Here is a 115,343-nt window from a genome sequence, read left to right on the forward strand (position 1 = left end):
GACGGCGTCCGGGTGCCGGCCGCGACCGTCGGTCAGGACGTCGAGGTCATCCTGGACCGCAGTCCGCTGTACGCGGAGTCCGGCGGTCAGATCGCCGATCGCGGCACCATTACCGCGCAGGGCCTCAAGCTGCACGTCAACGACGTGCAGAAGATCGCCAAGAAGCTGTGGGTGCACAAGACCACGGTCGAACAGGGCCAGATCACCGAGGGTGATGTCGTGCTCGCCCAAGCTGATCCGTCCTGGCGTCACGGTGCCACCCAGGGCCACTCCGGCACACATATGGTGCATGCCGCGCTGCGCCAGGTACTCGGCCCGAATGCCGTGCAGGCCGGTTCGCTGAACAAGCCCGGCTATCTGCGCTTCGACTTCAACTGGCAGGGCCAGCTCACCGAGCAGCAGAAGGCCGATATCGAGACCGTCTCCAATGACGCTGTCGGCGCGGACTTCCCGGTGAATACGTTTGTCACCGATCTGCCCAAGGCCAAGCAGATGGGCGCGCTCGCGCTGTTCGGCGAGAACTACGGCGACGAGGTGCGCGTGGTGGAGATCGGCGGACCGTTCTCGATGGAGCTGTGCGGTGGTACGCACGTACAGCATTCTTCGCAGATCGGCCCGATCACCGTGCTCGGCGAATCGGCGATCGGTTCCGGTAAGCGGCGCGTGGAGGCGTTCGTCGGCCTGGACTCCTACAAATATCTGGCGAAGGAGCGCGCGCTGCTGGCCGGTGTCGCGTCCGCGCTCAAGGTGCCTTCGGAGGAGGTGCCCGCCCGCGTCGAGCAGCTTGTGGAGCGGTTGAAGGTGGCCGAGAAGGAGCTCGAGCGCACCAAGATCGCCACAGTGCTCGCCTCGGCGGCCAAGTTCGTCGACGAGGCGGAGCGGGTCGGCAGCGTGCTGCTGGTGGCCGCGGCCGCGCCCGAGGGTGTCGCCGCAGGTGATCTGCGCACCCTCGCCACCGATATCCGTGGCCGGTTCGGCACCGACCCGGCGGTTGTTGTGCTGCTCGGCAATGCCGATGGCAAGGTGCCGTTCGTGGTGACGGTCAATAAGAGCGCGCAGGATCTCGGCTTCAAGGCCGGCGATCTGGTCGCCAGCTTCGGGCCGAGCATTTCCGGTCGCGGTGGCGGCAAGCCGGAGATGGCGCAGGGCGCGGGGTCGGACCCCTCCGGTATCGAAGTCGGTCTGGCCTCGGTCCGTGCCTGGGTGGCCTCTCCGACCGGATGATGGGCGACTCGGAGAGTCATCGTCCCTCGCCCGTCACCGATCCCGGCCGCGGTCGGCGGATCGGCATCGATGTCGGCAGTGTCCGAATCGGGGTCGCCTCGAGTGACCCGGACGGCATGCTCGCCACACCCGTGGAAACGGTGGCGCGCGCGAAGCCGAATAAGCGCGCGCCCGGACCGGCGAGCGACATAGCGAGGATTGCCGAAATTGTGCGGGAGTACCAGGCTGTCGAGGTGATAGTCGGTCTGCCGCGGACATTGCGCGGGGAAAAAGGGACCGCCGCCGATGCCGCAGTGGCATTCGCGGAGCGTTTGCGCGCAGTCATAGCACCCGTGCCCATCCGACTTTCCGACGAACGTTTGACTACGGTGTCTGCTGCACGTGCATTGCGGGACAGTGGAGTTCGCGCGCGTGGCCAGCGGCAGGTGATCGATCAGGCGGCCGCCGTAGCGATCCTGCAAGGATGGTTGGACGAACGGAGTGCGGTGTTGAAGTCGGCCGAAGCGGCGTCTGAGTCCGGAGACGGTGCATGACGGATCGATGGGCGCGAGCCGAGGAGCGTTTTCGTCAGCGCGAGGCTGAGCGGCGTTACCGGCGAAACGACCAGGCATGGGAGGACTACGACGACGACACCACGGTCATCCCGCGCTACACCGAGGAAGATTATTACGACGAGGAACTGGCCGCCGAGCGTTCGCGACGCGCGGCCCCGCGCCGTGCCGAGCGTGGGGAGCCGCGGCGCGGGCGTCCCCAGCGTGGCGAGAGTGCGCCACCGCGGCGGCCTCGCGGTGACGGGTCGGGTGCCGGCCGCTCGGGCGCTGTGTCCGGGCGCTCCGGTCGCGGCAGATCCGAGCGCGGCGGGAGTCGGAGCGAGGAGCGTGCGGAGTCCCGCTCGGAGCGTCAGCGCAGTGCGCCCTCGCGCGGCCGCCGGTCCCGAGCGGCTTCCCGCAAGGCCGCCGAGCGGAAGAAGCGCCGGCGGAATCTGTGGCTGATGGGTGCGCTGTTCGTCGTGCTGTTCGCCGGTGCCGCGGTATTCGCGGGATTGAAGGTAGTCAAGATGTTCGGCGCGCCCGAGGATTTCTCGGGTCCGGTCGGACCGCTGGTGGTGGTGCAGGTGCATCCGGGCGACACCTCGAACCAGATCGCGGACGAGATGCAGAAGAAGGGCGTCGTCGCGAGCAGCGCGGCCTTCTTCCAAGCGGCCGTGCGCAATTCGAATATGAATTCGGTGCAGCCCGGGTACTACGCGATCCCGACTCACAGCCCGTCCACCCAGGCGGTGACGGCACTGCTGGGCAAGAGTTCGCGGGTCGGCAATCTGGTCGTCTCCGAGGGACGCCAGCTGCACGACCAGCAGGACGTGAATACCGGTTCGCGCAAGGACGGCATCTATCGCAAGATCGCCGACGCCAGCTGCATCGGCATCGGTACGAACCAGAAGTGCATCACCTATGACCAGCTCGACGCCGCCGGGGCGGGTGTGGATCTGACCGCCCTTGGCGTGCCGAGCTGGGCCGAGCAGCGGGTGCGTGAGGTACCGGACCGCAGCAGGCAACTGGAGGGCCTGATCGCGGCGGGCACCTGGGATTTCGATCCGAGTGGTACCCCGCAGCAGATCCTGAAGCAGCTGGTGAGCGCGAGTGCGCGCAGCTACGAGTCCACCGGTCTGCTGCAGTCGGGTGCCGAGACGAAGCTGAATCCATACCAGACGCTGATCGCCGCCTCGCTCGTGGAGCGCGAAGCGCTGCCACAGGATATGGGCAAGGTGGCGCGGGTGATCGTGAACCGGCTCGCGGCCAATCAGCCACTGCAGTTCGACTCGACGGTGAACTACGCACTGGACCGCACCGAGGTCGCGACCACCGACGGCGACCGTGCCAAGCGCACGCCGTGGAATACCTACGCCATGCCTGGACTGCCCGCGACCCCGATCTCCGCGCCGTCGTTGAATGCGATGCGTGCGGTGGAGAATCCGGAGCCGGGCACGTGGTTGTACTTCGTGACCATCGACAAACAGGGGACCACCTTGTTCACCGAGAGCTACAGCGAACATCTGCGCAATATCGAAAAGGCCAGGCAGAGCGGAATCCTCGACAGTGGGCGGTGAGACGATGCCGCAAACGCGCAGGGCGGCGGTGCTGGGCAAACCGATCGCGCATTCGCGTTCGCCGCAGTTGCATCTGGCGGCCTACCGTGCGCTCGGCCTGGACTGGTCCTATGAGCGGATCGAATGTTCGGCCGAGGAATTGCCCGGTCTGGTCGACGGGCTCGGGCCGGAATGGGTCGGGCTTTCGGTGACCATGCCGGGTAAAGAGGCCGCGCTGGCCTATGCGAGCGAACGCACGGAACGTGCGGTATTGGTCGGCTCGGCGAACACGCTGGTTCGGCTCGGTTCGGAAACGGTCGAGGGCTGGCGTGCCGACTGCACCGATGTCGACGGCGTGCTCGGCGCGTTGCGCAGTGGTGGCGTCGGCGAGCTGGCCGAGGCTGTCGTACTGGGAGCGGGCGGAACCGCACGTCCGGCGTTGCTCGCATTATCCGAACTCGGCGCGAAGTCGGTGACCGTGGTCGCCCGCGATGCCGGAAGGGCGCGCAGCGCAGTGGATCTCGCGGAGCGGCTCGGTATGACCACCACCGTGATCGGCTTCGACAAGGACGCATTGCGTGCGACGTGCGCGGATGCCGGTGCCGTGGTGAGCACGATCCCGGCCGAGGCCGCCGCCGTCGTCGCCGAGGCGGTCGCGTTGGCCCCGGTGGTACTCGACGCGATCTACAATCCATGGCCGACACCGCTGGCCGTTGCGGTCGCGCGGGCGGGGCATACCGTGGTGAGCGGGCTGGAAATGCTGCTGAACCAGGCCTACGGGCAGGTCGAACAGTTCACCGGCCGCCCGGCTCCGCACACGGAAATGGCCGCGGCGATAGATCTGTAACCGGTTCTCATTTGGATCCGGTTGACTCGAGGCTATGGTGTTGACCATGAATGGTTGGGTGGTGCGGGCCATAGGGCTCGGCGCGCTGGTCGTTTTCCTGCGTGCCCTGCTGGGATTCGCGATGGTGTACCGGCCGACCCAGGGCAGTTGGATGCGACCGCTGTGCTTGGTGGTGCTACTCGCCGCGGTCGTGTTATGGGGTGTGCTGGATGGCCGTAAGGACCGTGAGGTCCATCCGGATCCGGAGCACGGCTCCGACCTCACCATCCTGTGGCTGAAGACCGCGGCTGCCGCCGGTTTGGGTAGTGGCGCGGTCTCGTGGCTGCTGGACTGGCTGCCCCGATTCGATCTCGGCGATAACGGTCTGCTCTTCGAACTGACCGCGGGCGCGTCCTTCATCGTCCTGCTGGTCTTCATTCCGGGACTCATCGGCGTCGGCATCGGCCGCATCATCGCCGACCGCCGGATCAACAAGTCCACGAAGCGGCGCGCACCCCAGGCACCGGCGTCCGCCGCGACTCCCGTATAGCCGCTCGCCGGCGAAACCGACTGGAGGCATCCTCATCGGCCGATACGGCCGGAAGGTCACCTTCGTTTTTCCTGATTGGCAGTCTTGTTCGCGTCCGCGGGTGATACAGGTTCCCGCGGCCGCGATCATGATGCGAAGCGGCGCAACCGACTCGGAAGCGCCGCTTCGCCGTGCGCGACTACAGCAGGATCGCGCCGCTGCTGGTGCTTTCCTCGCGGGCGATGGCCGAATAGGCGGCGGCCAGCAGGGTGGGGTCCGGGCCTTCGAGGCGGCCAGGTTTGGCGAGTCCGTCGAGGACCACGAACCGCAGCACACCGGAGCGGGTCTTCTTATCGGTCTGCATGGCGTCGAGGAGCTGGGGGAGAGCGTCGGCGTCGTAGCTGGTCGGCAGGCCGACGCTGGCCAGCACGGTGCGATGGCGGTCGGCGGTGGCATCGTCGAGGCGACCGGCGAGGCGGCCGAGTTCGGCGGCGAAGACGAGACCGACCGAGACTGCCGCGCCGTGCCGCCAGCGGTAGCGCTCGCGGCGCTCGATGGCGTGGCCGAGGGTGTGACCGTAGTTGAGGATCTCGCGCAGGCTGGCCTCCTTGAGATCGGCGGCGACCACGTCGGCCTTTACCTGGATGGCGCGACGGATCAATTCGGGCAGTACGTCGCCGGTGGGGTCGAGTGCCGCCGCCGGATCGCGCTCCACCAAATCCAGGATCACCGGGTCGGCGATGAATCCGGCCTTGATGATCTCGGCCATACCCGCGACGATCTCATTGCGTGGCACCGTTTCCAGTGTCGCCAGATCCACCAGCACCGCGGCCGGTTCGTGGAAGCTGCCGACGAGATTCTTACCCGCTTCGGTATTGATACCGGTCTTGCCGCCGACGGCCGCGTCGACCATGGCCAGCAGCGTGGTCGGCACATGCACGATGTGTACTCCGCGCATCCAGGTGGCGGCCACGAATCCGGCCAGATCGGTCGCCGCACCGCCGCCGAGGGATACCACGACATCATTGCGGGTCAGGCCGATGCGGCCGAGCACCTCCCAGCAGAAGCCGGCCACGGCCAGATCCTTACCCGCCTCGGCATCCGGGATTTCGACCCGATGCGCGTCGATCCCCTTGTCGGCCAATGCCTTGCGTACCACCTCGGCCGTCTCGGCCAGCGGCGGTTGATGGAAGATCGCGACGGTGCGCACGCCGGTGGTCGCGCCGACGACCGACTCGACGAGCTCGCCGAGCAGGCCGCGGCCAATGATCACCGGATACGGATCGGCGGTGCGGACCTCGATGCGACTCGGATTGGTCAGGTGCTGCTCAGCTGGGCTGATAGGCCGCTCGCTTCGCTCACTCATGGGTACTCGGCTCCGATTCTGTGCGTGCTGTTTGTTTGAGCGCTCGCGCGCGGGCGCGACGGGCCCGGGTCCGGCGGGACCGGCTTCCGAGTGTCGGCGCCGCACCGGATCCGTCGGAACCGGCGGGGACATTGCCGATTTTGCCGGTGGGCTCGGGGTGATCGGCTGTGGTGATTTGGTTGGCGATCTTTCCGGTGGGCTCGATCCGGTTAGGCGCCGCGGATTCGACGCTATCCGCCTGTGCGGCGGCGGCCCGGCGCCGTGCGGCGGCACGGGCTCTGGCGGCGCGGCGGGCTCGGGATCTATTGCTGCCCTGCCGTTTCGGTGTGACGACATTCGGCGCGGCGCCGCTCGAATCGGGCTCCGCATCTTGCGGCAGCACCGATTCCAGACCCAGCTTCGCCATGATCATCCGCACCACCCGGCCCGGACTGCGACCGTCGGTGCGCACCCGCACCGTGGCGACCTCGCGGTAGAGCGGTCGGCGCTTGCGCATGAGCTCGCGATACTTCGCATCCGGATCCGCACCGTTGAGCAGCGGTCGCTGCGTACTCGTGCCGGTACGCCGAAGTCCCTCGGCCACACTGATTTCCAGATACACCACGGTGCGATTGCGCAACAGCTCCCTGGTGTTGCTGGACAGCACGGCCCCGCCACCGAGTGAGACCACACCGCGTTCGGCGAGGATGGCGCGGCGCACCACCTGTTCCTCGATCCGGCGGAATTCCGGTTCGCCGTCCTCGGCGAAGATCTCCGGAATGGTGCGGCCGGTCTCGCGCTCGATTCCGGCATCAGTGTCGTAGAGTTCGACCCCGAGTTCCCTGGCGAGCTTGCGGCCGATCGTCGATTTCCCCGCCCCTGGCGGTCCGACCAGCACCACGCGCGGTGCGCGCGGATCGGACTGCACTATCATTGCGGCACGTGTGGTCGGGTGCCGATGCGCTTGACGTAGCTGGTGATGTTGTCGCTGGTCTCGACCAGCGAATCGCCGCCGAACTTCTCCAGCGCGGCCTGTGCGACGACCAGCGCGACCATGGTCTCGGCGACCACTCCCGCAGCGGGCACGGCACAGACGTCCGAGCGCTGGTGGATGGCGACGGCTTCCTCGCCGGTGGTCATATCGACCGTGGCCAGCGCACGCGGCACCGTCGAGATCGGCTTCATCGCGGCACGCACGCGCAGCGGCTCACCGTTGGTCATACCGCCCTCGAGACCACCGGCGCGGTTGGTCGAGCGCAGCACGCCGTCCGGTCCCGGCTTCATCTCGTCATGTGCCTGGCTACCGCGGCGGCGCGCGGTTTCGAAACCGTCGCCGACCTCGACGCCCTTGATCGCCTGAATCCCCATGAGCGCACCCGCGAGTCGCGAATCCAGCCGATCCGCGCCGCTGATGAACGAACCCAACCCGACGGGTAGCCCATCCACGACCACCTCGACCACACCGCCGAGGGTGTCGCCGTCCTTCTTGGCGGCCTCGATCTCGGCGATCATCGCGGCCTCGGCGTCCTTGTCGAACGCGCGCACCGGACTCTCATCGATCGCGGCCAGATCGGCGGCTGTCGGCACGATGCCGGTGGTGTTGGCGGCGGTGCCGATCGAAACGACATGCGAGACGACCTCGACGCCGAGGGCCTGCCGTAGGAAGTTCCTGGCAACCGTGCCCGCCGCGACCCGTGCGGCGGTCTCGCGGGCGCTGGCCCGCTCCAAGACATTGCGGGCGTCGTCGAAGTTGTACTTGAGCATGCCCGAGTAGTCGGCATGGCCGGGCCGGGGCCGCGTCAGTGGTGCGTTGCGGGCCAGATCGGCGAGTTCGCTCTCGTCCACCGGGTCCGCGGACATGACCGTGGTCCACTTCGGCCACTCGGAGTTCGCGATTTCGATGGCCACCGGTCCGCCCATGGTGCGCCCGTGGCGCACCCCACCGATGACGGTGACCTTATCGGCCTCGAACTTCATCCGGGCGCCGCGCCCGTACCCGAGCCGACGGCGCGCCAACTGTGCGGAGACCTCGTCGGACGTCACCTCGACACCGGCCACCATCCCCTCGAGGATGGTGACAAGAGCGGGACCATGGGATTCTCCGGCAGTTATCCAGCGCAACACGCTGTCCATCTTCCCATGTCGGCGCGGGTGCTCCGGCACGCGGCCCGATCATCGGCACGGCCAGGCCACGGCATCGGCTAGCCATACCCCGCCGCCAGGCTCAGCACCGTCGCGAGGCACATGGCGGGCCCATGAGGTAGCGCATGCGGTCCAGCCCGATCCGTGCCGGATCGAATCCACCAGTGCGCCAATACGGCGAGACCGACTGTCGCGGTCAGAACCGGTGCGGCGAGTGCCGCCCACACCCACACCTGCGCACCGCCGAGGGCGGCGACCGCACCGAGTCCGACGGCCAGCTTCACATCACCCGCCCCGAGTGTGCCCGGCGCGATCAAGTGCACCAATAAATATGGCATCGCCAACAGGACCGCACCGACCACCGCTGCTGTGAATTGTGTTGTGAACAGCGCATATCCGAAGATGATCACCGCGCCGGAGGTGGTGAGCGCATTGGGCAGTCGGCGCTGCCGGATATCGCAGAAGGCGAGCACCGAGCACCAGGCCACCAGGAGGGCAAAAGCGATGGGGGACATGATTTTCAGCCTCGTCCGCCCTGGTCGCGGATGCAGCCCCGGATTCCGGATTGGGGATAACCGATCGGTATGTGAATATTGCTCGCCTCGCTCGAATACCGGGATACCGGTGTTTTATGCGGGATCTACCGTGTGTCGGCGGTAGTTTTGATGCATGTCTGCTGATCACGTGGGCCCTGGGCCCGACTACGCGGCGCGCCGTGGCGCACTGCGCAGTCTGCTGGTGGAGAACGAGGTCGACGCACTGTTGGTCACCGATCTGGTGAACATCAGGTACCTGACCGGCTTCACCGGCTCCAATGCCGCACTGCTGGTGACCTCCTGGGATATGCGGAATTCCGAGGAGCGCACCGTGATCGGCACCGACGGACGCTATCTGAGCCAGGTCGCCGAGCAGGTGCCGGACCTGCGCGCCGAAATCGCCCGGGCCACCGCCCGCAGGATCGTGGAGCTGGCGGGGGAGTGGCAGCTCGGCCGGGTCGGTTACGAGAGCCATATCGTCACCGTCGATCAGCATCGCGGATTCATCGAGCAGAAGTCCGGTTTGGAGTTCGTCGCCACTCCGGGGCTGGTCGAACAGCTACGGATGGTCAAGGACGCTTACGAGATAGAACAGTTGCGTGCCGCCTGCGCCACCGGTGACGCCGGGCTGGCGACGTTGCTGGAACGCGGCGGTCTGCGCCCCGGTCGCACCGAACGCCAGGTCGCCCGGGATCTGGAGTGGGCGATGTTCGAACACGGTGCCGATGCGGTCGCCTTCGAGACCATCGTGGCGACCGGGGCGAACTCCGCCATCCCACATCACCGGCCTACCGGGGCGGTCCTGGCCACCGGTGATTTCGTCAAGATCGACTTCGGCGCCGTAACCGGCGGCTACCACTCCGATATGACTCGCACCTTCGTCCTCGGCGCCGCGTCCGACTGGCATCGGGAGGTGTACGCGCTGGTCGAGGCGGCACAGCGGGCCGGCTGCGCGGCACTCGAGCCCGGCGCGCTGGTCTCCGATGTGGATGCGGCGGCGCGTGCGGTGATAGAGACGGCCGGGCACGGGAAGCTGTTCGTGCACGGTCTCGGGCACGGTGTCGGACTGCAGATCCACGAAGCGCCGGGAATCGCCAAAACCGGAACCGGTACACTTTTGTCTGGCGTGGCGGTGACCGTCGAACCAGGTGTGTACTTCCCCGGCCGCGGCGGCGTCCGGATCGAGGACACGCTCGTGGTGCGCGAGGGGGGCCCGGATCTGCTCACCAACACCAGCAAAGACCTGACCGTCGTCGACTGATGACGGTTGCCTGAACATTCATGAACTAGGAGATCCGAGAACAGTGGCGGACACCAGCGACTTCAAGAACGGCCTTGTGCTGAAGATCGACGGGCAGCTCCAGCAGATCGTCGAATTCCAGCATGTCAAGCCGGGTAAGGGCCCTGCGTTCGTGCGGACCAAGCTGAAGAACGTGCTGTCCGGCAAGGTCGTCGACAAGACCTTCAACGCGGGCGTGAAGGTGGAGACCGCCACCGTCGACCGTCGCGATATGACCTACCTGTACCACGACGGCTCGGATTACGTCTTCATGGACGGCGAGACCTTCGACCAGATCTCCATCTCCGAGGACACCATCGGCCCCGGTGCCCGGTTCCTGCTGGAGAACATGATCGTGCAGGTCGCCACGCACGAGGGTGCGCCGCTCTACGTCGAGCTGCCGGTCACCGTCGAGCTCGAGGTGCAGCACACCGATATCGGTCTGCAGGGCGACCGCTCCACCGGTGGCACCAAGCCCGCCACCCTGGAGACCGGCGCCGAGGTGCAGGTGCCGCTGTTCATCAACACCGGCGACAAGTTGCGCATCGATTCGCGCGACGGCAGCTACCTCGGCCGCGTGAACGCCTGATCGCTCGCTCTTCGCGGCAGTAGCAACGGGCTGGAGGAAGTAGCGGAGCGTATGCACGGAGGGACCCGCTACTGCCGCCATCAAACAAGTGACAGGGATAATGACTGCTGTGGCGGAACAGCCAGACAAGAAGTCCACGTTCAAGAAGCTCGGCGCGCGCCACAAGGCCCGCCGCCGGGCGGTCGATCTGCTCTTCGAGGCGGAGGCCCGCGATGTGGACGCGGCCGACCTGCTCACCGAGCGGGCTGAGCTGGCCACTCAGGATCAGGCGGTCGCCCCGCTGCACGCCTACACGCACACGCTGGTCGAGGGCGTCGCCGATGATCTGGATCGGGTGGACGGCACCATCGAGTCCTACCTCAAGGATTGGGAGTTGTCCCGGCTGCCCGCCGTCGACCGGGCCATTCTGCGGATCGCGGTCTGGGAGTTGTTCCACGCCAACGATGTTCCGCCGGTCGTCGCTGTCGACGAGGCGGTGGAGTTGGCCAAGGAGTTGTCCACCGACGATTCGCCCGGATTCGTCAACGGTGTGCTCGGTCAGGTCGTGCTGGTTGCTCCGCAGGTACGCGCGGCCGCCGCAGCGACGCGGGCGCCACGTCCGGAGTCGCAGGCGTGACCAACAAGTAGCTGATCATGGCCATGCGTATGCCGTCGTTCGACCCCGCTGTCATCGAACCGCACCGACAGTTCCTGAACGGGTTGTTGGAGTGCGGGCAATTGGTCGAGAGGGACGGTGCACCGGCGGTGCATTGATCAGCGCCGAAAGTCTCGAAGCCGCAAGGAGAATCGCGTTCACCGATCCGGTGCACACCACTGGCTGCTCGGCGCTTACCGTGTACGAGTGGGAGATCGCGGTCTTCGCCTGACTGCCGTCGGCCCAGCCGCATACCGAAATGGTGTGCGGCTGTTGATGTTTCAGAGAGCATACCGCCGTCCGGTGCAATAGCCCTGTGCTCCCGTTGTGGGGGGTTACTGCCCAGTGGCACCGACCCGCGAGCCGCGGACGCCGACCGCCTCGCGGTATCGGGTGCGCCCGGCTCGACGGTGTGCACCGACCGATGGTGCGCACCGACCCGCCAGTGCGACTTGACCGTTCGCTCGCTGCGCCGACACAGGTGCGCCTATCCTGGGTAGAAACCCTAGGGGAGGCCGAAAACCTATGGCACGGGTGCTTATCTGGCTGCGGAACAATATCGACGGTCTCGTCGCCCTGGTTCTCGCGGCCATCTTCGGTGTGATCTCGCTGATCGATATCGGCTTCTTCGATTCGGATCTGATCAACGCGGTGATCCTGCTGGTGCTCGGTCTGCTGGCCACCACGCTGCTGCGTGATCGGCATCTGTCGGCCAAGGCCATTCGGGATTCGAATTCGGTACAGCTGCTGTACGGTCCGGAGATCGGGCATGCGCATACGCTCGCGCGCCGCGGTACCGAGCAGTGGCTGTTCAAAGGTGGTACCGGAACCTATCTGCGCGCGGTGACACTGCGCGAATGCGTGGAAAACGCGCGCCGCGAACAGCGGCCGCTGCGGATCCAGGTCGAGGTGCTGGACCCGACCAATGAGCAGCTGTGCAAGACCTATGCGCAGTTCCGCTCGTCGCTGGTGCCGGAGGCGGACCGCACCGGCGAATTATGGACCACCGAGCGGACTCGCAAGGAGTCCTTCGCGACGGTGCTCGCGGCGTGCTGGTACCGGCAGAGGTTCACCTTCTTGACCATCGATGTCGGGCTCTCGACGGTGATGACGACCTTCCGCTGGGACCTGTCGTCGAGTTGCGTCATTGTCACGCAGGACAATCCGAATACTCCGGCCCTGATGTTCGAGCGGGACAAGCCCTACTACCGGGACTTCAACCGCGAACTCGTGGCCAGTTTCAAGCAGGCCAGACAGGTGCCGCTGAGCCGGAGCGAGGAACTCGCGCTCGCCGACGAGCCGTCGGTCGATCAGACTCGTGCGGTATTCGATCTGCTCGGCCTGGCGCTACCGGCCACCTATACCGATCGCGACGTCGCCGATATCGTGCGCCGCGCGCTACAGCCTAGGAATCCGTACTGAATGAACGACTATGCCCGACTACGAAAGCTGATCGGCTCCGATGTGGCGGGTCCCGCGGTGCGACGCTGGGCCCGTGATTTCATGACGGGGGTGCTCGCTGGTCGCGCCGAGGTCGGCGCGGTCCGGCATCCGCTGGGGTTCTTGTGTTTTCCGGCATGGCGCGACGGCGGACTCGGCGTCTGCGTGCACATCTGGACCGACGGGCTGCGGTCGCATCCGACGACCTCGGCCATGCACGCGCACAGCTGGGATCTGCTGAGCGTCGTCTTGTACGGCGAGGTCGGCAACGAGATACTCGAAGTGGACAGCGCTGCGGACCGACCGACTCATCGCATCTTCGAAATCCACAGTGGCGCCGACGGCGATGTGGTGCGCGCGACGGAGCGTATGGTCCGCTATCGCACTCGATCCAGTCAGCGTTTCCGTGCCGGTGAGGTGTACACCCTGCCGCACGGGGTGTTCCACCTCTCCGATGTGCGGGGCGAGGCGGCCACCGTGGTGCTCGGCGAGGTGCGGCCCGGCCGACCGGACCGGTCGCTCGGCACCCCAGCCACCACCGACCACTGGGTGCACCGCACCGGCTGCACCCCGATTGAAACCCGCCGCGCCGCGCAAACAGTGCTGGACCAGTTGGATTTACCCACCCTGCCGGCACCGCCGGCTGCCATCCCCCGGCAGGACTCCACCCTGCCGGAACAACTGGAGGACCGATGCGAGCAGGCGACGTAGCGAACCTGGTGCTGCCACTGGATGGTCAAGCGTCGGCCGATCCGGATCCGATGAGCCCGTTCGACGGGCTGGACACCGTTCTGACGACCGCGGCCGAGGTTGCCAGGGAGGCGGCGACCGAGGCGGGGCGGACGATTCGGGAAGGTCTGGCCGGATCGCTCACCGTCCGCACCAAGGATGCCAGCGGTGATCTGGTCACCGATCTGGACCTGCGCGCGGAACAGATCATCGTCGGCCGTATCCGGCGCGCCTTCCCGCACCATCGCATTCTCGCCGAGGAGTCCGGGCTGCAGGGTGTCGACGATTCCTGGTGCTGGGTCGTCGACCCGCTGGACGGCACCAATAACATCGCCATCGGCCTGCCCGTGTGCACGACCGGTATCGCCCTGTGTCACAACGGAATTCCGGTCATGGGCATTGTCCACGAACCATTGGCCGACCGCACCTGGTCCGCCATGCGTGGATCCGGTGCGACGGGCCCGGGCGGTCCGCTCTGGCGACCACCGCACCGTCCCTCCGAACCCGCTCCGACCCTGGCCTGGCTGCAGGGCTATCCGGTGCCCCGCACCGACACCATGTCGCGCGCCCTGCGTCTGACCCTGGAATCCGGTTCCCGTCGCCTGATTCAGCTGTGGTCTCCGCTGCTGTGCTGGGTCATGCTGAGCCGCGGCGATATCGACGGATTCGTCGGTTACCGAGCGGGTATTGTAGATCTGCCCGCGGGCACCCTGCTGGCCCGCGAATCCGGTATCCACATGACCGATTTCGACGGCGCACCGCTCGACGACCACCTCGACCTTCCCGACGGCGAGGTGAATTTCATTGCCGCCAGCCCCGAAATGCTGCCCGAGTTGGCTTTGCTGGTGAAGGCCGCCACGGAGGTGAGTGTGACGGGGTTGCCGGGCTGATGGGCGATCGAATTCGGTGCTATCCGGTGGCCAACAGCGCAGCCACCGCACCGGTCGTCGCGACGACCGCCAGCCCGAATCCGGTGAGCACGAACCGCGGCATCGGCACTCGAACACCGTGGGTGCGGCAGAACTCCAGACACAGTAGCGTGGCCAGCGATGCCCATGGCGTAACGATCGGCCCGACATTGGTGCCGATGAGCAAGGCCAGCAACTGAATTCGATTCTCCTGTGACACCACCGCCTCACCGGCGGTGTAAGCCGGAAGATTATTGGCCACATTGGACAATCCGGCACCCGCGGCTGCCGCGCGGTACGCACCGACTACTCCGGAGTCGTGCCCGATCAGCGCTTGCATGACATCGGCGAGCCCGAACCTGCTCAATGTCGGTACCACCAGGAACAACCCGACCACGAAAACCAGCAACTGCCACGGGATCAGCGATAATCGCAGCGACGAACGGTCGAAGATCGCGAAGGCGAGCACCGCAATGGCGGCGGCGAGGGTGGCGGCGATCCCGATCCGGTCGCCGACGAGCGGAATCGCCAGGATGAACAGCAGACATGCGCCCGCCGTCGTATAGAGCAGCGTGCGCTCTCTGGCGTTCCTCGGACGAATCGGTTCCGGCGGCACATATCGGTCGGCTTCACGGCGGCCGCGCCGCCAATACCAGATCCATAGGCACACCATGGTCGCCGTGATCGAGACCAGTTGCGGCGCCCACATCCGCGCCGCGAAATCCGTCGCATGCAGCGCGACCCGATCGGCGGCGAGGAGATTGGTGAGATTCGACACCGGCAGCAGTAGACTCGCCGTATTGGCCAGCCAGAGCGTGGTCATCGCCAATGGCAGTGGCGGAATGCGGGCCGGTATCGCCAGTGCGAGCATGACCGGAGTGAGCAATACGGCGGTGGTATCGAGATTGAGCAGAGTCGTTGTCGCTGCCGCGAAAAGTACGCAGAGCAGGAACAACGCCGGATAATAGCCGCGCCCGAGAATGGCCAGCCGATGTGCGATCACATCGAACACCTTCGCCTGCCGCGTCAGTTCCGCGAGAATGATCACACTACACAGGAACAGCAGCAGCGGACCGATCCGGCGCATATTGTCGGCGGCCTCGGCGCGCGGCAGCAATCCGGTCGCCACACACAGCAGTCCGGCCGCGAGGAGTCCGAGTCGAATCCAATCCAGCGTGCTCAGCGCCCGTCTCGGCGGCGCGGACACCAGGACACTCGACGGCGGGTTCTCCGCAGCGGAATCGACCTGATGTTCGGACACATCATGCAGCATATGGGCTGGGGCACTTTCGCATTCGGTCGGCGTCGTAATGATCTTCGCCGTTTTGCGTGGCGACCCATCGGGGCATACTGATGCTGTGACTTCGGGCGGGCGGCGGGACTTCTTTATCAGCTATTCACCGGCCGACGAGCGGTGGGCCACGTGGTTGGCCTGGCAGTTGGAGACCGCGGGTTACAGCACCCTCATCCAGGCCTGGGATTTCGTGCCCGGCACCAACTTCATCGATTTCATGGATCGCGGCGTGCGCGATTCGGCGGTGGTGCTGGTGGTGCTGTCGGAGAACTATCTCGGTTCCTATTACGGAACCATGGAATGGCAAGCGGCCTACCGCACCGATCCGGGCAAGCTGATGCCTGTGCGCATCGCCGAATGCACGCTCGAGGGGCTGCTCGCCACCATCACCTATCTCGACCTGGTGCGGGTATCGACTGCCGAGCAGGCGCGCCGAATCCTGCTGGAGCGGGTGGGACATCTGCTCGCGGGGCGGGCGAAGCCGCTGTCGGAGCCGGGCTTTCCGCATGACGGTCCGGACCGGTTCGTCGCCGAAACCATGTCGGACACACCAGAATCCGTGCTCCCGCGCCGCACACCGGTTGCGGCCCCGGCCTTCCCGGGTGCCACCGAGTATGAACAGCCGCGTACCAGCGTCTCGATACTGCACGTCGCCGGTCCGCGCTTCGGGCGCGGGCTGCTCGCGCCGGACGAGCCGAGCACGGCGGCCGAATTGCAGGCGCGCGTCCACGCCAATGTGACCCATCTGGTGAATCAGGGGGTGGCCAAACCGGATTTGATCGTGGTGTCCGGGGATATGACCGAATCGGGTCGCCCGCGCGAGGTGGACGAGGCACTGACCTTCCTGAGTGGACTGCGCACGCTGCTCGGCCTCGGTCCGGAGCGGCTGATTGTGGTGCCTGGCAACCACGATGTCTCCAAAGCGGCCTGCCACGCCTACTTCCTCAGCTGCGAGGCTCGCGATCGCAAACCGCAGCCGCCGTACTTCCCGAAGCTCGAGCAGTACGCGCGGATGTTCGGCGCGCTATACCAGGGCCTGGATCACCTCGTCTTCGATATCGGTCAGCCGTGGACATTGTTCCCGATTCCCGAACTGCGGGTAGTGGTTGCCGGATTGAATTCGACCATGGCCGCGACCCATCTGCCCGAGGACGATTACGGACGGATCGGCGAACCGCAGGCGGCCTGGTTCGCCGAGCGGCTGCGCCCGTTCGAGGAGAACGGGTGGATGCGCGTCGGTGTGGTTCGGCATGATCCGCTACCCGGCGCGGGCACGCCCGCCCACGATCCGGACCTGCTGCGCGACGCGGATACGCTGTCCCGGCTGCTCGGTGGCCGGTTGAATCTGCTGCTGCACGGCCCGGGACCCGGTGGGCCGCATCTGGATCGGCTCGATGACACGCTGCCGGTGCTGCCCGCCGCCGCTGCGGGCCGCGACGAGATCATCCAGCTCACGGCCGCGGGCCTGGCCCGGTTCTCCGGACGCGGCGAATCCACCGCGCAACTCGAATTCGATTGGCTGAAGGTGACCGCGGCGCTGCCGACGACCGAACACCCCGAATTGCTCGGGCCGGACGAACCCGAACTGCCGGAACCACCGGCCGAAGCTTCGGCGATCGATCCGCACGGGCGGCTGCTCGAGCGCGTAGCCGAGGTGTGCGAAACCCGTTATCCCGGTGCGAAAATCCGGCGCATCGAGGTGCACCCGCCGCATCTGCTGATCACCAGGGAGGACGACGAGGTCATCGCCCAGTGGCGCGTCGGTGTGCACGTCGGAGATATGACCAGGCAGGTGGTGGAGGATTTCCTCGGCCACGATCCGGAATACGGTTCCGAGCTCGTGTATCGCGGTGCGGCGCCGCCACGCTCGCTGCGTGAGGAGGCGGCCAGTCACGGTCTGCGGGTGCGCAGCTTTACCGAATTCCAGGGCCTGCTCGATCTGGACGACTACCTCGCGCATCAGGCGGCACGGTTGCGCGCGGACCGCACCTATCCGCCGGATCTGTATGTGCCGCAGCGCTTCCGGATCCTCGAATACGGCGACCAGCAGATCCGCGACGATCTGGTGGGCGAACTGATGAAGGTGATCGCGGCCGACCACGGCCGGTTCATTCTGATACTCGGTGATTTCGGGCGCGGGAAGACCTTCGCGCTGCGCGAGTTGGCCCGCCGCATCACCGAAACCATGCCCGCGCTGATTCCGATCCTGATCGACCTGCGGGCCTTGGACAAAACCCATTCCGTGGACGGTCTGGTCGCCGCGCATCTGGCCAATCACGGCGAGGACCGGATCGATCTGAAGGCGCTGCACTACATGCTGCGCGAGGGCCGGGTGGTGTTGCTGTTCGACGGCTTCGACGAACTCGTCACTCGGATCAGCTATGACTTCGCCGCCGACCATCTCGAAACCCTGTTGCAGGCCGCCGTTGGCAAGGCCAAGATCATCGTGGCCAGCCGCACCCAGCACTTCGAATCCCGCGCCCAGGTGCTCACTGCCCTCGGCGAGCGCGTCGGACTGCTGCAGGATCGGCGCATCGTGGGCATCGAGGATTTCGCGCCCGCGCAGATCCACGCCTTCCTGACCAACCGCTATGCCGGCGATATCCGCCGCGCGGATGCCAGGATGGCGTTGATCACCGGTGTCGAGGATCTGCTCGGACTGGCGCAGAATCCCAGGATGCTCGGCTTCATCGCCGATCTGGACGAGCGGCGGCTACGGGCCGCGTCGGGCGCGAAACAGGCGGTGGGTCCGGCCGGGCTGTACCGGGAGATCCTGGAGTCATGGTTGACCTACGAGGCCGACCGGACCGCAGGCGTCGCTGGTGCGCTGCCGGGGCTGCGCCTGCACGAATTGTGGCTGGGTGTCACGGCATTCGCACTGCGCGTCTGGGAAACCGGCGAGCCATATCTGCGGCTGTCCGAATTGACCGAGGTGGCAACGGGTTTGGCCGAGCTGACCGGATCGAGTCGGATGTCGGTGCAGCAATCCGCGCATGCCATCGGCTCCGGCAGCCTGCTGGTACGCACCGAGGACAACCTGTTCGGCTTCATCCATTCATCGGTGATGGAATGGTTGGTGGCCAACCATATTGCCGAACACTTCGAGGTCGGCGCCCTCGCGCCCGCCCAATTGAGCCAATCGCCGCTATCTCAACTTTTGATCGACTTCCTCTGTGATCTCGCCGACAACCGGGCGCTGCGCATCTGGGCCGAGGATGTGCTCGCCGAACAGGCGGCCGATGAAGTGTCGCGCACCAATGCCATTCGGGTGGCGACGCGGCTGCGTACGGCACCGACCGCGGATCTGCGCGGTGCGAGTCTGGCGGGGGAGGATCTATCGTATCGGGATCTGCGCGATGTCGATCTCACCGGAGCCGATCTCAGCGGTGCCCGACTGGTCGGCACGAACCTCGACCGCGCCGTACTGCGCGGTGCGCGGTTGGTCGGTGCTCGACTCGACGAGGCCAGCCTGGTCGGGGCGGATCTCGGCGAGGCCGATCTCACCCGTGCCCGACTGGTGCACACCGATCTGACCGGATCGCGGGCAACCGGCAGCCGCTGGTCCCGCTCGGCACTCATCGAGATCACCGGCACCCCAGCCGGTACCGATCTGCACGGTGCGGCATGGGTGCCCGGAGTCGCGGCGCAGACCGAATTCGCGCCCGCCGCAATCGGAGTAAGGCACGGCTTCGACGCCAGGCATGGCCGACTGCCGCAGCCGGTCGCCTACAACCCGGACGGCGGTACGCTGGCCATCGGCAGTGATGACGGCGGCGTGCTCATCTGCGACGCCGAAACCGGAACACCGCTGCGCACCTTGCAGACCCATCGTGCTCGCGCCTTCGCGGTGGCGTTCACCGATACGGTGCTGGTGACCGGATCCGGCGACGGCACCGTGGGCATCTGGGATGCCGCCACCGGTGAACTGCGCAGAATCCTGTTTGGGCACAAGAACTGGCCCTGGCCGGTGGTGCTGAGCCCCGCGGGTGATCTGCTGGCTACCGGTGACGCCGACGGTGTGCTGCGGCTGTGGACATTGCCGAGCGGCGAATTACGTCACGAATGCCGTCCCACCGGTGCCGACCGGGAACTCGTCTACAGCTTGGATATTCGTGGGCCGCTGGTCGCCGCCTCCTATCGTGATGGCACCGTACGGCTGTGGGATATCGAAAGTGGCAGGGCGAGTGGTGAATTCATCGGCGCTTCCGGCTCGGTATTCCGGGTGGCCTTCAATCCGACCGGTGAACTGTTAGCGGTCGGAGGCGTCGACGGCACGCTGGCACTGTGGGATCCATGGACTTGCCGCAAGATTCGCGAGCTACCCGGCCACACCGGGCGGGTCTATGCCGTGACCTTCCATCCCAAGCTCCCGATCGTGGCAAGCGGGGACACCGATGGTGGGCTGCGTCTGTGGGATGCCGACACCGGTGTGCAACGGCAGTCGCTCACCGAACACACCGCGGCCATCTACTGGCTCGCCTTCGACCCGCCAGGTGAACTGCTCGCCTCGGGCGACAGTGCCGGACTGGTCTGTCTACGCGATAGCGAGACCGGGGAGCTGCGACACCGGCTCACCGCGCATACCGGCTCGATCTGGCCCTTCGCCTTCCGTCCGGACGGCACCCAATTGGCCATTACCGACGACCAATTCACCACCCGGCTCTGGGATCCCGTAACCGGCAGCTGTAAACACACGCTCACCGGCCACGGCCGCCAGGTCCGCACGGTCAGCTTCAATGCGGACGGCACCCTGCTCTCCGGTGTGGGTAACGACGGTGTGGTTCGACTGTGGGATCCGGTGATCGGACGGTTGGTGCGCCAACTGGTCGGCAGTGAAGACCGCCTGCTCACCTTCGAATCGGCGACATTCAGCACGTTGGGCCGCCATCAGCTCGGTCTCGTCGTCAACGACGGGCGGCTGAGTCTGTTCAACCTCGACGCCGATCTGTACGAGCGGCACATCAATATCGAATCCGCACCGATCTGGGCTGCCGCCTTCGACCCGACCGGCGACTATGTGGCCACCGCCAATGACGACGACACGGTGATCATCTGGGTACGCACCACCGGCGCGCTGCACGCCGTCTGCGCCGAACATCGCGGCCGGGTGCGCTCCATCGCCTTCAGTGCCGACGGTGCGCTGATGGCCACCGGCTGTGACGATACCGTGGTGCGGCTGTGGGATGTGCGCTCCGGGCGGATGTTGCGGGCACTGCGCGGACATCACGACCGGGTGTATGCGGTCGCCTTCCATGAGGACCGCCTTGCCAGCGTGTCCTGGGATACCACCGCCCGCATCTGGGATGTCGAATCCGGCGACGCACTGCATACGTTGACCAGGCATACCGGCAGGCTTTGGACGGCCGCGGTCGACCCGCGCACCGGTACCTTGGCGACCGGGGGCGATGATCTGGTCGTACGGTTGTGGGATATCGCATCCGGACGTCATCTGCATACCCTCGAAGGGCATAAGCGCCGGGTCTGGTCGCTGAGCTTCGATCCGTCCGGCAAGCTGCTCGCCAGCGGCGGTGATGACGGCAATATCCTGCTGTGGTCGCGGCCGGAGGAGGGCGCGCCGTCGATCCGCGCGATCCTGCTCGGTCTGACCGAAGGGTGGGCGGCCCTCGCACCCGATGGCCGGTACAAATTCGAGGGCAATATCGCAGGGCAGTTCTGGCATGTCATCGGCATGTCGCGGTTCGAACCCGGCGAACTCGACCCCTACCTGCCGCAAGTGCGGCAGCTCGCGGTCGACGCCCCGTTTTGAGTTGGCGCTGTAGCGGTTTCTCTTCTCGGCTCGTTTTCGGGGCATACCATTGAGGTCGGCCCAGCAAAGATCGATACATCCGCGCCCGCGGAATATACGTCCGGCGCGTGCGCACGGAGGGAGGCCAGGGCGATGGAACGCACGACGTGTCTGGTGGTCGGTGGTGGACCCGCCGGCATGGTGCTCGGGCTGTTGCTGGCCCGCGCCGGCATCGATATCACCGTCCTGGAGAAGCATCAGGACTTCCTGCGCGATTTCCGGGGCGATACAGTGCATCCCACGACCCTGGACCTGCTCGACGAACTGGGTCTCGGCGAGGAATTCGCCAAACTGCCCGCGCGCAAACTACAGCAGATCCAGCTACCGATCCGCGGGTCGGTGCAGACGGTGTTCACCCTGGAACATCTACCCGGTGCGCACAAATACGTCGCGATGGTGCCGCAGTGGGATCTGCTGGACCTGTTGGCCGGTGCGGCCGATCGGGAGCCGAGCTTCCGGTTGCGCATGAATACCGAAGCGACGGCGGTGATTCGAGACGACGGCCGGGTCGCCGGGGTCGCCTACCGTACCACGGACGGCGAAACCGGCGAGATCCGCGCCGACCTCACCGTGGCCTGCGATGGCCGTGACTCGGTGCTGCGGGCCGAGGTCGGGCTCGGCTCACGCAGTTGGCCGACACCGATGGATGTGTGGTGGTTCCGGCTGCCGCGCACCGATATCGACCCCGCCGGTTTGATCGGACTGCTCAGTGCCCACCGTGCCGCGGTCATGTTCGATCGCGGTGACTATTGGCAGGTCGCGACCCTCATCGCCAAGGGCGGTGATGCGGCGGCCCGGCGCGGTCCGGTCACTGAAATCGTGCGCGGTATGGCCGATTCGGCACCCTGGCTGCGGGACCGGGAGGACGTGCTCCAAGACTGGGACGAAGTGAAACTGCTCGACGTGAAGTTGGACCGCCTGACCAAGTGGTACACCGACGGCCTGCTCTGCATCGGCGACGCCGCACACGCGATGTCTCCCGCCGGCGGAGTCGGCATCAACCTGGCCGTTCAAGACGCCGTCGCCACCGCGAGAATCCTTGCCCCATCACTGACTTCGGGCACCCTGACCACTCGCGACCTGGCCCGGGTGCAGCGTCGCCGCGCCCTCCCGACCGCAGTCACCCAGGGCCTGCAACGCATCCTCCACGCCGCGGTATTCCGCCCCGCGCTATCCGGCCGAATCGATATCGCCGACGCGGCGACGACTCCCTTGCCGCTACGCGTCCTGCGCCGAATCCCTGTCCTGCGAACCGTTCCTCCGTACCTGATCGCCCGAGGAATACTTCCCGAACACGCCCCTGCTTTCGCCCGCCGCCCCTGACGCCACCAAATGGATGCACTCGATGCGGCAATGCAGGCTGCGAACTTGATGATCTACGGGAAATGTCAACGACTGCAGAGAGTTTCATTCATCGATGTCACGTGGTTCGTCGAGGCGACTGCCTAAAGGTGTGAATCCGCAAAGAATAGGGCCGCTCGCGCAATTGCGGCGGTGAGGGGGCGACCAGGTCCGCGGTGACTGGGAGGCCGGTTTCGGCGAGAAATGCGCAGGAGCGGTCCAGGTCTGATCCGACGCGTGTATGTCAGGGACGCAGGATGATCTTGCCGATGCGGGAGCGCTGCTCGACGAGCTGGTGGCCTCTGGCGGCCTCGGCCAGGGGAAGGACGGAATCGATTCGGGGAGTGAGGGTTCCGGCGATGGCTCGGTCGAGGACGGCGCTGCCGGAGCGGGATACTGCGGCGAGCCAGGCCGGGCCGGCGCAGGCGGTGAGGGTAAGGCCGTCGGGGAACAGGTCCATTGCGCAGATCTGAGCCGGTGCTCCAGAGAGCCAGCCATAGCTCAGGATTCGGCCGCGTACCGGGGTCATGGCCGTCAGCAGGTCTCGCGCCGAGGTGCCGCCGATGGAATCGAACGCGACGTCGAGCGTTGTGTCGCCGAGGGTTTCGCGCAGTCGGGCCGGCCAGTCCGGCACGTTGTGGTCGATGACCTCGTCCGCGCCCAAGGCCTTTGCCCGCGCTGTCTTTTCGGGACCGCCAGCGGTTGCGATGATGCGCGCGGCCCCGAATTCCTTGGCGAGTTGGGTCAGTGCGCTGCCGACCCCCGTCGCGGCGGCTTCGATCAGAACCGTTTCGGAGCCGGTGAGCGCCGCAGTCGCGAGCAGGGGTAGTGCGACCGACCCGTCCATCAGGACCGCGGCCGCATCGTCCGATGCGAGGGCGTAGGGGATCACAGTCACGGAAGATGCTGGTGCGCAGACGAATTCGGCGTAGGAACCGAAGCCTGCGGTGGCCACCATGGCGCGTCGGCCCAGCAGTGCCGTGTCGACCCCGTCCCCGGTCTCCACGACCACTCCGGCGGCCTGGAACCCGAAGACCACCGGTGGTTCGACAGCCATCGGAAACTCACCGGAGCGCAGTTTCGTCTCCGGGAACAGCACCGGAATCGCCTCGGCGCGGATCACCAGTTCGCCGGGGCCCGGATGTGGTGCGGCGACATCCTGGGCGACCAAGACCTCGGGCCCGCCAACGCCCGTCATTACGATTGCCTGCATTGTCAACTCCATAACTTGACTGCCGGTCTAGATATCTCGGAACGATATGGACCATCGGTCAAGTTGTCAATGAAGGTGGTGGAATGACTGACGGACGCCCGAAGGAACGGGCGGATGCCGCGCGTAACCGGCAGGCGATCCTGGCCGCGACCGCCGCACTGCTCGCCGAACACGGCGCCGACGCCCTGACCATGGATCGGGTCGCGGCGGCCGCCGGTGTCGGCAAAGGCACGATCTTCCACCGCTTCGGCAATCGCGCCGGATTACTGCACGAGATGATCGCCGAGAGCACCTTCGCGTTGATGGATGCCGTCCGTACGGGTCCGCCGCCGCTGGGGCCCGGGGCGCCGGCCGGGGAGCGACTGCTGGCTTTCTTCGACGCCTTCGTGCGCATGATGACCGACAATATCGAGGTCACGGTTGCCTACCTGCAGGGTCCGCCGCATCCACGCGCCGCCGAAATCCACGAATTCTGGGATGCGCATATCACCGCCCTGCTGCGGGAGTCTCGCCCGGACCTGGATGCCGAGGTGGTCGCCAGGTTGCTGTTCGGCGCCCTGGGCGGTGAACAGGTGCCTCGACTCGCACGGGCGGGCGAGACCGAACGGCTGCTCGCGGCGGTCCGCGGACTCGTCGAATCGGTGCTGCGCGGGCCCTAGGCTAGTCCTTGGCGAGGATGGCGTCGAAGCGTTCGTCGGCGCTGTCGAGTTGGTGCAGGATTCGCCGCTTGACGTGGTCGGCAAGCGGCGTATCGGCGCGGGTGACGAGATCGCGGTAGATATCGGTGAGCGGGCGGTACTTGGCGGCGAGTCTGTGCATCGACGGTCCATCGGCGTAGAGGATGCCGACGCCGTTGTCGGTGAAATCGGAGAGTTTGACGATGCGGGCCCAAGGCGCGCGATCGAGATTGGCAGCCACATGTTCGCGGTATTGCGCGTGCCGATCGATGTCCGGATCCGGTTCCGGATTGGTGACTGCGGCGACGAGTTCGGCGACCCGGGCGCCGAACCGGGCCGAGAGTTCGGCTAGGGCGGCATCGGTCGGTGAACCGGGCCGCGCACCGGCCAGTTCGACCGGGTGGTCCTCGACCGAATCGTGCAGCAGCCCGGCCGCGACGACGTCCGGATCTCGTACCTCATAATGGCTGACGATCCGAATCGCAACGCGCAGTAGATGACTCAGATATGGTTCGCGGCCGTAACGATCGTCGCGGTGTAGGTCGGTCGCCAGGTCCAATGCCTCGGTGAGCCGGTCGGCGTCGGATAGCTCGGCTATTTCCAGCAGTAGTCGTTCGCGCAGTCCGCTTTCGCCGTAGACCTCGCTGATCGTATGCAGCGGCATCACGGCCAAAACCCCCGCCCCGGGATTGCTCATGCCTTCGCCTCACCGGCGCTCGGCTCCGGCATGCGCAAGGCGCGCCGGAACATGATTCGCTCGCTGCGCTCGCTCATACGGCCAATCTATCCGCGTCGGCCGCTTACCGCTGTGCTCCGCACCACTGTTCAACTGCGCGAAAATAATCCGTTGCCGCGTGATGGCGGCTGTGGTCTCCTGAAATGCACGCGAGGCAGAACCGGCGGTGCACGTGGCCGCGCAGTACAAACGGCCGCGCCCGGGTTCGGCCGCCGACCATATGGCGAAACTGCATCGGCGCACCATGGTGCTCGACGGGCGGGTGCATACCGTGCTGGCCCTTCGCGCCGGCAGCGATTTCCGCTTCGCCACCAACTACTTCCACGAGACCTGGCATGTGCTCTCCGATTGGCGCGGTGCGCGGATGCTGGCTCGACTGCTGCGGGGGCTGGCCTATCGGCGGCGGCCGGGCACGCTCGTCATCATCGATCCGGCGCACCTGGATCCCAATCCGTTCGACGCCGCACTGTCGGATCCGATCGTGCTGGTGCCCGCGGACCTAACCGTCTTCACCCGCGCCGCCACTGTCGCGTTGCGCAGGCGACTGCCGTTCCGCGACGGTTCACAAGGCCCCGTGCGCTGGTAGAGCTTCGGTCTGGATGCCGCGGTGGCCGAGCAGTGGCAAAGGCGGGCGAAGGGGCCAGGGGAGTGGGACTGGAATTTCGTCGATGTGCCGACCGGCTGGGAACGGATCGACCCTATCGGCGGCATGGTCGCGATCAGCTGCGATCTCGGCATCGTTGGTGATGTACGCGGTTTCGAGGTCGGCGATGATCTGCTCGATCGCCGCAATGTCCGCAGCGCGGTCGACCGTGACGTCGAGGACCACGGGCTGAATTGTTGTTGCGCTCATGGTGATCAGCTTCTTATCTCAACTTTGGTCGAGGTCGATCAGCCATCGGCTCGGTCATGACCGTTCGCGGGGTCAGCGCACACCCCGCGGTCGAAATTGAATGCTGATGCGTGGCCCGGTCGGTCTACGCGTCTTCGGTACGGCGTGTTCCCAGGTGCGCTGGCATGAGCCGCCCATGACCAGCAGATCGCCGTGTCCGACGTGAAATCGAAGGCTCGTGCCACCACCGCGCGGTCGCAGCAGGAGTGCGCGCGGCGCGCCGATCGAGACGATCGCGACCATGGTGTCAGCGCTCGCCCCGCGCCCGAAGGTGTCGCCGTGCCAGGCCACGCTGTCGCGGCCATCGCGGTAGTAACACAGCCCGGCCGTGCGGAACGGTTCGCCGAGCTCCTCGCGATAGTGCGCGGTGAGTGCCGCCCGTGCCTCGTCCAGCGCCGGATCCGGCAGCTGCGCACCCTCCTCGAAGAAGCACAGTAATCGCGGCACATCGACCACCCGGTCGTACATCGGCCGCCGCTCCGTCTGCCACGGCACCCCGTCCGCCAGCCGTTCGAACAGCACATCCGCCCCCGACAGCCACCCGGGCCGCAGATCCACCCAAGCCCCATGACGCAATGTCGTCCGGTGGACACCGTCGAGCCTTCCCACCTCGATGTCCCCGAACCCGTCGAGCAATGATCCCTGTAGCGGTGTCGACATGCCGCCGAATCTACGCGTGTTCGAACATATGTGCTAGCGAGAAACGGTCATTAAATCTTGGTGAGAATGTCGCGCGGCGCGGGATCGTCCGCGCACGGTTTCGGCGCCGAGATGCCAGAACCTGGCTGGACGAACACCTCTGGCGCATCGAATTCCGGCGCTGGGACGATGTGGTCGCCACCCTGGCCCGGCTCGCGGTGGTGACCGATCCGGACTCGGAGTCGTCATCGCGGTGCGCGAACTGTAGGGCGCGAACGTCCCGAAATGCCCGGAGTGTCCGAACCGCGCGTGGCCCCGCTCACAGCGGGATGTGCCTGGTTAAAGCGGTGCAAACCGCGCTGCTAGGCTGCATGCCGTAAAGACATCCTTTAACGGACCGTCCGGTGAGGCGGGGAAGGAGGTCGGCATGGCCGTGCCCGAGGAACGGGCCGCCAAGTCCGGCGCTGCCGAAACGTCGCAGCGACACACCTCGGAGTGGGTGAGCGCGGGACGCGAATTGCTGTCTTCTTCCGACGTCGGCCGAACCATTGCGCGCATCGCGCACCAGATCATCGAGAAAACCGCCCTGGATGCGGGCGAGCCAGATGCACCGCGCGTGGTGCTGATCGGCATTCCCACCCGTGGCACCACCCTGGCCGCACGGCTCACCGACAAGATCGAGGAATTCTCCGGCGTCCGCCCGGCCCTCGGCTCGCTCGACATCACCCTCTACCGCGACGATCTACGCAGCCGCCCGCACCGCCCACTCGAACGCACCTCGGTGCCCGAGGGCGGTATCGAGGACGCACTCGTGGTCCTGGTCGACGACGTACTGTTCTCCGGGCGCACCGTGCGCTCCGCCCTCGACGGTCTGCGCGATCTGGGCCGACCTCGTGCCGTCCAGCTCGCGGTGCTCATCGACCGCGGCCATCGCGAACTCCCGATTCGCGCGGATTTCGTCGGCAAGAACGTGCCGACCTCCCGCAGCGAGGACATCTCCGTATTGCTCACCGAACACGACGGCCGTGACGGCGTCTACTTGCACCAGGAGGAAGCGCAGTGAACGGGCTCGCCGCAGCGAGTGTCAGTGAGGTCGAGTCGTGAGACATCTGCTGACGGTGACCGACCTCGATCGTGCCACTGCCACCGAATTGCTCGACGAGGCCGAACGTTTCGAGCAGGCGCTGCTCGGCCGCGAGGTGAAGAAGCTGCCGACGCTGCGTGGCCGCACCGTGATGACGGTGTTCTACGAGAACTCCACCCGCACCCGGGTATCGTTCGAGGTCGCGGGCAAATGGATGAGTGCCGATGTGATCAATGTCAGCGCGAGCAGTTCCTCGGTCGCCAAGGGCGAATCACTGCGCGATACCGCGCTGACGCTGCACGCGGCAGGCGCGGACGCGCTCATCGTCCGGCATCCGGCCTCCGGCGCGGCGCATCAGATCGCGCGCTGGATGGATACCTGGGCGGTCGCCGAGCGACGTCCGGGGCCGGCCATCATCAATGCCGGTGACGGCACCCACCAGCACCCCACACAGGCACTGCTGGACGCACTGACGCTGCGTCAGCGCCTCGGCGATATCGAGGGCAAGCGGATCGTCATCGTCGGCGATATCCTGCACAGCCGGGTCGCGCGCTCGAATGTCTTCCTGCTCAACACCCTCGGCGCCGAGGTGGTGCTGGTCGCGCCACGCACGCTGCTCCCGGTCGGTGCGGACCTGTGGCCGACCCGGATCTCGCCGTCGCTCGACGCCGAATTGCCCGGTGCGGATGCGGTGCTCATGCTGCGGGTACAGCAGGAGCGGATGAACGGCGGTTTCTTCCCGTCGGCCCGCGAATATTCGATCAACTACGGACTTTCCGAACGCAGGCTCGCCCTGCTGGACGAGAACGCCGTTGTCCTGCATCCGGGTCCGATGCTGCGCGGCATGGAAATCGCCTCCCCCGTGGCGGATTCCTCGCAGGCGGCGATCCTGCAACAGGTGACGAACGGAGTGCATATGCGGATGGCCGTGCTGTTCCGGCTGCTGGTCGGTACCCAGGAGGCAGTGGCATGAGCCTGTTGCTGAAGGGGGTTCGGCCGTACGGCGAGGGCGAGCCGATCGACGTACTCGTGCGCGACGGGGTAATCGCAGCCATCGGAACGGATCTGGGCGTTATCGATGCCGAGGTCATCGACGCGCAGGGGCAGATCCTGCTGCCCGGTTTCGTCGACCTGCACACCCATCTGCGCGAACCCGGTCGCGAGGACACCGAAACCATCGAGACCGGTTCCGCCGCAGCAGCACTCGGTGGCTATACCGCCGTCTTCGCCATGGCCAATACCAGCCCGGTCGCCGACTCGGTGGTCGTCACCGATCATGTTTGGCGGCGCGGCCAGGAGGTCGGCCTGGTCGATGTATACCCGGTGGGTGCGGTCACGGTCGGTCTGGCAGGTAAGCAACTCGCCGAAATGGGAACTATGGCCGCCGGTGTCGGCGCGGTGCGCATGTTCTCCGATGACGGCCACTGCGTCTACGACCCGCTGCTCATGCGCCGCGCACTGGAGTACTCCAACTCCCTCGGCGTCTTGATCGCCCAGCACGCCGAGGAGCCGCGGCTCACCAAAGGCGCTGTCGCGCACGAAGGTCCGACCGCCGCTCGGCTCGGCCTGGCCGGTTGGCCGCGTGTGGCCGAGGAGTCGATCGTCGCGCGCGACGCACTGCTGGCCCGTGATGCGGACGCCCGGGTGCACATCTGTCACGCGTCCACGGCCGGCACCGTCGAGTTGGTGAAATGGGCCAAGGCGCAGGGGATTTCGATCACCGCCGAGGTCACCCCGCACCATCTGCTGCTCGATGACTCGCGGCTGGAGACCTACGACGCGGTCAACAAGGTGAACCCCCCGCTGCGCGAGGTTTCCGACACCATCGCGCTGCGGCAGGCACTCGCCGAGGGCATCCTCGACTGCGTCGCCACCGACCACGCCCCGCACGCCGAACAGGACAAGTGCTGCGAATTCGCCGCTGCCCGCCCCGGCATGCTCGGGCTGGAGACCGCGCTGTCGATCATCGTGCAGACCATGGTCGAACCCGGCCTGCTGGACTGGCGCGGCGTCGCCCGCGTGATGAGCGAGCGTCCGGCCGAAATCGTCGGACTCGACGGCCACGGCCGCCCGGTCGAGGTCGGCGAACCGGCCAACCTGACGCTGGTCGATCCGGATGCGACCTGGACGGTGCGGGCCACCGAACTGGCCAGCATTTCGAATAACACGCCGTTCGAGGACATGACGTTTTCGGCTCGGGTGACAACGACGTTGCTCCGAGGCCGGGTAACCGCCCGCGAGGGCAAGGCGGTGGGAGGTTCGTAAGTGGAAAGAACGCTATGGGTGGTCGGACTGCTCGCCTTGTTCGCGCTGTGCATCTGGTTGATGTACCGAGGTTGGCACAATCGTGCCGCGCGGCAGGCGGCACGGATCGGTGAACTACCGCATGTGCCGGGTGATCTCGGCGCTCAGGTACTCGAGCCGACGACCGGAATGTATCTCGGCAGCACGATCGCGCCCAGCTGGCAGGACCGAATCGCGGTGGGCGACTTGGGGTTCCGGGCGACGGCGGAACTCACGCGGTTCGAACGGGGGATTCTGCTCGAGCGCGACGGTGCGGCGGTGATCTGGATTCCGCAGGAATCCATTACGGCCGTGCGGACCGAACGTGGACATGCGGGCAAGGTGATGACGGAAGATGGTGTGCTGGTAATTCGCTGGAAGCTGCCGACCGGAACCGAGATAGATACCGGTTTCCGAGGTGACGACAAGACGGTGTACCCGGCGTGGGCCAGGACGATGACGGGAGACGACGAATGAAAGCAGGATCGCGTAGCGATTCGATGAGGGGTGGCGGTCGCGTGACGGGTCGGCCGGAACAGGCAGCGTTGGTGCTGGAGGACGGCCGGGTTTTCCGCGGCACTGCCTTCGGCGCCCTTGGCGAAACCCTCGGTGAGGCGGTGTTCTGCACCGCGATGACCGGGTACCAGGAGACCCTCACCGACCCCAGTTACCACCGCCAGATCGTGGTGGCCACAGCTCCGCAGATCGGCAATACCGGCTGGAACGACGAGGACGACGAATCCGGCAAGATCTGGGTCGCCGGTTACGCGGTCCGCGACGCCTCGCGCGTCGCGTCGAACTGGCGCTCGACCGGCACGCTGCAGGACCAGTTGGACCACCAGCAGATCGTCGGTATCGCCGGTATCGACACCCGCGCGCTGGTACGCCACCTGCGCATCCGCGGATCGATGAAGGCGGGCATCTTCTCCGGTACGGCGTTGGCCGACGCCGACGAACTGCTCGCCCGGGTCAATGGCCAGCCCTCGATGCTCGGCGCGGATCTGGCCGAAGAGGTCAGCACCGACGCGGTGTACACGATCGAACCGAACGGCGACCCGCGCTTCACCGTCGTCGCGGTCGACCTCGGCATCAAGACCAACACCCCGCGCATGTTCGCCCAGCGCGGCATGCGGGTGCACGTGGTGCCTTCGACCGTCGCACTGGACCAGATCCTGGAGCTGAAGCCGGACGGTGTCTTCCTGTCCAACGGTCCAGGCGACCCGGCCACCCAGGACGGCGCGGTCGCGATCACCCAGGGGGTGCTCGAGAAGGGGCTGCCGCTGTTCGGCATCTGCTTCGGCAACCAGATCCTCGGCCGCGCCTTCGGCCGTAAGACCTACAAGATGAAGTTCGGCCACCGCGGCATCAATATCCCGGTCGTCGAACACGAGACCGGCCGGATCTCGATCACCGCGCAGAACCACGGCTTCGCCCTGGAGGGCGAACAGGGCGAACAGTTCGACACCCCGTTCGGCAAGGCCGAGGTCAGCCACATCTGCGCCAATGACGGCACCGTCGAGGGCGTGCGCCTGGTCGACGGCCGCGCATTCTCGGTGCAGTACCACCCGGAAGCCGCCGCCGGCCCCCATGACGCCGCCTATCTCTTCGACCGTTTCGCCGGTCTCATGGAAGGAGCCTGATGCCTCGCCGCGAGGATCTGAAGCACATCCTGGTGATCGGCTCCGGTCCGATCGTCATCGGCCAGGCCTGCGAATTCGACTACTCCGGCACCCAGGCGTGCCGGGTGCTGCGCGCCGAGGGCCTGCGGGTATCGCTGGTGAACTCCAACCCGGCGACCATCATGACCGATCCAGAATTCGCCGATTCCACCTATGTGGAACCGATTACCCCGGAATTCGTCGAGAAGGTCATCGAGAAGGAGCGCCCCGACGCCATCCTCGCTACCCTCGGCGGGCAGACCGCGCTGAATACCGCCGTCGCTCTGCACGAGCGCGGTGTGCTGCAGAAATACAATGTCGAGCTGATCGGCGCCGATTTCGAGGCCATCCAGCGCGGTGAGGACCGGCAGAAGTTCAAGGACATCGTCGCCAAGGTCGGCGGCGAGAGCGCGCGCTCCAAAGTCTGCCACACTATGGACGAGGTCCGCGAAACCGTTGCGGAACTGGGCTTTCCGGTGGTCGTGCGGCCGTCGTTCACCATGGGCGGCCTGGGCTCGGGCATGGCCTACAACGAAGAGGACCTCGATCGCATCGCGGGCGGCGGTCTGGCCGCCTCGCCCACCGCGAATGTGCTCATCGAGGAATCCATCCTGGGGTGGAAGGAATACGAACTCGAGCTGATGCGCGACGGCCGCGACAACGTCGTGGTGGTCTGCTCGATCGAGAATGTGGACCCGATGGGTGTGCACACCGGTGATTCGGTCACGGTCGCACCCGCCATGACCCTCACCGACCGCGAATACCAGCGGTTGCGTGACCTGGGCATCGACATCCTGCGTGAGGTCGGTGTCGACACCGGCGGCTGCAATATCCAGTTCGCGGTGAACCCGCGCGACGGCCGCCTGATCGTCATCGAGATGAACCCGCGTGTCTCGCGCTCGTCCGCATTGGCCTCCAAGGCAACGGGTTTCCCGATCGCCAAGATCGCCGCCAAATTGGCGATCGGCTACACCCTGGACGAGATCGTCAACGACATCACCAAGGAAACCCCGGCGTGTTTCGAGCCGACCCTGGACTATGTCGTCGTCAAGGCGCCGCGATTCGCCTTCGAGAAGTTCCCCGGCGCCGACGCCACGCTGACCACCACCATGAAGTCGGTCGGCGAGGCCATGTCGCTGGGCCGCAACTTCGCCGAGGCGCTCGGCAAGGTGCTGCGCTCGCTGGAGACCAAGGCGGCGGGCTTCTGGACTCAGGACGACGGCACCTGGACCGACACCGAGGCCATCCTGGAGGATCTGCGTACCCCGACCGAGGGGCGCATCTACCAGGTCGAGCGTGCGCTGCGCCTGGGCGCGAGCATGGAGGACGTCGCCACCGCCTCCGGCATCGACCCCTGGTTCGTCGCCGAGGTGGCCGGACTGGTCGAGCTGCGCCGCGAGGTCATCGACGCACCCGTACTCGACGAGCCGCTGCTGCGCCGCGCCAAGCACTACGGCCTGTCCGATCGCCAGATCGCCGCGCTGCGACCGGAATTGGCGGGTGAGACCGGTGTGCGCGCGCTGCGGCACCGGCTCGGTATCCGCCCGGTCTTCAAGACCGTCGACACCTGTGCCGCGGAGTTCGAGGCCAAAACCCCGTACCACTACTCGACCTACGAGCTCGATCCCGCAGCAGAGTCGGAGGTCTCGCCGCAGCGCGAGCGCGACAAGGTGATCATTCTGGGCTCCGGGCCGAACCGGATCGGCCAGGGCATCGAGTTCGACTACTCGTGTGTCCATGCGGCGCAGACGCTTTCGCAGGCCGGATACGAGACGGTCATGGTCAACTGCAACCCGGAGACCGTCTCCACCGACTACGACACCGCCGACCGGCTCTACTTCGAGCCGCTGACCTTCGAGGATGTGCTCGAGGTCTACTATGCCGAAACCGTGTCGGGCACCGTCGCCGGTGTGATCGTGCAGCTCGGCGGACAGACTCCGCTGGGGCTGGCACAGCGCCTCACCGATGCCGGTGTGCCGGTGGTCGGCACCAGTGCCGCCGCTATCGACCTGGCCGAGGACCGCGGCGAATTCGGTGACGTGCTGGTGGCGGCGGGTCTACCCGCGCCGAAGTACGGTACCGCGACCACCTTCGCGCAGGCCAAGAAGATCGCCGCGGGCATCGGTTACCCGGTGCTGGTGCGCCCGTCCTACGTGCTCGGCGGCCGCGGTATGGAAATCGTCTACGACGAGACCTCGCTGGAGGGCTACATCTCCCGGGCCACTGAACTGAGCCCGGAACATCCGGTGCTGGTCGACCGCTTCCTGGAAGACGCCATCGAGATCGACGTGGACGCGCTGTGCGACGGCGACGAGGTCTACCTCGGCGGTGTGATGGAGCACATCGAAGAGGCGGGCATCCACTCCGGTGACTCCGCCTGCGCACTGCCGCCGATCACCCTGGGCCGCAGCGATATCGAGGCGGTGCGCCACTCCACTATCGCGCTGGCCAAGGGCATCGGCGTCAAGGGCCTGCTCAATGTGCAGTACGCGCTCAAAGACGATGTGCTCTACGTACTCGAGGCGAATCCACGGGCGAGCCGGACGGTTCCGTTCGTCTCCAAGGCCACCGCGGTACCGCTGGCCAAGGCGGCCGCGCGGATCACCATGGGCGCCACCATCGCCGAACTGCGCAAGGAAGGCATGCTGCCCGCCGAGGGCGACGGCGGTCACGTACCGCTCGACGCACCGGTCGCGGTGAAGGAGGCGGTGCTGCCATTCCACCGTTTCCGTAAGGCCGACGGCAGCGGTGTGGATTCGCTGCTCTCACCGGAGATGAAGTCCACCGGTGAGGTCATGGGCATCGACGCCGATTTCGGCACCGCCTTCGCCAAGAGCCAGGCCGCGGCCTACGGTTCGCTGCCGACCGAGGGCACGGTCTTCGTCTCGATCGCCAACCGGGACAAGCGTGCCATGGTGTTCCCGGTCAAGCGCCTCAACGATCTCGGCTTCCGCATCCTGGCCACCGAGGGCACCGCGGAAATGCTGCGCCGCAACGGAATTCCGTGCGAACAGGTGCGCAAGCATTCCGAGGACGGACCCGCCGACCAGCCGACCATCGTGGAGCAGATCCGCGACGGTGAGGTCGACATGGTGTTCAACACCCCGTACGGCAACTCCGGGCCGCGCGTGGACGGCTACGAGATCCGCACGGCGGCGGTGGGTGTGAACATCCCGTGCATCACCACGGTGCAGGGTGCGGCCGCGGCGGTACAGGGCATCGAGGCGAGCATCAACGGCGGTATCGGGGTGCGTTCGTTGCAGGAATTGCATTCGGTGCTGCGTGGCTGACGGAGGAGGCGGGGCGATGAAAACGTTCGGTGTCCGATTGCGGCACGCCATGCGGCATTTCGGGCCACTGTGCGTCGGCATCGATCCGCATCCCGGTCTGCTCGCATCGTGGGGCCTCACCGACGATGTCGACGGTGTGGAGGCATTCGCCGAGATCTGCATCGAGGCCTTCGGCGGCCGGGTAGCGCTGATCAAACCACAGGTCGCCCTTTTCGAGGCCCACGGCTCCGGCGGCATCGCGGTGCTGGAGCGCGCCATCGAGGCGCTGCGTGCCTCGGGCACCCTGGTGCTCGCCGACGCCAAACGCGGCGATATCGGCTCGACCATGGACGCCTACGCCCGCGCCTGGCTGGGTGACGGCCCGCTCGGCTCGGATGCGGTGACGGTCTCGCCGTATCTCGGATTCGGTTCGCTCGCACCGGCTCTGACACTCGCGCAGGCGAACGGCCGGGGTGTCTTCGTGCTCGCCGCCACCTCGAATCCCGAGGGCGCACAAGTGCAGCGGGCACTGGCGGAGGACGGTCGCACGATCGCCCAGACCATGGTCGATGCGGCGGCTCGGTGCAACGCGGACCAGGAATTCGGCTCGGTCGGCATCGTGCTCGGTGCGACCCTCACCGAAGCGCCGGATCTCGCGGGGCTCAACGGCCCGATCCTGATGCCGGGTATCGGCGCCCAGGGTGGCGGTCCGGAAAACGTGCGTGAGCTGGTGCCGGAGCAGCTGTTGCACGCTGTGGTGCCGACCGCGTCGCGCGAGGTGCTCGGTACCGGTCCGTCCGTCTCGGCACTGTGTGGCAAGGTGAGCGCGCTGCAGCAGGAGTTCGCCTTCCTGCGGCGCTGAAGCGGTGACGATTGCGGTGGACCGACGCTACGGCGTCGGTCCATTTCACGTTTCGGGGTGGGGAGGGCACGTTGAGCGGGTATGACATGTCATATCGAACAGCCGTGCGGCCCGCTGCGCCGATTTTCCCGCTATCCGGCATGTCGGTGGCAGGGGCAGCGTCCTGATCGATCACGGAGCCAACTGGGCCGGCACAGGGTGCCGTTCGTATTCGCCGCGCCACAGTGGCGGGGAATGGCGGGATTTCGTGGCGATTCACGGGGTTCGGTGTCGGTCCAGCAGAGTACGAATGGCCCGAAATCGGTTGTTTCTCGCCTCCGACACGCGCAAGAACAACGCGACACGCGGAAAAACCCCAGAAAATTCCAGGTCGGACACATGACCGGTTGCTGATCCGATGCGGGTTGTCGCCGCAACCTTGCCGCTAACCTGTTTGTCACCTGAAAAAGCCCAGCTCGCGGGGTATTTTCAGATTTCGGCGGTAGGATCACCGCAGCGATCGACGCACTGCGCGCATCCGGCCGGGCATACCCTTACGATATCGGCGAATCATGCGCTGACCTGGGGGGTGGGTTCGCAATCGAACAACGTCGTGGGTACGGTCGCTGAGACTGCTGGGTTACCGGCAGGAGTTGATGCAATGAACGATGAGACGGAGGAACCGTGGCCCTTCCCCAGCTGACTGACGAGCAGCGCGCCGCTGCTTTGGAGAAGGCGGCTGCCGCTCGCCGTGCTCGGGCGGAGCTCAAGGAGCGCCTGAAGCGTGGCGGCACCGACCTCAAGCAGGTCCTCACTGACGCCGAAACCGACGAGATCCTCGGCAAGATGAAGGTGTCGGCGCTGCTGGAGGCCCTGCCCAAGGTGGGCAAGGTGAAGGCGGCGGAGATCATGAGCGAGCTGGAGATCGCCCCCACCCGGCGGCTGCGCGGACTGGGTGATCGGCAGCGCAAGGCGCTGCTCGCCCGATTCGACTTCGCCTGACCACCGAGGTGGTCGAACACACGCGGAAGGGTCGGCTGGTAGTACTGGTCGGCCCCTCGGCCGTGGGTAAGTCGACCGTGGTCCGTTGCGTCCGCGAGCGACTGCCCCAACTGGTCTTCAGCGTGTCGGCGACAACCCGGGCCCCTCGGCCCGGGGAGGTCGACGGCCGTGATTACCGGTTCGTGTCCAGGGAGGAGTTCGACGCCATGATCGCGGCGGATGAACTCCTCGAGTGGGCTGATATCCACGGGGGGCTGCAGCGCTCGGGCACTCCGGCCGCACCGGTGCGTGACGCACTCGCCATCGGCTTGCCGGTGCTCGTCGAGGTGGACCTCGAAGGCGCGCGGTCGGTGCGCAAGGCCATGCCGGAGGCGCTGCTGGTATTCCTCGCCCCGCCCAGCTGGGAGGAACTGGTTTCCCGGCTGAACGCGCGGGGTACCGAATCGCCCGAGGTGATCGCCCGCAGGTTGGAGACCGCCAGGACCGAATTGGCGGCCTGTGACGAGTTCGACATCGTCATAGTGAACGACGAAGTGACCAGCGCCTGTGAGCAGTTGGTATCGTTGTTCGTTAGCACAAATTCGAGTTCGTGACCCGCACTCTCGGAAAACTACCCAGCCCGAAGAACCGATCCCCGCAGGAGCCCTCTCAGTGAGCAGTACGGACATCAAGCCCGCGCCCGCATACGACACTCCGGTCGGCCTCACCAACCCGCCGATCGATGAGTTGCTCGAGCGTACCTCGTCCAAGTACGCGCTGGTGATCTACGCGGCCAAGCGGGCCCGTCAGATCAACGACTACTACAACCAGCTGGGCGACGGCATTCTCGAATACGTCGGCCCGCTGGTCGAGCCCGGTCTGCAGGAGAAGCCGCTGTCGGTCGCGATGCGTGAGATCCACTCCGACCTGCTCGAGCACTCCGAAGGCGAGTAACAACCACATCTAGGCCGGAGGCGTAGTGACCACACGGATCGTCGTCGGCGTCGGCGGAGGGATCGCCGCCTATAAGGCCTGTTCGATCGTGCGCCGGTTCACCGAGACCGGGCACCAGGTACGGGTGATCCCCACCGAGTCGGCGCTGCAGTTCGTCGGCAAGGCAACCTTCGAGGCACTGTCCGGGAGTCCGGCGCACACCGATGTGTTCACCGATGTGCCCGACGTGCCGCATGTGCGGTTGGGCCAGGAGGCGGACCTTGTCGTCATCGCCCCGGCGACCGCCGATCTGATGGCGCGTGCCGCACAGGGTCGCGGCGATGATCTGCTCACCGCCACCTTGCTGACGGCCCGATGTCCGGTGTTGTTCGCGCCCGCGATGCACACCGAGATGTGGGAGCATCCGGCCACCGTCGCCAATGTCGCGACGCTGCGCTCGCATGGTGCGATCGTCATGGAACCCGCGTCGGGCCGGTTGACCGGTACCGATACGGGTCCCGGTCGGTTGCCCGAGCCCGAGGAGATCTTCGGGCTGGCGACGCTGCTGCTGGAACGCGCCGACGCCATCCCGCGTGACCTGGTGGGTCGCCGCGTGGTGATCACCGCGGGCGGTACCAGGGAACCGCTGGATCCCGTGCGTTTCCTCGGCAATCGCAGCTCCGGCAAGCAGGGCTACGCATTGGCTAGGGTCGCCGCGCAACGCGGCGCGAACGTTACGTTGATCGCGGGCAATACGATCGAGATGGCCGCACCCGCCGCCGTCGACCTCGTCCACATCACCACCGCCGAACAGCTCAAGACCGCCGTCGAGAAGCATGCGGTCGGCTCGGACGCGGTGATCATGGCCGCTGCCGTCGCCGACTTCCGGCCGGCCACCGTGGCCGCGGCCAAGATCAAGAAGGGCGCACACGAGCCCGATGTGATCCCGCTGACCAAGACCGACGATATTCTCGCCGGACTGGTCCAGGCACGGCGCGACGGTCAGCTGACCGGCACCGCGATTGTCGGCTTCGCCGCCGAAACCGGTGACGAACACGGCGATGTGCTCACACACGCGCGGTCCAAGCTGGCGCGTAAGGGCTGTGATCTGCTGGTCGTCAACGCGGTCGGCGAGGGCAAGGCCTTCGAGGTCGACACCAACGACGGCTGGCTACTCGGTGCCGACGGCACCGAACAGGCGCTCGACCACGGATCGAAGGCATTGCTCGCGAGCCGGGTGTTGGACGCGCTCGGTCCATTGCTGCGCTGACACCCGTTGCCGCGCTTGGTTTACTCGGCATCGAGGGTGTCCGGTGGCTACGCCGTCGCCTGATGGTTAGGCTGTTGTCGACCGCAACCCGGACTGGTCGATGTCTTGGAGGCTGGAGCCCCGGCCCGATATATCGACGGATTTCAATAGTCTGAGACAGTTGCCTGTCGTCGACCCCGTCGTGTCGGTGGTTTGGAATAGTCTGAATGAGGGATTGCGCGGTGGCCGCATCGCGTCGCCGCCGCAATCCGATATGAGTAACCCGTTGAGGGAGAGGGAGAACTGTGCCCACGTCCGGCAGCCGCCTTTTCACCAGTGAGTCCGTGACCGAAGGTCATCCGGACAAGATCTGTGACGCCATCAGCGATTCCATCCTCGACGCCCTGCTCGCGGCCGATCCGCGCAGCCGGGTCGCGGTGGAAACACTCGTCACCACCGGCCAGGTCCACGTCGCGGGTGAGGTCACCACATCGGCCTATGCGGATATTCCGAAGATCGTCCGCGAAAAGGTTCTGGAAATCGGATACGACTCGTCCGCAAAAGGTTTCGACGGAAATTCCTGCGGTGTGAATATTGCGATCGGCGCGCAGTCGCCGGATATCGCACAGGGTGTCGATACCTCGCACGAGGCGCGCACCGCCGGATCGGATGACGCGATCGAGCGGCAGGGTGCCGGCGACCAGGGCCTGATGTTTGGCTACGCCAACACCGACACCCCCGAGCTGATGCCGCTGCCGATCGCGCTCGCGCACCGGCTCTCGCGTCGGCTGACCGAGGTGCGCAAGTCCGGTGTGCTGCCGTACCTGCGTCCCGACGGTAAGACCCAGGTCACCATCGAATACGACGGCGACCGTCCGGTCCGCCTGGATACGGTCGTGATCTCCACCCAGCACGCCGCCGATATCGACCTGGACAACTTGCTGGCACCCGATATCCGCGAGAAGGTCGTCGATGTGGTGCTGGCCGATCTCGATCTGCCCGCGCCGCTGGATGTCTCCGATATTCGCCTGCTGGTGAACCCCACCGGCAAGTTCGTCCTCGGTGGTCCGATGGGCGATGCGGGCCTGACCGGACGCAAGATCATCGTCGACACCTACGGTGGTATGGCGCGGCACGGTGGTGGCGCCTTCTCCGGTAAGGATCCGTCGAAGGTGGACCGCTCGGCCGCGTACGCCATGCGCTGGGTCGCCAAGAACGTGGTCGCGGCCGGGCTGTCCGACCGGGTTGAGGTCCAGGTCGCCTACGCCATCGGCAAGGCCGCACCGGTCGGTCTGTTCGTCGAAACCTTCGGGACCGAGAAGGTCGACCCGGCGCGCATCGCCACTGCCATTACCGAGGTCTTCGATCTGCGCCCCGGCGCGATCATCCGCGATCTCGACCTCCTGCGCCCGATCTACGCGCCGACCGCCGCGTACGGCCACTTCGGCCGCACCGACGTCGACCTGCCCTGGGAACACACCGACCGGTCGGACAAACTGCGCGCGGCCGTCGGCCTGTAGGTGAATCGGGGCCCGCGTGCAGCAAAACACAGCGGACCTCACCGCCGTGGCTTCCACAGGTGCGGCGGGCTCGGCGACGCATGATTCGACAGCAGTGGGACACCCGATCGCTCGGGTGCTCCCGCTGCTGTCGCCTGCCCACCTGGATCGCGACTTCGATTATCTGGTCCCCCCTGAGTTGGACGAGATCGCCCAACCCGGCGTCCGAGTCCGCGTCCGCTTCGCCGGTCGACTCGTCGACGGGTATCTGCTGGCACGGCTGTCCCACAGCGACCATACCGGCAAATTGGTCGAGCTCGAGCGCGTCGTGTCCGCCGAACGCGTCCTGACCCCGGAAATCCTGAAACTGGCCACCGCAGTGGCCGCCCGCTACGCGGGTACCCGCGCGGACGTCCTGCGTCTGGCCATCCCGCCCCGACATGCGCGTACCGAGAACGGCGGCTCGAAGAAGACGGCCGAACCCGAAGAGCCGCAACAGTATTCGGCCGACTCGACTGATGGCGGCTCGGGCAGGTCCATCAGTCGATCGACGCAGGCGCCGACTCCTTCGCGCGGGCCGATTCGCGCATCCGGAACTTGGCGCGCGCCGCTCGATAGCCCACTCGCCGACAATTCCGCAGTGGAACCGGAGGTAGCCGCATCGCCGTCGCGAGGTTCGACGTCGATGGACCCCATGCCGGTGAGTGACTCGGCCGCGTCGCATGCTGAGGCCGTCCGGCCGGTCGAAGCTCTGAATGCCGTGGCGGCCGTGGGGGATTCCAGCGACCTGCTGACGATGGCTGATGCGGCCACAGCGGCCAAGTCTGTCGAACTCGGTGCATCCGTTGATGCGGTCGCAGAGCTCGATCGTTGCGCCGATGCGCGGACGGCGCGGGGCGAGGCGGTCGACGTCGCACATGTTGGGTCCAGTACTGGTTCGGTGCCGCGGTCGGCTCCCAGTGTGGCGTCCGCTGGTGCTGCGGCGCAGGCGCGGTCGGATTCGATCGAATCAGTCGCGGATTCTGGTGCCGTGATCTCGGCAGGGCAGGCTGGCACTGATTCCGTCGCTGCCGCCGCCGGAGCGGGGCACCCCGCGCCGGAGGGGTCGCGCGCCATCGGTGCGACAGGATCGGCGAATATCACTGCGGCACTGTCTGATTCGGGCCGCACCGACGTGCCGGACGGGGTAGAGCCGCGGGCGTGGGAGCGCTACGTCCATGGGACGGCGTTCGTGTCGGCGCTGAGGCAGGGCAAAGGGGTGCGGGCGGGGTGGCAGGCGGTGCCGGGGGAGGATTGGGCGCGGCGATTGGCGGAGTTGGCAGCGGTGGTCGTCGCGCGGGGGCGCAGTGCGATTGTGATGGTGCCGGATCAGCGGGATCTCGATCGGGTGCTGGCGGAATGTGTTCGGCTGGTGGGGGATTCGGCGGTCGGGTTGGCGGCCGGGCTGGGACCGGCCGCGCGGTATCGGCGATGGTTGGCGGCATTGCGGGGAACCGCGCGGGTCATTGTCGGGACGCGCAGTGCGGTGTTCGCGCCTGCGGTCGATCTCGGGTTGGTCGCGATATGGGATGACGGGGACGACACCTATGCTGAGCCACGGGCGCCGTATCCGCACGCGCGCGAGGTGGCGATGCTGCGGGCACATGAGACCGGTGCGGCATTCGTGGCGGCTGGATTCGCGCGGACGGCGGAGATCCAGGCGGTGGTCGATTCGGGGTGGGCGCACGATCTGGTCGCCGACCGTGCTGTGGTGCGCAAATTTTCACCGCGCATCAGCGCACCGGGCGACTCCGATATCGCGATGGAGCGCGATCCGGTCGCGCGGGCGGTCCGCATACCGGCCGTGGGGTACGCCGCTGCGCGATCCGCGCTCGTGGAAGGTGCGGCGGTGCTGGTGCAGGTGCCGCGGCGCGGCTACATTCCGGCGCTGGCCTGCGCGAAATGTCGCACGCCCGCACGATGTCGGCACTGCAACGGTCCACTTGCCCTGCCGAACGGGCGAGCCGGACATCGCGGCGAGACCGCGCACAGTCCCGCGTGCCGGTGGTGCGGAATCACCGAGGCCGCATTCCGATGTCCGGCTTGCGCTTCCCGAGCGCTTCGGGCAGTGGTGATCGGTGCGGTCCGGACCGCGGAGGAACTCGGCCGTGCCTTTCCCGGTGTGCCGATTCGCGGATCCAGCGGCGGCGCCATGCTCGACACCGTGGAACCGGGTCCGCAGGTGGTCGTCGCGACCGTCGGCGCGGAGCCGGTGCTGCCCGGCGGCTACGGTGTCGCTCTGCTGCTCGACGGGTGGGCGCTACTGAGCCGCGCGGACCTGCGCGCCGCCGAGGACACCCTGCGCCGCTGGATGTCGGCCGCTACCCTGGTACGCAATCACGGTCAGGTCATCGTCATGGCCGAACCGTCGCTACCCACCGTCCAGGCGCTGCTGCGCTGGGATCCGGTCGGCCACGCCCGTGCCGAGGTGGCCGGGCGCGCCGAGGTCGGCTTCCCACCCGCCGTGCGCATAGCCGCCATCGACGGTACGTCCGATTCGATCGCCGAATTGCTCTCCGCCGCAAAGCTACCCGACACTGTCGACCTCCTCGGTCCGGTACCGCTCCCGCCCGGCGCTCGCAAACCTTTCGACAGCGCCGATATCCCCGCCGAAGTCGAGCGCATACTCCTGCGTGTGGACCGTACCTCCGGCGCTGCCCTCGCCCGCGCCCTCACCGCCGCACAGGCCGTTCGCAGCACCCGTCGCTGCGACGCCCCTCTCCGCGTCCAAATCGATCCGGTCGATATCGGCTGACGCTGCCCACGGCTCGAACAGAACGGTCCGCATCGCATGGGATTCGTCCGCTGGGTCGATGGATGGCCGGAGACCGGCGCGGGAAATCCATACCGCGATACGGTCCGGGCCGCGAGCCGTGGCCGACAAGAACCCCTTCGAAGTCGAGGATCTCGACGAGCAGCTGCTCGCCCCGGCGTCGTCGTGCGAGACCGCAAAGGCGAGTAGCAGATTCGAATCGGCCGCCGGTCTCAGCCGAAGATGGCGCGATTGCGTTGCGCCCATTCGGCATACGAAGTCGCCGGCCGCCCGAGTACCCGTTCGACATCGGTGCTGACCTGCTGCTCGGCAGGCGTCGGCAGACCGAGGATATCGAGCGTGCCATCCGCCACATCCTCGGGCATGAATCGCAGCATTCCGGAACGCGCCTGCGCGCGAGTCAATTCGACGAACCGCAGCGAGGTTCCCAACATTTCTTCGATGGCACGAGCCTGCTGGCGCGGACTGACCGCGGCGGGTCCGGTCAGTTCGTAGGTGCGTCCGGAATGGCCGTCTGTGCGCAATGCGGTCGCGGCGACCTCGGCGATATCACCGGGATCGATGGCGGGCAGTGCGATATCGGCGAAGGGTGCGGCGATCATCTGCTCGGCCCGGATCGACTCGATCCACGCGTAGGTGTTGGAGAAGAATCCGGTGGGCCGCAGAATCGTCCAGTCCAGCTCCGACCGCCGCAGCGCGGTCTCGAACGCATGCAGTCGCGCATGTGAGGCCAGTCCGGGTCGGGTGCCCGTCGCCTGCGAGGACAGGAGCACCGCCTTCTTGACCCCACCCGCCGCAGCGACCTCGATGAACCGCGCCGGATCAGGTCCGGTCACCAGCTGTGGGCCGGTCAGCAGCAAGAAGAGCGCATCAGCGTTTTCGACTGCGGGGGAGAGGCTTTCGGGATCGGCGAGATCGGCCTGCCGATGCCGCACGCCATCGGGCAGTGCGATGTCCTGATTGCCTCGGGATACGGCGGTCACCTGCTCGCCGGCGGCGGCGAGGTGCTGCACGAGGGTGCGTCCGATATTGCCGGTAGCTCCGGTCACTACGATCACGGTCACTCCTAAGTTAGTTGACTGACTAAAACGACTGTAGTCGACGGATCGCCAGCTTGTCTATAATTAGTTGTATGACTAACTCAGTCGAAGGTCGGCGCGCGACGCCCAAGTGGGGCAAGCGTGAGCGCCTAGCCGCCGCGGCCGCTCAGGTGTTCCACGAGCAGGGTGTCGAGAAGACGACCATCGCCGATATCGCGCGGATCGCCGAAGTTCCGCTGGGCAATGTGTACTACTACTTCAAGACCAAGGATCAGCTGGTCGAGGCGGTGCTCGGCGCACATGCGCGGACGCTGGAGGAGTTGATCACCGTGCTCGAGCAGTACGACGAACCGCAAGACCGGCTGAAAGCGCTGGTCCGCGGCTGGGTCGACCAACGTGACCGCGCCGCGCAATTCGGTTGCCCCACTGGAACTCTGGCTTCGGAGCTGGGTAAACGCGGCGACGGCCTGGAACTGGCCTCCGCGGCGAGCATTCGCACCCTGCTCGACTGGATCCAACAGCAGTTCACGGCAATGGGGCGCGAGGATGCGGGGGAGCTCGCGGTAGCGTTATTCGCCGCCTATCAGGGGATCTCGCTGCTCACCAATACCTTCCGCGATCCAGAACTGATGGTGACCGAGGGGCGGCGGCTGGAGCGCTGGATCGATTCATTCGCGCCATAACGGTTTCGGTTGCGGTTTCCAGTGTGTCGTCCGCTATGGCCTGTCGGTGGCCTTCGGGGCTCGGGTGCTGACCGCCAGCTGGCGCGTCGGCTCGCCATGTGACATTCGGTGATGACTTGCCACGCGGATGCAATCGGCTCATGTGACAAGTTCCTATGCGGGCACTGCATCGAGCGATGGACGGCCCGTTCGTCATATCGAGCGTCAGGTCGGTTCGCGTTGCCCTTGCATGCGATGCATTGCCGATATATCGTCGATAATGTGAGATACGCACAAGAGCCCTGAGGAGGCTGACATGGAAAACATCGAATACGGAGAATTCAGAGGTCGTGGCCGCTGGCGGAAGCCGGGCCATGACGAGGGCGACGCCGGCCGTCGCCAGCATCGCCGCGGCGGGCGGCACGGTTTCGGACCCGAGTTCGGACCGGGCTTCGGTCCTGGTTTCGGGCCCGGCTTCGGTCCGGGATTCGGACGTGGCCGCGGTCGCGGCGGTCGGGGTCGGCGCGGTGACGTGCGTGCGGCAATGTTGTTGCTGCTCACCGAGCGTCCGATGCACGGCTACGAGCTGATCCAGCAGATCAGGGAGCGCAGCGATGATGTCTGGCGGCCAAGCCCGGGATCCATCTACCCAGCGCTCGCGCAGCTCGAGGACGAGGGGCTGGTACTCATCGAGCGGGTCGCCGGACGCAAGACCGCGAAGCTCACCGACGCGGGGGAGACCTACATCGCCGAGCATCGGGACGAACTCGGCGATCCCTGGGCCGATGTCAAGGAAGATGTCGGCACTCAGGCGATGGATTTGCGTGCGCTCATCGGACAGCTGATGGGTGCGGCCGCTCAGGTCGCGGCGGCGGGTACGCCGCAGCAGGCGAGTCGGGCCGCGGAGGTGCTCACCGAGGCGCGCAAATCGCTATACCGCATTCTCGCCGAAGACGATACCCCCGAAAAGTGATGGCATATTGAAACGTCGTCTGAGCGTGCACTTTTCGCGCCGATCAGGTAGATCATTGTGATATGGAACAGTGGAGCGGGTCGCGGGGTTGGGGAGTATCACAGTTGAGGTGTGTGGTGTCCGCTGGTGTCTTGGCCGGAGCCGTCATTTTCGGCTCCGGCACAGCGCCGATAGCGGGTGCCGACCCAACCGATCTCGCGCCGGTAAGTGCGGAGATCGCCGGATATCGTCCGCCGGACGTACCGACTCAAACCGGTCCGGTCCAGCCGGACCATCTGGCCGCCGCGGTGTACCAGAGGACCCACAAGAACGCGGCGCCTGCTGGTACCAACAACTTCGACTGCAAGCCGACCGGCGAGCATGCCCGCCCGGTCATCCTGGCGCACGGCACCGATTCCTCGGCCTATTCCGACTGGGCGGCTATCGGTCCGCAGATATCGGCGCTCGGCTTCTGTGTGTTCGCACTGAATTACGGTGGTGCGCCTGGTAAGGACACGTGGGGCACCGAGGACATCGTGGTGAGCGCCCATCAGTTCGGCGCCTTCGTCGACCAGGTACTGGCCGCGACCAACGCCACCCAGGTCGATATCGTGGGATTTTCCCAGGGCGCCAACGTGACTCGTTACTACGTGAACAAGCTCGGTGGCGCGCCGAAGGTGGGTAAGTGGATCGGCCTGGCATCGCCGAGCTACGGCGGGGTGATGTACGGACTCGTGCCGGTGGCGCAGGCGATTCCGGGTGCGCTGCAGGCCTTCGCGCAGGTCACCTCGCTCGCGGCGGTGCAGCAGGCGCAGGGGTCGCCGCTGATGCTCGATCTCAATGCGGGTGGTGACACCGTGCCCGGTCCGCACTACGTGACCGTCGGTAGCCGGGTCGACGAGATGATCCAGCCGTTCAGCAATATCGCACTGCACGGCTCGAATGTGGAGAACATCGCACTGCAGGATGAGTGCGCGGAGGACCAGACGGGTCACTTCCACATGGTCTACGACCCATTCGTGCAGGAACTGCTGCTGCGAACGCTGGACCCGGTTCACGCACCGGCTCCGACGTGTCGGGCGGTGCCACTGGGCACCGGCATTCCCGAGGTCATTATCGCCGGACATTCCTGATTGTCGCGGTCGGCGGCCGGGTGGAGGGACCCTCCGCCCGGCTTTGCCGTCCGTCGGACTCCCACTGGGTGGGAGGAGACAGGAGGAAGGGGTTTGCGCAGGTGGCCGCCGAAGTCGAGTCTCGAATCCCGTTGAGCCGGATGCGAGTACTTTCCACGGCGATCGGCGTCGCCGACGAGAGTGGTATCGAAGCGCTGACGATGCGTCGGTTGGCGGAACTGCTCGGGATCGAGGCGATGTCGCTGTATCACCGGTGACTAGTGCGCTGGGCGGATCAACCGCGCCTGCCGCGCAGATAGTCGCTGACCACCGCGGCGCCGAGTCCGTCCAGATCCGGGGCCACCACGCGGCCGCCGCTGCGGCGGGCCACCAAATCGACGAATGCCTGCAGGCTCGGGTCGTCGCCGAGCATGAAGACGGTGACCGATGCGCCCAGTTTCGCCAGCGCATCGACCTGCGCCATGGTCACGGCAAGGGTACGCGGTGCCGTCGGCCAATTGAAGTACGCCGCACCGTGTGGCTCCAGGTGCGCGGTCGGCTCGCCATCGGTGACGACGAGTACGACGGGCACCGCGTCCGGATGTCTGCGCAGATGACGTCCGGCCAGCAGCAAGGCATGGTGCAGATTGGTGCCCTGTTCCCAAACACCTTCCAGCGCAGTCAGTTCGGCGATATCGACGGTGGTGGCGTGCCTACCGAAGGTGATCAGGCTCAGCGCGTCGGAGCGGAATCGGGTGCTGATCAACTGATGTAGCGCGAGGGCGGTGCGCTTCATCGGCAGCCACCTGCCCTCCTGCACCATCGACCACGAGGTGTCGACGCACAACGCGACCGCGGCCCGGGAGCGCTGCTCGGTTTCCATGACCTCGACATCGGACACGTCGAGTGTCACGCTGCGACGGCCCACCGACATCGACCGCAGCACCGCATTGCGCACGGTCTTCGGTACGTCCCACGGTTCGGTATCACCGAACTGCCAGGCTCGCGTGGCGCCCGTCGGTTCGCCCGCCGCACCGGCCAACCGGGTATCCCGCTCGCCGCGTCGCGACCGCAACTGCCCGATGACAGCGCGCAGCGCGGTCTCGCCGAGCCGGCGTAAGGCCTTGGGCGTCAACCGAAGAGAGCCGTCGGACGCCCGTTCGAATATGCCCTGTCTGCGTAGTTCGCGTTCCAATTCGGACAGTCGAGCGGCGTCCACGCTCGCGTCGTCGCCGAGTTGGCGGGCCAGAGCGTCCAGATCGATATCCTCGAGGCTGGCACCCGGATAGGACTGGCTGAGCTGTTCGGCGAGCGCGTCCAGTTCTGCGAGATCCTGCAGGGCCTGGGTGCCCGCACCGAGGCCCAACGGATCGTTGCCGCGGAATCGCTGGGCGGAGTCCCAGTCCTCGCCCGGCCGCAGCGCCCGCAGGGCGGCGTCGAGGGCGGCGACCTGCCGGGCTATGCGCGGATCGCCGAATGCCTGTCCGATCAGGTCGGCCAGTTCGGCCTGCTGCTCGGCGGACATCGAATTCAACATGCGTTGTGCGGCGGCGGACCTGGCGGCGAGCGCGTCGATCAGCGCGTCGGTATCGCGCGGATTCTCCGGGAAGAATTCGCCGTGCTCGGCCATGAATTCGGCGAACTGTTGTTCGGTGTCCTCATCCCGCGCATGTGCCGCGAGCAGGTCGTTCAGGTCGGACAGCATCCGTCCCACGCGCTCGACATCCTCGGGGGTGGTGTTCTCCAAGGCCTGTTTCATGCCCTGGAACCGGGATTCGAGTAGTTCCTGACCGAGCAGGTCGCGGATCTTCTGGTAGCTCTGCCTGCCGGTTTCGGATCGCCATTGGTACTCGGCCAGTTCATTGACGGCGGCCGCGGTGCTCGGCGGCAGCGCGTCCAGTTGCGCCTCGGCGAATCTGGCGTCGTCGGAGGGATCCGGAAACAGTTCGCGGCGCTCTGCTTTCAGGGCCTGCTCCAACAGTTCGCGGACCTGTTGCAGGGTGCCGTCGAGTCGGTGTCGTCGAGCGATCTCCGCGCGGCGCTGCCACACCTGCCGGGTTAGCTCATCGAGCCCCCGCATGTCGCGCATACCGCGGCGCAGCAGCTCCTCCAACGCGGTGCGGGGTGAGCTGCCCTCCATCACGTCGCGCCCGATCTGGTCCAACGCTTCACGCAGATCCAGCGGAGGCGCCAGCGGATCGGGCCCGTCGTGATAGGGCCCGTAGTTATAGCGGTCGGGGGCGGTCATGCGCCGTACACCGCGACACCGTCGTCGGAGTCCTTGGCTATCTGACGTGCCAGGTAGAGGGCTTCCAGCGCGAATTCGACCGCCGATGCGATCCGGGCCGGCGGTTCGTCGGCGCCGACGCCGAGCCGGCGCGCGACCTCGTGCAGGACAGGCAGCTCCGGCAATGCGGAAAGGACATCCTTGCCCGGTACGCATTCGCCGGTGGTGACCAGATGGCCGTCGCCGACCGCCTCCGCCAGCGGCCGCAGGTTCAGCCCACCGAGCAGCGCGCTGCCGGCCTCGGCGAACGAACGCCGCATCAGGTGCATGAGATGTTCCTGTTCACGTCCTTCCTCCCCGGACTCGAATTCCAGTTTGCCGCGCAATACCGCGGGGACAGATTCCAGATCGACGGGACGCGCGACTGCGGGATGTTCGCCGGTGAGTGCCGATCTGCGCAGTGCGGCAGCGGCCACGGTCTCTGCGGCGGCGACCGCGAACCGTGCGGACACACCGGATCGCTGGTCGATCGCGGACGATTCGCGCAGGTGCCGCACGAATCGGGCGAGCACTTCGATGAGCGGGTCGCCGACCTCGGCCACCAATTCGGCCTCCTGCCGGACCAGCGCCACCTCGGCCGACACGTCGAGCGGATAGTGGGTGCGGATCTCGGCGCCGAACCGGTCCTTCAGCGGGGTGATGATCCGGCCGCGGTTGGTGTAGTCCTCGGGGTTGGCGGTGGCGACGAGCAATACATCCAGCGGTAGGCGCAGGGTGTATCCGCGGACCTGGATATCGCGTTCCTCCATGACATTCAGCAGCGCGACCTGGATGCGTTCGGCGAGGTCGGGCAGCTCGTTGATGGCGACGATGCCGCGGTGGGCGCGCGGTACGAGTCCGAAGTGAATGGTCTCCGGATCGCCGAGGCTGCGGCCCTCGGCCACCTTGACCGGATCGACATCGCCGATCAGATCACCGACGGAGGTGTCCGGCGTCGCGAGTTTCTCCGCATAGCGCTCCGAGCGGTGCCGCCAGGTGACCGGCAGGTCATCGCCCAATTCCGCGGCCAGTCGGCGACCGGCCGGGCTGATCGGTGCGAGCGGATGCTCGCCCAATTCGGTACCCGAGATGACGGGTGTCCACTCGTCGAGCAGACCGATCATGGTGCGCAGCAGCCGGGTCTTGCCTTGGCCCCGCTCACCGAGCAGCACGACATCGTGGCCGGCCAGTAGCGCGCGTTCCAGCTGCGGCAGGACCGTCCGATCGAAGCCGACGATGCCGGGCCACGGATCGTCGCCGGAACCCAACCGGGACAACAGGTTCTCGCGAATCTCGGATTTCACGCTGCGCGGCAGATGGCCGCCCGCGCGCAACTCGCCGACTGTGGTTGGCAGGTGCTCAGGAACAATCACCCCATCGACGCTACGTGGATTCGCCGATCCGGTCGACGTTTCCGCCGCGCTCGGAAATATGCCGGAAATAACCTTGACAAGCACGGGCGGCTGGGCGGCGAGTGTCGAACTCGGGGCCCGCGCCGATGGTGCGGCCGTCGTCTGTGTCAGGGCGTGCCGAGCGCGGTTGCGGGGATACCGTAGGGCAGGAACCGCACGCGACGGTGTTCATCGGTATTGTCGCGATGCGCGCGCAAGGCCTCGACCTCGGTCGGAAATACCTGCTCGACTCTGGCCTCGCCGGCGTCGTCGATACTGTAGATGACCCACACGCCACTGCCGGTCTCGCCGGTGGTCTCGCCCTCCGGCTTCGGCGGCCGCGCGCGTTCGGGCTGAACGAACTGACCGAGCAGCGACGCCAGCGTAGACGCATTTACGCGCTCGATGTACTCGCCGGCCTTTCCGAGGAGGTCGCGGAATTCGATTCCCACCTCCCGCAACGCGCGTTCGAATTCTTCCGGATCGATCCCGAAAGGCTTGTCGGGTGCCATCACATTGCTCCTGGAGATGAATTCGGCGCTACGCCCTTCAGTGTCCTCGCGCAACCCCGACTTCGCCACGCCGGCAGCGATCATGGCCCCGTATGGCGAACTCGTCTCACTGGAATGGCTGTGCCAGTCCGCTGATCAGTTCCCTGGCGGCCATGATGGGTTGATGAGGCGATGCGATGATGCCTCGGGGTCAGCAGAGGCGGGCGAAGCGCTCGCGGCCGGCGCGGTGACGTCCGTTGCCGCGGCTGCACACGCGCCACGAGAGATCCGGGTGCTCGCATTGAACACATGGCACAGCGGCGGCAAAGTCCCCGATGGTGTTCAGCTGATCACCGATCTCATCATCTCTACGCAGGCTTCGCTCGTGCTGCTCTCGGAGGCAACCGCAGCGACCACGGCCGTCACGGCCGAACTGGCGCGGCGGGGCCGCGGGTTCAATGCTGTCGCCTCGCACGACACGGGAATTCTGTCGGTTTTTCCGGTCGAGGCCAGCGCCGATCTGCACTGGATGGTCAAGGCGCGGTTGAACATCGACGGTAAACGCGTCACTGTCTACTCCGCGCATCTGGAGTATCGCTGGTATGCCTGCAATCTGGCCCGAGGGTACGGCCCCGGGGTCCCGGCGCCGGGGGAGTTCGCCGAGCACGAGTGGAACAAGCTGCCGGAGGGCCCAGTGACCGATCCTGCCGTGATCCAGCGCATCAACGCGGCCTCGGGCCGTCCCGAGGTCATCAGCGACTTTCTCGCCGACGCGAAAGCCGAGATCGCCGACGGGGCTTCGGTCATCATGGGCGGTGACCTGAACGAGCCGTCGCTGCTGGATTGGACGCCCGCGACCGCGAACATGTTCGACCACAACGGGGTGGTTTCGGCGTGGGAGACCACTCGACGCCTGCAGCAAGCCGGTTTCATCGATGCCTACCGATCGATGTACCCGGACCCGGCCACCCACCCCGGACTCACCTGGCCCTCGGACAACATGGATGTGGATGTCGCCGAACTCGCGTGGGCTCCTGCGGCCGACGAGCGCGACCGCGTCGACTACATCTTCACTCATGGCGCCGCGCTGCGCCTGTCTGGCGTCGGCATCATCGGCCCGCGAGGGTCTATCGTGCGCGGCACCCGACGCCAGGAACCAACCCGGGACCATTTCCTCGCCACGCCGACACAGTGGGGCAGCGACCACAAAGGCATCTTCGCGACATACCAACTCGCCGACTGACACAGTGCCCTTGTCCTCTGCTGTCCGCTCAACCGCGCTGCGTGCGTAAGCGAGGTCTGGGCCTGCGACGAATATCGACAAACGAGTCCAGCAGCGCGTCCACACGCGCCAACCCGCCGACGGCCAGACTCGACCACCCCCTCTATTTGTTTAGCGCAAGTAAGTAATATATAGTTGCGTAGCACAAGCAACTAATCTCGTGCTGGGAGTGGGCATGGCAGTGTCACCGGATACGGCTCAGAGTCTGATAAAGGAGCTCTATTTCATGGGCCGGGCGATCCGCGCTGCCCTCGCACATCCGGAAGAAGGGCACCTGCTGCCAGGGGGTGTCGGTGTGCTCGGCTCCCTCGAGGCCAGAGGGCAGTGTCGGCAGGTGGATCTGGCCGTGGACTTGTGCATCAGCCCATCGACGCTGAGCAGGCATGTCGCCGAGCTGGTGAGCTCCGGCGACATTGCCCGCCATGCCGATCCCAGCGACGGCCGGGCCACCGTCATCCAGATCACCGACCAAGGACGCGATCTGCTGCGGCGCATCCGAGTGTCGCGGGCCCGGGGATTGCAGGCTGCGCTCGCCGATTGGAGCGAGGAGGAAGCCGAGCAGGCTGCCTTGGTTGTTCAGAAGCTCAGGAATTCACTGGCCGCAGTTGCGCACCACACCGCGATGGGCGAGCGCGAGCCGGTTTCGACGGAGAGTCAGGAAGTGGATGTCTAATTCAGTCGATGCGGGGACGCGGCGCGATCCGGACGTGATGACCCATCGTCAGGTCCTGGAAGCCATGACCGGACTGCTGGCAGCGTTGTTCACAGCGCTGCTCAGCACCACGATCGTGTCGACCGCGCTACCCACGATCATCGGCGACCTGGAGGGGTCGCAGACCGCATACGCCTGGGTCATCACCACGGCGCTGCTGGCCAACGCCGCGTCCACCCCGATTTGGGGAAAATTCGCCGATCTATTCAACAAGAAGCTGTTGGTCCAGTCGGCCATCGTCATCTTCGTCGTCGGTTCGGTGATCGCGGGCGTCGCGGGCAACGTGCCCATGCTGTTGGCGGCGCGAGTCATCCAGGGGATCGGCATGGGCGGGTTGACCGCGCTCGTCGTGGCGATCATCGGCTCCATCGTCGCGCCGCGCGAACGTGGACGGTATTCCGGCTACATGGGTGCCGTGATGGCGGTTTCGATGTCGGGTGGACCCATCCTCGGCGGCGTCATCGTCGACAGTCCGCTCGGCTGGCGCTGGTGCTTCTTCGTGTGTGTGCCCCTGGCCGTGATCGCACTGGTGCTGCTGCAGCGGACGTTGCGGCTGCCCACCGAGCGTAAGGACGGAGTGTCGATCGACTGGCTCGGCGCCGCGCTGCTCACCGGCGGTGTGTCGATCCTGCTCGTTTGGGTGTCGTTCGTCGGGAAAGCCGGCTACTACGCCTGGCTCTCCAGGGAATCGGCGCTCTACGTCGGTATCGGCGTGCTGCTGCTGATCGCGACCGTGTGGGTCGAGTCCCGCGCCAAGTCGCCGATCATCCCACTGGCGATCGTCACCGAACGCACCACCGGTCTGGCGATCATCGCCTCGATCGCGGTCGGAGTCGGCATGTTCGGTGCGACCACTTTCCTGGGCCAGTACTTCCAGACCGCACGCGGATATTCACCGACTGCGGCCGGTGTGCTGACCATCCCGATGGTCGCGGGCATGCTCGTCGCCTCGGTCGGCTCCGGACAGCTGATCACCCGGTTCGGCAAGTGGAAGCCATTCGTCGTCGCAGGCGGTGCGCTGCTGGTGGTCGGGTTCACGCTGCTCTCCACGATCGACCACGCGACGAATCTGTGGCTGGTCGGCATGTACATAGCCATCGTCGGGCTCGGCGTCGGCATGATGATGCAGAATCTGGTGCTGGCCGTGCAGAACACCGTGAGTGTGCACAACATCGGCGCGGCCTCCAGTAGCGTCGCCTTCTTCCGCACGTTTGGCGGCGCGATCGGCGTATCGGTGCTCGGTTCGGTGCTGGCTACCCGAGTGAGCGAACTCTCGGCAGCAGGTTTCGCCAGGCTCGGTGTGAATGCCAGGTCCTCCAGCGGCGCCAGCCTGAATCTCGATGCCTTGCCGACACCGATAGCCACGATCGTGCGTGCCTCCTACGGTGATGCGACCGGCCGGATCTTCCTCATTGCCGCGGCCGCGACGGTCGTCGCCCTTATTGCGACCATGCTGCTTCCGAATCGTCCGCTGCGCCGCACGATCGACATCGATCCGGCCCACGACCCGGCCACGAAAAAGTCTGCGTTGCAGGACGATCCAACCGCCGCGGACGCCGTGGCGTCACTGGATGCCGAACTTGCTGTACTCGCGGAGTCGAGCTGGGACGAAACCCAGCTCTGGGAAGAAGCCGAGCGAGTGCTGTCCGAGCCTGAACCAGTGCCGGCTGCGTCGGTCGGCGGACATGCGTCGGTAGAACAGAACGGTCGCGTGTACCGAGTCGTCGCGTCATCACAGACCGGTCTGTCGACTGGCGGTTTGTCCGAGTCGGGCACCGACGGTGGGGCGCTGGGTGGTCGTGTCCATCGCGAGGACGGCCGTCCGGTGCCGGGTGCGGTGTTGACGTTGATCGATCACGGTGGCCGTCAGGTCGCGCGGGCGAGCAGTGCTGCTGACGGTGGTTATGCGATCACCGCGCCGGAGACGGGCGGCTATGTGTTGATCGTGTCGGCGATGGGACACCAGCCGGCTGCGGTCAACGTATCGGTCGGTCAGCGACCCCAGCGCCTGGATCTGACCTTGGTGGGTTCCGGTGAGTTGTCCGGTGTGGTCCGTAGCGCCGGCCACGGCGTGCCGCTGTCCGGTGCGACCGTGACATTGACTGATGTGCGTGGTGAGGTGGTCGGGGCGGCTGTCACGGGCAGCGACGGCGCCTACGTGTGTCACGGTGTGGCGTCAGGTGTCTATACCTTGGTCGCGGTCGCTGAGCGTATGCGTCCCGGTGCCACCACATTGACGGTGCCGGACAGTGGTGTGTTGCGTCATGACATCGAGTTGGCTGCGATGGCGGTGCTTGCCGGCTCCGCGCGGGCCGACGGCGGCCGCGCTGTGCCGGATGTGCTGGTCAGTGTGCTCGACGCCGCGGGTGAGGTGACTGCGACGGCACGCACCGACGAGAACGGCTGTTACGTCGTGACCGATCTGCTCGAAGGCCAGTACACCGTCGTTGCGCGTGGTTATCCGCCGGTGACCGGGCAGGTCACTGTGTCCGGCGGTGAGGTCGCCTACGATGTGCGGCTCGGTTACGAGCTGGGGGATCGTTGATGAGTGGGTTGACCGGTCGTGTTTGCACCGCGAAGGGGTGGCCGGTGCCGGAGGCGGTGTTGACGGTGACGGATATGCGGGGGCGCCAGATCGCCCGTGCGGTCGTCGACGAGACCGGGGCGGTGGGCACCGAGTTGCTGCCCGGGGGTGTTCATATCGCGGTGCTCACTGCTGTCGGGTTCGAACCGGTGGCGCGGACCGTGCAGATCTCTTCGATGGGGACGGGTGCGCTCGGTGAGGTGGTATTGATGCCGGTCGCGGAGGCGGTGGCGTCGCCGCCGCCGGGGCCGTGGACAATCGATCCGGTGCATTCGACGGTGATCGCAACGGTGCGTCATCTAGGTATTGCGAGTATCAAGGCCCGATTCGCGGAGGTGAGTGGGCGGCTCGATATCGCTGAGCCGTTCGAGCGGTCCACTGGGTACGCGGAGATCAAGGCGGCGAGTATCGATACCGGTATCTCGATGCGTGACGATCACCTGCGTTCGCCGGAGTTCTTGGATGTCGACAGTTATCCGCTGATCACTTTCACTGGCAGCGGGTTGCGTCGCACCGGGGGTGACACCTGGGTGATGCCGGGTGAGCTGACCCTGCACGGGCAGCGTCGCTCGGTCGATCTCGAAGTGATCTATGGTGGGTTCGGAGCGGATCCGTGGGGTGGTGTGCGTGCTGCGTTCCACGCCGAAACACTATTGCACCGAAATGATTTCGCGATCGATTACAGTGCGGTCGTGCGTGCGGGAGTGGCTGCCGTCGGCACCGCTGTCAAACTCGACCTCGACATCGAAGTCGTACAAGGCGAGCGGCTCCCCGCAATCTAGTGGCCGCGGCCGAAATATCTTGTACTGGAAGTGCTTTGGGCGAATGGCGCCACATCCTAATTGCGCAACCCTCACTCAGGTGCCGGTGATGCTCCTCCGAGTGGCTTTGCAGAGCAACGGATTCATAGTGGCTGGTTGTCGGCCTGGGATTTACTATGGCAGGCGCCTCGATCTGCGCCGCAGTACCCGACAATCCGGCAGCAGAACGCCTGCTGGCACGGTGTTGCAATGCGGGGCTCGCCCGGTGTCGGGTGGTGACGCCATGCCAGTGCTGTCGCAGGGAAGAGTCTGACCTGCGGTGTTGTCGGCGTACAGCGGTGCCGGTTTCGACCGTGAAGTGTAGTGACGTGTCGTCGAACGGCAGGTGAGCTGCAGAACAACGGCGACTCCGGGTCGCTGACGAGGTCGTTTCGGGCGGCCGGGCGGAGGGGTGAACACCCCGCCCGGACCGCACTGGAGTTCTATCAGCTTTTTGCTGTTCGGTCGGGGAGATCCGTGTGAACAGCGTCGCTCTCTAGAATGAATCGACCGTGTTCATCGTTTATGGGGAGCCGCCGCCGTGACCATTCAGCCCGTTCGCCTCTTCGGCGATCCCATCCTGCGATCACGAGCGGCGGAGGTCACCGAATTCGATCGTGAGCTGCGGCAGTTGGTCACCGACCTGACCGACACCATGCACGATGACGGCGGGGTGGGTATGGCGGCGCCGCAGATCGGCGTCGGTCTGCGGGTTTTCGTCTACGACACCGAGGATGTCAGGGGCCATCTGATCAATCCGACCTACGAAGTCGTCGGTGCGGAGGAACAGATCGGGCCCGAGGGCTGCCTGTCGATCCCCGGGTTGCGCTATGACACGCGGCGTGCGCTGCGAGTGCGGGCCACGGGTGTCGACGTCGACGGTAAGCCGGTGGAATTCGCGGCCGAGGGCCTGCTGGCCCGTTGCGTACAGCACGAGACCGATCATCTGGACGGTGTGCTGTTCATCGATCGGCTCGATCCCGCGCAGCGCAAGGAGGCGATGCGCACCATTCGCGAATCCGATTGGTTCAGCGCGGGTATCACCGTGCGCAGCTCGCGGGCGCTCGGCTCGACCGAAGCCGGACCGTTCGGGCGGGGTCGCTGATGCGTATCGTCTTCGCGGGCACACCGGAACCGGCGGTCCCGTCCCTACAACGTTTCATCGATTCCGAGCGACACGAGGTGCTCGCCGTGCTGACCCGGCCCGATGCGATCGCCGGACGGGGACGCAAGGTGCAGCGGTCGCCGGTCGGGCGGCTCGCCGATGAGCACGGCATTCCGGTGCTGACCCCGCGGCGCCCCGCCGAGCCCGAATTCATCGAGCAGCTCACCGAGTTGGTGCCCGACTGCTGTCCGGTGGTGGCCTACGGTGCGCTGCTGCCGCAGCAAGTCCTCGATATTCCGCGCTTCGGCTGGATCAATCTGCACTTTTCGCTGCTGCCCGCATGGCGTGGTGCGGCGCCGGTACAGGCGGCGATCGACGCGGGTGACGAGATCACCGGCGCGTCCACGTTCCAGATCGAGGCCGGGCTGGATACCGGGCCGGTCTTCGGTGTGGTGACCGAGAAGATCGCGGTGACCGATACCGCGGGCGCGCTGCTGGATCGGCTCGCCGATTCCGGCGCGGTACTGCTCGAGAAGACGCTCGACGGCGTGGAAGACGGGACGTTGCAAGCGGTTCCGCAAGCCCATGACGGTGTTTCCTACGCACCGAAGGTACCGGTCGAGGCCGGACATATCCGCTGGGATCAGCCCGCGCTGGCGATCAATCGTCGCATTCGCGCGGTCACCCCTGCACCCGGCGCCTGGACCGAGGTGAATGGAACCCGGTTGAAGGTCGGTCCGGTCGAGATGGTCGAGGAAGTCCTCCAGGAACGGACGATCGAGGTCCGCAAGTCCGGCGTCTTCGTCGGCACCGCGACCACCGCGGTCCGCCTCGATCAGGTGCAGCCACAGGGGAAACGCATGATGGCCGCCCTCGACTGGGCACGCGGCGCGCGCCTGCAGCCCGGTGCGGTGGTCGAGTGACGACGCCGAATCGCAAGTCCGCCGGGAAATCCGTCGACGCGGGTTGGCTCGCCCGCGCAACGTCGGCGAAAAGTGGTGCACAGCAAAAGAATTCGCAGCCGACGCGGCGTGGCGACGACCGAGGTGGTCGCGGTCCCGGCAACGCAGACGAGCGCCATGGCGAAGGCCGGTCGTGGCGCACCGACCAGATCCGTGGCGATGCGCCGCGGACTCGATCAGAGCGGCGGAATATGACCGATCAACGCAAGTCCGGATCATCGGGGGACGGTTCATCGCGGCGTAAAGATTCGACCTCGGCACAGGGCACAGGGTCGGTACGCGGTGGATGGGGTGCCCCCGAGCGGGGAGTCACGGCTGCCGGACAAGGGGATCCGGCGCGGCGTGGTGATGCGATCAGGCGGTATTCGGAGCGGGATGACAGCCCCCGGAACAAGGACTCGAGACAGTCCAGCGGTGACCGACGCGAAAGCCGCTCGGGGCCCGGAGGTTCCGCTGAGCCATCGAGGTGGCGGGATCGCGACGTGCAGGGCGCGGGGTCCGCGGACGATGAGCTGAGTGCGGGTGGTTCGGGCGCATCGAGGTCTGCGGCGGGTCGGCACGACGGTCGCGACGACCAGCGGGCGCAGGCCGATGTGCGGCGCGGGCGTGCCGCGGCCCCTGGCGTTCGTACGCGGGGCGGCGATGCGGCGTCCGGCGGGCAGCGGCGGGGCAACCGCCCGGATGCGGCGAAGTCCGGTTCGGCGGGCGGGAAGGAGGGGCGGCAGGTCGAGCGGGCCGGGGGCAGTGCTGAGCGCCGTTCGAAGCGTGCGGGGAGTCCGGCTGCGGCGGCAGGCGGCAGGCGGACCGGTAGTTCGTCGAAAGGTCATGGGCGGCAAAAAGATTCGGCAGCATACGGGGATCCCGCGCGGCTGGTGGCGCGGGATGTGTTGCGGGCCGTGCGTGAGCGGGAGGCATACGCGAATCTCGTGCTGCCGGGGCTGCTGCGCGAACGGCGGATTTCGGGACGGGATGCGGCATTGGCGACCGAGCTGACCTACGGTGCCTGCCGTTCGCTCGGGTTGCTGGACGCGGTGATCGCGGCCGGCGCCGGACGTCCGGTCGAGGAAATCGATGGGCCGCTGCTGGATGTGTTGCGCCTCGGGGTCTATCAGTTGCTGCGCACCCGGATCGGAGCCCATGCGGCAGTGGACACGTCGGTGGCGTTGGCGCGCGCGGAATTCGGCGCCGGTAAGGCGGGTTTCGTGAATGCGGTGCTGCGGCGGGCGGGGGAGAAGTCCGTCGACGAGTGGGTGGATGAGCTCGCGCCGCGGGATCCGGTGGGGCGGTTGGCCTTCGAATTCGCGCATCCGGTGTGGATCGCGCAGGCATTCGCGGATGCGCTCGGTGCGCGGGCCGGGGAGTTGCGGGATGTGCTGGCGGCCGACGATGCTCGGCCGATCGTCCATTTGGTGGCTCGTCCCGGCGATATCACCGCCGAGGAACTGGCGCTGGTGACCGGCGGCGATGAGGGCAAGTGGTCGCCGTATGCGGTCTACCTCGATGGCGGCGGCGATCCCGGCAAGTTGGAGCCGGTCCGCGAAGGTATGGCGGCAGTGCAGGACGAGGGGAGTCAACTCGTCGCCCTCGCGCTGACCCGTGCGGAACTGGATGGTCCGGACAATGGCCGATGGCTCGACTTGTGTGCGGGACCCGGTGGCAAGGCAGCCCTGCTCGGTGCGATCGCGGCAATCGACGGCCATCGCGTTGATGCGGTGGAACCGGCCGAACACCGCGCCGAACTCGTCCGCAGGGCGGTCCACGACCTACCCGTCGACGTGCACGTCGCCGACGGCCGCGAGAGCGGACTCACTCCCGGCTACGACCGCATACTCGTCGATGCCCCGTGCACCGGCCTCGGTGCACTGCGTCGCCGCCCGGAGGCCCGCTGGCGTCGTACCCCCGCCGATGTCGCCGAACTGGTCGTGCTGCAACGCGAACTCCTCACCGCCGCATGGGAACTCCTGCGCCCCGGCGGCGTGGTCCTCTACTCGACGTGCTCCCCGCACCTCCTGGAGACCGTCGCCGTGGTCGCCGACGCCGCCCGCCGCACCGGCGCCATCCAACTCGATGCCCGCGATCTCCTCCCCGGCGTCACCGATATCGGCGACGGTCCGGGCGCCCAGCTCTGGCCGCACCGCCACGGCACCGACGCCATGTTCCTGGCGGCGCTGCGTAAGCCGCTGGAGTAGTACCTGATCTGGTCCCATGGCGATGACATGGGACCAAGTCATGGCGCTGGTAACCGCTGCAGCCTCATCGACCTCGACCGGATCGAGCCCGATCAACTCCGGTCAACTCCACTCAGCTCCGTGAATTGCTCGACGTCGCCTGGTGGTTGTCGGCGGCCGCGAAACTTCACGGGCACGCCGACTGCGCTGGGTGCTCAGTCCTGCGCCGACTGTTCGCGCAGGCGGGCAAGGGTTTTCGCGAGAATGCGCGAGACGTGCATTTGCGAAATACCCATGCGCTGCGCGATCTGGGTCTGCGTCATCGATTCGAAGAAACGCATGGTGAGGATGCGGCGTTCGCGCTCCGGGAGTCCGGCGAGCAGCGGACGGATCGCCACGTACTCCTCCACCCGGTCGAATTGGGATTCCTCCTCGCCGAGGGTGTCCAACAATGAGGCCTCGGTATCACGGCCGAGTGAGGCGGCATCGATGGAACTCGGCTGGTAGGCGTTACCCGCGATGACGGCCTGGGTCACCTCGTCGGGATCCACATCCAGTTCGGTCGCAATCTCTTTCGCGGTCGGGGAGCGGCCGAGGGTTTGCGAGAGTGAGTCGATGGCCGCGCCGATGCGCAGATGGGTCTCCTTCACCCGTCTCGGCACCCGCATAGCCCAGGTGTTGTCGCGGAAGTAGCGACGCACCTCGCCCATGATCGTCGGCACCGCGAAGGACAGGAAGTTCGAGCCGCGCGAAATATCGAAACGGTCCACCGCGTGTACCAGACCGACCCGCGCCACCTGCGTGAGATCGTCGAACGGCTCACCGCGCCCACTGAATTTGCGGGCGATGTGATCCGCGAGCGGAATGCACCGGCTGATCAGTTCGGCGCGCAACGCGGTATGCCGCGCGGTACCCGGTTTACTGGCGGCGAGCTGCTCGAACAGCGCGCCGACATCGTCATACCCCGCGCCGGACGACTGCAGGGTTTCGACTTCCTCTGCGGCCTCTTCGGTCAGCACGGGTTCGGCGTCGTCGTCCTGCTCGGTGTCGGACACGGTGTTCTCGTCCGCCACTACGCTTTCCCCCGGACCCGACGGAACTCCACCGTCGTCGGATATCCGGATGCGGCCGAATCGAACGGGTCCTGTGTCGCTTGTACTTCATCGGTGAGGGTGCGCAGCACATGCCAGCCGAAGCTGCGCTGATCCGGCAGCCCCTCGGTCCCCGCGAGGCCGGTGACTCGAACGAGTAGGTCGGTGTCCCCGACGGTGAACCGGCAGTGCAGGCTGGTCGCCGGAGCCGCGACCGCGATCAGGGTCGAGCACACCTCGTCGACGGCCAGCCGGATATCGGCCACCTCGTCCAGGGTGAAATCGCTGAGCAGCACCAGTGTTTCGGCGAGCCCACGCACGATCGGCAGCTGCGTCACCGACGCAGCCACCCGAATCTCCACCGGGGTGCTGTAGAGCCCCTGTTCCGCCGAAATGTTGATCACCCTATGCAGGCTACCCACTCCCGGCCAGAGCAACCCTAGGTACCGGTAAGCTCCCGCGATGTGTCCTCTTCGTCGTTTACGCGCCCGACCACGCCGATGATCGCCCCGTCGATCCTGTCCGCCGACTTCGCACGCCTCGCGGATGAGGTAAAGGCAGTACATGGCGCGGATTGGTTGCATGTCGATGTGATGGACGCGCACTTCGTCCCGAATCTCACCCTCGGACTCCCGGTGGTCGAAAGTCTGTTGAAGGCCACCGACATTCCGCTCGACTGCCATCTGATGATCGAGGATCCGGGCCGTTGGGCCCCGCCTTACGCGGAGGCGGGTGCCTACAACGTCACCTTCCATGCCGAGGCGACCGACGATCCGGTCGCGGTCGCCCGCGATATTCGCGCGGCCGGCGCCAAGGCCGGTCTTTCGGTGAAGCCGAATACGCCGATCGAGCCGTATCTGGAAATCCTGCGCCACTTCGATACGCTGCTGGTGATGAGCGTGGAACCGGGCTTCGGCGGGCAGTCGTTCATCGCGCATGTGTTGGAGAAGTCGCGCCTCGTGCGTCGGCTGGTGGACGCGGGCGAACTGCGTCTGATCGTGGAAATCGACGGCGGCATCAACGCCGACACCATCGAGGCCGCCGCGGAGGCGGGCATCGACTGTTTCGTCGCCGGATCCGCGGTCTACAACACCGACGATCCGGCTGCGACCGTCGAAAAGTTGCGGCAGCAGGCCGCGGCGTCGCGCAGCACTTAGATCGCGAATCTGCTAGCGGGCGGGCACTTTCCGGCTGCCGATGGCACGCGTCGCCTCGATCACCGCGGTGAGCGGTGGCAGGGTCGTCGCGTGCTCCGGTGGCTGGATCCAGATGCGATAGCCGGTGCGCTCGTCATCCGGTGAGGGCAGCACGACCTGACTCCCGGTGCAGGCGACGGTCGCGTAGAGCCGGAACAGCTCAGCGGAGACGCCCGCGCTGAGAGTGTCGGGCCGGGCCGGCCCGGTGATGAAGGTCCAGCGCCTGGCTCGCGGATGGTGGACCACCGGTGCGACGATCTGCGCCTGGCTGAGTTGCTGCCGCACTTGTTCGCCCAACTCGGCGGGCATTGTGATAGCGCCGTAATGGGTGCCGATATGGAGCAGGATGCGCCGGGATGTCGGGTCGATCGATGCCGGCATGTGAAATTCGCGCCGGTACTGCACACAGCGAACTTCCAGCGTCGAATCGACAAGAGTGGTCACGCAACACCCCCGTTGGTGTCGAATCTGATTTGACCCACTGCTGTCTCTGGCTTCCTCGAGTGGTGGATTTCCCTGGGGTGAACTCGCCGGACCGCGTCGGGGCCGGGTAGAACTGTTCCGCGCGCTGAACTGCTCGCGGCGAAGTTGAACGATAGGAATCGGCTACATAACAATGTTGCGACCATCTTGGGGCTCGCGCAAGGTTTTGGTGTCAGTGTGTCTCGGCTGGGTATGACTACAGGTTTCGACTCTATGTGCGATGTATGAAATCCATTCGGGTCATCACCCGAATAGGAATGAATAATTGTCGTCGGCGTGGAAACGGCGATTTTTTTCGCGCAGCCGTGGACTATTTCGCTTCGAAAAATAACTGTCGCTGGTTCGGCGCGACCCGAGGTGTCCTGCGGTCTGCTTTCCCGAACGGCCTTGCCGAGTCGCGGTCTCGACCGACCGCTGGTCGGAACCGCGGTGTCGTCTACGACCCGGCGTCGTTAGGCTGAGGTGGGATCGGCGGATCGATGGGAATAGCCGCCGGGTCCCGACTGTTCGGCAACTGTAGAAACGACGCGACAGGGAGTCAAGGCATGTTCACAGGCATCGTCGAGGAACTCGGCGAGATCGTCGCCACCGAAGAGTTGGCCGATGCCGCTCGGCTGACGATCCGGGGCAAGCTGGTCACTTCCGATGCCGGACACGGTGATTCGATCGCCGTCAACGGGGTCTGCCTGACCGTTGTCGATGTCGTCAACGGCGATTCGTTCACCGTCGACGTGATGCGGGAGACGCTGAACCGCTCCAGCATCGGCGGACTCGGCACCGGTTCGCGGGTCAATCTCGAGCGGGCGGCCGCGCTGAACAGCAGGCTCGGCGGCCACCTGGTGCAGGGCCATGTCGACGGCACCGGAACCGTGCTCGCGCGCACGCCCTCGCAGAACTGGGAGATCGTACGAATCTCGCTGCCCGATGCGATCGCCCGTTATGTAGTGGAGAAGGGTTCGATCACCGTCGACGGCATCTCACTGACCGTCTCGGGTCTCGGCCGCGCCGACGTGCCCGCCGCCGACGGCAATCGGGACTGGTTCGAGGTCTCGTTGATCCCGACCACCCTGTCCATGACGAACCTTGGTGCCGCTGCCGTCGGCGCCACGGTGAACCTGGAAGTCGATGTCATCGCAAAGTACGTCGAACGCCTCCAACACCGCGGCTGATCCGGCCGGGCGGGCCGGGCGGCGGCGACTCGCCGCCGACACCGTACTGTATGGGGGCACCTATTTCGAGATGGAGCACAACAGACGTGACCAGGTTCGACACCATCGAGCGCGCAGTCGCCGATATCGCCGCCGGTAAGGCGGTCGTTGTCGTAGATGACGAGGACCGTGAGAACGAGGGCGACCTCATTTTCGCGGCGGAAAAAGCGACCCCCGAGCTGGTCGCCTTCATGATTCGCTACACCTCGGGGTACATCTGTGTGCCGCTCACGGGCGAGGACTGCGATCGGCTCGGCCTGCCGCCGATGTACGCGCAGAACCAGGACAAGCACGGCACCGCGTACACCGTCTCGGTCGATGCCAGGGAGGGCATCACCACCGGTATCTCCGGTGCCGACCGTGCCACCACCATGCGACTACTCGCCGACCCGAATGCCAAGGCCGACGATCTGACCCGTCCCGGTCACGTGGTTCCGTTGCGTGCCAAGGAGGGCGGCGTGCTGCGCCGTCCCGGCCACACCGAGGCCGCGGTCGACCTGGCGCGGATGGCCGGATTACAGCCCGCCGGTGTCATCTGTGAGATCGTGAGCCAGAAGGACGAGGGCCATATGGCCCGCACCGAGGAATTGCGCGTTTTCGCCGACGAGCACAATCTGGCGCTGATCTCCATCGCGGAAATGATCGCCTGGCGGCGTAAGCACGAGAAGCAGGTCATTCGGGTCGCCGAGGCCAGGATCCCCACGGCGCACGGCGACTTCAAGGCCGTCGGCTATCAGAGCATCTATGACGATGTCGAACATGTCGCGCTGGTGCGCGGCGATATCGACGACGGTGACGATGTGCTGGTTCGGGTGCATTCCGAATGCCTCACCGGTGATGTCTTCGGTTCGCTGCGCTGCGATTGCGGTCCGCAGTTGGACGCCGCGCTGGAGATGGTGGCCCAGGAGGGTCGTGGTGTGGTGCTCTATATGCGCGGACACGAGGGTCGCGGCATCGGGCTGATGCACAAGCTGCAGGCCTACCAGCTGCAGGATTCGGGCCATGACACCGTCGACGCGAACCTGGAACTCGGCCTGCCCGCCGACGCGCGCGACTACGGCACCGGCGCGCAGATCCTGGTAGATCTCGGGATTCGGTCCATGCGCCTGCTCACCAATAATCCGGCCAAGCGCGTCGGACTGGACGGCTACGGGCTGAAGATCACCGACCGGGTGCCGATGCCGTTGCGCGCCAATGCCGAGAATCTGCGGTATCTGCGCACCAAGCGGGACCGGATGGGGCACGACCTGATCGGGCTGGACGAACTCGATCTCGGCGAAACCGCACAATGATCTCATCTCGACGCAGCCTGGAAAGGATTTCAGTGAGCGAGCGCAGCGAGCGAACCATGTTACAGCGGGTATCGCGGATGCCGGAGGCGAGCGTCAGCGAGGCGCGGGCATGAGTGGCACCGGCGTACCCAGCTTCGAGCTGTCCGATGCCAAGGATCTGAAGCTCGGTATCGTCGCCTCGCGGTGGCACACCCAGATTTGCGACACGCTGGTCGCTAATGCGGAGCGGGTGGCCAAGGATGCGGGCGTCGTGCACGTCACCGTGGTGCGGTGCGCGGGTGCGATGGAATTGCCGGTGGTCGCTCAGGAATTGGCCCAATCGCACGACGCGGTGGTTGCGCTCGGTGTGGTGATCCGCGGTGGCACACCGCATTTCGAATACGTATGTGATGCAGTGACCGCCGGGCTGACCCGGGTGTCGCTCGATGCGGGCACGCCGGTCGCGAACGGTGTACTGACCACCGATAACGAGCAGCAGGCGCTGGACCGGGCCGGACTGCCCGGTTCCGCCGAGAACAAGGGCGAACAGGCCGCGGCGGCGGCGCTCGACGCCGCGCTCACGCTACGCGCCCTGCGGCAGTCCGCGTAACCATGCCGGTCGTTCGTATCTGGCGCAGGGGCCCCGCTTCGGCCGCCGAATCGGGATCCGGTGAGTGGGAACTCGAGGTGCGGCCGCATCGCGCGGTGCGGACCGCGTGGACGGTCGCGGTGCTGCTCGTCGCGGGATTCACCGTAGGAGGCCTCCTGCTGCGTCACGGTTCGACCGGTGTGAACTTCCGCCTCGCGGACCAGTTCGCGATGATCGGCATCGGCGTACTCGGTGCGGCGGCGGTGCTGCTGCTGACGCGGCCGCGGGTCCGGGTCGGTAAGCGCGGCATTTCGGTACGGAACATTCTGGGTGATACCGAATTCCCCTGGGAGTACATCCGCGGCGTCTCGTTCCAGGACCGAAAGTCCTGGGCCCGTCTCGAACTGGTCGATGACGACTACGTTCCGCTCATGGCAATCCGCTCAAACGATAAGCAACGTGCCGTCGAAGCCCTGGACCGACTGCGCGCGTTGGGCGCGAGATACACTGCCGCACAGGAGTAGTCGGGCTTACGCTCCGGCCACTCGGTCGCGGTCTACGGCGCGGCCGGGTGGTGCTCTATCCGATGTCTCGGACCGGATCAGAGCAGCAGGTCAGCGGGTATCGCCGAGGACCGCGCCTTCGCGTCTGGGATCCGCACCGCCGATCCAGCCAACGGTGCCATCGCGTTGCAGTGCGCTGAGGCCGCTGGATTGTGGGGCGATCGAGACCTGGTGGCCGAGTTCGCGTAGCCGTATAACCAGCGGATCGTGATCGCCGTTATCGGTGGTATTGATGGCGGGGTGTTCGCCGCCCACGCCGGTCGCCGGACTGTTTCCGGCGCCGAAGGCGACCGCGGAGACCGCCTGCTGTGGATCCAGGCCCCAATCCAGCACGCCGATCAGGGCTTTCACGACGAACTGGATGATCACCGAACCGCCGGGGGAACCGGCGACCTGGGTCAGATCGCCGCGGGAGCCGTCGGCATTGTGGTCGAACACCAGGGTCGGGCTCATCGAGCTGCGCGGGCGTTTACCCGGCTGCACGCGATTGGCCACGGGGGCGCCATCGGTGCCGAGTGGATCGGCGGAGAAGTCGGTGAGCTGGTTGTTCAGTACGAATCCGTCGACGAGATGGAACGATCCGAAGGCCGATTCGACCGTGGTTGTCATCGAGGCGGCATTGCCGTATTTATCGACCACCGAGATATGGCTGGTGCCGTGTTCGGGTGGCTGCGGGCCGATACCGAGCGGCACCGGGCCGAAATCGCCGGGCTGCGCGGTGCCCATGCTGTGGCCGGGGTCGATGAGACCGGCGCGCTTGTGCAGATACTCCTTGTTCAGCAGGGTCTGTGGCGAATTTCCCGGCAGCGGAATGAAATCCGTATCGGCGACGTACTTGTTCCGGTCGGCGTAGGCGAGCCGTTCGGCCTCCGAGATCAGGTGGACCGCTTCGGCCTTCGGCTTGCCGCCGTTGCGGTCGAGATTGTCCGGCTTCAGCGCGGACAGGTCGAAGTTCTCTAGGATGCCGAGGGTCGCCGCGACGGTGATTCCGCCCGAAGACGGGCTCGGCATACCGCAGATCTCATGCGTGCGGTATGTCGTGCAGAGTGCGGTGCGTTTCTTTGCCTGATATCCGGCGAGGTCGCCGGAGGCGATCAGGCCCGGCGTGCGGGCGCCCGCGGTGGACGCGGCCTCGGCGACGATGTCTTCGGCGATCGCGCCGGTATAGAAGGCATTCGCACCGTCGGTGGCTATGGCGTTCAAGGTCTTGGACATTGCCGGGTTGGTCAGCACGGTGTCGGCCCGCTTCGGGCTGCCGTCCGGATTGAGGAAGTACGCCTTCGCGGACTCGTCGACGGCGAGATCCCTGGCCGATTCGGCGATCTGACTCGCCAGGCGCGGGCTGATCGGGAAGCCGCGATCGGCGAGTCCGATGGCCGGTTCGAACAGATCCCGCCAAGCGGTCTTGCCGTGGTCGCGGTGCGCCAGTTCCAGCATGCGCAGGACACCGGGCACGCCGATCGAGCGTCCGCTCGCACGGGCACTCGGCTTCGGCTCGGTCCGATCGGTATCGCTGATCCAGCGCAGATAATTCTCGGTCGCCGCCGCGGGGGCGATCTCCCGACCGTCGTATGCTTCCACGCTCTTGCTGGCCGCGTCGTAATAGAGCATGAACGAGCCACCACCGATACCGGAGGACTGCGGCTCCACCAAACCGAGCACCATCTGGGCCGCGATGAGCGCGTCCGCGGCCGTGCCACCGTTGCTCAGCACCTCACAGGCGGCCTTGGTGGAGACCGGGTTGGCCGTGGATACCGCGTAGGTCTTCGTGCGCACCGCCGTCATATCGGATCGGTAGCCGGTCGCGATCTCTGGATTGGTGCTCAAATCCTTGGTCGCGCCAGGTATCGTGCCCGCCGAGGTCGTGACCACCGGGGTGCCGTTCGGCGGCGCGGCGCAGGCCGCGTTCGCCGGTGTCTCGTCGGATGAACATCCGCTGACAATGCCGACGATGAGCGTGAGCGCTGCCGCGGCGCTGACCCAGGTTCTTCGCGTGCGACTCATGGACGGCACTGTATCGCCGATCGTCGAGTGTCGCGGGAAATCCAGCGCCCTGGGCTCCCAGCACTGGGAATTCAGCGAAAATGGTTAGCGGGCAATTGTATTGAGGGCCTGAAGACGACCGTCGCCATCGGTAGGCTGGCGCGGTGGCGCTCGAGCAGTTCCTTTCGTCGAGTACGCGGGGCGCGTCGGTGACTATCGCCTACCAGCTGTGGCGGCCGGAAGCCCAAGGGTGGTTCGACATTCGGGTCGCCGACGCCGAGTGGTGAACCGCGCGATCAGGCGGGTTGGGCGGACGGTTCGGTCGTCGCGAGATCGGGCTCTGTCGATCGCGCGTAGCGCTGTGCCAGGACCGTGCAGGTCAGTAGCTGGATCTGGTGGAAGATCATGAGCGGCAACACGATCAGGCCGATCGGATGTCCCGTGAACAAGACCGAGGCCATGGGGAGCCCGGTGGCCAAGCTCTTCTTCGAGCCGCAGAACACGACGACGATCTGATCAGGGCGCGCGAAGCCCAGCAGGCGGCTGCCCACGGTGGTGATCGTCAGGACCATCGCGAGCAGGCCCGCACAAACCGCGACCGTCGCCAGCAGCGCTCGCGGCGAGATACCGCTCCAGATATGTTCCACCATGCCCGCGCTGAAGGCGGCATAGACGACGAGATAGACCGAACCGCGATCGATGGCCCTGGTCACCCTGGCACGCCGCAGCAGCCAGGTCATCCGGGGGCGCAGGAGTTGGCCAGCCAGAAACGGCAGTAGCAGCTGAACCACGATCGCCAGGATCGCCGTGGGGGAGACAGTCGCATTGCCGGTGGTGTCCATCAGGAGCATGACCAGCAGCGGGGTCGCGAAGACGCCGACCAGATTCGACAGCGACGCACTGACCACCGCGCCCGCCACATTCCCGCGGGCGATCGAGGTGAAGGCAATCGATGACTGCACGGTCGACGGCACCAGACACAGGAACAGCACGCCGGTATAGAGATCATCGGTCAGCACCGATGGCACCAGTACGTGCAATGCCAGCCCGATCAGCGGGAAGACCACATACGTCACCGAGAGCACCGAGGAATGCAACCGCCAATGTCGCAATCCGGCCAGGGCCTCACGAGGCTCGAGCCGGACGCCGTAGAGCAGGAATAGCACGCCGATCGCGACCTTGGTGATCCAGTCGAGGACATCGGCCGCGTTACCCCGTGCGGGCAACAGTGCGGCGACCGCCACGCTGGCCAGTATGCCGAGCATGAACGCGTCGATCCGGAGTTTGGCGAGGAACTTCACCAGTCGACGGTACGACTCCCTCATTGAACGCAAAAGGCGTTCAGAACGATATCTGTAAACGTGAGCTGTGATAATTGGGGTGTGTTCGAACCCGAACTGCTGCGCACCTTCCTCGCCGTCGAACGCGCCGGCGGTTTCACCGCTGCCGGTCGCATCCTCGGCCTGCGTCAGTCCACCATCAGCGGCCACATCGCCCGTCTGGAGAAGGCCGCGGGGCGCGAATTGTTTCGCCGCGACACCCGCAACCTCGCGTTGACCGCCGACGGCGCGGCCATGGTCGGCTTCGCCCGCACCATCCTCGATGCGCAGGGGCAGGCGGAGCGCTACTTCTCCGACTCCACCCTCACGGGCTTGATCCGTCTCGGCGCCTCCGATGATGTGATGGCCCGCGAACTCCCCGACGTGCTCCTGGAATTCCAACGCACCCATCCCGGCGTCGATCTGGAACTCACCGTCGGCCTGAGCGAGCACCTCAAAACCCGCATGGCGACCGGCGAACTCGACCTCGTCGTAGGCAAACGCCTGCCCGGTGAGCGGCACGGCGAACTGCTCTGGCGCGACCGGCTGGTGTGGGCGGGCCGTTCGGCCACAACGGAATTCGACGATCCGGTCCCGCTGGTCACCTATCCGCCTCCCAGTCTCACCCGCCGCATCGCGCTGCAGGCGCTCGAACGCGACGCCCGAACCTGGCGCGTCACCTGTACCAGCGACAGCCAGCTCGGTCTGCGCGCAGCTGTCCTCGCCGGTCTGGGCGTCGTCGTGCATGCCGAAACCCTGCTCCCGGATGGTCTGCGCGTCCTCGCGGATCCGCGGCTCCCGGCGCTCGGTGACCTCGAATTCGTGCTGATGCGACGGCGCACCGCCCTGTCTGCGCCGGAGCAGGCGCTGTGCGACGCGATCGTGGCGAGTGCCCGCCGCTTCGGCTGAGCCGCGCCCGTGCGGATGTGTCGGAGCCGGTAGATAGGCTGGGATTCGTGGCAGATCCCGCGACCTACCGGCCGAAGCCGGGCACGATTCCCGTTGAACCCGGTGTGTACAAATTCCGGGACGCGCACGGGCGTGTGATCTATGTCGGCAAGGCGAAGAGCCTGCGCAGCAGGTTGAATTCGTACTTCGCCGATGTGGCCTCGCTGCATCCGCGGACCAAGCAGATGGTCACGACGGCGGCCGGCGTCGAATGGACCGTGGTCTCCACCGAGGTGGAAGCCCTTCAGCTGGAATACAACTGGATCAAGGAATTCGATCCGCGATTCAACGTGCGGTATCGGGACGACAAGTCGTATCCGGTGCTGGCGGTCACCTTGAACGAGGAGTACCCGCGGCTGTTCGTCTATCGCGGCGCGCGCAAGAAGGGGGTGCGGTACTTCGGCCCGTACGCGCACGCCTGGGCCATTCGGGAGACCCTCGATCTGCTGCTGCGGGTCTTTCCCGCGCGCACTTGTTCCAACGGAGTCTTCAAGCGGCACAACCAGATCGGGCGGCCGTGTCTGCTCGGCTATATCGATAAATGCTCGGCCCCGTGCATCGGCCGGGTCGATGCCGACGAGCACCGCCGAATCGTCGAGGACTTCTGTGACTTTCTGGCCGGGCGTACCGATCGCATGGTGCGTGATCTGGAACGGCGGATGCACGCCGCCGCCGAGGAGTTGGACTTCGAAACCGCCGCCCGGCTGCGCGACGACGTGCAAGCGCTGCGGCGGGCACTGGAAAAGCAGGCCGTTGTCCTCGGCACCGGCACCGACGCCGATGTGGTCGCCTTCGCCATCGATGAGCTGGAGGTCGCAGTCCAGGTCTTCCACGTCCGCGACGGCCGGGTGCGTGGTCAACGCGGCTGGGTAGTCGACAAATCCGGCGACGCCATCGATGGCGGGGAGGCCGGTGGCGAGGTCGCCGCACTGGTCGAGCAGTTCCTCACCCAGTTCTACGGCGAACAGGCCGCACTGGCCGAACAGGGCGAGGATGAACAACCGGCCACCGTGGTGCCGCGTGAGGTGCTGGTGCCGGAACTGCCCGCCGATGCCGAGCAGGTGCAGGAGTGGCTGAGCAGACTGCGTGGTTCGGCGGTGCGGCTGCGGGTGCCGCAGCGTGGTGACAAGAAGGCGCTCGCCGAAACCGTGCAGCGCAATGCGATGGAGGCGCTGGCCCAGCACAAACTCAAGCGCGCAGGCGATCTGACATCGAGATCCGCTGCGCTGCAAGACATTCAAGATGCCCTCGAGCTTGACAGCGCGCCGCTACGAATCGAATGTGTGGATATCAGCCACGTGCAGGGCACCGATGTGGTGGCCTCGCTAGTGGTGTTCGAGGACGGCCTGCCGCGTAAGTCCGAGTATCGCCACTACACGATCAAGGAGGCCGCCGGTGAGGGCCGTTCCGACGATGTGGGCAGCATCGCGGAGGTGACCAGGCGGCGGTTCTATCGCCTGCGCCGCGAACGGGACGAGCTGGCGGCCGAGGAGCCGATTTCCGGTCAGGAGAACGGACAGGCCGAAGAATCCGCCGACGACCTCGAACTCACCTCGCGCCCCGGCATCGACCCGCGCACCGGCCGCCCGCGGAAATTCGCCTACCCGCCCAATCTCTATGTGGTCGACGGCGGCGCACCTCAGGTCGCGGCCGCCGCGGAGGTCCTCGACGAATTCGGCATCACCGATGTCGCGGTGATCGGACTGGCGAAACGGCTGGAGGAGGTATGGGTGCCGGGGGAGAGCGATCCGGTGATCCTTCCTCGTAATAGCGAATCGCTATATCTACTGCAACGGGTGCGCGACGAGGCGCACCGCTTCGCCATCACCTTCCACCGCAGCAAACGCTCCCGGAGGATGACCGCGTCGGCGCTGGACTCGGTGCGGGGCCTCGGGGAGTTACGTCGGACCGCGCTGGTCATGCATTTCGGGTCGGTTGCCAAATTGAAGGAGGCGACGGTCGAGCAGATCACCGAGGTGCCCGGCATCGGAGTGGCGACCGCCAAGGCCGTTTTGGCCGCATTGCGGGAGGAATGAGACACCTACGTTGTGTGTCTGCGCCCGATACCGGAGCCGGTGCGGGATGATCGACAGGCACCCTGACACAGATCCGGTAGGACATGACACGCGTCGAATCGAACAACAGTGCGGGCAGCCCGCGGTCGGCCGCTGGGCGGACCGGCCCCGCGGGCACCCTCGGCGCACCTGTCGAACGCGGTGCAGGCAACCCGTCCCAGCCGCGGGTCGAGGTGGTCATCGTCACCGGCCTATCCGGGGCGGGCCGCGGCACCGCGGCCCGCGTCCTCGAGGATCTGGGATGGTATGTCACCGATAACCTGCCGCCGGAGCTGATCGGCCGGATGGTGGAGCTCGGCGCCTCCGCCGAACCGCCGATTCGCAGGCTCGCGCTGGTCATGGATGTGCGCAGCCGCTTCTTCACCGGCGATCTCTCGGCGGTTACCGATCAGCTGCGGGCCGCGGGCGTGCCGACCAGGATCCTGTTCCTGGAGGCCTCGGATGACGTGCTGATCCGGCGCTTCGGATTCGCGCGTCGACGCCACCCGCTGCAGAGCGAAAGCGCCGACGGTACGCTCTCGGCGGGTATCGCGGCCGAACGGATACGCCTCGCCGCCGTGAAGACGGCGGCGGATTTGGTAATCGACACGACTGAACTCTCGATCCACCAGCTGCACCGCAAATTGGAGGAGGCCTACGGCGGCGGCGCGCCCACCGCACTGCAACTGACGGTGCAGTCGTTCGGATTCAAGTATGGGGTTCCACTTGATGCGGACATGGTGTTGGATGTGCGTTTTCTACCCAATCCGCATTGGATACCGGAACTTCGGGAACATTCGGGACAGGAGACCGTGGTCAGCGAGTATGTATTGTCGCGTCCCGGCGCGGCCGATTACTTGAGCACCTGCCACCACCTGGTCGACCTGACGACGAATGGTTACCGCCAAGAGGGGAAGCGATACATGACGGTGGCAGTGGGCTGCACCGGAGGTAAACACCGCAGCGTGGCGATAGCCGAGGCGCTCGGCGAACTCATCGGCTCCGCGGTGTTCGATTCACTGCAGGCCGAGAAATCCGGTCCGGCCGATGTCGTGCGGGTCGTGCATCGGGATCTGGGGCGCGAATGACGGGGTGGGAGTCGGATCCCGCCATAGTTGCGCTCGGTGGCGGGCACGGGCTGTATGCGACCCTCACCGCGGTGCGGCGGCTGACCAGAAAGATCTGCGCGGTGGTGACCGTCGCCGACGACGGCGGTTCATCGGGTCGACTGCGCGCCGAACTCGGTGTGCCACCGCCCGGCGATCTGCGCATGGCCCTCGCGGCCCTGGCCGCGGACGGTGACGATGTCTGGACGCGCACCGTGCAGCATCGCTTCGGCGGCACCGGCGCGCTGGCCGGACATTCGGTCGGCAATCTGATCCTGGCAGGTCTGACCGAGGTGCTCGGCGATCCGGTCGCCGCGCTCGACGAGGTCGCCAAGATGTTGCGTATCACCGGACGCGTGCTGCCGATGTCACCCATCGCGCTCGATATCGAAGCGGATGTTTCGGGGCTGGAAGCGGATCCGCGCGTGAGCCGCTGCATTCGTGGGCAGGTCGCCATCGCGACGACACCGGGTAAGGTGCGGCGCGTGCGGCTGATTCCGTCCGATCCGCCCGCAAGTCCGGAGGCCACTTCGGCCATCGAACATGCCGATGTCGTTGTGCTGGGTCCAGGTTCCTGGTTCACCAGCGTGATTCCGCATGTGCTCGTGCCCGAACTGCGCGACGCGCTGGTGTATACCAGAGCACGCAAGGTGCTGGTGCTGAATCTGGCCGCGGAGCCGGGAGAAACGGCGGGTTTCTCCGCGGAACGCCATCTACATGTATTGTCCCAGCACGCACCGGAATTCGTAGTCGACGAGGTGTTGGTCGATTCCGGGTCCGTTCCGGAGGGTCGCGAAAGAGAACATGTGGCCAGGGCTGCCGAACAATTGCGGGCACGAGTAACCTTTTCCGATGTCGCCGAAGCGGGCACCGACCGGCATCACCCCGGAAAGCTTGCCGCCGCACTGGATCAGCTGATCCGGCAACCTCGGCCACATATGGCAGGGCTTCGAGTCGAGGGACGTCACATGGGTCAGGATGTGCGTTCCGGGTTGGGTGGAAAGGAGCGCGTCTCGTGGCGATGACAGCCGAAGTGAAGGACGAGCTGAGCAGGCTCACGGTCTCGCAGGTGAGTTCCCGCAAGGCGGAACTGTCTGCGCTGCTGCGGTTTGCGGGCGGCCTGCACATCGTCGGCGGGCGGGTGATCGTCGAGGCCGAGGTGGATATGGGTTCCATCGCGCGCCGGCTACGGCGGGAGATCTTCGAACTGTACGGCTACGGCTCCGATGTGCACGTGCTCGGCGCGGGTGGTCTGCGCAAGACCTCGCGCTATGTGGTGCGGGTGTCCAAGGAGGGCGAGGCGCTGGCCAGACAGACCGGTCTGCTCGATGTGCGCGGCCGTCCGGTACGCGGACTGCCCGCCCAGGTGGTCGGCGGCAGCATCGGCGATGCCGAAGCCGCTTGGCGCGGAGCATTTCTCGCGCACGGCTCGCTGACCGAACCGGGGCGCTCCTCGGCGCTCGAGGTCAGCTGCCCCGGTCCGGAGGCCGCGCTTGCGCTCGTCGGTGCGGCGCGCCGGCTCGGTATCACCGCCAAGGCGCGTGAGGTGCGCGGGACCGATCGGGTCGTGGTGCGCGATGGCGAGGCCATCGGTGCACTGCTGACCAGGATGGGTGCGCAGGACACCCGGATCGTCTGGGAGGAGCGCAGGCTGCGCCGCGAGGTGCGAGCCACGGCGAATCGTCTGGCGAATTTCGACGACGCGAATCTGCGCCGCTCGGCCCGGGCCGCGGTCGCAGCGGCCGCGAGAGTCGAACGCGCACTGGAGATTTTGGGTGATGAGGTGCCCGACCATTTGGCCGCGGCGGGCAAGCTGCGGGTGCAGCACCGCCAGGCATCCCTGGAGGAATTGGGTCAGCTCGCCGATCCGCCGATGACCAAAGACGCTGTGGCAGGTCGGATTCGACGATTGTTGTCGATGGCGGACCGCCGGGCCAAGGAGTTGGGGGTACCCGATACCGAATCGGCTGTCACCGCCGAGCTGCTCGACGAAGCGTGAGTCGAATCGCCGCCGTACGGGGCGGCGATTCGTTTTTCCCAGGTGGGGCTATCTTCCCGGCTGACGGTCCGAAGCCCGCGGCCGTGCGTGTCGGACCCGCTCGGACCGCGGGTGGCCGGGTTCGGGCACCGGATTCCATGGTGAGCCGAAATTAGGACATGATCGGCGGATCTTCGCCGAAACCATGTGCGCGGGCATCTGCGCAGGTCCCGCGTTCTCAGGAAGGTCAGGTGCGTGTCGCAGAGGCTGGGTCGGCCACTACTGTGGTCTATGGCATCGGAATGAATCCGCTTGAAAGCTGAGGAGCGATAACGTGACTGTCCGGGTAGGCATCAACGGCTTCGGCCGTATCGGACGTAATTTCTTCCGGGCGGTGGAAGCGCAGAAGGCGCTCGGCACCACCGACATCGAGATCGTCGCGGTCAACGACCTCACCGACAACGCGACGCTGGCCACTCTGCTCAAGTACGACTCGATTCTGGGGCGCTTGCCCCAGGACGTGTCGCTGGACGGCGACGACACCATCGTCGTCGGCGACCAGCGGATCAAGGCACTGGCGATCAAGGAGGGCCCGTCCGCGCTGCCGTGGGGTGACCTCGGCGTCGACGTGGTCGTCGAATCCACCGGCATCTTCACCGACGCGACCAAGGCGAAGGGCCACATCGCCGCGGGCGCCAAGAAGGTCATCATCTCCGCGCCCGCCAAGGGCGAGGACCTGACCGTCGTCATGGGCGTCAACGACGACAAGTACGACGGCAGCCAGAGCATCATCTCCAACGCGTCCTGCACCACCAACTGCCTCGGCCCGCTGGCCAAGGTGCTCAACGACAGCTTCGGCATCGAGCGTGGTCTGATGACCACCATCCACGCCTACACCCAGGACCAGAATCTGCAGGACGGTCCGCACGGCGACCTGCGCCGCGCCCGCGCCGCCGCGCTGAACATCGTGCCCACCGGGACCGGCGCCGCGAAGGCCATCGGCCTGGTGCTCCCGGAGCTCAACGGCAAGCTCGACGGCTACGCGCTGCGTGTTCCGGTCCCGACGGGCTCGGTCACCGACCTCACCGTGACCCTGCGCAAGTCGGCCTCGATCGATGACATCAACGCCGCCTACAAGGCCGCCGCCGAAGGTGCGCTGAAGGGCATCTTGAAGTACAACGTGGACCCGATCGTGTCCAGCGATATCGTCACCGACCCGCACTCGTGCATCTACGACGCGCCGCTGATCAAGGCCATCGATGAGCAGGTGAAGGTCGTCGGCTGGTACGACAACGAGTGGGGCTACTCCAACCGTCTGGCCGACCTCGTCGGCCTCGTCGGCAAGTCGCTCTGACGCCATGGCAGTCGAAACACTCCAGGACCTGCTGAACGAGGGTGTCGAGGGTCGCGGCGTACTCGTGCGCTCCGACCTGAACGTCCCTCTCGACGAGAACGGCGAGATCACCGATCCCGGCCGCATCATCGCCTCGGTGCCCACGCTGCGGGCGCTGGTCGAGGCGGGCGCCAAGGTGGTCGTCACGGCGCATCTGGGCCGTCCGAAGGGGGAGCCGGATCCGAAGCTCTCCCTGGCTCCGGTCGCGGTGAAGATGGCCGAGTTGCTGGGCCGCAATGTCCAGTTGGCCGGTGACGTCGTGGGCTATGACGCGCTGTCGCGCTCGGAGGGCCTCACCGACGGCGATGTACTGCTGTTGGAGAACGTGCGCTTCGATCCGCGCGAAACCAGCAAGGACGATGCCGAGCGGGCCAAGCTGGCCGCCGCGCTGGTCGAGTTGGTCGGCGATGACGGTGCGTTCGTCTCCGACGGCTTCGGTGTGGTGCACCGCAAGCAGGCCTCGGTCTACGACGTGGCCAAGGTGCTGCCGCATTACGCGGGCACGCTGGTCGCCGCCGAGGTCGAGGTGCTGACCAAGCTGACCGAGAGCCCGCAGCGCCCGTACGCGGTCGTGCTCGGCGGATCCAAGGTCTCGGACAAGCTGGCCGTCATCGAGGCACTCGCCCCCAAGGTCGACACCCTGGTGATCGGCGGCGGCATGTGCTTCACTTTCCTTGCCGCACAGGGCCTTTCGGTGGGCGCCTCGCTGTTGCAGGAGGAGATGATCGAAACCTGCAAGGGGCTGCTGGAGCGCTACGCGGACGTCATCCACCTGCCGCGCGATATCGTCGTCGCGAACAAGTTCGCGGCCGACGCGGATGCGAAGGTGGTGCCCGCCAACGAGATTCCGGACGGCTGGCTGGGACTGGATATCGGTCCCGAATCGGTGGACCGGTTCGCGGCACTGCTCACCGAGGCCAAGACGGTGTTCTGGAACGGCCCGATGGGTGTATTCGAGTTCGAGAACTTCGCTGCGGGTACCCGGGGTGTCGCCGAGGCGATCGTGACCGCGACCGGTAAGGGTGCCTTCACCGTTGTCGGTGGCGGCGATTCGGCCGCGGCTGTGCGCGCGCTCGGCCTGCCCGAGGACGGTTTCTCGCATATCTCCACCGGTGGCGGCGCATCCCTGGAATACCTCGAGGGCAAGGAACTGCCCGGTATCGCGGTACTGGAGGGCTGAACCATGGCACGCAAACCGCTCATCGCGGGCAATTGGAAGATGAACCTCAATCACCTCGAGGCCATCGCCCTGGTGCAGAAGATCGCCTTCGCGCTGCCGGAGAAGTACTTCGCGAAGGTCGACGTCGCGGTCATCCCGCCGTTCACCGATATCCGCAGCGTGCAGACCCTCATCGAGGGTGACAAGCTGCTGATCACCTATGGTGCGCAGGATGTGTCGACCCATGACGAGGGCGCGTACACCGGTGAGATCAGCGGCGCCATGCTGGCCAAACTGGGTTGCAGCTTCGCGGTGGTCGGCCACTCGGAGCGGCGGCAGTACCACTCCGAGGACGACGCCACCGTGCGGGCCAAGGCCAAGCAGGCGCTGAAGTATGGGATCACCCCGATCGTGTGCATCGGTGAGGGTCTCAATGTCCGCGAGGCGAAGACCCACGTCGAGTACAACCTCGAGCAGTTGCGTGGTTCACTCAAAGGTCTGACGGCCGAAGAGATTTCGAAGATCGTCATTGCCTACGAGCCGGTCTGGGCCATCGGCACCGGTAAGGTCGCGACCCCCGCCGACGCGCAGCAGGTCTGCGGTGCGATTCGCGCGGAACTCATCGAACTGGCCTCGGCCGAGGTCGCCGCGGGTGTGCGGGTGCTCTACGGCGGTTCGGTGAATGCCAAGAACGTCGGCGAATTGGTCGCGCAGACCGATATCGATGGCGCGCTGGTCGGCGGTGCATCGCTCAAGGGCGAGGAATTCGCCACGCTGTCCGCTATTGCCGCGGGTGGTCCGCTGCCCTGACGGGTGAATATTTAGAATCAGCCCGGTACCGTGCCCGATCGTGTGGTACCGGGCTGCGCGTTCGACCTGCGCGCGCGGGCCGAGGCGTTCCAGCGCCGGGGTGCGATGCTGTTCTGGTCTGAAGATCTAGAAGATCCACAGGCCGACAAGGACTTTCACATGAGGTGAACCGAGCCGCGCGCACTTGTCACGATTTGCGCTGATGGCGTTGACCGCGGTCGGGCCGGATGCTCCCACGATTCCCCCTCTGGATTCGGCCGATCGGGTGACCCTGGAGTTGTGCTCCGCGCCGCCCGCGGCGGCGGAGCGGATCGCGGACCGGGTAATCCTGACCCGGAAGTAGTCGGGATCAGAGGTGGTTGACGATGAAACCACTGGCTGTCAGTGCCAACTCCAATGGCTCGTCACGGGGGTCCACCGATACCTCGGCGGTCCGTGCGTGCGGATAGTGCACATGTAGTCGGTACAGGGTGCCGCGGAGCAAGGCGGCGAGTTCGGCGGGTTGCTTGGTGGCGTGCACGATGTACAACGTCGCGGTTGCGTCGGAGACGCCGGCGGAGCATTCCGCCAGGAGTGCGCCATCGGGATCGATATAGCCCAAAGTGAAGGTGGTGTGCAGGAATTCGTCGCGCGCGGCGAGTAACGCGGTGACGGCACCCATATCCCAGCCGCCGTCCTCGGTGCGGCGAGTACGCCCGGCAGCGGTGTAGAGCTCGGCATAGCGGACGAGGGTTACCGGTGACGGCGGCGCGGGCAGCCTCTCGATGTGGGCGGACGGAAGATCCGGCCAGGAGCCGATCGCCACAAGCCAGGTGCGTTTGCGGTCCGGATGGCGCAGATCCGGCGTGCGTGCGCTATTTCGGTCCACGGCTATGCCGCGCGCAGTGTCAGGCCGGAACCGTTGGTATTGCGCAGGGTCAGCGTATCCGCGTCGATGATGGCTGTTGCCTTGCCGTCCAGGGCCTTCAGCACTGCCCGCTCGACCTCCATGATCTCCGGCGCACACGCCACCTCCGTGGTGCCGATCTGGAATGTGACGTCCGGACCGTCGGCGGTGGGCGACGCGGTGGCGCGACCGGTCATGCGATTGCAGCCGGCGCTGCCCGAGACTGCACCGTCGGCCGCGATGGTGAGCGTGGGCTTCACATCGTCCAGGGTCTGCGAACGGATCTGCGCATCGGGCGTCATCAGGGCGGAGACGATCCACGTCGTGCCGATGAGGGGTCGATCGGGCTGGGCGAGCTTCTTGTCCAGCAAAATGACCGTTATATCCTGCCCGGTCAGCGTCAATGTCGAATCGTCGAGCCGCCACCTGGGCAGTTCCGTCAGCACCTTGTCCTGCCAGCTGTCGGCTCGGCTGCGTTCATCCGGACAGGCCATCAGCGTGCTCGCGAGGGTTCCGACATGCAGGATCCCATCGGCCAGATCCACCGAGCCGTCGGCCGAATTGCAGCCGGAGTTCGCCGAGATCTTGTCATCGGCGAAGGTGAGCGTCATCGGGCCGCCGCCCGGAATCTGCTCCCCCTCGACACCGGTCGAGACAAAGGTGCGCCCTATCAGCGACCCCGCCGGTTTCGCCTCGTTCTTACCGTCATCCGAACAGCCGACGACCAGACCGGCCGCCATCGCCAGAAGCACCCCAACTACCGCTGTCGCCGACATGTAGCCGATGGTACGGCCGTTACCGGCCGAATCCGCGGAACTCGGTACGTCCGCGGCCGACCCCCGCAAGCCGAGTGCGCACTCGCGGGCGGAGTCGAGCAGGTCGAGTTGTTATCGCAACCGTTCGCGATGGCATCCTGGCGGCATTGGGACGTGGTATCTGCACGATGACGGTCTCGAATGGCGCGCCGGAGGTGGGGCCGATCCTGGAGCGCGAACGCCGGATTCCGCTGGCGATCGTGGCCGATCTGCGTCGGCCGATCCCGCTCGTCGATCACCAGCCGCCCCGGCCGCCCACCGCGCCGCCCCAGGGGTGCCCTGGGCGCTGCCAGGACATCGGCACCGTCGAGCGAAATAGCCGACGGGCGCGTGCCCGCACCCGTGGCTATGCTCGGTCCCCGTGACCATTGCCGATGCGACGACACCGTTATCCACCTGGGCGCCGCTGAGATCGCGGATCTATCGGGCGCTGTGGATCGCGCAGTTGGTTTCGAATCTGGGTACCTGGATGCAAACCGTTGGGGCGCAGTGGATTTTGGTCGATGCCCCCAATGCCGCGACATTGGTGGCGTTTGTGCAGACGGCGACGACATTGCCGGTGATGCTGTTATCGATTCCGTCGGGGGTGTTGGCGGACCTGTTGGACCGGCGCAGGCTGCTGGTGGGAGCGCAATCGACGATGGCGGTGCTGGCGGCGGTGCTCGCAGTGTCAACGGCCACCGGACATACCACCCCGGGTGTGCTGCTGACGTTGCTGTTCCTACTGGGGTGCGGGCAGGCGTTGACGGGGCCGTCCTGGCAGGCGATTCAACCGGAACTCGTCGCGCGCGAACAGATTCCGTCTGCTGCGGCGCTGGGCAGTATGAATATCAATATCGGGCGCGCGGTCGGGCCCGCCATCGCGGGTGTGTTGGTTTCGGTATCCGGGCCGACGCTGGTGTTCGCACTGAACGCGGTCTCGTTCATCGGCATCGTCGCCGTGTTGCTCAGCTGGCGCAGACCGGCGAGGGAACAGCAGTTGCCCAGTGAGCGTCCTTTGGCCGCGCTGCAGGCGGGTACCCGATTCATTCGCGCCGCGCCCGCGATCCGGCGGGTGCTGTTGCGCTCGATTCTGTTCATCGCGCCGGCCAGCGCGGTGTGGGCACTGATTCCGGTCATCGCCCGTGACGAGCTCGGCTTGTCCTCCTCCGGCTACGGTTTGCTTCTCGGTGCGCTCGGTCTCGGTGCGGTGATGGGTGCGATCGGCTTGGGACGGGTCCGTGCCCTGCTGACACCCACGCAGCGCTTGACCGCCGCCGCGATCCTGTTCGGCACCGCCTCCGCAGGTGCCGCAGTGCTGCACAGCGCGCCGGTGGTGCTGGTGCTGTTGGTCGGCGCCGGATTCGCCTGGCTGCTCGCCATGTCGACGATGAACGCGACCATGCAGTTATTGCTGCCCGCATGGGTGCGGGCGCGCGGGTTGTCGGTGTACATGCTGGTATTCATGGGCGGCCAGGCGCTCGGGTCGCTGATATGGGGTCTGGTCGCGGGGGCGGTTGGGCCGGTGGCCGCACTGCTGGCGGCGGCGGTGCTGTTGGCGGGCTCCGCGCTGAGTTCGGTCTGGCTGCCGATCCGCCATAATGCGGAGGAAGTGGACCTGAGCCCGAGCGCCTTCTGGCCGGAACCGCAGCTCGTGGTGGAACCGGATCCCGAGGATGGACCGGTGCTGGTGCTACGCACCTACGATGTCCCGTCGGAGAAGGTCGATGAATTCCTGGCGGCCATGGTGTTCGTCGGACGGTCCATGCAGCGCACCGGCGCGATGGAGTGGCGGCTGTATCGCGACGTCGGGGTGGTCGATCGCTATGTGGAGGCTTTCGTGGTGCGCTCCTGGTCGGAGCATATGCATCAGCATCAGGTGCGGCTCACCGCGCAGGATCAACTACGCGAACGCGCCGTCGCGGAGTACATGATCGGCCGGGACACCACCACGCATCTGGTCGCGGTAGACACACCGTAGGTCGCATCGAGCCGGGGTGATTATGCGGGTACCGGCGCACACCCATAGACTGTCCAGCATGCGGATGTTCCTGGATATCCTCCTGATCATCACCAGCGTGCTGCTGGTGCTGCTGGTGCTGCTGCACCGCGCCAAGGGTGGAGGTCTGTCCAGCTTGTTCGGTGGCGGCGTGCAGTCCAGCCTGTCGGGTTCGACCGTCGTCGAGAAGAATCTCGACCGCATCACCATCTTCACCGGCCTGATCTGGCTCATCGCCATCCTCGGCATCGGCTTGGAGATCAAGTTCGCTTGAGTTGCCCGGCGACGATGACGGCTGTCACCGCCGCTGGCACCAGGGTCTCGATGACGAAGGCCGTCGCGTAACCGTCGCCGATGACCGGTGCGACGCCCAGCGGACCTGGTATCTGCCCGGCGCCAAGCCCGCGGTGAGTGTGGCCGCCGCCCAGTGGCCAATACCGTTTCCGATACCACCAATGGCGAATCCTGGGACCTGCCCGATCCGAACCGCGTCGCATCACCTGCAAATGGATCGAACTCGTCGTAGCGGCACGCGGTATCGGGATCGTTCCCGTGCTGGAGCGCACTCGCGCACCGCATCCGGGCGTGGTCTATGTCGATATCGTGGATGCGCCGTGATCCATATCTATCCGACTTGGCGGGTCAAGCCCACGCTGTTGCGGTCGGTCCAGCGTTTTCTGAGTCTGCCTGAATCTCAGTCGTTGCGCGGAATGCGGCCGTCGACGTCGGTGAAACCATACTCTTCAGCGAGATCCGCAATGCGCCAAGCCGATCCGGAGCGTTGGCAGCGGTCCGGGTCGGCGGCCAGTGCGATGACGGCACGACCCGGAAAGCGGGGCGATTCGGCGTTGTCGAGATCGAAGGTGCCTTCGCCGGGCAGGGTGACGACCCGTCGGCCGTCCTTATCGCGTGGAACCATCTGCAGCAGTTCGGTATCGACGATTCCGGGCCACAGTGAGACCACCGTGACGCCCGTTTCGGCGAGGTCCGCGGCCATATCCGAGGTGAGGCGGTCCAGCGCTGCCTTGGCGACACCGTATACCGCGTTGTGCATGTAGCGCTCGGCGCCGGGAGAAGAGATGTTGGCGATCAGGCCCGCCGACTCGATCAGCAGCGGCGCCGCGAAAACGCTGGCGACGTAATGTGATCGAACGCCGACGTCGAAGGTCTCGTCCCAGGCTTGCGGCGGCACCTCCCAGAACGGTTTGCCCAGCCAGCGCGCGGCGGCAGGGGCGTTGTAGACATTGTTCACCAGCACATCGAGGCGGCCGTGCTCATTGTGGATTCGCTCGAAGAGCCGTTGGACCGCATCGTCGTCGCGGTGATCGCAGACGACCGGAACCCCCACGCCGCCGAGTAGGTCTATCTCCGCGACAGTCGCGTGCACAGTCCCCGGTAGTCGGCCCGGTATGGCCGAGCGCCCGGTGATGTACACCGTGGCGCCCGCCGCGCCCAACTCCAGCGCGACGCCCTTGCCGATGCCGCGGCTCGCACCGGTCACCACCGCGACCCGGCCGCCTAGAACCTGAGATATTCCGTACACGATCCAGGGACATTACCGTTAAACAAGAACACGTTCTAGCAAATGGAGACCGTGGTGGAAGTGACCCATCGGTTCGTGACGAGCAACGGCATGCGCATGTATGTCGCCGAACAGGGCGAGGTCACCCGGTGATCTTCTGCCACGGCGGATGCGGGCCACCTGGTGCAGTTGGAACGCACCGCCGCGGTCAACACCGTGATCAGCACCCACCTGCGCGATCTGGTCCCTGATCCGGCGCTGACGCAGTAGTCGACGTGCAGGTCAGCGGTATTCGTCGGTGAGTTCCGGGTAGTCGGCCCAGCTGGGCATGGGGCGTTGGTCCAGATAGGCGGTGAGGCGGTCCAGCAGGTACTGCCAGCGCGGGCCGACCGAGCAGGCGTCGGCGGGGCAGACGTGGCGGCGGATCAATTCGAGATTGGTGACGACGCCCACCTGGGTCATATGCACTTCGACGATGCCGCCGTCGACATGGATGACCAGATCATGTGGTGCGCGGCAGTCTTCGACGCGGATCGCGATGGGGCCGGGGACCGGTCCGTCGAATGGTTCGATGGTGAGGTTGCCGTTGCCGCCGATGACTTTGCCGAACCAGCGATCCAATTGCCGGCGTTCTACGCAGGCGGACCATACGTCGAGTACGGGCATGCGGAACGATCGCAGATAGTGCAGGAGCACCCAGTCCTCCTCGATCGCCCGATCGTGTTCGGGTCGCACCTCGCCGAGCATGGACATCGTGGTCATAGCCGTGCCCTTTCGCCGCTGGTCACCGTGTGTCCACTGTATTTGCTCGGTGGTGCCGTCGAATCCGGTTCACCGGAAGTCGGCTACCGCGTGTCGGATCGGTCGGCGCCACCGAACCTGCGCATGCGCCGATGAATCGCCCGCAATCGAATTCGTGGTTGGAACGGGGTTCATCTACCGCCCAGGGCGGGTGACGAGATCGATGGCGGCGGATTCGATTCGGGATTCGTCGAGGAGGACGGTGTTGGCGGCCGGGCCCAGGGGAATGAAGGAATCTTCGCTGGTCACGCGGGCTATGGGGCCGCTGAAGCCGACGTCGATCAGGGCGGTGCAGAGGGATTCGGAGATACCGCCGGTGTGACGCGTTTCGTCGGCGATCAGGACTCGGCCGGTTGCCTGGGCGTGGTGTAGGAGGTCGTCGAGGGGGAGCGGGGACAGCCAGCGCAGGTCGAGGACGCGGGCTCGGATACCGCTGGACGAGAGGCGTTGGGTTGCACGCAGACTCATGGGGACGCCGTTGGCGAAGGTGACGATGGTGAGGTCGCTGCCGTCGCCGTAGCTGCGGGTGCGGCCGATCGCTATGTGGTCGGTGTCGGAAGGTGTTGCGAGCCAAGCGTTATCGTCGGGGTGGTGCAGGTCGCGGGTGTGGTAGAGAGCGATGGGTTCGAGGTAGAGGCAGACGCGGCCGTCGACGCGAGCGGCCGAGACGCAGGTGCGGAGCATGGCGGCGGCGTCATCGGCGCGGGCTGGGGACGCGATGATCAGGCCCGGGATATCACGAAGTGCCGCAATGGAATTGTCGTTGTGGAAGTGGCCGCCGAACCCCTTTTGATAGCCATAACCAGCGATACGGACGACCATTGGATTTCGGTACTGTCCCTGCGAGAAGTACGCCAGTGTGGCGGCTTCTCCGCGCAACTGGTCCGCCGCGTTGTGCACGTATGCGAGATACTGGATTTCCGGAATCGGCACGAATCCGGCGAGCCCGGCGCCCAAAGCCGTGCCCAGCACACTCTGTTCGTCGAGCAGCGTATCGAAGACCCGGCGAACTCCGAACTGCTTCTGCAGGCCCTTGGTGACGCCGTACACGCCGCCCTTGCGCCCGACATCCTCACCGAAGACCAGCACATCTGGATCTCGATCGAGCAGTGCGGCGAGCGTCTGATTGATCGCCTGCGCCAATGTCGCCGAATCACCTTGTGTAGCTGTGCGCTCCGCCACGCCGGACCCGAGCGGGCCTCGACGGAAGACGTCGGCCTGCACCAGGTCTGGATGCAGCGGGGCCAGCGGCGCCATCACCGCGGCGGCCGAGGTCAATTTCGTTTCGCTACATACCAATTCGGCCATGGTGGCGACTCGTCCGCCGATATCGTCGTAGCGTGCGATGACTTCGGTCGGGGTGGCGACGCCGGAGGTGACCAGGAGGCGGGCGGTCGCGGTCACCGGGTCGCGGCGTAGGTCGGCAGCGATATCGGTAGGGCTGCGGTAGGCGGATTCGACATCGGATCCGGCGTGGCCCAGGAGTCGTACGGTGCGCAGGTGGAGGAAGGCCGGCTTACGGTGTTCGCGCACCCAGTCGGCTGCCTGGATCGCGATTGTCGCGGCATCGAGGAGATCGCAGCCGTCGGCATCGAAATACTGCAGGCCGAGGCGGATGCCGTAAGACTGTTCGATCCAGCCGGGCGGCGTTGGGACGCTGATGCCTATCCCATTGTCCTCGCAGACGAACAGCAGCGGCAGCGGCACCCCTTGGCGCGCGGTATGAATCGCGGCATTGATGGCACCGGCGGCAGTGGAGTGATTGGCCGACGCATCGCCGAAACTGCAGAGCACCACCGAATCCGACGGCCATTCGCAGGCGAGGTCGAGCCGTGCCGCGCGCTCGATCGCGAAGGCGAGTCCGACGGCGCGCGGCAGATGTGACGCGATAGTGGAGGTCTGTGGGATGACCGCGGCCGGTTTGCTACCGAAAACCTTGTGACGGCCACCGGATATCGGTTCGGCGGCCGCTGCGACCACGCCGAGCAGCACATCTCGGATCGGGTCGAGACCGGGTACCTGTCTGGCCCGCTGCACGAAGAATGCCCCGGAGCGATAGTGCAGCAGCGCCGGATCGGTGGGGCGCAGAGCTGCCGCCACCGCCGCATTGCCCTCGTGTCCGGATGATCCGATGCTGTAGTAGCCGCGCTTGGCGCTGCTCAATCGGCGTGCCGCGAGATCGAGATGCCTACTGGTCGCCTGTGATTCGAACAGGTCCAGGCATTGGGCTCCGGTAAGCCCGGCACCCTCGAGCTGCTGCTCGACGGGGCGGCTCGGCCGTGGCTCCAGCGCCGATAGCTCGGCACGGAACCGCTCATCAAGATCGACTCGCTGTTCGGTCACGCTGTGATCATCGCCGACGAGCGCCCCTTCGGGAAACCGGTATCTGGGAAATTTCCGAAAGTATTCTGATCACCTCGGTGATTGTGAGAAATTTCTCCGGGCGTGCCGGTCTAGAATCGCTTATTTGTTGATTATCGCCGCAGGGGCTGCCGAGTTAGTTCGAAGCACCTGGCAGTGCCGCAGCGGCGTCCCGATCCAACAGCCACGTGGTGGATTGCGACCCGACGGCACCCGCCGCGGGAATCTCCACCGGATCGGCACCCGCAATCGCCGCGGCAACGGCGTCGGACTTGGCCGCACCACCGACGACGAGTACGACATGTCGGCTGTGCCGTACCGCGGGCAATGTCAGGGTGACCCGCACCGGCGGCGGTTTGGGCGAATCCGGTACCGCGACAACGAGTTCGTGCTCTTCGCGCACCGCATCGGTATGCGGGAACAGTGAATTCACATGCCCCTCGCCACCCATACCGAGCAGATGCAGATCGAAGGCCCCGTGCTCGGCCAGGTGTGCGTGCACCGCCGCCGCATACTCCGCGGCGGCCTCGACCGGATCCGGATATTCACCATCGGAGGTGGCAACCGGATGCACCCGCGACGGATCCACCGGCACATGATCCAGCAGCGCCGCACGCGCCTGCAGATCATTGCGCTCGGTATCGCCCGCGGGCACGAATCGCTCGTCGCCCCAGAACACATCGAGCCGCGACCAGTCGATATCACCGGGCGTCTTGCGGACCGATTCCAACAGTCCGATCCCGGTTCCACCGCCGGTCAACACCACCGATGCGGAGCCACGCGCCGCCTGCGCTGCCGCCACGACGGCGACGAACCGCGCGGCCGCCGCGGCGACCAAGGCATCGGTGTCGGCGTGTACTTCGACGGTGTTCGCCGGAAAGTCCGCGCGCTCACTCATAGGTCACCCTCTCGATTCCGGCGAGCGCCTCGGCATAGATCTCGTCGGTATCGAGCCGACGCAGTTCCTCGGCGAGGCAGTCGCGAGTTTCCCGGCGCGCCAAGGCGATTCGCTGATCCGGATCACCGGTGCGGGTCAGTGTCGCGGTGCGTCCGGTCTGCGGTCGCTCGATCGCGATCGACACTGTCGGGCGATGCACCTCCACTCGCAACGGACCCGAGCGGCGCCGCACCGGACAGTCGAGCCGGGCGGCCAACCAGCCCGCGAGCATATCCAGCGCGGGTTCCTCGTGCAGTCCGGAGATGATCACCGAATCCACCGGCTCGAACGGCGGCTCGTCCATGGCGGCCGCCAACAGCGCCCGCCAATAGGTGATGCGACTCCACGCCAGATCGGTATCCCCGGAGGCGTAAGAGCCGAGTCGTTTCTTGATCGTCGCCTGCGGATCGGCCGCGAAGGTGGCATCGGTGATGCGGCGAGTCGCCAAGCGTCCCACCGAATCCTTGGACGGGAACTCCGGGGCTCCGCGCGGCCACCAGGCCACCACGGGCGTGTCCGGCAGTAGGAATGGGATGACGACACTGTTCTCGTGGTTGATCAGATCACCCTGCAGCCGCAGCACGATCACCTCGGCCGCCCCCGCATCACCGCCGACGCGGATCTGGGCATCCAATCGCGCCTCGGCCTCACGATCCCCACGCGCGAGAACGACGACGCGACAGGGATGTTCGCGGCTGGCGTCATTGGCGGCGTCGATGGCGTCCTCGGCCTCGGAGCTGTCCAGCGTGCACACGACCAGGGTCAACACCCGGCCCATGGTGATCACACCATTGCTCTCCCGAAGCCGCACCAGGCGTTTGGTGACCTCGGCGGTGGTGGTCTGCGGCATATCGACGATCATGGCCGCCGCCATTCGCGCCCGGTGCGGGCCAGCATCTCGTCGGCCGAGGCCGGACCCCAGGTCCCCGCCTCGTACTGTTCGGGTTTACCGTCGGCGGCCCAGTGCTCGAGCACCGGATCCAGGATGCGCCAAGACAATTCGACCTCCGCGTTCACCGGGAACAGCGACGGCACCCCGAGCAGCACATCGAGGATCAGGCGCTCGTAGGCCTCGGGGGAGGATTCGGTGAACGCCTCGCCGTAGCTGAAATCCATATTGACGTCGCGCACTTCCATGCCCGACCCCGGTACCTTCGATCCGAACCGGGTAGTAATGCCCTCATCGGGCTGCACCCGGATCACCACCGCATTCTGTCCGAGATCCTCGGTCATGGTCTGGTCGAACGGCAGATGTGGGGCCCGCTTGAACACCACCGCGATCTCGGTCACCCTGCGGCCCAGCCGTTTTCCAGTGCGCAGGTAGAACGGTACGCCCGCCCATCGCCGGGTGTCGATCTCGAGGGTGATCGCCGCGTAGGTCTCGGTGCGCGATTGCGGGTCGAACCCCTCCTCGCCGAGCAGACCCACCACATGCTCACCGCCCTGCCATCCCTCCGCGTACTGGCCGCGGGCGGTGGTTTCATCAAGGGGCTCGACCAGCTTGGTCGCCGAGAGCACCTTGATCTTCTCGGCCTGCAACTGCTTGGGCTCGAAGCTGATCGGCTCCTCCATGGCCGTCAGTGCGAGCAACTGCAACAGGTGGTTCTGGATGACATCGCGGGCCGCGCCGATGCCGTCGTAATAGCCCGCGCGCCCGCCCAAGCCGATGTCCTCGGCCATGGTGATCTGCACGTGGTCGACATAGTTGGCATTCCAGATCGGTTCGTAGAGCTGGTTGGCGAAGCGCAGTGCCAGGATGTTCTGCACCGTCTCCTTGCCGAGATAGTGATCGATGCGGAATACCGTTTCCTCCGGGAACACCCGGTTGACCAGTGCGTTGAGTTCGACCGCAGTGCCCAGATCGTGGCCGAACGGCTTCTCGATCACCACCCGGCGCCACGGCTTGCGGCTCTCGCCATCGGTTTTCACCGGTAGGGCCAGTTTGTGCTCGGAGAGCTGATCGAGCACCAGCGGGAACATATTCGGCGGAATCGACAGGTAGAAGGCGTGATTGCCGCCGGTGCCCCGGTCCTTGTCGAGCTTCGCCAGGGTATCGGCGAGTTTGGCGAAGGCGGAATCGTCGTCGAAGGAACCCTGCACGAATCGGATGCCCTCGGCAAGGTGGTCCCACACCTCCTGCCGAAAGGGTGTGCGGGCGTGCGCTCTTACCGCCTCGAGCACGACCTGCGCGAAGTCCTCGTCCGCGTAGTCCCGGCGGGCGAAGCCGACCAAGGCGAAGCCCGGGGGCAGCAGCCCACGGTTCGCCAGATCGTAGATGGCCGGCATCAGTTTCTTCCGGGACAGATCGCCGGTGACGCCGAAGATCACCATGCTGCACGGTCCCGCGATGCGGGGGACCCGCTTATCCCGCTCGTCGCGGAGCGGATTCTTCCAGCTATTCGTCTGAGTGCCGGCCATCGGGTCAGTTATTCCCGGACTTGGCCAGTTCGCCTGCCGTGGCGGAAAGCAGCTCCTCCCACGACTTCTCGAACTTCTCCACACCCTCGCGCTCGAGCACCTCGAATACGTCGTCGAGGTCGATGCCGACCGCGATGAGCTTGTCGAAGACCTCCTGCGCGGCCGCGCCGGTACCGCTCACGGCATCGCCCCGGATCTCGCCGTGATCGGCGACCGCCTCGAGCGTCTTCTCCGGCAGCGTGTTCACCGTATTCGGCGCGACCAGCTCGGTGACATACAGTGTGTCCGAGTAGTCCGGATTCTTCACACCCGTCGAAGCCCACAGCGGCCGTTGCCGGTTGGCGCCGCTGGCGGCCAGATGCGTGTAGGTCGAGGTATGCGCGCCACCGTCGAAGACGTCCTGATATTCGACGTAGGCCAGGCGGGCATTGGCGACACCGGCTCGACCGCGCAGTGCAAGGGCTTCCGGCGTGCCGATCGCCTCGAGTCGCTTATCGATCTCGGTGTCCACGCGGGAGACGAAGAACGAAGCGACCGAATGGATCTTGGCCAGATCGTGGCTGGCGGCCTTGGCGCCGCGCAGACCGTCGAGGTAGGCGCCCATCACTTCGCGGTATCGCTTGACGGAGAAGATCAGGGTCACGTTGACGCTGATGCCCTCCGCGATCACCCGGGTGATCGCGGGCAGGCCCGCCTCGGTGGCCGGAATCTTGATGAACAGGTTGGGCCGGTCCACCGTCTTCCACAGGTCGATGGCCTGCGCGACCGTCCGGTCGGCGTCGAAGGCCAGGCGCGGGTCGACCTCGATGGAGACCCGGCCGTCGACGCCGTTGCTGGCCTCGTAGGCCCCGGCCAGCACATCGCAGGCCGCGCGCACATCGTCGGTGGTGATGGTCCGGATCGCGGAATCCACATCCGCACCTCGAGTGGCCAGCTCTTTCACCTGGCCGTCGTAGGCGCGGCCCTGGCTCAGGGCGCCCTGGAAGATGGTCGGATTGGTGGTAACCCCGACGACGCTACGGGTTTCGATGAGTTCGGCCAGATTGCCGGACTGGATCCGGTCCCGCGACAGATCATCGAGCCATACCGAGACGCCCGCGGCCGAGAGGGCGGCGAGGTTTTCGTTCTGTGCCATGAGCTCTTATCCCTTCACGTTTTCCAGCGTGCGCTGCGCGGCAGCCACCACGGCTTCCGCGGTGATCCCGAACTCGCGGAACAAGGTTTTGAAGTCGGCCGAGGCGCCGAAGTGCTCGATCGACACGATCTCACCCGCATCACCGGTGAACCGGTACCACGGCATCGCGATACCGGCCTCGACGGCCACGCGCGCGTCGACCGCGGGCGGCAGCACTTCGTCCCGATACGCCTGGTCCTGCGCGCCGAACCACTCCACACATGGCATCGAGACCACCCGGGTTCCGATGCCCTGCGCCTCCAGCGTAGTGCGGGCGGCGACCGCGAGTTGGAGCTCGGATCCGGTCGCGATCAGGATGACCTGCGGGGTTCCGGTGGACGCCTCGGCCAGGACGTAGCCGCCCTTCTTGACGCCCTCGTAGCTGGTGCCCTCGAGGATCGGCAGATCCTGGCGGGTCAGCGCGAGCGCGGACGGGCCGTCCTGGTGTGCGGGTTCGGAGACCGAGAAGTGCGAGGTGTGCTCGCTGCTGTCGCGCTCCAGGATGGTGCGCCAGGCGTAGGTGGTCTCGTTGGCGTCGCCGGGGCGAACCACGTTCAGACCCGGAATCGCGCGCAGCGCGGCCAGATGTTCGATCGGCTGATGCGTCGGGCCGTCCTCACCGAGACCGATGGAGTCGTGCGTCCACACGTAGATCGCGGGCACCCGCATCAGCGCGGCCAGGCGCACGGCCGGACGCATGTAGTCGGAGAACACCAGGAAGGTGCCACCGTACGGACGCGTCGGGCCGTGCAGGGCGATACCGTTCAGGATCGCGCCCATGGCGTGTTCGCGCACACCGAAGTGCAGGGTGCGGCCGTACGGGTTGGCCTTCCACATACCGGTCGAAATCGATTCCGGACCGAAGCTCGACGCGTCCGGCATGGTGGTGTTATTGGATTCGGCGAGGTCGGCCGAACCGCCCCACAGTTCCGGCAGCACCGGTGCCAGCGCGGCGAGTACCTTGCCGGACGCCTTACGGGTGGCCATACCCTTCGGATCCGCCTCGTAGGTCGGCAGATTCGCGGCCCAGCCCGCGGGCAGCTCACGCTTGGCGAGCCGATCGAACAGCGCCTTGTGCTGCGGGTTGGCGGCGGCCCACGCGTCGAACTGCTGTTGCCAGGCCGCATGCGCCTGCCGGCCGCGCTCGATCACCTTGCGGGTGTGCGCGATGACATCGTCGTCGACCTGGAAGTTCTGTTCCGGATCGAAGCCCAGGATCTTCTTGGTGGCGGCCACTTCGTCAGCGCCGAGCGCGGCACCGTGCGCGGCGCCGGTGTTCATCTTGTGCGGGGCCGGGTAGCCGATGATGGTGCGCAGCACGATGATCGACGGCTTACCGGTCTCCGCTTTGGCCGCGGCCAGCGCCGCCTCGATGGCGACGACATCCTCACCGCCCTCGACCACCTGCACATGCCAGCCGTACGCCTGGTACCGCCCGGCGACATCTTCGGTGAAGGCGATGGTGGTGTCGTCCTCGATGGAGATCTTGTTGTCGTCGTAGATCACGACCAGGTTGCCCAACTGCTGGGTACCCGCCAGCGAGGAGGCCTCGGAGGTGACGCCCTCTTCCATATCGCCGTCGGAGGCGATGACGTAGATGAAATGGTCGAACGGGCTGGTGCCCGGTGCGGCGTCCGGATCGAACAGACCGCGCTCGCGCCGCGCCGCCATCGCCATACCGACGGCGGAGGCCAGACCCTGACCCAGCGGGCCGGTGGTGATCTCGACGCCGTCGGTGTGGCGGAACTCGGGGTGGCCCGGGGTGAGCGAGCCCCACTTGCGCAGATGCGCGAGATCGTTCAGCTCCAGACCGTATCCGGCCAAGTAGAGCTGGATGTACTGAGTGATGCTGGAGTGGCCGCAGGACAGCACGAAGCGGTCTCGGCCGACCCAGCTCGGATCACTCGGGTCCAGGCGCATGGTGCGCTGGTAGAGCGTGTAGGCCAGCGGTGCGAGGCTCATCGCGGTGCCGGGGTGCCCGTTCCCGGCTTTCTGTACCGAATCGGCGGCCAGAACCCGAACGGTGTCGACGGCCTTGGTGTCCAGATCCGTCCAGTCGTCCGGGTGGTTCGGCTGAGTGAGGGCGCGGATGTCGTCTGTCACTGACACGACCGAGGTTCTCCTGACATTGGTTTCGTCGACGGTGGCGGAGGCGTGCACGCACGGCAGCGGTGGAATGCGAACCGGTTTACCCCAACTACCCTAGATGTGCCCGATGACCGGCATGTGAGGAACCCGGCTTACCCAGAGTGTCGAATCGCTCCGGCAGTGTGCCGGAGCGAGGGGCTATGGAACGAGGGCTGTGCGGCTGGGTCTACCATCGTCTGTAGTAGTTGCCGCCTCGCACCAGCTCGAGCCGGGGGAGCGCGGTGGTGGTTCATGCCGGATGCGATGCACAGCGTGCGAGGAGAGATAGTGCGGATTGGGCAACAGCCGGGTGGCAATGGCGCACACGGCTCCTCCGCGACGGCGCTGGCCGACCGGTTTACCGGTGATGGCCTGCTGTCCCGACTACTGCGGCGACCGCTCGCCTATATCGCGTTGACCAAGCCGCGCGTCATCGAGCTGTTGCTGGTCGCGACCATCCCGACGATGCTGCTTGCCGATCGTGGCCATGTCGATATCCGACTGATCCTGACCACGCTGCTCGGCGGTTGGATGGGCGCCGCCAGCGCCAACACGCTCAACTGCGTCGCCGACGCCGATATCGACAAGGTGATGAAGCGGACCGCGAAGCGACCGCTGGCCAGGGCGGCCGTGCCGACCTCGCACGCCTTCGTCTTCGGCGTGACGCTCGGCATCGGCTCGTTCGCCTGGCTGTGGTGGCAGGCGAATCTACTCAGCGGTCTGCTGGTCGTCGCGACAATCCTGTTCTACGTCTTCGTGTACACCCTCGGACTGAAGCGCCGCACCTCGCAGAATGTGGTGTGGGGCGGTGCGGCCGGATGTATGCCCGCGCTGGTCGGCTGGTCGGCGGTGACCGGAAATATCGGCTGGCCCGCGATCGCGCTGTTCGGTGTCATTTTCTTCTGGACGCCGCCGCACACCTGGGCATTGGCCATGCGCTACAAAGAGGATTACCGCGCGGCCGGTGTGCCGATGCTGCCGGTCGTGGCCACCGAGCAGGCCGTCACCAAGCAGATCGTCATCTACACCTGGCTGACGGTGCTCACCACCCTCGCATTGGTCCCCGCGACCGGTGTGGTCTACGCGGCCGTCGCCCTGGTGGCCGGGGCGTGGTTCCTACTCATGGCGCACCAGCTGTATTCCGGTGTCCGGCGCGGTGAATCGGTGAAGCCGCTGCGACTGTTCCTGCAGTCCAACAACTATCTGGCCGTAGTGTTCTGCGGTCTGGCGGTGGATTCGGTGCTCGGCTGGGACACGATCGGCAGCTTCTTCGGCTAGATCAGCCGAGGGGTATTCGTCGGGCCGGATTGGTACGGCGTCGCCGTCGACCGTGTCGTCAGCGGTGAAGGCGTGACCGTCGGCGTCCATGACGTATCGCCGCGCCCAGGCGGATCACCGTGTACACCGGGCTCTGCCGGGCGGCGGTTTCGTCGAATGACAGCAGCGTCGCACGCGGTCCGCGGAACAGGTCGAACAGCTGAATCCGTCGGCCCTCGAGTTGTCACCGTTGCACGGTCTCACCCGACACAGATGTGCGAATCGGCGGCTGGGCACTGGATTCGAGGACCACTGGCCTCGCCGCCGCATGGACGCCGGTAGCGCGTTACGGCACCAGGATGATCGAGCCGGTGGTCTTGCGCCCCTCGAGATCGCGGTGCGCCTGCTCGGCCTCGGCCAGCGGATACGTGGCACCGATCCGCACGTGCAGAGTGTCGTTGGCGATCGCAGTGAGGATATCGGTTGCGCGCCAGAGCAATTCGGCGCGGTCGCGGGTGTAGTGCCCGAGCGTGGGGCGGGTGACGAACACCGACCCGGCAGGGCTGAGCCGCTGCAGATCGAAGGGCGGCACCGGGCCGCTGGCCGCACCGAAGAGGGCGAGCATGCCGCGCACCCGCAACGACGAGAGGCTGGCCTCGAAGGTGGCCGCGCCGACACCGTCGTAGACGGCGGCGACGCCGACGCCCTCGGTGCGGGCGCGAACCTGCTCGGCGAGATCATCGGTGTAGCGCAGCACCTCGGTCGCGCCCGCTTCGCGGGACAGTTTCTCCTTCGCGTCCGAGGAGACCGTGGTGATCACCCGCACGCCGCGCGTGGCGGCGAGTTGCGTGAGCAACAGGCCGACACCGCCCGCGCCCGCGTGCACCAGCACGGTTTCGCCGGGTTCGGGCTTGTAGATCGATTCGATCAGGTAGTGCGCGGTCATACCCTGTAGCAGCGCGGAGGCGGCGACCGGTGCCTCGACGCCGTCGGGCACCTTGACCGCGACCGCGGCCGGTACCGCGACCCGCTGGGCATAGCTGCTGGCGGCGGCGGCCCAGGCGACCCGGTCGCCGATGGCGAATTCGGTCACATCCGCGCCGACCTCGGCCACCACGCCGGAGCCCTCGGCGCCGGGAATATAGGGGACCGCCTGCGGGTATCGGCCGGTGCGGATATAGGTGTCGATGAAATTGACACCGATCGCCTCGGTGTCGACGAGCAGCTGATCCGGACCGATCTGCGGATCCGGCACCTCGACGTATTGCAGAACTTCGGGACCACCGTGCTCGGAAAACTGGATAGCGCGCATGAGATCCGTTCTACACCCACAGGGTCTCGACCCGAACGTACCGGTCAGTAAACTAACCGCCATGAGTGCTCAAGCCGCCACCGCTGCCGTGCAGTTGTCGGGTTCCCTGGTGGATTCGGTCAAGAAATTCGTCGCCGCGCAAGGCGGCTCCGCTACCGCCGTGCTGCAGCCTATCGGTCGCGCGGGCGTGCGCGTCACCCTGGTCGGCTCCGACGGTGTCCTCGGTGACCGGGTGGTCGACAATCTGGCGATGGCCAAGGAATTGGTCGAGACCATCGACGGTCTCACCGAGGCCGATGAATGGGACCGCGAGCTGATCTCGGTGGTGACACCGCGCAAGGGCCACTGGGCCAAGATGGCCGGTTGGGTTGCCCGGCAGACCCGTTTTCCCAAGGCACGCAACGAGAACTGAGCCGTTCAGGCGCCCCCGTGGGGGCGGCCCCCATACCCCTCGAACTGCGGGCTTCGCCCCTTGGACCTCTGGTCAGGCTCCGTGGCCGCGCCGTCGCATCCGTGAGACTCGCATGGGGCGGCGTGCCGGACCCGCCGCACGACCGGGCCCGCGAAAATCCCCGCGAGCCGGGTGAAAGGCCAGATGGCGAGGAGCAGCAGCAGGATCAATCCGCGAGCCTGGTAGATGAGTGGGGCATGCTGCATGGCCTCTGGATAGGGGTCGATGGTGCACAGCGAGCGAAACCAGGCGAAAAGTGTTTCGCCGGTTAGATATTCGCGTCCGACCGTGATCGGGTCGAATTCGATGAGCACCCCGGACAGCAGTGCGGCCGTCATGGCCGGGAAGGTGATGCGGTCGAGCGGGGTGATGATCGGACGTGACGAACCCGCTATCAGATCGGGTAGGAACAGCAACACCGCCCCGATCGTGGCCGTCGCGACGCCGCCGACCTGCACGATGGCGGTGACCACGTGCAGCGCACCGGACGGGCGGGTGTGGGGTTCGGCGGTGATCACTTCGATCAGGCGGGTGAGGACGATCAGGCACACCCCGGACCGAAATGCCGTCGATCCGAACCGCTGGTTGCGGTCCAAGTCCGGGTAGCGGGTGTAGCTGTGGAAACCGTCGCGCCGGTAGCGCCACACATGACCGAGAATGAACGATACGAACGCGCTATAGGGCAGCGCGATCCACAACAGCGATGTCACGCGAGTTTCTTTCCGTTTGCCGACGAACGGACGTATCACGTTCGCAGAGACACCGAATGTCGAACAAGGGACCAACGGCACTTACCGACGGGTACGTCGGGTGGTAGCGGCGAGCCGTCCGAGGATCGCCGCCACCCCGCGGTCTACTTCTGAAGTTCGGCCTCGCCGTTCTGGTGCCCGTTCGTACTGAGATTCATTGCGGGCAATAGGGATTCGCGCGCAATCGAGGTGAGCGCACCCGCCTGTTGAATGATCTCGGCCAAGGCCGATGTGACACCTTGTGCGCCGTTCAACACCGTGAACTGGTCGACGTGTTCGAACGGCGCCGCCGCGGCGGCGACGATCTGCGGAAGCTTCTCGGCGATCTGCTGTGCGATGACGGCCTCCTGGTTCTGGCTCATCGCCTCGGCACGCTGTTGAATGCCCGCGGCCTCGGCGGCCATATGCGCGCGCACGGCATCGGCTTCGGCCAGACCTCTGGCCTTGATGGCATCGGCCTCGGCCTGACCGGTGAGCCGGGTGGCCTCGGCTTGGGCGGCGGCGCGCAGTTTGATCGCCTCGGCCTCGGCGAGTGCCTGCATCTTCGTCTGTGCCGCAGCGGCTTCCGCGCGCAGACGGGTCTCCTGGGCGTCGGCCTCGGCCTGGCTGATCCGCGCGTCGCGGCCAGCGGTGGCCAGGGTGGTCTGGCGGTAGGCCTCGGCATCGGCCGGCTTGCGGATCTCGACCTGCAGCTGCTGTTCCTTCTGTTGTGCTTCCAGTTGTGCGACGCGCGTAGCCATTTCGACGACGGCCTGGCGGGCCTTGGCATCGGCGAGCGGGCCCTGCTGGGCGGCTTCCTGACTCGCGCTGTCCACCTCCGCCTGGTATCCGGCCTTCTTGATCTGAGTATCGCGCATCGCGAGTGCGATCTGGGCCTGCGCGGCCTGTTCCTGTTCGATGGCCTCGCGCTCGGCATTGGCGCGAGCGATGCGGGCTTGCTGCTCGACTGCGGCCTGATGCGGGATCGCGAGATTGGCAATGTAATTCGAGCCGCTGGCAATGGACTGGATCTGGAAGCTGTCGATCACGAGTCCGAAGGACTCCATCTCCTGGGAGCACCGGTCGCGGACCTGCTCGGAGAATTTATCCTGGTCGCTGATCATTTCCTCTACGGTCATCGAACCCGCGATCGCGCGCAGATGACCGACGAAGACGTTCTGCACCTTGGTTTCCAGCTCCTCGGCCGGGCGATCCAGGAACCGGCGGGCCGCATTCGCGATCGACCGGTAGTCGTCACCGACCTTGTAGACCACCACACCGGCCAGCTGCAGACTGATCTTCTGCTGACTCACACAGGGGACGGTGATCTGACTTTCGTGCGCCTCCAACGAGATTCGGCGGACCTTGGTCAGACCGGGTGCCACCAGACTGCCGCGTCCGGTGACGATCCGGAAGCCCATGCTCTCGCCGAAGGTCTGTCCTTCGCCCGCACGGAATCCGGAGATGATCAGTGCCTCATCGGGTTCGGCGACCCGCCAGGAGAGCCGAAACAGTACGGCGGCCAGGAATAGCACAACAACGGCGATGCCGACGACGACCAGAATCAGGACGTCCATGATGATCCTTCATGTCAAGGGAGTGACTTCAACCGTGCGCCCACCCAGGCTCCCGACCACGAGCACCTGGGTATGCCTCGGAATGGTTGTCGCTCCGTCGGCAGGGCGCGCGAGAAATCGCTCGGTGCCCGCTCGCACCTCGATCAGAACTTCGCCGAGATGGTCCGGCTTGATCGTCGCGGTGACGCGGGCGATCTTGCCGATCACGTCTGTCGCCACCGACACCTCCCTGCCGCGGTTCGACCCCTCCACGTTAGACCTCGCGAATTCCGAGAGCCGTTGGCGCAAGCGATCTTTACGTTTCCCTTATGCCCTGGGGTTTCGCACCCTTGACACAACGGGGACGCGGGCGCTGAGCTGGCGAACCGCGTCCTCCATGTCGCGCACGTATCGGTAGACCGCCGACCGGGACATCCCCGTCGCCCCGGCGATATCGTCCATGGTGGTGCGTCGAACGCCGAATCGGATCAGGCGGCGCTGCGTGGCGTCGGCTACTTCGGTGGTCCGGTCGGCGGCCATCGGAGTCGGCCCCATTCTCGGGTCAGCCCAGCGCTTTGACGAGCTCTACGGCCAGTGGTGTCGACGATGCGGGATTCTGGCCGGTGTACAGATTGCGATCGACCTCGATATGCGCTGCCCACGGCTCGCCCTCGCGGAAGTCGACGTCGAGCTCGACCAGCCGGTCCTGCAGCAGCCACTTGGCCTTATCGGCGAATCCGGCCTGTGCCTCTTCGGCATTGGTGAATCCGGTGACCCGGTAGCCGACGAATGGGGAAGCGCCATCGATGGCGGTCGCGAGCAGTGCGGCGGGCGCGTGGCAGACGACACCGAGCGGTTTGCCCGAGGCCAGCGCAGCATTGAGCAGGGCGCCGGAGTCGGCATTCACCGACAGATCTTCCATCGGGCCGTGTCCACCCGGGTAGTAGATGGCGTCGTAATCGGCCAGGTCGACATCTTCGAGCCGGATCGGGCTGCGCAGCTCCGCGGCATCGGCCAGGACGCGGGCGATCTCCGCGGCACCGTCCGCCCCGCCGTTGACCTCGGGCGCGAGACTGCCCTGGTCGACCGTCGGCACGACACCGCCGGGAGTCGCGACCACGATCTCGTGACCCGCCGCCTTGATGGTCCGGTACGGTGCCACCATCTCTTCGGCCCAGTAGCCGGTCGGATGTTTGGTGCCATCGGCGAGCGTCCAATAGTCGACGCCGGTCATGACGAAAACAACCTTCGACATCGTGTGCCTCCTGATCGGGAATGGGACGACGCTCTGACATCGCGTATTCAGACCTGTCAGTTCGTCGCGATGTCGACGTTAGGCGGCCGGTGATCGAAGCATCAACAGGGCCGCCAATAGGAAGACGTCGGAATAATGATGGGTCTCTGGTTCCGGGTGCGGACGGTGTCCGGATCGTAGAGTGGGAGACGATGAACGCGGAGAAGGCGAGCGAGCTGGCGGCTCAGCGGGTCGGTGCCGCGCATGCCGACGCGCAGCAGCGCGTCGCGCTCGCCGAAAGCTTCTATCCACCCGAACTCCGCGCCTACCGTCGCGCCGAAATCGCCTTCCTACAGTGGGAGCTCACCCGCGGCGTCCTTCACGCCGAGACCGGCAGTCCGTGGTGGCGGGCCATCAACGACCGGCTGCTGCACGACAAATTGGAGGCCGCGCTGCTGCATCGTGCCGATGTGCGCGACGCGTCGACACCCGGTGCCCGGCTATGGCTCGAATTCCTCACCGCCCCTTCGCCCGCGGCGTGGTACCGGGCGCACAATCGCAGCATTGTCGCTGGTTACCTGCAACATCAGGAGTTGGCCGCGGCCGAACTGCCCGCCGAACGGTTGATGATCAATATGACGCTCATGCGGGTGCTGTTCACCCACGTCCTGGTGGCGCGGCCGACGCTCGCGCTCGGCCGGCTGGGCGCCCTCGGCGGCTGGTCGGCCGATCCGCGCCGCAGCTCGGTACGCCTATTCCTCGACCTGCGCAATGTGTTTCCCGAGGAGTATCCGCTGCCGAATATGTCTGTCGATGCGGTGCTCGCGCTGGAGGGACGCGTGGCACGGGCGCTCGATTACGGTTTGATCGTTCCGAAGCTGGAGCCGATATATGCCTTCGCCGCAGAGCAATTGGATGAGCCGATGATCGTCGGGCTCGTCGAGAACGGCGATCCGTGCTACGCGGGGCTGCGGATCCAATGGGGGCAGCTGGCGTCGGATGCGTTGATTCGAACGCTCGCACGCGTCACCCGGCCGCGTTTCGCGTAATCGGGTCTGCGGCACGTGCGAGCCGCAGTGACTCAATAATTAGCGGTCACTGCCGAATCGGGCCAACGCCTCCCGTATCGCGTGGTGCATGGCCGGGCTACCGGTATGGCCGGAATCCTCGATGACCCGAAGTTCCGCGCTCGGCCATGCCCGCGCCAATTGCCATGCTGTGTAGAGCGGTCCGGCAAGATCGAGGCGACCGTGGATCAGCACCGCCGGAATGCCCGCGAGCTTGTGCGCATCCCGTAGCAGCACGCCATCGTCGAGCCAGGCGGTATGGGCGAAGTAATGCGTGCAGATCCGGACCATCGCCAGCATCGCGTCATCCGGCTTCGCGCTGTACTGCCCCGGATTTCCGTGGTGTTCGTGCGCGATGATCGCATCCTCCCAGGCACACCAGTCCCGGGCGGCCTTGGCGCGCACGGTGGCGTCCGGGCTGTTGATCAGCCGGTGATAGGCCGCGACCAGATTTCCATCGCGCTCGGCTGCGGGCACCCCGTTCCGGAATGCTTCCCACTGGCCGGGCAACAATCGCGCGACACCGTGGTAGAGCCAAGCGATCTCCTCGGGCCGTGTCATCGTGACCCCGACGAGCACCACCGCGCCGACCCGCTCCGGGTATCGCTGCGCATAGGCCAGGATCAAGGTCGATCCCCACGAACCGCCATACAGCAACCATCGTTCGATCCCGAGATGCTCGCGCAGTCGTTCCATATCCGCGATCAGATGGTCGGTGGTGTTGTGCGCCAGATCGACGGCCGGGTCCGAGGCATGCGGCCGACTCTCACCGCATCCGCGCTGATCGAACAGGACGATCCGGTATACGTCGGGATCGAATAACTTCCGCGACCCGCGCCGGCCACCGCTGCCCGGTCCGCCGTGTACGACGAGCGCGGGCTTACCGTCCGGGTTACCGCTGGTCTCCCAATAGATCTGGTTCCCGTCGCCGACGTCGAGGAGACCGTACTCGTACGGCTCGATGTCCGGGAACGGTTGTGGCTCTTCGGTACTCGACGCTGATGTGTTCATCACCGCTCCTCCGGCGAGCGTGCGGGACGTGATCTGCTATGCCAGCTGTTCAGTGGAGTTGGGGACCGGGGTCGAGACGTGTTCGCGGGTGTGCAGGGCGGCCCAGAGGGCGGCGGTCGCGGCGGTGCAGGCGGCGGCGCCACCGACGTGGGTTGCGACGAGGGCGGCGGGGACGTCGGTGAAGTACTGCACGACGCCGACTAGGGATTGGGCGCAGACCAGGCCGAGCAGGACGAACAGTCGGGTGCGGACGGCGGGGGTGATGCCGACGGCGAAGAGGCCGAAGGCCAGACCGATGAGCAGTGCGAGATAGCCGACGAGCAGCTGCGAGTGCAGGTGCACCAAGGTGACGATTTCGACCTGCAGGCGTTCGACCGGTCGCTCGATGCTCTTATCGCCCGCATGTGGTCCGGCGCCGGTGACCAGCGTGCCCGCGATGAGGACACCGGCGAGCGCGACACCACTCAGCCCCGTCAGCCAACGCAGTGGCGCGGGCGCCTGGATCACTTCGATGCCGTCATCGGGTTCGCTCACCTTTGCGAACATGACCACCGCGACCCACACCATCAGCATCGACGCCAGCAGATGCACCGACACCGTCCACCACAGCAGGCCGGTGCGCACGGTGATACCACCGATGATCGCCTGCAGCACCGTGCCGCCCGGCATCAACCACGCATACACCAGCACCTCGCGACGGCGGCGGGCCCGAGTGACGGCGAGCACGATCAACGCCGCGCATAACGTCACCGCGAAGGTCAGCATGCGATTGCTGAACTCGACGGTCTGATGCAGTACCGGAACCTCGGCGACACCGGTCGGGGTGAAGCTGCCCGGGAAGCACTGCGGCCAGGTCGGGCAACCGAGTCCGGACGCCGTGACCCGGACGATCGCACCGGTGACGGCGATACCCGCCTGGGAGACGATGACCGCGACAGCGATCAGTCGCTGCACCCGCAACGAGGGCAGCGGGAGCAGATCGACGAGTCGCAGGAATGCGCGATTCAGCACCCGACGATGGTAGCCGGGCTACCTGAGCCGCCCGCACCCGGTCTACTACCTTCCGTCGTTGCGGCCCGCTCGACCTGGCGGCAACGGTCGAGCAGCCCCCGCCATCCGGTCTCGAGCGGACTAGTCGAAGCGGAAGAAGCGGGTCGCGAGGAACCCGGAGATGCCGCCCCACGCGGCGAGGACAGCGATGCCGAACCAGTCGATGCTGGTGCCCATGGCATCTTCCAGCGTGACGGCCAGCGCTCCGGACGGCACCAGCCGCACGAGCGCATTCACCGCCGCGGGCAGATCGTCGGACGCGAACACGATGCTGGCGATGCCGAGCATGACGAACCACAGGATATTCGCCAGTGCCAGTACGATCTCCGCCTTGAGTGTGCCGCCGAGCAGCAGACCCATTGCCGCGAAAGTGGCTGTGCCGAGCGCGATCACCAGCGCACCGAGTGCGAGCCCGGCGAGGTCCGGCCGCCAGCCGAGCGCGAATCCGATGGCCCCCAGCAGAATTGCCTGCAATACGACCACGATCAGCACCGCGCCACTCTTGCCCGCGACAATGCCCCAGCGGGGGAGCGGGGTGGCGCCGAGGCGCTTGAGCGCACCGTAGCGCCGATCGAATCCGACCGCGATGGCCTGTCCGGTGAAGGCGGTTGACATGACCGCGACCATCATCACAGCGGGCACGGTCTTGCCGACTCGGTCCTCGCCGAGATTCGCGAACGGCAACAGGCTGAGCCCGACCAGCAGCGTGATCGGAATGAACATGGTGAGCAGCAACTGTTCGCCATTGCGCAGCAGGAGGATCAGCTCGAGCCGGGTCTGCGCGGCCATCATCGCGAGGCGGCCGCTCGGGCGCGGATCGGGGGTGAAGGTGCCCGGTGCGAAGCGGTTCCCGCTGAGATCTGGCTGATTCATCCGCGTAGGTCCCGTCCGGTGAGTTCCAGGAAGACGTCTTCGAGGCGACGCTGATCGATCCGGATATCGGTCGCCAGCACATTCTGCTGCGCACACCACGCGGTCACCGTCGCCAGCACCTGCGGATCGATCGCGCCTTCGATCAGATAGTGTCCCGGCATCGTCTCGCGCGGCGAGAAGCCTTCTGGCAGCGCGGTTTTCAGCAGCCGCAGATCCAGTTTCGGTGGGGCGGTGAAATGCAGCTGGCCGGCCGCGCCGTGCGCGGTCACCTCTGCGGGTGTCCCGGAGGCGACTATCCGTCCGTGATCGATGATCACCAGTTGGTCGGCCAGTTGTTCGGCTTCGTCCATCATGTGTGTGGTGAGCAGCACCGTGACGCCGTCGCGGCGCAGCGCGTCGATGAGCTCCCAGACCATGAGCCGGGCCTGCGCATCCAGGCCGGCGGTCGGTTCGTCGAGGAAGACGAGCTCCGGCTTCCCGACCAACGCACAGGCCAGGGCGAGCCGCTGCTGCTGGCCGCCGGACAGGCGACGGTACGGTGTGCGCCGGTTATCCTGCAGGCCAAGGGTTTTCAGCAACCATTCGGGATCGAGTGGATCGGCGGAGTAGGCGGCGACCAGATCGAGCATCTCACCCGCGCGCGCCCCCGGGTACGCGCCACCGCCCTGCAACATGACGCCGATGCGCGGCCGTAACCGGTCGGAGTCGGCGATCGGATCGAGTCCGAGCACCCGGACCGAACCGGCATCCGGGGTTTTGAAACCCTCGCACATTTCGACGGTCGTGGTTTTGCCGGCGCCGTTCGGTCCGAGCAGGGCCAGCACCTGGGCCTGCTCGACCGCGAAGCTGATCCCGTCGACTGCGGTGGTCTCGCCGTAGCGCTTGACGACGCCTTCGATACACACGGCGGGTCCCGAGGCTGCGGTCACCATCGCGCCTCGGTGCTCGGCTCTGTCGCGTCCAAGGGTGCTGTGCCCATCGTGCGTTCGCTTCGCTCCCTCACGGTGTGACACCGTAAGCGGTCGACGGATGTGACTCGGACGACACCCCTACCTCGTCAGTTCTGCGGTCCGGCGGAACCGGCCGCGGTGGGCGCCGGGCCGGCACCCACCTGGTTCAGTCGCCACGGCAGCGACTTGCGGGTGGCCAGGATCATCAACGTGCAGGTCAGAATGGTGATACAAGCCGCGTAGACAAGGACGAAGGGCTGGATTTCGCTGCCCGACGGCATGAGCATGACGCTGATCGTCGCCGAGGCGATTGTCGCCGGGACCCGGAAGGCGGGTCGGCTGGCCCACGCCGCCAGCGGGACGATGCCCCAGAGCAGATACCACGGCTGCACCACCGGGAACAGCAGGACGACCGCGCCGAAGGCGACGCCCAGCGCACCGACCGGATGCAGCCGGCCCCGCCAGGTGGCCACCATCAGCCGCACCACGATCAGCGAGGCCGCGATCGCCGCGATCGGCCGGGTGATACTCAACAATGCGGTGGTGTGGTCGCCCAATCCCAGCAGGACGCCGCCGAATCCGGTGACGACCCCCAGTGCGGTCGGCAGCGACATCCAACTGCGCACCGAGTTGGCCATGGTCAGAGTGTCTATCCAGCCGAAGCCGAGACCGCTGCCCAGGCATACCGCGAGCATGACGGCACCCGTGACAGATCCGAGGAATAGCGCGGATCTGAGCACGGCACGCCAATCGCCGCCCCATTTTCGGCTCAATGCCATCCACACGAAAGCCAGGGCCAGCATGGATGGAATCTTGACCATGGCGGACAGTGCTATCAGCGTGGTGCCCGATAAAAGCAGCGCGAGTGCGTGTCCACGCATCGGTCCGATACTGCTCAGGGCCGCCAGGCAATACTCCAACCCGACCAGCATCAGGCCCAGCATCATGGCCTCGTTGTGCACACCGGATACCAGGTGGAATATCACGAGTGGGTTCACCGCGCCGAGCCATAATGCGGCTACCGGCGATACTCGGCATCGCTGTGCCAGTCGTGGCAGTGCCCACACGATGCAGGCCACGCCCAGCAGCGCCAGCATCCGGTGCAGCAGCACTCCGGCGAGCATATTGTCGCCGACGATTTCGGCGATGCCCTTACCCAGCCAGATCGACAGCGGGCCGTAGGGCGCGGGCGAATTCTGCCAGATATTGGGGACGCTGCGCGTCAGAATATGGTCCTGGCCGAGTCCCTGCACCGGGCCGACGTCATAGGGATCGAGTCCACTCGCCGCGATCTCCCCTTGGGCCAGATAGGAATAGACGTCCTGACTGAACATTGGGGGTGCGACCGAGAGCGGAATGATCCACAGCAGCAGCGTGCGGTCCAATTGGGAGCGGCTGATGCGGCGAATGCGGTTGGACTGCAGGCCGAGTGCGAATCGGCCGAGCAGCAGCCATGCCAGCATCACGATGACCGTGCCGACCATGGTTGTCGCCAGCCCCGAATTGTGCACGCGCGCGGGCAGTCCGAGGATCGCCTTGCCGTAGGTCGGATTCTGCAGTGTGGGTTGGGCGCCGAGGCCGAGGGCGCCGATGGCCATCATGACCGAACCCGTGGCGCCGAGGAGTCGGACCCGGCGCAGTTGCGCGGTCTCCTGTGGGTTGAGTTCGGCAGCCTCGGGTTCATTGATGTGCAGGGTGTCGCCGACGGTGTGGTCGGGCGCGACATCCAGGCCGATGATCCGCCGTCCCAGCGCGACGGCGGTGCTGATCGGCGCGGTCTGACGCAGGCGAATCAGGGTGCCCGAGGTGGTCGACCGGCTGCCTCCGACACCTGGTTCGCCGTGTTCGCCTGACATCACGCGGCCAGCGTAGCCGATACGACCGGCGGGTCCGGTGCGCCGCGGGGCACGTTCGGAATCGGGCTCGGGCACGGCCGCGGGCGTTCGAATCGGCCCACGGTTCAGCCCAGTAAGTGCGCTGACGGATTTAGGCCAGCGAGGTGTGGCCTAAATCGCACTCGCAATTCCGCAGCGGGGCTGGGGTCGGTCGTCGCGCGAGACCCGCAGGTGGTGAACGTGCCGCATCCGGACGCCGTCCGAAAACGCTCCCGTGCAGGTCATCGGCCCGGTCTACTCAGGGCACCCTTATTGGATTCCGGGAACTAATTCCGTCACACTGGTGTTGTGAAAACCGTGGGTTCGCCGCACGACGAGGGTGGAGGGACCGGTCACCGTACCGGTGCCACGTCTGTTGCTGCGCCAGCGCCCCTGGTCATAGGCGGTGAAGGGCATACGCGCGCCGCCGTGGTGCAACTGCTGCTCGAAGAGGGCCCGATCACCGCGACCGCGATCGGCACCAAGCTCGGCCTGACGCCGGCCGGTGTCCGTCGGCACCTGGATGCACTGATCGAATCCGGTCAGGCGCGGGCCAGCCGTTCGGCGCCGTGGCAGCAGAAGGGACGCGGCCGCCCCGCCAAGCAATATCAGCTGACGGCCGCGGGCCGCGGACGGCTCGGGCATGCCTACGACGATCTGGCCGGTGCGGCCATTCGCCAGCTCGGTGAGATCGGCGGCGAGCAGGCCATTACCGATTTCGCGCGCAAGCGGGCGCGCACCATCGTCAAGGGCATCGAACCGGTCGCCGAGCACACCCCCGAGACCACCACCGCCAAGGCGGACGAGATCGCCGACGCCTTCACCGACGCCGGATTCGCCGCGTCCACCCGTGAGGTCGGCGCGGGTGTGCAGATCTGCCAGCACCACTGCCCGGTGGCCCATGTCGCCGAGGAATTCCCGCAGCTGTGCGAGGCCGAACTCGAGGCTTTCCGGGACCTGCTCGGAACCCACGTACAACGACTTGCGACGATCGCCAACGGCGATTGCGCGTGCACGACTCACGTGCCACTGTTCGTTCTCCCTATCTCCGATAAAGCGAACGCTTCCCACAAGACCGCTGCACAGCCCGCAGCGGTACGTACGAACGACTCCGGAAGGAGTGCCGAATGACGACGACCACCGACCAGGTGCAACCGCTCACCCAGGAAGAAACCATCGCTTCCCTGGGTAATTACGGTTACGGCTGGGCCGATTCGGATGTGGCTGGTGCCAGTGCGCAACGAGGCCTGTCCGAGGCTGTCGTCCGCGACATCTCGGCCAAGAAGAACGAGACCGAGTGGATGCTCGAGCACCGGCTCAAGGCGCTGCGGATCTTCGATCGCAAGCCGATGCCGAAGTGGGGCTCCAACCTCGACGGCATCGACTTCGACAACATCAAGTACTTCGTGCGCTCGACCGAGAAGCAGGCCGAGAGCTGGGAGGATCTGCCCGAGGACATCAAGAACACCTACGACAAGCTCGGTATCCCGGAGGCGGAGAAGCAGCGCCTGGTCGCCGGTGTCGCCGCGCAGTACGAATCCGAGGTCGTCTACCACCAGATCCGCGAGGATCTGGAGGCCCAGGGCGTCATCTTCCTGGACACCGATACCGGTCTGCGCGAGCACCCGGAAATCTTCCAGCAGTACTTCGGCACGGTCATCCCGGCCGGTGACAACAAGTTCTCCGCGCTGAATACCGCCGTGTGGTCGGGTGGTTCGTTCATCTACGTGCCGCCGGGTGTGCAGGTCGACATTCCGCTGCAGGCCTACTTCCGGATCAACACCGAGAATATGGGCCAGTTCGAGCGGACCCTGATCATCGTCGACGAAGGCGCCTACGTGCACTACGTCGAGGGCTGCACCGCACCGATCTACAAGTCCGATTCGCTGCACTCCGCGGTGGTCGAGATCATCGTGAAGAAGGGCGGACGCTGCCGCTACACCACCATCCAGAACTGGTCGAACAACGTCTACAACCTGGTCACCAAGCGGGCCAAGGCCGAGGCGGGCGCGACCATGGAGTGGATCGACGGCAACATCGGTTCCAAGGTCACCATGAAGTACCCGGCGGTCTGGATGACCGGCGAGTATGCCAAGGGTGAGGTGCTCTCGGTCGCCTTCGCCGGCGAGGGCCAGCACCAGGACACCGGCGCGAAGATGTTGCACCTGGCGCCGCACACCTCCTCGACCATCGTGTCGAAGTCGGTGGCGCGTGGTGGCGGCCGGGCCTCCTACCGCGGTCTGGTCCAGGTCAACAAGGGCGCGCACGGCTCCAAGTCGACTGTGAAATGTGATGCGCTGCTCGTCGATACGATCAGCCGCTCCGACACCTACCCCTACGTCGACATCCGCGAGGACGACGTGACCATGGGGCATGAGGCCACCGTTTCGAAGGTCTCCGAGGACCAGCTGTTCTACCTGATGAGCCGCGGCCTCACCGAGGACGAGGCGATGGCGATGGTGGTGCGCGGCTTCGTCGAACCGATCGCCAAGGAACTCCCGATGGAGTACGCGCTCGAGTTGAACCGCCTGATCGAACTGCAGATGGAAGGAGCCGTCGGCTGATGGCAGCCCTGGACAACGTTGCCGAAGCCGCCGAGGCTCGCATTACCGACGCGACGCACGCGCCAAGCAATAAGGGGGAGGTGTTCACCTCCTTCGATGTTGACGCCTTCGAAGTGCCCTCGGCGAAGGATGAGGCGTGGCGGTTCACCCCGCTGCGTCGCCTGCGCGGCCTGCAGGACGGCACCGCCGTGCGCGACGGCCAGGTCACCGTCGAGGTCGCCCCGGTCGCCGGGGTGACCGTGGAAACGGTCGCGCGCACCGATGCTCGCCTCGGCGAGGCCGGGGTGCCGTCGGACCGGGTTGCGGCCCAAGCGTACTCGGGTTTCGAACAGGCGACCGTGGTCTCGGTCGGCGCGGAAACCGAAGTCGCCGAGGCGATTACCGTTTCCGTCACCGGCCCCGGTGCGGATAAGACCGCTTACGCTCATCTGCAGATCCGGCTCGGCAACTTCGCGGTCGCCACCGTGGTCATCGACCAGCGCGGCAGCGGAACCTACGCCGAGAACATCGAATTCGTCCTCGGCGACAGCGCCAAGCTGACCGTCGTCGCGATCCAGGACTGGGCCGACGACGCGGTGCACGCCACCGCGCACCACGCGAAGGTCGGTCGCGATGCCGCGCTGCGGCACACTTCGGTCACCCTCGGTGGTGATCTGGTGCGCCTGACCGGCAATGTGCGCTATGCGGGTCCCGGCGGCGATGCCGAACTGCTCGGCCTCTACTTCGCCGACGCCGGTCAGCACTTCGAGCAGCGTCTGCTGATCGACCACGCCGTGCCGCACTGCAAGTCCAATGTGCTGTACAAGGGTGCGCTGCAGGGTGATCCGCATTCGTCCAAGGGCGATGCCCGCACGGTCTGGGTGGGTGACGTGCTCATCCGCGCCGCCGCCGAGGGCACCGACACCTTCGAGGTGAACCGCAACCTGGTGCTCACCGATGGTGCCCGCGCCGATTCGGTGCCGAATCTGGAGATCGAGACCGGCGAGATCGTCGGCGCCGGCCACGCGAGTGCCACCGGTCGTTTCGACGACGAGCAGCTGTTCTACCTGCGCGCCCGCGGTATCCCGGAGGATGCCGCCCGTCGGCTGGTGGTGCGCGGTTTCTTCCACGAAATCATCCAGAAGATCGCGGTCCCCGAGGTCCGGGAGCGGCTGGAGTCGGCCATCGAGGCCGAACTCGCCGCCATCGGCGCCTGATCCACGAACCCCTTACCCCGCAAAGGAATCCGAATTCGATGACCACCCTGGAAATCAAGGACCTGCACGTCGAGGTCGCCAACCCGGACGAGTCCGGCGAGCCCATCAAGATCCTCAAGGGCGTGAACCTCACCATCAAATCCGGTGAGACGCACGCGATCATGGGCCCGAACGGTTCCGGCAAGTCGACGCTGTCGTACGCGATCGCCGGGCACCCGAAGTACACGGTGACCTCCGGTTCGATCACCCTCGACGGCGAGGATGTGCTCGCGATGTCGGTCGACGAGCGGGCGCGCGCGGGTCTGTTCCTGGCCATGCAGTATCCGGTCGAGGTCCCCGGTGTCTCGATGTCGAACTTCCTGCGCACCGCCGCGACCGCGGTCCGCGGCGAGGCCCCCAAGCTGCGCACCTGGGTCAAGGAGGTGAAGGAGTCGATGAACGAGCTGGAAATCGACGCCGCCTTCGCCGATCGCAGCGTGAACGAGGGTTTCTCCGGTGGTGAGAAGAAGCGCCACGAGATTCTGCAGCTGGGCCTGCTGAAGCCGAAGATCGCCATCCTGGACGAGACCGACTCCGGCTTGGACGTCGACGCACTGCGCATCGTCTCCGAGGGCGTCAACCGCTACAAGGAGCGCGAGAACGGCGGCGTGCTGCTGATCACGCACTACACCCGCATCCTGCGCTACATCCAGCCCGAATTCGTGCACGTATTCGTCGGCGGCCGGATCGTCGCCGAAGGCGGCGCCGAGCTGGCCGAGGAACTCGATGCGAACGGCTACGTACGTTTTACGCAAAGCTCGCCCACCCCGTCGGCTGCGCCGACTGCCATCCCCCAGTCCGCTACCGCTGGAGCCTGATATGACCGCCACGGTCCGCACCCTCGATGTCGCCCGTATCCGGGCCGACTTCCCGATCCTGAACCGCACGGTTCGGGACGGGAAGCCGTTGGTGTACCTGGACTCCGGCGCGACTTCGCAACGTCCCCTCGCAGTCCTCGACGCGGAACGCGAGTTCCTCACCGAGCGGAATTCGGCCGTGCACCGCGGTGCGCACCAGTTGGCCGAGGAAGCCACCGACGCGTACGAGGGCGCCCGCGCCGATATCGGCCGATTCGTCGGTGTGGACGCGGACGAGATCGTCTTCACCAAGAACGCGACCGAATCGCTGAATCTGGTGACGTACGCGTTTTCCGATGATCGCTTCCCGTATCACGTCGGTCCGGGCGACGAGATCGTCATCACCGAGCTCGAGCATCACGCGAATCTCGTTCCGTGGCAGGAGCTCGCGCGCCGGACCGGTGCGACCCTGAAGTGGTACGGCATCACCGATGACGGGCGGATCGATCTCGATTCGCTCGCATTGTCGCCCGCCACCAAGGTTGTCGCGTTCACGCATCAGTCGAATGTGACCGGCGCGGTCACCAACGTGGCCGAATTGGTGCGCCGGGCAACGGATGTCGGCGCGCTCACCGTGCTGGATGCCTGCCAATCGGTGCCGCATATGCCGGTGAACTTCCGTGAGCTGGGCGTCGACTTCGCCGCGTTCTCCGGCCACAAGATGCTCGGACCGTCCGGTGTCGGCGTGCTCTACGGGCGGCGGACCCTGCTCGAGCAAACTCCGCCGTTCATCACCGGTGGTTCGATGATCGAGACCGTCACGATGGAAGCCAGTACCTACGCGCCGCCGCCGCAGCGGTTCGAGGCCGGTGTGCCGATGACCTCACAGGTGGTCGGATTGGGCGCGGCCGTGCGGTATCTCGAGCAGATCGGCATGGAAGCGGTTGCGGCACACGAGCATACGCTCACCGGTGCGGCACTGGATGGGCTCGCGGCGATCGCGGGCGTGCGGATCATCGGACCGAACGAGAATATTGATCGCGGCGGCGCGGTGTCGTTCGTGGTCGAGGGCATCCACGCCCATGACGTCGGGCAAATTCTCGACGACGAGGGTGTGGCCGTGCGAGTCGGCCACCACTGCGCATGGCCGCTGATGCGTCGTCTCGGCATTCCGGCCACCGCCCGTGCCTCCTTCGCGGTTTACAACACCCTCGATGAGGTAGATCAGCTGATAGCCGCCGTGCGGAAGGCCCAGAGCTTCTTCGGAGTTGCATAAGACATGCGCATGGAGCAGATGTACCAGGAAGTGATCCTGGATCACTACAAGCACCCGCATCGCCGCGGGCTGCGGGAGCCGTTCGGTGTCGAGGTGCACCACGTCAACCCGACCTGCGGTGACGAGGTGACCTTGCGCGTCCAACTCGACGGCAACGGTGATATCGCCGATGTGTCCTACGACGGTCAGGGCTGTTCGATCAGTCAGGCCGCGACCTCGATCCTCACCGACCAGGTGATCGGACTGCCGGTGCAGCAGGCGCTGAAGGTGGTCGACTCGTACAACGAGATGATCTCCAGCCGGGGCACCGTCGAGGGCGATGAGGACATGATCGGCGACGGTATCGCGCTGAGCGGCGTGTCCAAGTACCCGGCACGGGTCAAGTGCGCACTGCTCGGCTGGCTGGCGTTCAAGGATGCGGTGATCCGGATAACCTCCGCGGAACAGGCCAAGCAGACCATGGGCAGCGACATCTCCACGAATGGAAAATCGTCATGAGTGAGACACCAGCCACCGAAACGCCTGAGCAGGTCGAACTTTCGGCCGAGGACATCAAGCAGCTGGAGGATATCGAAGAGGCGATGCGTGACGTCGTCGACCCCGAACTCGGCATCAATGTCGTCGACCTCGGCCTGGTCTATGGCATGAGCGTCGACCAAGACAATATCGCCACCCTCGATATGACCCTCACCTCGGCGGCCTGCCCCCTGACCGATGTTATCGAGGACCAATCCCGCAACGCCCTGGTCCGCTCTGGCCTGGTCGAAGACCTCAAGATCAACTGGGTCTGGATGCCCCCATGGGGTCCGGATAAGATCACCGAGGACGGTCGCGAACAGCTGCGCGCCTTGGGCTTCACAGTCTAGAAGCGCGAATACAGCTGCGGCTAGGAATCCGTTGCGCGCACGATGGCGAGCCACGCCCTGAGAAACAGTGC

Annotated in this window: 104 protein-coding genes and 3 pseudogenes (1 of these 107 only partly in view); 68 read left to right on the top strand and 39 right to left on the bottom strand. The window is 66.2% G+C overall.

All coding sequences use genetic code 11. The annotated features are described in order from the left end of the window. The 5 genes in view from alaS to ACW2Q0_RS06460 are tightly spaced (at most 46 nt apart) and all read left to right on the top strand, a layout consistent with a single transcriptional unit that may run on beyond the window. Positions 1–1,224: the 3' portion of an alanine--tRNA ligase gene (alaS, locus tag ACW2Q0_RS06440; RefSeq protein ID WP_457187157.1), read on the top strand. It extends 1,443 nt beyond the left edge of the window; only the last 1,224 of its 2,667 coding nucleotides appear in the window; the start codon falls outside the window, past its left edge; the stop codon is at positions 1,222–1,224. Then, complete coding sequence (gene ruvX / locus ACW2Q0_RS06445) at positions 1,221–1,757, top strand: Holliday junction resolvase RuvX (RefSeq protein ID WP_457187159.1); 537 nt, start codon at positions 1,221–1,223, stop codon at positions 1,755–1,757. Before alaS ends, ruvX begins: the two co-directional genes overlap by 4 nt. Further along, the gene (locus ACW2Q0_RS06450; RefSeq protein ID WP_457187161.1) at positions 1,754–3,331 is read left to right on the top strand and encodes an endolytic transglycosylase MltG; all 1,578 of its coding nucleotides are present in this window, start codon (positions 1,754–1,756) and stop codon (positions 3,329–3,331) included. Before ruvX ends, ACW2Q0_RS06450 begins: the two co-directional genes overlap by 4 nt. Positions 3,332–3,335: 4 nt before the next feature. Continuing rightward, the gene (locus tag ACW2Q0_RS06455; protein ID WP_457187163.1) at positions 3,336–4,157 is read left to right on the top strand and encodes a shikimate dehydrogenase; all 822 of its coding nucleotides are present in this window, start codon (positions 3,336–3,338) and stop codon (positions 4,155–4,157) included. A gap of 46 nt (positions 4,158–4,203) precedes the next feature. Further along, the gene (locus ACW2Q0_RS06460; protein WP_457187730.1) at positions 4,204–4,686 is read left to right on the top strand and encodes a B-4DMT family transporter; all 483 of its coding nucleotides are present in this window, start codon (positions 4,204–4,206) and stop codon (positions 4,684–4,686) included. A 178-nt stretch (positions 4,687–4,864) separates the two neighbouring features. On the opposite strand, the gene aroB is transcribed toward ACW2Q0_RS06460, so the two are convergent. The 4 genes and pseudogenes from aroB to ACW2Q0_RS06480 form a co-directional block, all read right to left on the bottom strand. Then, the gene (aroB, locus tag ACW2Q0_RS06465; RefSeq protein WP_457187732.1) at positions 4,865–5,986 is read right to left on the bottom strand and encodes a 3-dehydroquinate synthase; all 1,122 of its coding nucleotides are present in this window, start codon (positions 5,984–5,986) and stop codon (positions 4,865–4,867) included. Positions 5,987–6,425: 439 nt separating this feature from the next. After that, positions 6,426–6,944, bottom strand: a pseudogene (locus ACW2Q0_RS06470) (shikimate kinase); the annotation flags it as partial. Next, positions 6,941–8,134, bottom strand: coding sequence for a chorismate synthase (gene aroC / locus ACW2Q0_RS06475; RefSeq protein WP_457187165.1), 1,194 nt, complete (start codon positions 8,132–8,134; stop codon positions 6,941–6,943). The gene aroC and the pseudogene ACW2Q0_RS06470, both read right to left, overlap by 4 nt. A 77-nt stretch (positions 8,135–8,211) precedes the next feature. After that, positions 8,212–8,667 (bottom strand): prepilin peptidase, encoded by a 456-nt coding sequence (locus tag ACW2Q0_RS06480; RefSeq protein WP_457187167.1) that lies wholly within the window; start codon positions 8,665–8,667, stop codon positions 8,212–8,214. A gap of 154 nt (positions 8,668–8,821) precedes the next feature. Here ACW2Q0_RS06480 and ACW2Q0_RS06485 point away from each other — a divergent pair, with 154 nt between their 5' ends. From ACW2Q0_RS06485 to ACW2Q0_RS06510, 6 genes are all read left to right on the top strand, one after another. Continuing rightward, positions 8,822–9,949 carry a M24 family metallopeptidase gene (locus tag ACW2Q0_RS06485; protein ID WP_457187169.1) on the top strand — a complete coding sequence of 376 codons (1,128 nt, stop codon included), beginning with the start codon at positions 8,822–8,824 and terminating at the stop codon, positions 9,947–9,949. A 43-nt stretch (positions 9,950–9,992) separates the two neighbouring features. Then, positions 9,993–10,556: an elongation factor P gene (gene efp, locus ACW2Q0_RS06490; protein ID WP_433760820.1), complete on the top strand. Its 564-nt coding sequence runs from the start codon at positions 9,993–9,995 to the stop codon at positions 10,554–10,556. A 109-nt stretch (positions 10,557–10,665) separates the two neighbouring features. Continuing rightward, positions 10,666–11,172 carry a transcription antitermination factor NusB gene (gene nusB / locus ACW2Q0_RS06495; protein ID WP_457187172.1) on the top strand — a complete coding sequence of 169 codons (507 nt, stop codon included), beginning with the start codon at positions 10,666–10,668 and terminating at the stop codon, positions 11,170–11,172. 543 nt (positions 11,173–11,715) lie between these two features. Continuing rightward, positions 11,716–12,612, top strand: a complete 897-nt coding sequence (locus ACW2Q0_RS06500; RefSeq protein WP_457187174.1) for a hypothetical protein — start codon at positions 11,716–11,718, stop codon at positions 12,610–12,612. After that, entirely contained in the window at positions 12,613–13,341 is a 729-nt protein-coding gene (locus tag ACW2Q0_RS06505; RefSeq protein WP_457187176.1) for a hypothetical protein, read from the top strand. Further along, a complete protein-coding gene (locus tag ACW2Q0_RS06510; protein WP_457187178.1) occupies positions 13,323–14,249 on the top strand; it encodes an inositol monophosphatase family protein in 927 nt (308 codons plus the stop codon). The genes ACW2Q0_RS06505 and ACW2Q0_RS06510 overlap by 19 nt, the downstream gene beginning before the upstream one ends. 19 nt (positions 14,250–14,268) lie before the next feature. Here ACW2Q0_RS06510 and ACW2Q0_RS06515 read toward each other — a convergent pair whose 3' ends face one another. Further along, on the bottom strand, positions 14,269–15,528 hold the full coding sequence (locus tag ACW2Q0_RS06515; RefSeq protein WP_457187180.1) for an SLC13 family permease: 1,260 nt from the start codon (positions 15,526–15,528) through the stop codon (positions 14,269–14,271). A gap of 97 nt (positions 15,529–15,625) precedes the next feature. Here ACW2Q0_RS06515 and ACW2Q0_RS06520 point away from each other — a divergent pair, with 97 nt between their 5' ends. Then, on the top strand, positions 15,626–21,328 hold the full coding sequence (locus ACW2Q0_RS06520; RefSeq protein WP_457187182.1) for a WD40 domain-containing protein: 5,703 nt from the start codon (positions 15,626–15,628) through the stop codon (positions 21,326–21,328). A 132-nt stretch (positions 21,329–21,460) separates the two neighbouring features. Beyond that, a complete protein-coding gene (locus ACW2Q0_RS06525; protein WP_457187184.1) occupies positions 21,461–22,690 on the top strand; it encodes an FAD-dependent oxidoreductase in 1,230 nt (409 codons plus the stop codon). 262 nt (positions 22,691–22,952) lie between these two features. Here the strand turns inward: ACW2Q0_RS06525 and ACW2Q0_RS06530 are convergent, their stop codons facing one another. After that, positions 22,953–23,906: a quinone oxidoreductase family protein gene (locus ACW2Q0_RS06530; protein WP_457187186.1), complete on the bottom strand. Its 954-nt coding sequence runs from the start codon at positions 23,904–23,906 to the stop codon at positions 22,953–22,955. Positions 23,907–24,004: 98 nt separating this feature from the next. On the opposite strand from ACW2Q0_RS06530, the gene ACW2Q0_RS06535 reads away from it, so the two are divergent. Then, positions 24,005–24,580 (top strand): TetR/AcrR family transcriptional regulator, encoded by a 576-nt coding sequence (locus ACW2Q0_RS06535; protein ID WP_457187188.1) that lies wholly within the window; start codon positions 24,005–24,007, stop codon positions 24,578–24,580. A 1-nt stretch (position 24,581) separates the two neighbouring features. Here the strand turns inward: ACW2Q0_RS06535 and ACW2Q0_RS06540 are convergent, their stop codons facing one another. Continuing rightward, positions 24,582–25,295: an HD domain-containing protein gene (locus ACW2Q0_RS06540; protein WP_457187190.1), complete on the bottom strand. Its 714-nt coding sequence runs from the start codon at positions 25,293–25,295 to the stop codon at positions 24,582–24,584. 211 nt (positions 25,296–25,506) lie between these two features. Here ACW2Q0_RS06540 and ACW2Q0_RS06545 point away from each other — a divergent pair, with 211 nt between their 5' ends. Then, positions 25,507–25,920 (top strand): hypothetical protein, encoded by a 414-nt coding sequence (locus ACW2Q0_RS06545; RefSeq protein WP_457187192.1) that lies wholly within the window; start codon positions 25,507–25,509, stop codon positions 25,918–25,920. Here ACW2Q0_RS06545 and ACW2Q0_RS06550 read toward each other — a convergent pair. Together ACW2Q0_RS06550 and ACW2Q0_RS06555 are read right to left on the bottom strand one after the other, a co-directional pair. Continuing rightward, entirely contained in the window at positions 25,897–26,187 is a 291-nt protein-coding gene (locus ACW2Q0_RS06550; protein WP_457187194.1) for a hypothetical protein, read from the bottom strand. The two genes, ACW2Q0_RS06545 and ACW2Q0_RS06550, sit on opposite strands and share 24 nt — an antisense overlap. A 72-nt stretch (positions 26,188–26,259) precedes the next feature. After that, positions 26,260–26,886 (bottom strand): alpha-ketoglutarate-dependent dioxygenase AlkB, encoded by a 627-nt coding sequence (locus ACW2Q0_RS06555; RefSeq protein WP_457187196.1) that lies wholly within the window; start codon positions 26,884–26,886, stop codon positions 26,260–26,262. A gap of 406 nt (positions 26,887–27,292) precedes the next feature. On the opposite strand from ACW2Q0_RS06555, the gene pyrR reads away from it, so the two are divergent. The 13 genes from pyrR (at position 27,293) to ACW2Q0_RS06620 (ending at position 43,456) form a co-directional block, all read left to right on the top strand. Further along, positions 27,293–27,928 carry a bifunctional pyr operon transcriptional regulator/uracil phosphoribosyltransferase PyrR gene (gene pyrR / locus ACW2Q0_RS06560; protein WP_457187198.1) on the top strand — a complete coding sequence of 212 codons (636 nt, stop codon included), beginning with the start codon at positions 27,293–27,295 and terminating at the stop codon, positions 27,926–27,928. A gap of 37 nt (positions 27,929–27,965) precedes the next feature. Next, positions 27,966–28,922 (top strand): aspartate carbamoyltransferase catalytic subunit, encoded by a 957-nt coding sequence (locus ACW2Q0_RS06565; RefSeq protein ID WP_457187200.1) that lies wholly within the window; start codon positions 27,966–27,968, stop codon positions 28,920–28,922. Beyond that, on the top strand, positions 28,919–30,214 hold the full coding sequence (locus tag ACW2Q0_RS06570; RefSeq protein ID WP_457187202.1) for a dihydroorotase: 1,296 nt from the start codon (positions 28,919–28,921) through the stop codon (positions 30,212–30,214). Before ACW2Q0_RS06565 ends, ACW2Q0_RS06570 begins: the two co-directional genes overlap by 4 nt. Beyond that, positions 30,215–30,709 carry a PH-like domain-containing protein gene (locus ACW2Q0_RS06575; protein WP_457187205.1) on the top strand — a complete coding sequence of 165 codons (495 nt, stop codon included), beginning with the start codon at positions 30,215–30,217 and terminating at the stop codon, positions 30,707–30,709. Between the two features lie 23 nt (positions 30,710–30,732). Then, entirely contained in the window at positions 30,733–31,872 is a 1,140-nt protein-coding gene (carA, locus tag ACW2Q0_RS06580; protein ID WP_457187734.1) for a glutamine-hydrolyzing carbamoyl-phosphate synthase small subunit, read from the top strand. Continuing rightward, the gene (gene carB / locus ACW2Q0_RS06585; protein WP_457187207.1) at positions 31,872–35,180 is read left to right on the top strand and encodes a carbamoyl-phosphate synthase large subunit; all 3,309 of its coding nucleotides are present in this window, start codon (positions 31,872–31,874) and stop codon (positions 35,178–35,180) included. The genes carA and carB overlap by 1 nt, the downstream gene beginning before the upstream one ends. Before the next feature lie 16 nt (positions 35,181–35,196). Beyond that, positions 35,197–36,021: an orotidine-5'-phosphate decarboxylase gene (gene pyrF, locus ACW2Q0_RS06590; RefSeq protein WP_457187209.1), complete on the top strand. Its 825-nt coding sequence runs from the start codon at positions 35,197–35,199 to the stop codon at positions 36,019–36,021. Positions 36,022–36,684: 663 nt separating this feature from the next. After that, positions 36,685–37,002, top strand: a complete 318-nt coding sequence (gene mihF, locus ACW2Q0_RS06595) for an integration host factor, actinobacterial type (RefSeq protein WP_062993489.1) — start codon at positions 36,685–36,687, stop codon at positions 37,000–37,002. Positions 37,003–37,010: 8 nt separating this feature from the next. Further along, positions 37,011–37,595: a guanylate kinase gene (gene gmk / locus ACW2Q0_RS06600; protein WP_457187211.1), complete on the top strand. Its 585-nt coding sequence runs from the start codon at positions 37,011–37,013 to the stop codon at positions 37,593–37,595. Between the two features lie 58 nt (positions 37,596–37,653). Next, a complete protein-coding gene (gene rpoZ, locus ACW2Q0_RS06605) occupies positions 37,654–37,935 on the top strand; it encodes a DNA-directed RNA polymerase subunit omega (protein WP_040692158.1) in 282 nt (93 codons plus the stop codon). Positions 37,936–37,960: 25 nt separating this feature from the next. Then, on the top strand, positions 37,961–39,184 hold the full coding sequence (coaBC, locus tag ACW2Q0_RS06610; RefSeq protein ID WP_457187213.1) for a bifunctional phosphopantothenoylcysteine decarboxylase/phosphopantothenate--cysteine ligase CoaBC: 1,224 nt from the start codon (positions 37,961–37,963) through the stop codon (positions 39,182–39,184). 284 nt (positions 39,185–39,468) lie between these two features. Further along, positions 39,469–40,683, top strand: coding sequence for a methionine adenosyltransferase (gene metK, locus ACW2Q0_RS06615; protein WP_457187215.1), 1,215 nt, complete (start codon positions 39,469–39,471; stop codon positions 40,681–40,683). A 94-nt stretch (positions 40,684–40,777) separates the two neighbouring features. After that, complete coding sequence (locus tag ACW2Q0_RS06620; protein ID WP_457187736.1) at positions 40,778–43,456, top strand: primosomal protein N' family DNA-binding protein; 2,679 nt, start codon at positions 40,778–40,780, stop codon at positions 43,454–43,456. Between the two features lie 230 nt (positions 43,457–43,686). Here ACW2Q0_RS06620 and ACW2Q0_RS06625 read toward each other — a convergent pair whose 3' ends face one another. Beyond that, a complete protein-coding gene (locus ACW2Q0_RS06625) occupies positions 43,687–44,532 on the bottom strand; it encodes an NAD(P)H-binding protein (protein WP_457187217.1) in 846 nt (281 codons plus the stop codon). A 74-nt stretch (positions 44,533–44,606) separates the two neighbouring features. Here ACW2Q0_RS06625 and ACW2Q0_RS06630 point away from each other — a divergent pair, with 74 nt between their 5' ends. The 4 genes and pseudogenes from ACW2Q0_RS06630 to ACW2Q0_RS06645 all read left to right on the top strand — a co-directional run. Continuing rightward, positions 44,607–45,197, top strand: coding sequence for a TetR/AcrR family transcriptional regulator (locus ACW2Q0_RS06630; RefSeq protein WP_457187219.1), 591 nt, complete (start codon positions 44,607–44,609; stop codon positions 45,195–45,197). A gap of 295 nt (positions 45,198–45,492) precedes the next feature. Beyond that, entirely contained in the window at positions 45,493–46,149 is a 657-nt protein-coding gene (locus ACW2Q0_RS06635; RefSeq protein WP_457187221.1) for a PadR family transcriptional regulator, read from the top strand. A gap of 104 nt (positions 46,150–46,253) precedes the next feature. Then, positions 46,254–47,261: an esterase/lipase family protein gene (locus ACW2Q0_RS06640; RefSeq protein WP_457187222.1), complete on the top strand. Its 1,008-nt coding sequence runs from the start codon at positions 46,254–46,256 to the stop codon at positions 47,259–47,261. A gap of 140 nt (positions 47,262–47,401) precedes the next feature. Then, positions 47,402–47,512, top strand: a pseudogene (locus tag ACW2Q0_RS06645) (TetR/AcrR family transcriptional regulator); the annotation flags it as partial. Between the two features lie 23 nt (positions 47,513–47,535). Here ACW2Q0_RS06645 and ACW2Q0_RS06650 read toward each other — a convergent pair. The 3 genes from ACW2Q0_RS06650 to ACW2Q0_RS06660 all read right to left on the bottom strand — a co-directional run bounded on the left by ACW2Q0_RS06650 (position 47,536) and on the right by ACW2Q0_RS06660 (position 51,409). Further along, on the bottom strand, positions 47,536–49,488 hold the full coding sequence (locus ACW2Q0_RS06650) for a hypothetical protein (RefSeq protein WP_457187224.1): 1,953 nt from the start codon (positions 49,486–49,488) through the stop codon (positions 47,536–47,538). Beyond that, positions 49,485–50,879 (bottom strand): ATP-binding protein, encoded by a 1,395-nt coding sequence (locus tag ACW2Q0_RS06655; RefSeq protein ID WP_457187226.1) that lies wholly within the window; start codon positions 50,877–50,879, stop codon positions 49,485–49,487. Before ACW2Q0_RS06655 ends, ACW2Q0_RS06650 begins: the two co-directional genes overlap by 4 nt. Before the next feature lie 146 nt (positions 50,880–51,025). Continuing rightward, the gene (locus ACW2Q0_RS06660) at positions 51,026–51,409 is read right to left on the bottom strand and encodes a hypothetical protein (protein WP_457187228.1); all 384 of its coding nucleotides are present in this window, start codon (positions 51,407–51,409) and stop codon (positions 51,026–51,028) included. A gap of 163 nt (positions 51,410–51,572) precedes the next feature. Between ACW2Q0_RS06660 and ACW2Q0_RS06665 the strand changes: the two genes are divergently transcribed. From ACW2Q0_RS06665 to ACW2Q0_RS06700, 8 genes and pseudogenes are all read left to right on the top strand, one after another. Then, positions 51,573–52,631, top strand: coding sequence for an endonuclease/exonuclease/phosphatase family protein (locus tag ACW2Q0_RS06665; RefSeq protein WP_457187230.1), 1,059 nt, complete (start codon positions 51,573–51,575; stop codon positions 52,629–52,631). Between the two features lie 214 nt (positions 52,632–52,845). Then, positions 52,846–53,343 (top strand): MarR family winged helix-turn-helix transcriptional regulator, encoded by a 498-nt coding sequence (locus ACW2Q0_RS06670; protein WP_457187232.1) that lies wholly within the window; start codon positions 52,846–52,848, stop codon positions 53,341–53,343. 37 nt (positions 53,344–53,380) lie between these two features. Continuing rightward, positions 53,381–54,892: pseudogene (locus ACW2Q0_RS06675) on the top strand (MDR family MFS transporter); the annotation flags it as partial. A gap of 201 nt (positions 54,893–55,093) precedes the next feature. Then, a complete protein-coding gene (locus ACW2Q0_RS06680; RefSeq protein WP_457187739.1) occupies positions 55,094–55,927 on the top strand; it encodes an MSCRAMM family protein in 834 nt (277 codons plus the stop codon). Beyond that, on the top strand, positions 55,927–56,748 hold the full coding sequence (locus ACW2Q0_RS06685) for a YceI family protein (RefSeq protein WP_457187234.1): 822 nt from the start codon (positions 55,927–55,929) through the stop codon (positions 56,746–56,748). The genes ACW2Q0_RS06680 and ACW2Q0_RS06685 overlap by 1 nt, the downstream gene beginning before the upstream one ends. A 559-nt stretch (positions 56,749–57,307) precedes the next feature. Further along, a complete protein-coding gene (def, locus tag ACW2Q0_RS06690; protein ID WP_457187236.1) occupies positions 57,308–57,871 on the top strand; it encodes a peptide deformylase in 564 nt (187 codons plus the stop codon). Then, positions 57,871–58,794 (top strand): methionyl-tRNA formyltransferase, encoded by a 924-nt coding sequence (gene fmt / locus ACW2Q0_RS06695; RefSeq protein WP_457187238.1) that lies wholly within the window; start codon positions 57,871–57,873, stop codon positions 58,792–58,794. The genes def and fmt overlap by 1 nt, the downstream gene beginning before the upstream one ends. Before the next feature lie 521 nt (positions 58,795–59,315). Further along, positions 59,316–61,022 (top strand): transcription antitermination factor NusB, encoded by a 1,707-nt coding sequence (locus ACW2Q0_RS06700; RefSeq protein ID WP_457187240.1) that lies wholly within the window; start codon positions 59,316–59,318, stop codon positions 61,020–61,022. 194 nt (positions 61,023–61,216) lie between these two features. Here ACW2Q0_RS06700 and ACW2Q0_RS06705 read toward each other — a convergent pair whose 3' ends face one another. Together ACW2Q0_RS06705 and ACW2Q0_RS06710 are read right to left on the bottom strand one after the other, a co-directional pair. Beyond that, a complete protein-coding gene (locus ACW2Q0_RS06705) occupies positions 61,217–62,056 on the bottom strand; it encodes an RNA polymerase sigma factor SigF (protein WP_457187242.1) in 840 nt (279 codons plus the stop codon). A gap of 17 nt (positions 62,057–62,073) precedes the next feature. Next, entirely contained in the window at positions 62,074–62,496 is a 423-nt protein-coding gene (locus ACW2Q0_RS06710; protein WP_457187244.1) for an ATP-binding protein, read from the bottom strand. 96 nt (positions 62,497–62,592) lie between these two features. Here ACW2Q0_RS06710 and rpe point away from each other — a divergent pair, with 96 nt between their 5' ends. Beyond that, positions 62,593–63,249: a ribulose-phosphate 3-epimerase gene (gene rpe / locus ACW2Q0_RS06715; RefSeq protein WP_457187741.1), complete on the top strand. Its 657-nt coding sequence runs from the start codon at positions 62,593–62,595 to the stop codon at positions 63,247–63,249. A 12-nt stretch (positions 63,250–63,261) separates the two neighbouring features. On the opposite strand, the gene ACW2Q0_RS06720 is transcribed toward rpe, so the two are convergent. Next, positions 63,262–63,732 (bottom strand): hypothetical protein, encoded by a 471-nt coding sequence (locus tag ACW2Q0_RS06720; RefSeq protein WP_457187246.1) that lies wholly within the window; start codon positions 63,730–63,732, stop codon positions 63,262–63,264. A 584-nt stretch (positions 63,733–64,316) separates the two neighbouring features. On the opposite strand from ACW2Q0_RS06720, the gene ACW2Q0_RS06725 reads away from it, so the two are divergent. From ACW2Q0_RS06725 to ACW2Q0_RS06740, 4 genes are all read left to right on the top strand, one after another. Beyond that, positions 64,317–64,940 (top strand): riboflavin synthase, encoded by a 624-nt coding sequence (locus tag ACW2Q0_RS06725; RefSeq protein ID WP_457187248.1) that lies wholly within the window; start codon positions 64,317–64,319, stop codon positions 64,938–64,940. 86 nt (positions 64,941–65,026) lie between these two features. Continuing rightward, positions 65,027–66,271 (top strand): bifunctional 3,4-dihydroxy-2-butanone-4-phosphate synthase/GTP cyclohydrolase II, encoded by a 1,245-nt coding sequence (locus ACW2Q0_RS06730; RefSeq protein ID WP_457187250.1) that lies wholly within the window; start codon positions 65,027–65,029, stop codon positions 66,269–66,271. Positions 66,272–66,380: 109 nt separating this feature from the next. Continuing rightward, on the top strand, positions 66,381–66,860 hold the full coding sequence (gene ribH / locus ACW2Q0_RS06735) for a 6,7-dimethyl-8-ribityllumazine synthase (RefSeq protein ID WP_457187252.1): 480 nt from the start codon (positions 66,381–66,383) through the stop codon (positions 66,858–66,860). Between the two features lie 2 nt (positions 66,861–66,862). Next, on the top strand, positions 66,863–67,363 hold the full coding sequence (locus ACW2Q0_RS06740; RefSeq protein WP_457187254.1) for a PH domain-containing protein: 501 nt from the start codon (positions 66,863–66,865) through the stop codon (positions 67,361–67,363). Between the two features lie 90 nt (positions 67,364–67,453). Here the strand turns inward: ACW2Q0_RS06740 and ACW2Q0_RS06745 are convergent, their stop codons facing one another. Continuing rightward, positions 67,454–69,406, bottom strand: coding sequence for a gamma-glutamyltransferase family protein (locus tag ACW2Q0_RS06745; protein WP_457187256.1), 1,953 nt, complete (start codon positions 69,404–69,406; stop codon positions 67,454–67,456). Between the two features lie 143 nt (positions 69,407–69,549). Between ACW2Q0_RS06745 and ACW2Q0_RS06750 the strand changes: the two genes are divergently transcribed. Beyond that, entirely contained in the window at positions 69,550–69,672 is a 123-nt protein-coding gene (locus ACW2Q0_RS06750; protein WP_457187257.1) for a hypothetical protein, read from the top strand. 9 nt (positions 69,673–69,681) lie between these two features. Here ACW2Q0_RS06750 and ACW2Q0_RS06755 read toward each other — a convergent pair whose 3' ends face one another. Further along, entirely contained in the window at positions 69,682–70,686 is a 1,005-nt protein-coding gene (locus tag ACW2Q0_RS06755; RefSeq protein WP_457187259.1) for a bile acid:sodium symporter family protein, read from the bottom strand. Between the two features lie 81 nt (positions 70,687–70,767). Here ACW2Q0_RS06755 and ACW2Q0_RS06760 point away from each other — a divergent pair, with 81 nt between their 5' ends. The 9 genes from ACW2Q0_RS06760 to ACW2Q0_RS06800 all read left to right on the top strand — a co-directional run bounded on the left by ACW2Q0_RS06760 (position 70,768) and on the right by ACW2Q0_RS06800 (position 80,495). Beyond that, positions 70,768–71,613 (top strand): LysR family transcriptional regulator, encoded by an 846-nt coding sequence (locus ACW2Q0_RS06760; RefSeq protein ID WP_457187261.1) that lies wholly within the window; start codon positions 70,768–70,770, stop codon positions 71,611–71,613. Positions 71,614–71,660: 47 nt separating this feature from the next. Then, positions 71,661–73,688, top strand: coding sequence for an excinuclease ABC subunit UvrC (gene uvrC, locus ACW2Q0_RS06765; RefSeq protein ID WP_457187263.1), 2,028 nt, complete (start codon positions 71,661–71,663; stop codon positions 73,686–73,688). Between the two features lie 83 nt (positions 73,689–73,771). Further along, a complete protein-coding gene (gene rapZ, locus ACW2Q0_RS06770) occupies positions 73,772–74,794 on the top strand; it encodes an RNase adapter RapZ (RefSeq protein WP_457187265.1) in 1,023 nt (340 codons plus the stop codon). Beyond that, complete coding sequence (locus ACW2Q0_RS06775) at positions 74,791–75,837, top strand: gluconeogenesis factor YvcK family protein (RefSeq protein ID WP_457187267.1); 1,047 nt, start codon at positions 74,791–74,793, stop codon at positions 75,835–75,837. The genes rapZ and ACW2Q0_RS06775 overlap by 4 nt, the downstream gene beginning before the upstream one ends. Continuing rightward, complete coding sequence (whiA, locus tag ACW2Q0_RS06780) at positions 75,828–76,811, top strand: DNA-binding protein WhiA (protein ID WP_040692075.1); 984 nt, start codon at positions 75,828–75,830, stop codon at positions 76,809–76,811. Before ACW2Q0_RS06775 ends, whiA begins: the two co-directional genes overlap by 10 nt. A gap of 313 nt (positions 76,812–77,124) precedes the next feature. Next, complete coding sequence (gene gap / locus ACW2Q0_RS06785; RefSeq protein WP_457187270.1) at positions 77,125–78,144, top strand: type I glyceraldehyde-3-phosphate dehydrogenase; 1,020 nt, start codon at positions 77,125–77,127, stop codon at positions 78,142–78,144. 4 nt (positions 78,145–78,148) lie between these two features. Continuing rightward, positions 78,149–79,363 (top strand): phosphoglycerate kinase, encoded by a 1,215-nt coding sequence (locus tag ACW2Q0_RS06790; RefSeq protein ID WP_457187272.1) that lies wholly within the window; start codon positions 78,149–78,151, stop codon positions 79,361–79,363. Between the two features lie 3 nt (positions 79,364–79,366). Then, on the top strand, positions 79,367–80,152 hold the full coding sequence (gene tpiA / locus ACW2Q0_RS06795; RefSeq protein ID WP_457187274.1) for a triose-phosphate isomerase: 786 nt from the start codon (positions 79,367–79,369) through the stop codon (positions 80,150–80,152). Between the two features lie 202 nt (positions 80,153–80,354). Then, positions 80,355–80,495, top strand: a complete 141-nt coding sequence (locus ACW2Q0_RS06800; protein WP_457187276.1) for a hypothetical protein — start codon at positions 80,355–80,357, stop codon at positions 80,493–80,495. Between the two features lie 6 nt (positions 80,496–80,501). Here the strand turns inward: ACW2Q0_RS06800 and ACW2Q0_RS06805 are convergent, their stop codons facing one another. Both ACW2Q0_RS06805 and ACW2Q0_RS06810 read right to left on the bottom strand, forming a co-directional pair. Beyond that, the gene (locus ACW2Q0_RS06805; protein WP_457187278.1) at positions 80,502–81,020 is read right to left on the bottom strand and encodes a hypothetical protein; all 519 of its coding nucleotides are present in this window, start codon (positions 81,018–81,020) and stop codon (positions 80,502–80,504) included. A 2-nt stretch (positions 81,021–81,022) separates the two neighbouring features. Continuing rightward, on the bottom strand, positions 81,023–81,814 hold the full coding sequence (locus ACW2Q0_RS06810) for an META domain-containing protein (protein WP_457187280.1): 792 nt from the start codon (positions 81,812–81,814) through the stop codon (positions 81,023–81,025). Between the two features lie 167 nt (positions 81,815–81,981). Here ACW2Q0_RS06810 and ACW2Q0_RS06815 point away from each other — a divergent pair, with 167 nt between their 5' ends. The 3 genes from ACW2Q0_RS06815 to secG are packed head-to-tail and all read left to right on the top strand — an operon-like array spanning position 81,982 to position 84,105. Next, positions 81,982–82,218 (top strand): hypothetical protein, encoded by a 237-nt coding sequence (locus tag ACW2Q0_RS06815; RefSeq protein ID WP_457187282.1) that lies wholly within the window; start codon positions 81,982–81,984, stop codon positions 82,216–82,218. Next, positions 82,215–83,813, top strand: coding sequence for an MFS transporter (locus ACW2Q0_RS06820; RefSeq protein WP_457187284.1), 1,599 nt, complete (start codon positions 82,215–82,217; stop codon positions 83,811–83,813). The genes ACW2Q0_RS06815 and ACW2Q0_RS06820 overlap by 4 nt, the downstream gene beginning before the upstream one ends. Before the next feature lie 58 nt (positions 83,814–83,871). Next, positions 83,872–84,105: a preprotein translocase subunit SecG gene (secG, locus tag ACW2Q0_RS06825; protein ID WP_062991810.1), complete on the top strand. Its 234-nt coding sequence runs from the start codon at positions 83,872–83,874 to the stop codon at positions 84,103–84,105. A gap of 420 nt (positions 84,106–84,525) precedes the next feature. On the opposite strand, the gene ACW2Q0_RS06830 is transcribed toward secG, so the two are convergent. The 8 genes from ACW2Q0_RS06830 to tkt form a co-directional block, all read right to left on the bottom strand. Further along, positions 84,526–85,332, bottom strand: a complete 807-nt coding sequence (locus tag ACW2Q0_RS06830) for an SDR family NAD(P)-dependent oxidoreductase (RefSeq protein ID WP_457187286.1) — start codon at positions 85,330–85,332, stop codon at positions 84,526–84,528. A gap of 303 nt (positions 85,333–85,635) precedes the next feature. After that, positions 85,636–86,115: a hypothetical protein gene (locus tag ACW2Q0_RS06835; protein WP_457187288.1), complete on the bottom strand. Its 480-nt coding sequence runs from the start codon at positions 86,113–86,115 to the stop codon at positions 85,636–85,638. 174 nt (positions 86,116–86,289) lie between these two features. Then, positions 86,290–88,497: a thiamine pyrophosphate-dependent enzyme gene (locus ACW2Q0_RS06840; RefSeq protein ID WP_457187290.1), complete on the bottom strand. Its 2,208-nt coding sequence runs from the start codon at positions 88,495–88,497 to the stop codon at positions 86,290–86,292. A gap of 154 nt (positions 88,498–88,651) precedes the next feature. Further along, the gene (gene pgl / locus ACW2Q0_RS06845) at positions 88,652–89,413 is read right to left on the bottom strand and encodes a 6-phosphogluconolactonase (protein ID WP_457187292.1); all 762 of its coding nucleotides are present in this window, start codon (positions 89,411–89,413) and stop codon (positions 88,652–88,654) included. Further along, positions 89,406–90,314 (bottom strand): glucose-6-phosphate dehydrogenase assembly protein OpcA, encoded by a 909-nt coding sequence (gene opcA, locus ACW2Q0_RS06850; protein WP_457187743.1) that lies wholly within the window; start codon positions 90,312–90,314, stop codon positions 89,406–89,408. Before opcA ends, pgl begins: the two co-directional genes overlap by 8 nt. Beyond that, the gene (gene zwf, locus ACW2Q0_RS06855; RefSeq protein ID WP_457187294.1) at positions 90,311–91,870 is read right to left on the bottom strand and encodes a glucose-6-phosphate dehydrogenase; all 1,560 of its coding nucleotides are present in this window, start codon (positions 91,868–91,870) and stop codon (positions 90,311–90,313) included. Before zwf ends, opcA begins: the two co-directional genes overlap by 4 nt. Positions 91,871–91,874: 4 nt before the next feature. Then, on the bottom strand, positions 91,875–93,005 hold the full coding sequence (tal, locus tag ACW2Q0_RS06860; protein ID WP_457187296.1) for a transaldolase: 1,131 nt from the start codon (positions 93,003–93,005) through the stop codon (positions 91,875–91,877). A 6-nt stretch (positions 93,006–93,011) separates the two neighbouring features. Then, positions 93,012–95,153 carry a transketolase gene (gene tkt, locus ACW2Q0_RS06865; RefSeq protein WP_457187298.1) on the bottom strand — a complete coding sequence of 714 codons (2,142 nt, stop codon included), beginning with the start codon at positions 95,151–95,153 and terminating at the stop codon, positions 93,012–93,014. Between the two features lie 306 nt (positions 95,154–95,459). Here tkt and ACW2Q0_RS06870 point away from each other — a divergent pair, with 306 nt between their 5' ends. Further along, a complete protein-coding gene (locus ACW2Q0_RS06870) occupies positions 95,460–96,449 on the top strand; it encodes a heme o synthase (RefSeq protein ID WP_457187300.1) in 990 nt (329 codons plus the stop codon). 325 nt (positions 96,450–96,774) lie between these two features. On the opposite strand, the gene ACW2Q0_RS06875 is transcribed toward ACW2Q0_RS06870, so the two are convergent. After that, on the bottom strand, positions 96,775–97,740 hold the full coding sequence (locus ACW2Q0_RS06875) for a quinone oxidoreductase family protein (RefSeq protein WP_457187302.1): 966 nt from the start codon (positions 97,738–97,740) through the stop codon (positions 96,775–96,777). Between the two features lie 61 nt (positions 97,741–97,801). Between ACW2Q0_RS06875 and ACW2Q0_RS06880 the strand changes: the two genes are divergently transcribed. Continuing rightward, entirely contained in the window at positions 97,802–98,152 is a 351-nt protein-coding gene (locus ACW2Q0_RS06880) for a hypothetical protein (protein WP_457187304.1), read from the top strand. A 5-nt stretch (positions 98,153–98,157) separates the two neighbouring features. On the opposite strand, the gene ACW2Q0_RS06885 is transcribed toward ACW2Q0_RS06880, so the two are convergent. The 5 genes from ACW2Q0_RS06885 to ACW2Q0_RS06905 all read right to left on the bottom strand — a co-directional run bounded on the left by ACW2Q0_RS06885 (position 98,158) and on the right by ACW2Q0_RS06905 (position 101,730). Next, a complete protein-coding gene (locus ACW2Q0_RS06885; protein WP_457187306.1) occupies positions 98,158–98,901 on the bottom strand; it encodes a respiratory nitrate reductase subunit gamma in 744 nt (247 codons plus the stop codon). A 143-nt stretch (positions 98,902–99,044) separates the two neighbouring features. Further along, entirely contained in the window at positions 99,045–100,496 is a 1,452-nt protein-coding gene (locus tag ACW2Q0_RS06890; protein WP_457187308.1) for an SPFH domain-containing protein, read from the bottom strand. Positions 100,497–100,505: 9 nt separating this feature from the next. Then, positions 100,506–100,715, bottom strand: a complete 210-nt coding sequence (locus ACW2Q0_RS06895) for a hypothetical protein (RefSeq protein WP_457187310.1) — start codon at positions 100,713–100,715, stop codon at positions 100,506–100,508. Positions 100,716–100,802: 87 nt separating this feature from the next. Then, on the bottom strand, positions 100,803–101,030 hold the full coding sequence (locus ACW2Q0_RS06900; RefSeq protein WP_457187312.1) for a helix-turn-helix domain-containing protein: 228 nt from the start codon (positions 101,028–101,030) through the stop codon (positions 100,803–100,805). A 7-nt stretch (positions 101,031–101,037) separates the two neighbouring features. After that, positions 101,038–101,730, bottom strand: coding sequence for a type 1 glutamine amidotransferase domain-containing protein (locus ACW2Q0_RS06905; RefSeq protein WP_457187314.1), 693 nt, complete (start codon positions 101,728–101,730; stop codon positions 101,038–101,040). Between the two features lie 191 nt (positions 101,731–101,921). Between ACW2Q0_RS06905 and ACW2Q0_RS06910 the strand changes: the two genes are divergently transcribed. Continuing rightward, positions 101,922–102,758: a hypothetical protein gene (locus ACW2Q0_RS06910; protein WP_457187316.1), complete on the top strand. Its 837-nt coding sequence runs from the start codon at positions 101,922–101,924 to the stop codon at positions 102,756–102,758. A 39-nt stretch (positions 102,759–102,797) separates the two neighbouring features. Here the strand turns inward: ACW2Q0_RS06910 and pip are convergent, their stop codons facing one another. From pip to mptB, 5 genes are all read right to left on the bottom strand, one after another. Beyond that, positions 102,798–103,787: a prolyl aminopeptidase gene (gene pip, locus ACW2Q0_RS06915; protein ID WP_457187318.1), complete on the bottom strand. Its 990-nt coding sequence runs from the start codon at positions 103,785–103,787 to the stop codon at positions 102,798–102,800. A gap of 36 nt (positions 103,788–103,823) precedes the next feature. Further along, positions 103,824–104,798, bottom strand: a complete 975-nt coding sequence (locus ACW2Q0_RS06920) for a COX15/CtaA family protein (protein WP_457187320.1) — start codon at positions 104,796–104,798, stop codon at positions 103,824–103,826. Between the two features lie 120 nt (positions 104,799–104,918). Then, complete coding sequence (locus ACW2Q0_RS06925) at positions 104,919–105,710, bottom strand: ABC transporter permease (protein ID WP_457187322.1); 792 nt, start codon at positions 105,708–105,710, stop codon at positions 104,919–104,921. Further along, positions 105,707–106,639 (bottom strand): ABC transporter ATP-binding protein, encoded by a 933-nt coding sequence (locus tag ACW2Q0_RS06930; protein WP_457187324.1) that lies wholly within the window; start codon positions 106,637–106,639, stop codon positions 105,707–105,709. The genes ACW2Q0_RS06925 and ACW2Q0_RS06930 overlap by 4 nt, the downstream gene beginning before the upstream one ends. A gap of 128 nt (positions 106,640–106,767) precedes the next feature. Continuing rightward, positions 106,768–108,516, bottom strand: a complete 1,749-nt coding sequence (mptB, locus tag ACW2Q0_RS06935; protein ID WP_457187745.1) for a polyprenol phosphomannose-dependent alpha 1,6 mannosyltransferase MptB — start codon at positions 108,514–108,516, stop codon at positions 106,768–106,770. Positions 108,517–108,843: 327 nt separating this feature from the next. On the opposite strand from mptB, the gene ACW2Q0_RS06940 reads away from it, so the two are divergent. Genes ACW2Q0_RS06940 through ACW2Q0_RS06970 form a run of 7 tightly spaced genes read left to right on the top strand, consistent with a single transcriptional unit; the run spans position 108,844 to position 115,272 of the window. Then, positions 108,844–109,665, top strand: coding sequence for a helix-turn-helix transcriptional regulator (locus tag ACW2Q0_RS06940; protein WP_457187326.1), 822 nt, complete (start codon positions 108,844–108,846; stop codon positions 109,663–109,665). Further along, positions 109,662–111,098, top strand: a complete 1,437-nt coding sequence (gene sufB / locus ACW2Q0_RS06945) for a Fe-S cluster assembly protein SufB (protein WP_457187328.1) — start codon at positions 109,662–109,664, stop codon at positions 111,096–111,098. Before ACW2Q0_RS06940 ends, sufB begins: the two co-directional genes overlap by 4 nt. Continuing rightward, the gene (sufD, locus tag ACW2Q0_RS06950; RefSeq protein ID WP_457187330.1) at positions 111,098–112,294 is read left to right on the top strand and encodes a Fe-S cluster assembly protein SufD; all 1,197 of its coding nucleotides are present in this window, start codon (positions 111,098–111,100) and stop codon (positions 112,292–112,294) included. The genes sufB and sufD overlap by 1 nt, the downstream gene beginning before the upstream one ends. 38 nt (positions 112,295–112,332) lie before the next feature. After that, complete coding sequence (gene sufC, locus ACW2Q0_RS06955; protein WP_457187332.1) at positions 112,333–113,151, top strand: Fe-S cluster assembly ATPase SufC; 819 nt, start codon at positions 112,333–112,335, stop codon at positions 113,149–113,151. 1 nt (position 113,152) lies between these two features. Continuing rightward, positions 113,153–114,406 carry a cysteine desulfurase gene (locus ACW2Q0_RS06960; RefSeq protein WP_457187334.1) on the top strand — a complete coding sequence of 418 codons (1,254 nt, stop codon included), beginning with the start codon at positions 113,153–113,155 and terminating at the stop codon, positions 114,404–114,406. A 3-nt stretch (positions 114,407–114,409) separates the two neighbouring features. Next, positions 114,410–114,904: a Fe-S cluster assembly sulfur transfer protein SufU gene (gene sufU / locus ACW2Q0_RS06965; protein ID WP_457187336.1), complete on the top strand. Its 495-nt coding sequence runs from the start codon at positions 114,410–114,412 to the stop codon at positions 114,902–114,904. Continuing rightward, positions 114,901–115,272 (top strand): metal-sulfur cluster assembly factor, encoded by a 372-nt coding sequence (locus tag ACW2Q0_RS06970; RefSeq protein WP_457187338.1) that lies wholly within the window; start codon positions 114,901–114,903, stop codon positions 115,270–115,272. The genes sufU and ACW2Q0_RS06970 overlap by 4 nt, the downstream gene beginning before the upstream one ends. Positions 115,273–115,343: the final 71 nt, after the last annotated feature.

It is taken from the genome of Nocardia citri (genome assembly GCF_054065835.1).

What these genes read in the sequence shown, in the direction of transcription:
- ACW2Q0_RS06800 (WP_457187276.1), top strand. Translation starts at nt 80,355, where the DNA reads ATGGCGTTGACCGCGGTCGGGCCGGATGCTCCCACGATTCCCCCTCTG.
- ACW2Q0_RS06505 (WP_457187176.1), top strand. Translation starts at nt 12,613, where the DNA reads ATGAACGACTATGCCCGACTACGAAAGCTGATCGGCTCCGATGTGGCG.
- sufC (WP_457187332.1), top strand. Translation starts at nt 112,333, where the DNA reads ATGACCACCCTGGAAATCAAGGACCTGCACGTCGAGGTCGCCAACCCG.
- ACW2Q0_RS06665 (WP_457187230.1), top strand. Translation starts at nt 51,573, where the DNA reads ATGAGGCGATGCGATGATGCCTCGGGGTCAGCAGAGGCGGGCGAAGCG.
- ACW2Q0_RS06540 (WP_457187190.1), bottom strand. Translation starts at nt 25,295, where the DNA reads ATGAGCAATCCCGGGGCGGGGGTTTTGGCCGTGATGCCGCTGCATACG.
- ACW2Q0_RS06630 (WP_457187219.1), top strand. Translation starts at nt 44,607, where the DNA reads ATGACTAACTCAGTCGAAGGTCGGCGCGCGACGCCCAAGTGGGGCAAG.
- fmt (WP_457187238.1), top strand. Translation starts at nt 57,871, where the DNA reads ATGCGTATCGTCTTCGCGGGCACACCGGAACCGGCGGTCCCGTCCCTA.
- sufU (WP_457187336.1), top strand. Translation starts at nt 114,410, where the DNA reads ATGCGCATGGAGCAGATGTACCAGGAAGTGATCCTGGATCACTACAAG.
- ACW2Q0_RS06960 (WP_457187334.1), top strand. Translation starts at nt 113,153, where the DNA reads ATGACCGCCACGGTCCGCACCCTCGATGTCGCCCGTATCCGGGCCGAC.
- pip (WP_457187318.1), bottom strand. Translation starts at nt 103,787, where the DNA reads ATGAACACATCAGCGTCGAGTACCGAAGAGCCACAACCGTTCCCGGAC.
- ACW2Q0_RS06890 (WP_457187308.1), bottom strand. Translation starts at nt 100,496, where the DNA reads ATGGACGTCCTGATTCTGGTCGTCGTCGGCATCGCCGTTGTTGTGCTA.
- ACW2Q0_RS06660 (WP_457187228.1), bottom strand. Translation starts at nt 51,409, where the DNA reads ATGGCACCCGACAAGCCTTTCGGGATCGATCCGGAAGAATTCGAACGC.
- ACW2Q0_RS06910 (WP_457187316.1), top strand. Translation starts at nt 101,922, where the DNA reads ATGAACGCGGAGAAGGCGAGCGAGCTGGCGGCTCAGCGGGTCGGTGCC.
- ACW2Q0_RS06810 (WP_457187280.1), bottom strand. Translation starts at nt 81,814, where the DNA reads ATGTCGGCGACAGCGGTAGTTGGGGTGCTTCTGGCGATGGCGGCCGGT.
- tal (WP_457187296.1), bottom strand. Translation starts at nt 93,005, where the DNA reads ATGGCACAGAACGAAAACCTCGCCGCCCTCTCGGCCGCGGGCGTCTCG.
- ACW2Q0_RS06905 (WP_457187314.1), bottom strand. Translation starts at nt 101,730, where the DNA reads ATGTCGAAGGTTGTTTTCGTCATGACCGGCGTCGACTATTGGACGCTC.
- ACW2Q0_RS06450 (WP_457187161.1), top strand. Translation starts at nt 1,754, where the DNA reads ATGACGGATCGATGGGCGCGAGCCGAGGAGCGTTTTCGTCAGCGCGAG.
- ACW2Q0_RS06900 (WP_457187312.1), bottom strand. Translation starts at nt 101,030, where the DNA reads ATGGGGCCGACTCCGATGGCCGCCGACCGGACCACCGAAGTAGCCGAC.
- ACW2Q0_RS06550 (WP_457187194.1), bottom strand. Translation starts at nt 26,187, where the DNA reads ATGAGCGCAACAACAATTCAGCCCGTGGTCCTCGACGTCACGGTCGAC.
- ruvX (WP_457187159.1), top strand. Translation starts at nt 1,221, where the DNA reads ATGATGGGCGACTCGGAGAGTCATCGTCCCTCGCCCGTCACCGATCCC.
- ACW2Q0_RS06815 (WP_457187282.1), top strand. Translation starts at nt 81,982, where the DNA reads ATGACGGTCTCGAATGGCGCGCCGGAGGTGGGGCCGATCCTGGAGCGC.
- ACW2Q0_RS06745 (WP_457187256.1), bottom strand. Translation starts at nt 69,406, where the DNA reads ATGAGTCGCACGCGAAGAACCTGGGTCAGCGCCGCGGCAGCGCTCACG.
- rapZ (WP_457187265.1), top strand. Translation starts at nt 73,772, where the DNA reads ATGACACGCGTCGAATCGAACAACAGTGCGGGCAGCCCGCGGTCGGCC.
- ACW2Q0_RS06535 (WP_457187188.1), top strand. Translation starts at nt 24,005, where the DNA reads ATGACTGACGGACGCCCGAAGGAACGGGCGGATGCCGCGCGTAACCGG.
- ACW2Q0_RS06775 (WP_457187267.1), top strand. Translation starts at nt 74,791, where the DNA reads ATGACGGGGTGGGAGTCGGATCCCGCCATAGTTGCGCTCGGTGGCGGG.
- mptB (WP_457187745.1), bottom strand. Translation starts at nt 108,516, where the DNA reads ATGTCAGGCGAACACGGCGAACCAGGTGTCGGAGGCAGCCGGTCGACC.
- ACW2Q0_RS06880 (WP_457187304.1), top strand. Translation starts at nt 97,802, where the DNA reads ATGAGTGCTCAAGCCGCCACCGCTGCCGTGCAGTTGTCGGGTTCCCTG.
- ACW2Q0_RS06875 (WP_457187302.1), bottom strand. Translation starts at nt 97,740, where the DNA reads ATGCGCGCTATCCAGTTTTCCGAGCACGGTGGTCCCGAAGTTCTGCAA.
- zwf (WP_457187294.1), bottom strand. Translation starts at nt 91,870, where the DNA reads ATGGCCGGCACTCAGACGAATAGCTGGAAGAATCCGCTCCGCGACGAG.
- ACW2Q0_RS06500 (WP_457187174.1), top strand. Translation starts at nt 11,716, where the DNA reads ATGGCACGGGTGCTTATCTGGCTGCGGAACAATATCGACGGTCTCGTC.
- ACW2Q0_RS06525 (WP_457187184.1), top strand. Translation starts at nt 21,461, where the DNA reads ATGGAACGCACGACGTGTCTGGTGGTCGGTGGTGGACCCGCCGGCATG.
- pyrF (WP_457187209.1), top strand. Translation starts at nt 35,197, where the DNA reads ATGAAAACGTTCGGTGTCCGATTGCGGCACGCCATGCGGCATTTCGGG.
- carA (WP_457187734.1), top strand. Translation starts at nt 30,733, where the DNA reads ATGAGGGGTGGCGGTCGCGTGACGGGTCGGCCGGAACAGGCAGCGTTG.
- ACW2Q0_RS06650 (WP_457187224.1), bottom strand. Translation starts at nt 49,488, where the DNA reads ATGACCGCCCCCGACCGCTATAACTACGGGCCCTATCACGACGGGCCC.
- ACW2Q0_RS06485 (WP_457187169.1), top strand. Translation starts at nt 8,822, where the DNA reads ATGTCTGCTGATCACGTGGGCCCTGGGCCCGACTACGCGGCGCGCCGT.
- ACW2Q0_RS06635 (WP_457187221.1), top strand. Translation starts at nt 45,493, where the DNA reads ATGGAAAACATCGAATACGGAGAATTCAGAGGTCGTGGCCGCTGGCGG.
- ACW2Q0_RS06790 (WP_457187272.1), top strand. Translation starts at nt 78,149, where the DNA reads ATGGCAGTCGAAACACTCCAGGACCTGCTGAACGAGGGTGTCGAGGGT.
- ACW2Q0_RS06725 (WP_457187248.1), top strand. Translation starts at nt 64,317, where the DNA reads ATGTTCACAGGCATCGTCGAGGAACTCGGCGAGATCGTCGCCACCGAA.
- ACW2Q0_RS06835 (WP_457187288.1), bottom strand. Translation starts at nt 86,115, where the DNA reads ATGACCACGATGTCCATGCTCGGCGAGGTGCGACCCGAACACGATCGG.
- ACW2Q0_RS06455 (WP_457187163.1), top strand. Translation starts at nt 3,336, where the DNA reads ATGCCGCAAACGCGCAGGGCGGCGGTGCTGGGCAAACCGATCGCGCAT.
- ACW2Q0_RS06925 (WP_457187322.1), bottom strand. Translation starts at nt 105,710, where the DNA reads ATGAATCAGCCAGATCTCAGCGGGAACCGCTTCGCACCGGGCACCTTC.
- secG (WP_062991810.1), top strand. Translation starts at nt 83,872, where the DNA reads ATGCGGATGTTCCTGGATATCCTCCTGATCATCACCAGCGTGCTGCTG.
- ACW2Q0_RS06555 (WP_457187196.1), bottom strand. Translation starts at nt 26,886, where the DNA reads ATGTCGACACCGCTACAGGGATCATTGCTCGACGGGTTCGGGGACATC.
- rpe (WP_457187741.1), top strand. Translation starts at nt 62,593, where the DNA reads ATGATCGCCCCGTCGATCCTGTCCGCCGACTTCGCACGCCTCGCGGAT.
- ACW2Q0_RS06670 (WP_457187232.1), top strand. Translation starts at nt 52,846, where the DNA reads ATGGCAGTGTCACCGGATACGGCTCAGAGTCTGATAAAGGAGCTCTAT.
- sufD (WP_457187330.1), top strand. Translation starts at nt 111,098, where the DNA reads ATGGCAGCCCTGGACAACGTTGCCGAAGCCGCCGAGGCTCGCATTACC.
- ACW2Q0_RS06685 (WP_457187234.1), top strand. Translation starts at nt 55,927, where the DNA reads ATGAGTGGGTTGACCGGTCGTGTTTGCACCGCGAAGGGGTGGCCGGTG.
- tpiA (WP_457187274.1), top strand. Translation starts at nt 79,367, where the DNA reads ATGGCACGCAAACCGCTCATCGCGGGCAATTGGAAGATGAACCTCAAT.
- ACW2Q0_RS06570 (WP_457187202.1), top strand. Translation starts at nt 28,919, where the DNA reads ATGAGCCTGTTGCTGAAGGGGGTTCGGCCGTACGGCGAGGGCGAGCCG.
- ACW2Q0_RS06510 (WP_457187178.1), top strand. Translation starts at nt 13,323, where the DNA reads ATGCGAGCAGGCGACGTAGCGAACCTGGTGCTGCCACTGGATGGTCAA.
- pgl (WP_457187292.1), bottom strand. Translation starts at nt 89,413, where the DNA reads ATGAGTGAGCGCGCGGACTTTCCGGCGAACACCGTCGAAGTACACGCC.
- pyrR (WP_457187198.1), top strand. Translation starts at nt 27,293, where the DNA reads ATGGCCGTGCCCGAGGAACGGGCCGCCAAGTCCGGCGCTGCCGAAACG.
- carB (WP_457187207.1), top strand. Translation starts at nt 31,872, where the DNA reads ATGCCTCGCCGCGAGGATCTGAAGCACATCCTGGTGATCGGCTCCGGT.
- ACW2Q0_RS06970 (WP_457187338.1), top strand. Translation starts at nt 114,901, where the DNA reads ATGAGTGAGACACCAGCCACCGAAACGCCTGAGCAGGTCGAACTTTCG.
- sufB (WP_457187328.1), top strand. Translation starts at nt 109,662, where the DNA reads ATGACGACGACCACCGACCAGGTGCAACCGCTCACCCAGGAAGAAACC.
- ACW2Q0_RS06460 (WP_457187730.1), top strand. Translation starts at nt 4,204, where the DNA reads ATGAATGGTTGGGTGGTGCGGGCCATAGGGCTCGGCGCGCTGGTCGTT.
- ACW2Q0_RS06530 (WP_457187186.1), bottom strand. Translation starts at nt 23,906, where the DNA reads ATGACGGGCGTTGGCGGGCCCGAGGTCTTGGTCGCCCAGGATGTCGCC.
- opcA (WP_457187743.1), bottom strand. Translation starts at nt 90,314, where the DNA reads ATGATCGTCGATATGCCGCAGACCACCACCGCCGAGGTCACCAAACGC.
- ACW2Q0_RS06740 (WP_457187254.1), top strand. Translation starts at nt 66,863, where the DNA reads ATGCCGGTCGTTCGTATCTGGCGCAGGGGCCCCGCTTCGGCCGCCGAA.
- ribH (WP_457187252.1), top strand. Translation starts at nt 66,381, where the DNA reads ATGAGTGGCACCGGCGTACCCAGCTTCGAGCTGTCCGATGCCAAGGAT.
- ACW2Q0_RS06480 (WP_457187167.1), bottom strand. Translation starts at nt 8,667, where the DNA reads ATGTCCCCCATCGCTTTTGCCCTCCTGGTGGCCTGGTGCTCGGTGCTC.